88 protein-coding genes, 1 rRNA gene, 3 pseudogenes and 1 riboswitch are annotated in these 93,156 nt (G+C 40.8%); of the genes and pseudogenes, 56 read left to right on the forward strand and 36 right to left on the reverse strand.

What is annotated here, in order from left to right; translation table 11 throughout:
- Window positions 1-123: 123 nt before the first annotated feature.
- Together K1I44_RS06710 and K1I44_RS06715 are read right to left on the reverse strand one after the other, a co-directional pair.
- Entirely contained in the window at window positions 124-414 is a 291-nt protein-coding gene (locus tag K1I44_RS06710; RefSeq protein ID WP_219985692.1) for a cytochrome b/b6 domain-containing protein, read from the reverse strand.
- On the reverse strand, window positions 392-1,444 hold the full coding sequence (locus K1I44_RS06715) for a 4Fe-4S dicluster domain-containing protein (RefSeq protein ID WP_219985693.1): 1,053 nt from the start codon (window positions 1,442-1,444) through the stop codon (window positions 392-394). Before K1I44_RS06715 ends, K1I44_RS06710 begins: the two co-directional genes overlap by 23 nt.
- Before the next feature lie 235 nt (window positions 1,445-1,679).
- Here K1I44_RS06715 and K1I44_RS06720 point away from each other — a divergent pair, with 235 nt between their 5' ends.
- Together K1I44_RS06720 and K1I44_RS06725 are read left to right on the forward strand one after the other, a co-directional pair.
- The gene (locus K1I44_RS06720) at window positions 1,680-2,165 is read left to right on the forward strand and encodes a sigma-70 family RNA polymerase sigma factor (protein ID WP_003398577.1); all 486 of its coding nucleotides are present in this window, start codon (window positions 1,680-1,682) and stop codon (window positions 2,163-2,165) included.
- Window positions 2,152-3,315 carry an immunoglobulin-like domain-containing protein gene (locus K1I44_RS06725; protein ID WP_219985694.1) on the forward strand — a complete coding sequence of 388 codons (1,164 nt, stop codon included), beginning with the start codon at window positions 2,152-2,154 and terminating at the stop codon, window positions 3,313-3,315. The genes K1I44_RS06720 and K1I44_RS06725 overlap by 14 nt, the downstream gene beginning before the upstream one ends.
- 20 nt (window positions 3,316-3,335) lie before the next feature.
- Here K1I44_RS06725 and K1I44_RS06730 read toward each other — a convergent pair whose 3' ends face one another.
- Window positions 3,336-3,704 carry a hypothetical protein gene (locus tag K1I44_RS06730; RefSeq protein ID WP_219985695.1) on the reverse strand — a complete coding sequence of 123 codons (369 nt, stop codon included), beginning with the start codon at window positions 3,702-3,704 and terminating at the stop codon, window positions 3,336-3,338.
- A 234-nt stretch (window positions 3,705-3,938) separates the two neighbouring features.
- Here K1I44_RS06730 and K1I44_RS06735 point away from each other — a divergent pair, with 234 nt between their 5' ends.
- Both K1I44_RS06735 and K1I44_RS06740 read left to right on the forward strand, forming a co-directional pair.
- Window positions 3,939-5,012, forward strand: a complete 1,074-nt coding sequence (locus K1I44_RS06735; protein WP_003398581.1) for a nitric oxide synthase oxygenase — start codon at window positions 3,939-3,941, stop codon at window positions 5,010-5,012.
- Between the two features lie 105 nt (window positions 5,013-5,117).
- On the forward strand, window positions 5,118-6,599 hold the full coding sequence (locus K1I44_RS06740; protein WP_219985696.1) for a methyl-accepting chemotaxis protein: 1,482 nt from the start codon (window positions 5,118-5,120) through the stop codon (window positions 6,597-6,599).
- Window positions 6,600-6,665: 66 nt separating this feature from the next.
- On the opposite strand, the gene K1I44_RS06745 is transcribed toward K1I44_RS06740, so the two are convergent.
- The 3 genes from K1I44_RS06745 to K1I44_RS06755 all read right to left on the reverse strand — a co-directional run bounded on the left by K1I44_RS06745 (window position 6,666) and on the right by K1I44_RS06755 (window position 11,325).
- Window positions 6,666-8,564: an HD domain-containing phosphohydrolase gene (locus K1I44_RS06745; RefSeq protein WP_219985697.1), complete on the reverse strand. Its 1,899-nt coding sequence runs from the start codon at window positions 8,562-8,564 to the stop codon at window positions 6,666-6,668.
- Window positions 8,565-8,591: 27 nt separating this feature from the next.
- Window positions 8,592-10,730 (reverse strand): putative bifunctional diguanylate cyclase/phosphodiesterase, encoded by a 2,139-nt coding sequence (locus tag K1I44_RS06750; RefSeq protein ID WP_255573267.1) that lies wholly within the window; start codon window positions 10,728-10,730, stop codon window positions 8,592-8,594.
- Window positions 10,731-10,875: 145 nt separating this feature from the next.
- Entirely contained in the window at window positions 10,876-11,325 is a 450-nt protein-coding gene (locus K1I44_RS06755) for a C40 family peptidase (protein WP_003398583.1), read from the reverse strand.
- Between the two features lie 214 nt (window positions 11,326-11,539).
- Between K1I44_RS06755 and K1I44_RS06760 the strand changes: the two genes are divergently transcribed.
- Window positions 11,540-12,229, forward strand: coding sequence for a TerC family protein (locus K1I44_RS06760; protein WP_003398585.1), 690 nt, complete (start codon window positions 11,540-11,542; stop codon window positions 12,227-12,229).
- A 128-nt stretch (window positions 12,230-12,357) separates the two neighbouring features.
- Here K1I44_RS06760 and cdr read toward each other — a convergent pair whose 3' ends face one another.
- Window positions 12,358-14,793 carry a CoA-disulfide reductase gene (cdr, locus tag K1I44_RS06765; protein WP_219985698.1) on the reverse strand — a complete coding sequence of 812 codons (2,436 nt, stop codon included), beginning with the start codon at window positions 14,791-14,793 and terminating at the stop codon, window positions 12,358-12,360.
- Window positions 14,794-14,971: 178 nt separating this feature from the next.
- Between cdr and K1I44_RS06770 the strand changes: the two genes are divergently transcribed.
- From K1I44_RS06770 to K1I44_RS06785, 4 genes are all read left to right on the forward strand, one after another.
- Window positions 14,972-15,688, forward strand: a complete 717-nt coding sequence (locus tag K1I44_RS06770; RefSeq protein ID WP_219985699.1) for an arginase family protein — start codon at window positions 14,972-14,974, stop codon at window positions 15,686-15,688.
- A 97-nt stretch (window positions 15,689-15,785) separates the two neighbouring features.
- The gene (locus K1I44_RS06775; RefSeq protein ID WP_003398589.1) at window positions 15,786-16,016 is read left to right on the forward strand and encodes a FeoA family protein; all 231 of its coding nucleotides are present in this window, start codon (window positions 15,786-15,788) and stop codon (window positions 16,014-16,016) included.
- Window positions 16,013-18,016, forward strand: a complete 2,004-nt coding sequence (feoB, locus tag K1I44_RS06780) for a ferrous iron transport protein B (RefSeq protein ID WP_219985700.1) — start codon at window positions 16,013-16,015, stop codon at window positions 18,014-18,016. Before K1I44_RS06775 ends, feoB begins: the two co-directional genes overlap by 4 nt.
- A 14-nt stretch (window positions 18,017-18,030) precedes the next feature.
- Window positions 18,031-18,177 (forward strand): FeoB-associated Cys-rich membrane protein, encoded by a 147-nt coding sequence (locus K1I44_RS06785; protein WP_219985701.1) that lies wholly within the window; start codon window positions 18,031-18,033, stop codon window positions 18,175-18,177.
- A 16-nt stretch (window positions 18,178-18,193) separates the two neighbouring features.
- Here K1I44_RS06785 and K1I44_RS06790 read toward each other — a convergent pair whose 3' ends face one another.
- Window positions 18,194-18,472, reverse strand: coding sequence for an acylphosphatase (locus tag K1I44_RS06790; RefSeq protein WP_003398592.1), 279 nt, complete (start codon window positions 18,470-18,472; stop codon window positions 18,194-18,196).
- Window positions 18,473-18,584: 112 nt separating this feature from the next.
- Between K1I44_RS06790 and K1I44_RS06795 the strand changes: the two genes are divergently transcribed.
- Entirely contained in the window at window positions 18,585-19,316 is a 732-nt protein-coding gene (locus K1I44_RS06795) for a DUF4397 domain-containing protein (protein ID WP_255573279.1), read from the forward strand.
- Between the two features lie 25 nt (window positions 19,317-19,341).
- Here K1I44_RS06795 and K1I44_RS06800 read toward each other — a convergent pair whose 3' ends face one another.
- From K1I44_RS06800 to K1I44_RS06830, 7 genes are read right to left on the reverse strand one after another with little or no spacing between them, the layout of a single operon-like run.
- Window positions 19,342-19,839 (reverse strand): NAD(P)-dependent oxidoreductase, encoded by a 498-nt coding sequence (locus K1I44_RS06800; protein WP_003398594.1) that lies wholly within the window; start codon window positions 19,837-19,839, stop codon window positions 19,342-19,344.
- Window positions 19,840-19,843: 4 nt separating this feature from the next.
- Complete coding sequence (locus K1I44_RS06805) at window positions 19,844-20,551, reverse strand: sirohydrochlorin chelatase (protein ID WP_003398595.1); 708 nt, start codon at window positions 20,549-20,551, stop codon at window positions 19,844-19,846.
- 3 nt (window positions 20,552-20,554) lie between these two features.
- Window positions 20,555-21,328: a uroporphyrinogen-III C-methyltransferase gene (cobA, locus tag K1I44_RS06810; protein ID WP_003398596.1), complete on the reverse strand. Its 774-nt coding sequence runs from the start codon at window positions 21,326-21,328 to the stop codon at window positions 20,555-20,557.
- A gap of 9 nt (window positions 21,329-21,337) precedes the next feature.
- Window positions 21,338-21,925, reverse strand: coding sequence for an adenylyl-sulfate kinase (gene cysC / locus K1I44_RS06815; RefSeq protein WP_003398598.1), 588 nt, complete (start codon window positions 21,923-21,925; stop codon window positions 21,338-21,340).
- On the reverse strand, window positions 21,925-23,001 hold the full coding sequence (gene sat, locus K1I44_RS06820) for a sulfate adenylyltransferase (RefSeq protein ID WP_219985703.1): 1,077 nt from the start codon (window positions 22,999-23,001) through the stop codon (window positions 21,925-21,927). Before sat ends, cysC begins: the two co-directional genes overlap by 1 nt.
- A gap of 44 nt (window positions 23,002-23,045) precedes the next feature.
- On the reverse strand, window positions 23,046-24,092 hold the full coding sequence (locus tag K1I44_RS06825; RefSeq protein WP_219985704.1) for a sulfate permease: 1,047 nt from the start codon (window positions 24,090-24,092) through the stop codon (window positions 23,046-23,048).
- Between the two features lie 13 nt (window positions 24,093-24,105).
- Window positions 24,106-24,813: a phosphoadenylyl-sulfate reductase gene (locus tag K1I44_RS06830; protein WP_219985705.1), complete on the reverse strand. Its 708-nt coding sequence runs from the start codon at window positions 24,811-24,813 to the stop codon at window positions 24,106-24,108.
- Window positions 24,814-24,978: 165 nt separating this feature from the next.
- On the opposite strand from K1I44_RS06830, the gene K1I44_RS06835 reads away from it, so the two are divergent.
- Entirely contained in the window at window positions 24,979-25,953 is a 975-nt protein-coding gene (locus K1I44_RS06835; RefSeq protein WP_219985736.1) for an HD-GYP domain-containing protein, read from the forward strand.
- On the opposite strand, the gene K1I44_RS06840 is transcribed toward K1I44_RS06835, so the two are convergent.
- Window positions 25,948-26,166, reverse strand: a complete 219-nt coding sequence (locus K1I44_RS06840; protein ID WP_035045394.1) for a DUF1128 domain-containing protein — start codon at window positions 26,164-26,166, stop codon at window positions 25,948-25,950. The two genes, K1I44_RS06835 and K1I44_RS06840, sit on opposite strands and share 6 nt — an antisense overlap.
- A gap of 57 nt (window positions 26,167-26,223) precedes the next feature.
- Between K1I44_RS06840 and K1I44_RS06845 the strand changes: the two genes are divergently transcribed.
- The 3 genes from K1I44_RS06845 to K1I44_RS06855 are packed head-to-tail and all read left to right on the forward strand — an operon-like array spanning window position 26,224 to window position 27,825.
- Entirely contained in the window at window positions 26,224-26,694 is a 471-nt protein-coding gene (locus K1I44_RS06845; RefSeq protein ID WP_003398607.1) for a low molecular weight protein-tyrosine-phosphatase, read from the forward strand.
- Window positions 26,695-26,708: 14 nt separating this feature from the next.
- Window positions 26,709-26,972, forward strand: coding sequence for a hypothetical protein (locus K1I44_RS06850; protein ID WP_003398609.1), 264 nt, complete (start codon window positions 26,709-26,711; stop codon window positions 26,970-26,972).
- Between the two features lie 19 nt (window positions 26,973-26,991).
- A complete protein-coding gene (locus K1I44_RS06855; protein ID WP_219985706.1) occupies window positions 26,992-27,825 on the forward strand; it encodes a YihY/virulence factor BrkB family protein in 834 nt (277 codons plus the stop codon).
- Between the two features lie 194 nt (window positions 27,826-28,019).
- On the opposite strand, the gene K1I44_RS06860 is transcribed toward K1I44_RS06855, so the two are convergent.
- A complete protein-coding gene (locus K1I44_RS06860) occupies window positions 28,020-28,169 on the reverse strand; it encodes a BH0509 family protein (RefSeq protein WP_219985737.1) in 150 nt (49 codons plus the stop codon).
- Window positions 28,170-28,231: 62 nt separating this feature from the next.
- The gene (locus tag K1I44_RS06865; RefSeq protein WP_219985707.1) at window positions 28,232-29,404 is read right to left on the reverse strand and encodes an MFS transporter; all 1,173 of its coding nucleotides are present in this window, start codon (window positions 29,402-29,404) and stop codon (window positions 28,232-28,234) included.
- A 174-nt stretch (window positions 29,405-29,578) separates the two neighbouring features.
- Here K1I44_RS06865 and K1I44_RS06870 point away from each other — a divergent pair, with 174 nt between their 5' ends.
- Window positions 29,579-30,331, forward strand: a complete 753-nt coding sequence (locus K1I44_RS06870; RefSeq protein WP_370627969.1) for a YfkD famly protein — start codon at window positions 29,579-29,581, stop codon at window positions 30,329-30,331.
- A 42-nt stretch (window positions 30,332-30,373) separates the two neighbouring features.
- On the opposite strand, the gene yfkAB is transcribed toward K1I44_RS06870, so the two are convergent.
- On the reverse strand, window positions 30,374-31,498 hold the full coding sequence (yfkAB, locus tag K1I44_RS06875; RefSeq protein ID WP_003397891.1) for a radical SAM/CxCxxxxC motif protein YfkAB: 1,125 nt from the start codon (window positions 31,496-31,498) through the stop codon (window positions 30,374-30,376).
- 114 nt (window positions 31,499-31,612) lie between these two features.
- Between yfkAB and K1I44_RS06880 the strand changes: the two genes are divergently transcribed.
- The 9 genes from K1I44_RS06880 (at window position 31,613) to K1I44_RS06915 (ending at window position 38,975) form a co-directional block, all read left to right on the forward strand.
- Window positions 31,613-31,807: an SE1561 family protein gene (locus K1I44_RS06880; RefSeq protein WP_003397893.1), complete on the forward strand. Its 195-nt coding sequence runs from the start codon at window positions 31,613-31,615 to the stop codon at window positions 31,805-31,807.
- Between the two features lie 91 nt (window positions 31,808-31,898).
- Window positions 31,899-33,422, forward strand: a complete 1,524-nt coding sequence (locus K1I44_RS06885; protein ID WP_003397894.1) for a fumarate hydratase — start codon at window positions 31,899-31,901, stop codon at window positions 33,420-33,422.
- 99 nt (window positions 33,423-33,521) lie between these two features.
- On the forward strand, window positions 33,522-34,292 hold the full coding sequence (gene pdaA / locus K1I44_RS06890) for a delta-lactam-biosynthetic de-N-acetylase (protein WP_052016396.1): 771 nt from the start codon (window positions 33,522-33,524) through the stop codon (window positions 34,290-34,292).
- 51 nt (window positions 34,293-34,343) lie between these two features.
- On the forward strand, window positions 34,344-35,192 hold the full coding sequence (locus K1I44_RS06895; RefSeq protein ID WP_081977257.1) for a DNA-3-methyladenine glycosylase family protein: 849 nt from the start codon (window positions 34,344-34,346) through the stop codon (window positions 35,190-35,192).
- Window positions 35,193-35,203: 11 nt separating this feature from the next.
- Entirely contained in the window at window positions 35,204-36,562 is a 1,359-nt protein-coding gene (gene rlmD / locus K1I44_RS06900; RefSeq protein WP_219985709.1) for a 23S rRNA (uracil(1939)-C(5))-methyltransferase RlmD, read from the forward strand.
- A gap of 254 nt (window positions 36,563-36,816) precedes the next feature.
- The gene (locus tag K1I44_RS15350; protein WP_255573268.1) at window positions 36,817-37,014 is read left to right on the forward strand and encodes a hypothetical protein; all 198 of its coding nucleotides are present in this window, start codon (window positions 36,817-36,819) and stop codon (window positions 37,012-37,014) included.
- A complete protein-coding gene (locus tag K1I44_RS06905) occupies window positions 37,015-37,437 on the forward strand; it encodes a hypothetical protein (RefSeq protein WP_255573269.1) in 423 nt (140 codons plus the stop codon).
- On the forward strand, window positions 37,437-37,925 hold the full coding sequence (locus K1I44_RS06910) for a hypothetical protein (RefSeq protein ID WP_163151121.1): 489 nt from the start codon (window positions 37,437-37,439) through the stop codon (window positions 37,923-37,925). The genes K1I44_RS06905 and K1I44_RS06910 overlap by 1 nt, the downstream gene beginning before the upstream one ends.
- A 264-nt stretch (window positions 37,926-38,189) precedes the next feature.
- Window positions 38,190-38,975, forward strand: a complete 786-nt coding sequence (locus K1I44_RS06915) for a hypothetical protein (RefSeq protein ID WP_255573270.1) — start codon at window positions 38,190-38,192, stop codon at window positions 38,973-38,975.
- Window positions 38,976-39,235: 260 nt separating this feature from the next.
- Here the strand turns inward: K1I44_RS06915 and K1I44_RS06920 are convergent, their stop codons facing one another.
- Window positions 39,236-40,255, reverse strand: coding sequence for a ParA family protein (locus tag K1I44_RS06920; RefSeq protein WP_219985710.1), 1,020 nt, complete (start codon window positions 40,253-40,255; stop codon window positions 39,236-39,238).
- Between the two features lie 429 nt (window positions 40,256-40,684).
- Here K1I44_RS06920 and K1I44_RS06925 point away from each other — a divergent pair, with 429 nt between their 5' ends.
- The 14 genes and pseudogenes from K1I44_RS06925 to K1I44_RS06985 all read left to right on the forward strand — a co-directional run bounded on the left by K1I44_RS06925 (window position 40,685) and on the right by K1I44_RS06985 (window position 61,017).
- Window positions 40,685-43,558 carry an SNF2-related protein gene (locus K1I44_RS06925; RefSeq protein WP_219985711.1) on the forward strand — a complete coding sequence of 958 codons (2,874 nt, stop codon included), beginning with the start codon at window positions 40,685-40,687 and terminating at the stop codon, window positions 43,556-43,558.
- Window positions 43,543-45,324: a site-specific DNA-methyltransferase gene (locus K1I44_RS06930; protein WP_219985712.1), complete on the forward strand. Its 1,782-nt coding sequence runs from the start codon at window positions 43,543-43,545 to the stop codon at window positions 45,322-45,324. The genes K1I44_RS06925 and K1I44_RS06930 overlap by 16 nt, the downstream gene beginning before the upstream one ends.
- Window positions 45,325-45,336: 12 nt before the next feature.
- Window positions 45,337-48,009, forward strand: coding sequence for a DEAD/DEAH box helicase (locus tag K1I44_RS06935; protein ID WP_219985713.1), 2,673 nt, complete (start codon window positions 45,337-45,339; stop codon window positions 48,007-48,009).
- Window positions 48,010-48,785: 776 nt separating this feature from the next.
- Window positions 48,786-49,214 carry a hypothetical protein gene (locus tag K1I44_RS06940; protein ID WP_219985714.1) on the forward strand — a complete coding sequence of 143 codons (429 nt, stop codon included), beginning with the start codon at window positions 48,786-48,788 and terminating at the stop codon, window positions 49,212-49,214.
- Window positions 49,215-49,383: 169 nt separating this feature from the next.
- Window positions 49,384-49,746, forward strand: a complete 363-nt coding sequence (locus K1I44_RS15355) for a helix-turn-helix domain-containing protein (protein ID WP_255573275.1) — start codon at window positions 49,384-49,386, stop codon at window positions 49,744-49,746.
- A 21-nt stretch (window positions 49,747-49,767) separates the two neighbouring features.
- Window positions 49,768-50,508, forward strand: a pseudogene (locus tag K1I44_RS15360) (ISL3 family transposase); the annotation flags it as partial.
- 247 nt (window positions 50,509-50,755) lie between these two features.
- Window positions 50,756-52,255, forward strand: a complete 1,500-nt coding sequence (locus tag K1I44_RS06950; protein WP_219985715.1) for a reverse transcriptase domain-containing protein — start codon at window positions 50,756-50,758, stop codon at window positions 52,253-52,255.
- Between the two features lie 253 nt (window positions 52,256-52,508).
- Window positions 52,509-53,552, forward strand: a complete 1,044-nt coding sequence (locus K1I44_RS06955; protein ID WP_219985716.1) for a restriction endonuclease-related protein — start codon at window positions 52,509-52,511, stop codon at window positions 53,550-53,552.
- A gap of 74 nt (window positions 53,553-53,626) precedes the next feature.
- Window positions 53,627-55,045: a pPIWI_RE_Z domain-containing protein gene (locus K1I44_RS06960; protein WP_219985717.1), complete on the forward strand. Its 1,419-nt coding sequence runs from the start codon at window positions 53,627-53,629 to the stop codon at window positions 55,043-55,045.
- A 73-nt stretch (window positions 55,046-55,118) separates the two neighbouring features.
- On the forward strand, window positions 55,119-56,897 hold the full coding sequence (locus K1I44_RS06965) for a hypothetical protein (protein ID WP_219985718.1): 1,779 nt from the start codon (window positions 55,119-55,121) through the stop codon (window positions 56,895-56,897).
- On the forward strand, window positions 56,854-59,277 hold the full coding sequence (locus K1I44_RS06970; RefSeq protein WP_219985719.1) for a pPIWI_RE module domain-containing protein: 2,424 nt from the start codon (window positions 56,854-56,856) through the stop codon (window positions 59,275-59,277). The genes K1I44_RS06965 and K1I44_RS06970 overlap by 44 nt, the downstream gene beginning before the upstream one ends.
- A gap of 449 nt (window positions 59,278-59,726) precedes the next feature.
- Window positions 59,727-59,860, forward strand: a pseudogene (locus K1I44_RS06975) (nucleotidyltransferase domain-containing protein); the annotation flags it as partial.
- A gap of 418 nt (window positions 59,861-60,278) precedes the next feature.
- Window positions 60,279-60,734: an HI0074 family nucleotidyltransferase substrate-binding subunit gene (locus K1I44_RS06980; protein ID WP_219985720.1), complete on the forward strand. Its 456-nt coding sequence runs from the start codon at window positions 60,279-60,281 to the stop codon at window positions 60,732-60,734.
- Window positions 60,721-61,017, forward strand: coding sequence for a nucleotidyltransferase domain-containing protein (locus tag K1I44_RS06985; RefSeq protein WP_219985721.1), 297 nt, complete (start codon window positions 60,721-60,723; stop codon window positions 61,015-61,017). Before K1I44_RS06980 ends, K1I44_RS06985 begins: the two co-directional genes overlap by 14 nt.
- Before the next feature lie 557 nt (window positions 61,018-61,574).
- Here K1I44_RS06985 and K1I44_RS06990 read toward each other — a convergent pair.
- Window positions 61,575-61,985, reverse strand: a pseudogene (locus K1I44_RS06990) (transcriptional regulator); the annotation flags it as partial.
- Between the two features lie 191 nt (window positions 61,986-62,176).
- Between K1I44_RS06990 and K1I44_RS06995 the strand changes: the two are divergent.
- The 3 genes from K1I44_RS06995 to K1I44_RS07005 all read left to right on the forward strand — a co-directional run bounded on the left by K1I44_RS06995 (window position 62,177) and on the right by K1I44_RS07005 (window position 64,600).
- Window positions 62,177-63,637 carry a protein adenylyltransferase SelO gene (locus tag K1I44_RS06995; RefSeq protein WP_370627968.1) on the forward strand — a complete coding sequence of 487 codons (1,461 nt, stop codon included), beginning with the start codon at window positions 62,177-62,179 and terminating at the stop codon, window positions 63,635-63,637.
- 90 nt (window positions 63,638-63,727) lie between these two features.
- Window positions 63,728-64,345 carry a Crp/Fnr family transcriptional regulator gene (locus K1I44_RS15510; RefSeq protein ID WP_042894708.1) on the forward strand — a complete coding sequence of 206 codons (618 nt, stop codon included), beginning with the start codon at window positions 63,728-63,730 and terminating at the stop codon, window positions 64,343-64,345.
- 66 nt (window positions 64,346-64,411) lie between these two features.
- Window positions 64,412-64,600 (forward strand): YgaP family membrane protein, encoded by a 189-nt coding sequence (locus tag K1I44_RS07005; protein WP_042894706.1) that lies wholly within the window; start codon window positions 64,412-64,414, stop codon window positions 64,598-64,600.
- Window positions 64,601-64,855: 255 nt separating this feature from the next.
- On the opposite strand, the gene adhP is transcribed toward K1I44_RS07005, so the two are convergent.
- Window positions 64,856-65,869 carry an alcohol dehydrogenase AdhP gene (adhP, locus tag K1I44_RS07010; protein WP_219985723.1) on the reverse strand — a complete coding sequence of 338 codons (1,014 nt, stop codon included), beginning with the start codon at window positions 65,867-65,869 and terminating at the stop codon, window positions 64,856-64,858.
- 236 nt (window positions 65,870-66,105) lie between these two features.
- Window positions 66,106-66,195: riboswitch (cyclic di-GMP riboswitch) on the forward strand.
- Between the two features lie 103 nt (window positions 66,196-66,298).
- Here adhP and K1I44_RS07015 point away from each other — a divergent pair.
- Window positions 66,299-67,990: a methyl-accepting chemotaxis protein gene (locus tag K1I44_RS07015; protein ID WP_219985724.1), complete on the forward strand. Its 1,692-nt coding sequence runs from the start codon at window positions 66,299-66,301 to the stop codon at window positions 67,988-67,990.
- A 58-nt stretch (window positions 67,991-68,048) separates the two neighbouring features.
- On the opposite strand, the gene K1I44_RS07020 is transcribed toward K1I44_RS07015, so the two are convergent.
- The 5 genes from K1I44_RS07020 to K1I44_RS07040 all read right to left on the reverse strand — a co-directional run bounded on the left by K1I44_RS07020 (window position 68,049) and on the right by K1I44_RS07040 (window position 71,412).
- Complete coding sequence (locus K1I44_RS07020) at window positions 68,049-68,237, reverse strand: YfhD family protein (RefSeq protein ID WP_003397915.1); 189 nt, start codon at window positions 68,235-68,237, stop codon at window positions 68,049-68,051.
- A 74-nt stretch (window positions 68,238-68,311) separates the two neighbouring features.
- Complete coding sequence (locus K1I44_RS07025; RefSeq protein ID WP_003397916.1) at window positions 68,312-68,440, reverse strand: YfhE family protein; 129 nt, start codon at window positions 68,438-68,440, stop codon at window positions 68,312-68,314.
- Window positions 68,441-68,534: 94 nt separating this feature from the next.
- Window positions 68,535-69,092 (reverse strand): GNAT family N-acetyltransferase, encoded by a 558-nt coding sequence (locus K1I44_RS07030; protein ID WP_003397918.1) that lies wholly within the window; start codon window positions 69,090-69,092, stop codon window positions 68,535-68,537.
- 245 nt (window positions 69,093-69,337) lie between these two features.
- Entirely contained in the window at window positions 69,338-70,465 is a 1,128-nt protein-coding gene (locus K1I44_RS07035) for an amidohydrolase (RefSeq protein ID WP_003397920.1), read from the reverse strand.
- 38 nt (window positions 70,466-70,503) lie between these two features.
- Entirely contained in the window at window positions 70,504-71,412 is a 909-nt protein-coding gene (locus K1I44_RS07040; RefSeq protein WP_219985725.1) for a TIGR01777 family oxidoreductase, read from the reverse strand.
- 68 nt (window positions 71,413-71,480) lie between these two features.
- Between K1I44_RS07040 and recX the strand changes: the two genes are divergently transcribed.
- A complete protein-coding gene (gene recX, locus K1I44_RS07045) occupies window positions 71,481-72,281 on the forward strand; it encodes a recombination regulator RecX (RefSeq protein WP_219985726.1) in 801 nt (266 codons plus the stop codon).
- 6 nt (window positions 72,282-72,287) lie between these two features.
- On the opposite strand, the gene K1I44_RS07050 is transcribed toward recX, so the two are convergent.
- Complete coding sequence (locus K1I44_RS07050) at window positions 72,288-72,956, reverse strand: SDR family NAD(P)-dependent oxidoreductase (protein ID WP_003397923.1); 669 nt, start codon at window positions 72,954-72,956, stop codon at window positions 72,288-72,290.
- A 157-nt stretch (window positions 72,957-73,113) separates the two neighbouring features.
- Here K1I44_RS07050 and K1I44_RS07055 point away from each other — a divergent pair, with 157 nt between their 5' ends.
- Window positions 73,114-74,757 carry an L-lactate permease gene (locus tag K1I44_RS07055; protein WP_219985727.1) on the forward strand — a complete coding sequence of 548 codons (1,644 nt, stop codon included), beginning with the start codon at window positions 73,114-73,116 and terminating at the stop codon, window positions 74,755-74,757.
- A gap of 52 nt (window positions 74,758-74,809) precedes the next feature.
- Window positions 74,810-75,130, forward strand: coding sequence for a YfhH family protein (locus K1I44_RS07060; protein ID WP_003397926.1), 321 nt, complete (start codon window positions 74,810-74,812; stop codon window positions 75,128-75,130).
- A 22-nt stretch (window positions 75,131-75,152) separates the two neighbouring features.
- Here K1I44_RS07060 and K1I44_RS07065 read toward each other — a convergent pair whose 3' ends face one another.
- The 3 genes from K1I44_RS07065 to K1I44_RS07075 form a co-directional block, all read right to left on the reverse strand.
- Complete coding sequence (locus tag K1I44_RS07065) at window positions 75,153-75,317, reverse strand: YpzG family protein (protein ID WP_006322047.1); 165 nt, start codon at window positions 75,315-75,317, stop codon at window positions 75,153-75,155.
- 1 nt (window position 75,318) lies between these two features.
- Window positions 75,319-75,486, reverse strand: coding sequence for a small, acid-soluble spore protein K (locus K1I44_RS07070; protein ID WP_003397928.1), 168 nt, complete (start codon window positions 75,484-75,486; stop codon window positions 75,319-75,321).
- 90 nt (window positions 75,487-75,576) lie between these two features.
- Window positions 75,577-76,554 carry a metal-dependent hydrolase gene (locus K1I44_RS07075; protein ID WP_219985728.1) on the reverse strand — a complete coding sequence of 326 codons (978 nt, stop codon included), beginning with the start codon at window positions 76,552-76,554 and terminating at the stop codon, window positions 75,577-75,579.
- 55 nt (window positions 76,555-76,609) lie between these two features.
- Here K1I44_RS07075 and mutY point away from each other — a divergent pair, with 55 nt between their 5' ends.
- Window positions 76,610-77,698, forward strand: a complete 1,089-nt coding sequence (mutY, locus tag K1I44_RS07080) for an A/G-specific adenine glycosylase (protein ID WP_219985729.1) — start codon at window positions 76,610-76,612, stop codon at window positions 77,696-77,698.
- Between the two features lie 17 nt (window positions 77,699-77,715).
- Here the strand turns inward: mutY and K1I44_RS07085 are convergent, their stop codons facing one another.
- Window positions 77,716-77,940 carry a hypothetical protein gene (locus tag K1I44_RS07085; RefSeq protein WP_003397932.1) on the reverse strand — a complete coding sequence of 75 codons (225 nt, stop codon included), beginning with the start codon at window positions 77,938-77,940 and terminating at the stop codon, window positions 77,716-77,718.
- Window positions 77,941-78,043: 103 nt separating this feature from the next.
- On the opposite strand from K1I44_RS07085, the gene K1I44_RS07090 reads away from it, so the two are divergent.
- Window positions 78,044-78,262 (forward strand): gamma-type small acid-soluble spore protein, encoded by a 219-nt coding sequence (locus K1I44_RS07090; RefSeq protein WP_219985730.1) that lies wholly within the window; start codon window positions 78,044-78,046, stop codon window positions 78,260-78,262.
- 37 nt (window positions 78,263-78,299) lie between these two features.
- The gene (ntdP, locus tag K1I44_RS07095; RefSeq protein WP_003397934.1) at window positions 78,300-78,830 is read left to right on the forward strand and encodes a nucleoside tri-diphosphate phosphatase; all 531 of its coding nucleotides are present in this window, start codon (window positions 78,300-78,302) and stop codon (window positions 78,828-78,830) included.
- A gap of 115 nt (window positions 78,831-78,945) precedes the next feature.
- Here ntdP and K1I44_RS07100 read toward each other — a convergent pair whose 3' ends face one another.
- The 3 genes from K1I44_RS07100 to K1I44_RS07110 form a co-directional block, all read right to left on the reverse strand.
- On the reverse strand, window positions 78,946-80,019 hold the full coding sequence (locus tag K1I44_RS07100; protein WP_219985731.1) for an FUSC family protein: 1,074 nt from the start codon (window positions 80,017-80,019) through the stop codon (window positions 78,946-78,948).
- Window positions 80,020-80,156: 137 nt separating this feature from the next.
- A complete protein-coding gene (locus tag K1I44_RS07105; RefSeq protein ID WP_219985739.1) occupies window positions 80,157-84,626 on the reverse strand; it encodes a glutamate synthase-related protein in 4,470 nt (1,489 codons plus the stop codon).
- 264 nt (window positions 84,627-84,890) lie between these two features.
- A complete protein-coding gene (locus K1I44_RS07110; protein WP_091704589.1) occupies window positions 84,891-86,186 on the reverse strand; it encodes a glutamate-1-semialdehyde 2,1-aminomutase in 1,296 nt (431 codons plus the stop codon).
- Window positions 86,187-86,319: 133 nt separating this feature from the next.
- Between K1I44_RS07110 and K1I44_RS07115 the strand changes: the two genes are divergently transcribed.
- From K1I44_RS07115 to perR, 6 genes are all read left to right on the forward strand, one after another.
- Window positions 86,320-87,315 carry an ABC transporter ATP-binding protein gene (locus tag K1I44_RS07115; protein WP_004577810.1) on the forward strand — a complete coding sequence of 332 codons (996 nt, stop codon included), beginning with the start codon at window positions 86,320-86,322 and terminating at the stop codon, window positions 87,313-87,315.
- Entirely contained in the window at window positions 87,308-88,099 is a 792-nt protein-coding gene (locus K1I44_RS07120) for an ABC transporter permease (RefSeq protein WP_004577811.1), read from the forward strand. Before K1I44_RS07115 ends, K1I44_RS07120 begins: the two co-directional genes overlap by 8 nt.
- 4 nt (window positions 88,100-88,103) lie before the next feature.
- Window positions 88,104-88,889: an ABC transporter permease gene (locus K1I44_RS07125; protein WP_219985732.1), complete on the forward strand. Its 786-nt coding sequence runs from the start codon at window positions 88,104-88,106 to the stop codon at window positions 88,887-88,889.
- Window positions 88,890-88,931: 42 nt separating this feature from the next.
- Entirely contained in the window at window positions 88,932-89,330 is a 399-nt protein-coding gene (locus K1I44_RS07130) for a potassium channel family protein (protein ID WP_004577813.1), read from the forward strand.
- A gap of 10 nt (window positions 89,331-89,340) precedes the next feature.
- Window positions 89,341-89,802, forward strand: coding sequence for a thioredoxin-dependent thiol peroxidase (gene bcp, locus K1I44_RS07135; RefSeq protein WP_219985733.1), 462 nt, complete (start codon window positions 89,341-89,343; stop codon window positions 89,800-89,802).
- Window positions 89,803-89,983: 181 nt separating this feature from the next.
- The gene (gene perR / locus K1I44_RS07140; RefSeq protein ID WP_091704572.1) at window positions 89,984-90,427 is read left to right on the forward strand and encodes a peroxide-responsive transcriptional repressor PerR; all 444 of its coding nucleotides are present in this window, start codon (window positions 89,984-89,986) and stop codon (window positions 90,425-90,427) included.
- Window positions 90,428-90,453: 26 nt separating this feature from the next.
- On the opposite strand, the gene K1I44_RS07145 is transcribed toward perR, so the two are convergent.
- Window positions 90,454-90,816, reverse strand: coding sequence for a YgzB family protein (locus tag K1I44_RS07145; protein ID WP_004577816.1), 363 nt, complete (start codon window positions 90,814-90,816; stop codon window positions 90,454-90,456).
- 119 nt (window positions 90,817-90,935) lie between these two features.
- Here K1I44_RS07145 and K1I44_RS07150 point away from each other — a divergent pair, with 119 nt between their 5' ends.
- Together K1I44_RS07150 and K1I44_RS07155 are read left to right on the forward strand one after the other, a co-directional pair.
- On the forward strand, window positions 90,936-91,808 hold the full coding sequence (locus K1I44_RS07150; protein ID WP_219985734.1) for a nucleotidyltransferase-like protein: 873 nt from the start codon (window positions 90,936-90,938) through the stop codon (window positions 91,806-91,808).
- Between the two features lie 203 nt (window positions 91,809-92,011).
- Window positions 92,012-93,156, forward strand: a 16S ribosomal RNA gene (locus K1I44_RS07155); the annotation flags it as partial.

Consider the following 93,156-nt stretch of genomic DNA (forward strand, 5'->3'; position numbering starts at 1 on the left):
CTCAACTGTAAATACAGCTTGTTGTACCGTCAACATGTGATTCACCTCCTTGTCTATCAATATTCACATCATAGACAGGAAAAGCAAAAAATATTCAGCTCACTTTATGATGTGGCTGAATAGTTACCCTTTTTTTGGCCAAATGTCAAACTCTTTTTTTATCACATGGTAAACGACATGATACGTTGTAAAGAAAAGGAGAGTTGCAGCGAAAAAGTAATGCACCCATAATGTTACCTCATACGATGTGAGCCATTTTGTGCCGAACGGTTGAACGATTAAATAGCGACCGTATACCGGCATTTGGCCAATACCTGTAATGATCAGCATAATAATGGAAATGGCAATTCCCCAATGGACAAAGCGATTTGGAAGTGGTTGACGGTAAATTTTATTTTTCTTCTTTTGATTCATGACGATCTCCCCCTTCCTTTTTCTTCTGTCCGGATAATACTTTATAAGCGGTGATGCCAGCTGCGGCTGCGCCAGCGATCGGAGCGATAAGCGTAGCTAGCATATATCCGTGCGTTGTTTCTAACATATTTTCGACTTCAGGCTTCATATGCGGACGACCGAAACGAGTGTCGTTTTCTTCTTGTTTTTTCGTTTCAATCGCTTCGTTAATTTTATCAAACGGCACGTCTGAGACGTACAGTGTTAACGTACCACTATTTTCAACGTCGCCATAAATGAAGCCACCGATTTCTTTTGCGCGCTCATACGCTTTTTTGCGAATTTGTTCGTACGGACCGAACTCAATTGCTCCTTTCGGACAGGCAGTTTCGCAAGCCGGGCTTTTTCCTTCCTCAAGTAAATCGGCACACATGTCGCATTTGTACATGACTCCCCCACCAGCTAACTCAGGAGCTAGTTTCAAATATAACCCGACACCTGCTTGGCGCTGTGGGATGTCCCAAGGGCAAACTGTTCGGCATTTCGCCCCACCCATACAGAAGTTTTCGTCAATTTTTACCGCCCCGTGTTTCGTTTTCTCGATGACTCCAAACGGACAAAGTTTTTGACATGGTGCATCGAGACAATGCATACATCGTCTTGGGATGGCAACTTCTTTCGTTTCGCCATTCCAGTTTACTTGCACTTTTTCAACGTATGTCCAGTTGTAAGGAGTGAGACGGTCTGTGCGGTCTTTTTCGTTGGACCAATCTTCATGTTTTTTCCGAGGCCAATAGTCTTTGATTGGTTTTTGCGGTTGTGGAAAACGATGTTCGTTTTTTTGTCTACAAGCTGTGACGCATAGGGGGGTGTCGTAAGCTGCACAACCATCACATTTTGTTAAGTCAATAAGCGAACCAATTAACGTACTTTCATCTGACTTGTCCGTTTGTGCATACCCAGGTGTTTTTGTCGCAAGCAATATTCCAGCTGTTGCGCCAGCGACTGTTGATCGTTTTAAAAATGTTCGTCGGCTTATTTTTTCACTCATTATCTAAACCTCCTTATTTATATACCCTAATAGGTATTTTAATAAAGACCACTTCGGTTGAAAAGAAGAAAAGAGATATCGTTTTTGACAGATTTGTGACAAGGAAGTGCATAAGCTGGAATGACAACATGCAGGAAGCCTCTCGCTGTCTTTCTATATACTTAAAGTAAAATTTCGATCGGTTGCAACATTTTTGTTTGTTCAGTTGTATATGAAGTGAAAGGAGGTCGTTTCTTTGTGCACAAAAGAACAAATCCAACTCGCTATGGATGAATATGGGAATATGGTGTTGCGCCTAGCGTATACGTATATGAAAAACCAACATGATGCAGAAGACGTATTTCAAGATGTATTTATTAAGTTATATGAGCATATGGACCGAATACAAAATGGAGAGCATATGAAAGCATGGCTCATACGAGTGACAGTTAATGTATGTAAAAATAAGTTAAAATCATTTACGCATCGAAAAATGGATGTATATGAGGAATGGATTCATTCCCCATCTGTTGATCATCGCGATCGCTTTGAAGTTATGTTAGCGGTAACATCGCTACCAGTCAAATATCGAGAAGTCGTCCACTTGTTTTATTACGAAGGATATCAGACGAAAGAAATTGCTCAACTGTTGAAGAAGAGAGAAAGTACCGTCCGCTCGTTGCTTGCACGTGCGCGGGAGATGTTAAAAAACAAATTGAAAGGGGAGTATGATTTTGCGTGAGCGATATAAAAAAGAGATGGAACATATTGTCGTGACGGAAGAATTGAAAAATAAAGTAATGGCTGAGATTGAAAAAAAAGGGAATAAGCGAAAATCGTTTCGTCTAGCGTACGTTGCTGTTGTTGCGGCGGGTGTACTATTGGCGGTCAGCTTGCATGCGGCGCAGCCTACTAGAGATGAAGCGCAACAAGAAATCATGATGGAACATGGAAAGGGGGAGGATATGGCGAAAATGGAGACGGCAATATATGATACGTATTTAGTCATTCATGACGTGACGTATGATCCAAACGATCAAAAGCTCCATTTTTCAGTTACAAATAAAAGTGATGGTGTTATTTCATTTGGATATGCGTATACGATCGAAAAGTACGATGAGAAAAAACAGGCATGGTTGTCGACAACGTTAACGAACGATCTCGCATTTATTGAAATGCTTGCATTAATTGATAAGGGACAAACGGTGAAGGATGGGATCGATTTTTCGTTGTTAAATCAACCGTTAACAAATGGGAAATATCGTACAGTACGCACGTATTATACGGATACAGCCCATCTAACTGGATATATTGAATTTGATGTTGTCGATCAAAAGCTAACAAACTTCCAATCGTATATTGAGGCGAAACCATTTGAAACGAGCGAAAATCAAGATGTGAAACTGACATGCGAGAGGGACCAACGCTTTTCTGTTTATAGTAGCTATAACCGTCTTGTTTCAACGCGGACGGGACGCCAAGGGTTGCACATATATCCGATGTATGAAGGGGAAGAACAAGTGAATTTCTCGATGGAAGCGGATGTCGGCACGTTGTTCGTTGATAAAATGACTGATGATGCGTTAGCGATATATGAGGCTGAGCGACCTGTATCTTCTGATGAACAAATGATTGCCGAATCGATGCCACCCGATAGTGGTCAAATTGAAGCTATTCAAGGATATGCAGGTCCAAAAGTGTTGTTTTTGAATGGGGAACGAGTTAACGTTGAGCCATCGGTCGTTTATTGGGAGCCGAATGAAACGAACAAGAAAGAGGAAGTGAAAGTGAAGGTGACTGTGACACACGCACATACAAACGAATGGATGGGGACATTTTATGTCGTTATCGTTCGAAAGGGGGACGAATATACGTTAGGACATATCGAATAAACGAGGGGAGGTTCCCTCGTTTATTTTGTTAAAATGAAACGAATGCTAGAAATGGCTGCCTCATGTTCAAGAGAGCGATGCGAAAGAAGAGTCAATAGTTGCTCATGGGTGTCGATTTTACTTTCTAGCTTTTTGACGATTTCATTTGTCTCAAGTACGGCTTGTTGGACAAGCATGAAGTCTGGCTTTGTTGCCATATGATCTTTGACTTCTTGTAGCTCTTGCTTTGTTGCCATATTAGCTTTGACTTCTTGCAGTTCTTGCTTTGTTGCCATATTAGCTTTGACTTTCTCAAGTTCTGCTTTGATTTCTGCAAGTTCTTGCTTCGTTACCATATTTGTTTCCATTTTTTCAAGCTTGTCCAAAATTTGTAGCAACGTACGCTCCATATTTATATCCCTCCTTTCGTTTGGAAAAGTAGAAAGGGAAACAGCTATGTGGCATGTTGGGTGTTAAGAAGAGGTTTTGTTTGTGTGGTAGTGTAGGTGAAGACCGTTCCCCGATATCTATTATAAATCATAAAGACAGGGATCGGAATAAGAAAATATGCGCTCTTTATTTTCATTTTCTCTATATATGATGTATTGTAGTAAGGAGATACGATGATGGGGTGACGAGCATACATGTTATGGAAAGAGGCGGAACAATTTATCACTTTATGTTATACAGAGTTAGGAAAAAACGATGATGAAATACATGAGCGGTTGCAACAAGTGAAACGAGAAATTGAACAAACCGGTACGTATGAACATACATATGAAGAGCTTGAGCATGGGGCGCGCATGGCATGGCGCAACAGCAATCGGTGCATCGGGCGCCTGTTTTGGCAAACGCTTCATGTGTTTGATGCACGCACCATTGAACGAGAAGAAGATATAGCAGAGCGGCTATTTGACCATATCATGTTTGCGACAAATGGCGGGAAAATTCGGCCGACAATTACTATTTTTCGTCCTGAGCGTGTGCGTATTTGGAATCATCAGCTTATTCGCTATGCCGGCTACGAGACAGAGCATGGGGTCATCGGTGATTCATCGTCCATTTCATTCACGAAAGCGTGTGAACAGCTAGGATGGAGAGGGGATCGAACGCACTTTGATATTTTACCTCTCGTTATTCAAGTTGATGGCCGACCGCCGAAGTTATTCCCTATTCCAAAAGAGATTGTGCTTGAAGTGCCGATTGAGCATCCGACGTTTTCGTGGTTTCATGATCTACAGTTGAAGTGGTATGCGGTACCGATTATTTCGGATATGTGTTTAGAAATCGGGGGCATACGCTATACAGCGGCGCCATTTAACGGTTGGTATATGGGAACGGAAATTGGTGCGCGCAATTTTGCTGACGATTACCGATACAACATGCTTCCGAAAATTGCATCGTGCATGGGGCTCGATATGTCGAGGAACAGCACATTATGGAAAGATCAAGCGCTTGTCGAGTTAAATATCGCCGTTTTATATTCATACAAAAAAGCAGGGGTGAGCATAGTCGATCATCATACAGCTGCCCAGCAGTTTAAGCGTTTTGAACAACAAGAACAAGAAGCAGGAAGGAAAGTAACGGGCAGTTGGACTTGGCTTATTCCACCACTATCCCCAGCGACGACGCACATTTTTCACCAATATTATGATAATACAATTGTAAAACCGAATTATTTTTACCAAGAACGTCCTTATGAAAAGCACCGTCATTGATGCGGTGTTTTTTATATGAATATATTCCTAATTTTCAGAATAATACTTACTATATTCTTATTTTTTTGATATAGTTATAGAAAAAAGAAGAAGGGGGAAGGGTGTGTGGATTTCATCGAGCAACTCAAAACGGAAGAACTGAGGAAGAAAAATTTTTTCTTGTTTCTTATTTACACGTTTAGTGCAGTAACAGGTGTGATCGGGCTTATTTTGATTGGAGAGAGAGTAGAGAAGATCGCCATCTATGGAGGGAGTTTGGCTCTGAATGTATGCGTTTATGTAGCTTTAAGAAAAATGAAAAAGTACGAGCTGATTTACCCATACTTTATTATTTTTATATTATTTTTGGCCACTTTAGTCAGCCTGTTTACGACTGGAGGGAGCTTAGGAACGATTGCCCTTGCTTTTTGTTTAGTTGTGTTGTCAGTTTTACATCTAAATCGTACACTGTTTATTACAGGTATTTTACTTGGGGGAATCATTTTAGTTATTAGTGCACTCGTTCCTTCTCCTTTTCAACAAGTGTTTCAAAAAACAGGACATACGGTGTTTATTGTTTATGTGATGATCGGTATCGCGCTTTCTGTGCTGCTATATCTAAGCCGCAAGCAGTTTCATCAACTTGTTGAACACGTTGGGCAGGCGCACGAGGAAAAAGAAAAACAAACAGCAAGAAGACATGAGCTCGAACAACAAGTAAAGCATATTATTGAAAACGTCGAACATATTCACCAAAAAGTACTTCAACATGTGCAAGCGCAAGAAGAAATGAAAGAAGCGATTCGTCAAGCTGCGGTAGCGGGTCAGGCACAAAGTGAGCAAGTCATTGATATTCACGATGAAGTAGCGGAAGCGAAGGTGATGAGTGAGCGCATTTACGAGACTTCTAGACAACTGAAAGAACATTCGTCACAATCGAGCGAGATGGCGCAAGCGGGCATGCAAAAAATGCATTTGTTATTGATGCATACAGAAAAGTTTCACGAAGTCATTCATGCCACAAGGACAACATTAAATGCGTTAACGAGCAAAATTGCGAGTACAAATGAGTTAACAAAAAAAATTAATCAAATTACAAATCAGACGAACTTATTGGCATTAAATGCGACAATCGAGGCAGCACGCGCAGGGGAATATGGAAAAGGATTTGCGGTTGTCGCTGAAGAAATTCGCAAGCTAGCTGTGTTAACGGAGGAGACGACACAACAAATCGTTCGCAATTTGGCAGAAGTGAATGAAAGCAACAATGAGTTGCTGGAGCGGATGGATGAAACGAGCGAACAATTGACAAAAAATGAGACGTTGACAGGTGAAGTCAACGCTTACTTCGAAAAGCTATATCAATCGCTAACTTACTTACAAGAGCAGCTATCACACTTTTTTATCATTAGCGAAAAGTTAGAGAAACAAGGAGAAAAAATGGACCGTTCCATCAGCGATTTTTCAGTTTTCATTCAACAATCGAGCGCTTCGCTTGAAGAGGTGAGTGCAACAGTAGAACATTTAAAAGATGCGAATGAACAAATAGCAGCGTATGTAACAGAAACAGCCCATCGTGCCGCGGCCATTCAACAACAAATAGTATAAAAGGGAAAAGCACCCCGAATTTCACATGAAATATTTGGGGGTGCTTTTATTTTTGTTACATTACATTTACGCTAGGCGTTCCCTTGTCTCAAGAAAATCGTTCCACATCGTAATGAATAAGTCGATTAATTTCGGATCGAATTGTTTTCCGCGACCGTCAAGCAAAATCTCCTTTACCTTTTCTGGCGGAAAGGCATCTTTATAAATACGTTTAGGTAGCAATGCATCAAACACGTCAACAATTGCCACAATTCTTCCTTCTAACGGAATCTCTTCCCCTTTTAAACCATTCGGGTACCCTTGTCCATTCCACCACTCATGATGTGTTTGGGCGATGTTTGCTGCCATTTGAATGACAGGTAAATCGAGGTTAGCTAAAATTTGATGGCCGATGAGTACGTGTGTTTTCATGGACTCCCATTCTTCTTTCGTCAGTTTACCGGGTTTGTTTAAGATATAATCAGGGATACCGACTTTTCCAATATCGTGAAATTTAGCTGCAATTTGAATGTCTTCTACAAATTGTTCATCACATCCTGCCAAGCGAGCAAGCATGCTGGAAAGAATACCGATACGATGCACATGATTTTTTGTATCATCATCGCGATATTCAGCGAGTTGAAGCAGCCGCTCAAGCGTATCAAACATCACTTTTGCTTCTTTTGTCACGTCTTGGATGACGAGAAGCGCACGTGATAGCTCAAAAATTTTATTCTGCGGCAAAAGCCGAACTTTATAATAGTGGGGACCACTTTCATTTTCAAACGTTGCAAGTAATGGTTCTGGTCGTTCTTCTAGTGCTGGACAACCCGAGCAAGGTACGGTGCGTTTATGGAATAGTTCATAACAACGTCGTCCAATTGGATATTCTTCTTCTATACCAATAGTGTTTAACAACCGTTTTGTTTTCTCATCAATCCATGTAATGCGACCAAAGTCAATCGTGCTAATTTCGTAAGCATAAATATCGAGAAAATCGAAATCACGTAAAAACAAGTACGGTCGAATAATTTCTTGCATAATCGAAAGTGTAAATTTAGAAAATCGTTCAAACGAATGAATATACTGGACAATATATGGGTCATGCAAATATTCTTTCGTTAAAAATACTTTTTTTATAGCTTCACAAATAGATTCGGTTGTAATATGGAAAAAACTTTCATGATATTTTTGATCGATAATTAATCGACTCCAGTCGCGAATAATGCGGAAGTATGCCTCCATATCGTAATAAATTTTTTCTTGGAAAAATTGCAATAAAAAGTTTTTAACATAATTGAAAAACTTCTCGCGTTCGAAAAAGCTATATGAATAATCTTCCCATAATCGTTGGGAGAACGATTGGCGAAATGCTTCCATGACCACATCAACACGAAATGAAATATAGCCGCTAAATTGATCAAGATGTTGTAAATCTTGTTCGGAAAAACCATTCGCTTTCTGCAGTTTGTGCAACTCGTAACGGAGCGGGTGGGCCACTTTTTCAATTTCAGCCATTTCATATGCTTCAAGGGTAAGCTGCATGTCAAATGAAAATAGTGCATGAATAGCTAATAAAATGTTCATTGCTTCATTCGGCAAAACGGGAGAGATATGTTTATAAATAATTTCAACATATTTCGTATACGTAGCTAAATACCATTTCAAATCAAGTCCGATTTCGGAGTGCACTTTGCCGATATTGTACCGCTTTTGAATATACTCGTCATCAATGATCCCTGCAAAACATTCATTTAAATATGTGATTTGTGTTTTTTTCAATCGTCTTAATGTCGAATGTTCTTCAATTAATTTGCGTAAAGAAGGAATACATGATATCTCCTTATATAAATCTTCCACAATTCCTTTGACTAACGGTTGTAATACATTGTGATGATTGTAAATTGATTGTAGCTTTTCTTCTGTTACCCCTGTATAACGTAGCTGATGAAGTCGTTTTTTGTCTGTTACTTGTATATGTTTCATCCCCAAAAACTCTCCCCTTTATCATATCTAAGTAGTCTGCAGCTGTTTTACAACTTGTTCGAATGGAACAGGCGGGCTAAATAAATAGCCTTGCGCTTTGTCACAATGGGTAGATTGTAAAAATGAGACGTGTTGCTCAGTTTCTACTCCTTCAGCGACAATGTGTAGTTGAAGCTGATGAGCAAGCGCGATAATGGCTTCCGTTAATTTGGCAGTATGTTCATTTGTGACGACTTCGAAAATAAACGATTTATCAATTTTCAGTGTATCGACGGAAATATGGCGTAAGTAGGCGATCGATGAATAGCCGCTACCGAAATCGTCAATCGCAATACGAATGCCCATTTGTTTTAGTGCTTGAATCGTTTCAATGACTTGCTTCTCATCACTTAAAGCGATGTTTTCAGTAATTTCTAATTCAATATGGTGTGGTTGCAAGCAAGTTTGCTCCAATAAGCGCTGAACAAAAGAAAGAAATTGCTCGCTTTTTAACTGACGAAGCGATAAGTTAATACTGACATAGACGTGATTCATACCTTGTTCGTGTAGCCGTTTTAAATCATAAATAGCTGTCTGGAAAATATATTCCCCAAGTGGAATGATCAAGCCGTCTTCTTCCGCGATGCTAATAAATTCATGCGGTGGAATGAAACCAAGCTCCTCATCTGTCCAGCGTGCCAACGCTTCCATACCAACGAGTTCATTTTGTTTCATATCTATAATAGGTTGGTAATGAACAGAAATAGCCCGTTGTTCTAAAGCGATGTGCAGCCGTTGGCGAATAAGTGATTTTCGTATACGCTCCCGTTCAAATATTGGATCATACATCGCCCATTGATTTTTTCCTTTTTTCTTCGCTTCATACATCGCCATATCAGCGTGTTGAATTAATGTCATTTCATCTTCTCCGTGTATTGGGCATATGCTTATGCCGAGACTTGTTGTAATAAATAATTCTTTTTGACGAATGAAAAAAGGTTCGCCAAGTATATCGATTATTTGTTGAGCAACTTGTTCAAACGATGGGACATCGGAGACGATGATCGCGAACTCATCGCCCCCAAGTCGAGCGACGAAGTGATCGTGCAAATGGTTTAAACGTCTAGCAACAGCCTGTAATAAAAGATCGCCAGCTGCGTGCCCGAGCGAGTCATTAATGTTTTTAAAGTTATCTAAATCAAGGAAAAAGAGAGCGACATTTTCCTTTTTTTCTTTCGCTATGTTTATCCGTTCGCGAAGTGCATCTATAAAATAACGTCGGTTCGGCAAATTCGTCAGTTCGTCAAATAGAGCTTGTTTCTTTAATTGCTCTTTACTTTTAGCGAGCGCTTGCTCGGCGCGCTCTCTCGCTTGAAACGGTTCTTTAAACGATGCTAAATATAAACCACGCAAAAAGTAAGAAAAGCCAATGACTTTATATACGTGCCCGAATATGTTTAACACATCATACACGTTTCGGTACAACGTGAAAATAAGTTCGCTTAAAAATAAAAAGACGAAGCCGATGATGACGTCAAGCGTCGGCGCTAGTCGTTTTCTCTTATAGTGTTGAATGAGTAAAATAATCGTGATGATGTGTAATGCGGTGATGACGTACTCTACTCCGTTTTTTAGCGGAGTTGTTCCTAGCCCTTCAACGACAAGTGGCGGCAAGGAGTGCGCAAAATGAACGATACTTATCGATAAAAGCCCTACATATAACAAAGGAACAACGAACCCTAGCACTTTTTCTTTCTCTTGGATCGGACCGTCAGGAAGCCAAAACGCGAGCAATAAAAATATAGCTTGTGTGAGCCGAGCAGCTAGCCAAAAAGACGTTGCAAGCTGAACGGAACTATCCGCAAACACAATGCCTGGCATTTGTTTATATGTAAGCGTATGCAATAAATCGAGGAAACCTACAGCTAAAAATGTCGTCGCAATGCGCAAGCGTCGACGTGACAAAGCTTGCGGAAACGAAATCCATCCTTGAAACGCAATGGCCATAGCGACCGTGATACCGAAAAATTCAAGAATGGTGTGAAGCGATAAAAAGTGATTTTGTTCAAACGTCATTGTTAGTGACGGACGAAACAGCAAAATGGAAATAAAACATATCGTTGCAAGGACGCTTACGATCATCGTCCACTTTTCTTTTTTGTCATCGGTGTTATGTCCCTCCATCATCCCCATGTTACATACATTATATATCGGAAAAATGGGAGAGAAAATGAAAAAATCATGAAAAAAAGCAGGGAACATTCCCTGCTTTGCCGTCGAGAGCAAGCACTCCGCGTCGAAAAACGTTCGGCATGAAGTGCTCGCCTTCGCATTATAATCGTTTAGCGCCAACAAAACGTTGTTTCCAATAAGATTGGTGAATCGAGTCTACTTTAACTCCTTTCGACGATGTCGCATGAATCATACGACCATTGCCGATATAAATCGCAACGTGGGAGATTCCTTTATGTTTCGATGTTTTGAAAAATAGTAAGTCTCCCGGTGCTAATTGGTTCAGAGAAACAGGATGCCCTTTCGTATACATCGCGCTAGAAGAACGTGGAAGCGATACGCCTATTTTTTTATATGTATAGCTAACAAAACCAGAGCAGTCAAATCCTTTCGGTGTCGTTCCTCCTGCACGGTACGGTGTGCCAATCACTTTGTGCGCTTCAGCAATCAGCGTGTTAGCTGAGAACGCGGCTTCTGTTTTGAAAGGGTTTGCAAAAAACGTGAAACATAGCAACATAAAGAGAGCGGTAGTGGCTAGAGCTTTTTTCATTGCTTGAACCTCCAAAGACTTGTTCCATCGACGAGTTCATTATAGCAAAAAAGATGTCGAAAAATTGTTACATAGCCATTAAATTATGTTACAAATACATTACAACGGTCGTTTTTTGTAAAAGAGAAGGCATATATGTCGGAACAGAAAAGTTGAATGTAGACGAGCTTCACGATAAGATAGTGGAGAACAATATTGAAGAAGGGGAACTATAATGGGTGAATGGATCATTTCGTCAGAAGCGATTGTCGCTTTATTAAAAATTATCGCCATCGATATTATTTTATCTGGGGACAATGCCATTGTAATCGCCATGGCTACACGGCGATTACCGGAAAAGCAACGCAATCGAGCGATTATATTTGGTACAGCAGGAGCGGTAGTTTTACGCGTGTTATTCGCAGCAGTCATCGTCTTTTTACTACAAATTCCGTTTATTCATTTTGTCGGTGGACTGCTGTTGCTTTGGATTGCATATAAGGTGCTAATCAACGAGGAGGAAGATCCGAACGTACAAGCAGCTGATCGTTTATGGAAGGCAATTTGGACCATTATTGTAGCCGATGCAGTCATGAGTTTAGATAACGTCGTTGCGATTGCTGGAGCGTCCGGTGGACATATCGGCATGATTGCTTTCGGTGTTGCCATTAGCATTCCCATTATGATTTTTGGATCTAAGGCCATCGTATTGGCAATGGAAAAATATAAGTGGATTCCGTACGTTGGTTCAGGTATTTTAGCATGGACAGCAGGGGAAATGTTGTTGAAGGATGAGCAAATGATAAAATGGATCGCTTTTCCACAAGGTTCGCAAGCGTCCATATTTCTTATCGTTGTTACTGCATTTGTTTTATTAGCTGGATATGTTAAGAATAAAAAAATGGATAAACGGAAGATGGCCTAAAAATTTCTTTGGTCATATGTATAAAATAAAAAACAATGGTCATAATGGATAATGCTAAGTGTATTCCCCCGATCCCCCTGTGAATATACTTGAAAGGGCTATCTCTGCGATGAGATAGCCCGATTTTTTTAAATGAACAAGTTTAATCCTGCTTCTTCTGCATCTCCTAAATATGTTGCGACGCCGCCGACTTCGATTCCATCAATTAATTCTTCCTTTTTAATGCCCATAATGTCCATCGACATCGAGCAAGCGACAAGTTTGACACCTGCAGCCATCGCATTTTTCATTAACGTTTCGACATCGTCTACATGTTTCTTTTCCATGACATATTGAATCATTTTCGGTCCCATGCCAGCCATGTTCATTTTTGATAACGGTAGATCATGAACGCCTTTTGGCATCATCATGCCGAACATTTTTTCAAGCATATCTTTTTGAACAGGAGGTGCGTCTTTTTTTCGCAAAATATTTAGCCCCCAGAACGTAAAGAACATTGTCACTTTTTTCCCCATTGCAGCGGCGCCAGATGCGATAATAAACGAGGCGATTGCTTTATCTAAATCACCGCTGAAAACGACGATTGTTGCCCCATCTTTTTTCGTTTCTGTTCCGTTAGTTATTTCCGTTCCTTTTCGAATGTAGGCGACAAACATTTTATTTTCGAACGTCGTTTTTAATAGCGTGTTGCCTGTTTTTTTACACCACGATTGAATGTCGCGAGCAAATCCTGGGTCTGTTGCTTTCACCTCTAATACATCGCCGTCTTTCAATTGTTCCATTGTTTGATATACTTTCATAATTGGTCCCGGACATTGTAGTCCGCATGCATCTAGCGTAGTTGTTGCTTGAATATTCAACATGTCTACACGCTCCATCTGCTTTTCTTCGCTCTTTCTTTCTTCGGATTCGGATTGTTCGCTGTAAACGACAGCATACGTTTTATATCCGCCATCTAAGTTTTTCACATGGAATCCGTGTTGAGCTAATATACGTGCAGCTAAATAACCGCGCAACCCTACTTGGCAATAGACGTAAATCGTTTTATCTTTCGGAAGCTCATGAAGTCGCTTGCGTAATTGCCCGAGCGGGATGTTGATCGATCCTGGAATGAAGCCCATATCGCGTTCGACTTCTTCACGCACATCGACAAAACACACCCCGTTTTTGATTAATTCATTCACCTCATGCCATTGAATTGTTTCGACCATATTTTCAATGATATTCGTTGCTACATATCCTGCCATATTGACGGGGTCTTTGGCAGATGAATATGGCGGTGCGTAAGCTAATTCTAAATCTGGTAAATCAAATACAGTCATTCCACCTTTAATCGCTGTGGCCATGACGTCAATTCGTTTATCGACACCGTCGTAACCAACTGCTTGGGCACCAAAGATGCGTCCTGTTTTCCGCTCAAACAACAATTTTAATGCGATTGGGAACGCCCCTGGATAGTAACTTGCATGTGAATTCGGATGAATGTGTAACACTTCGTAATTTATGCCAAGGCGTTGCAACGTTTTTTCGTTGTTGCCTGTTGCTGCAACAGTCATATCAAACACTTTTGCGATCGCTGTGCCGAGCGTTCCGTTGTAGCGTACGTTTCGACCGTTAATATGGTCGGCAACGATTCGTCCTTGTCGATTCGCTGGCCAAGCGAGCGGAATGTGGGTCGGTTGACCGTTAATGTAGTCGATCACTTCAATGGCATCACCGATAGCATAGATTGAAGGGTCGGATGTTTGTAAGCATTCATTCACTTGAATGCCACCACGTTCGCCAATAGCTAAACCCGCTTGTTTTGCTAGCTCGTTTTCTGGTTTTACACCGATAGCTAAGACGACCATATCCGCTTCAAGTGTTGTTCCGCTTTGTAGGCGAACGATTTTTCCTTGTTGTTCAAATGCTGCCACCCCATCTTCTAAAATGAGGCGTACCCCTTTATCTTTTATATGTTGATGAAGAATGGCTGCCATTTCGTAGTCGACAGGTGCCATAATTTGCTTCGCCATTTCAACAAGCGTCACGTCTATGCCGCGCTCCCATAAGTTTTCAACCATTTCCACCCCGATAAAGCCACCGCCGATGACAACAGCTTTTTTCGGTTTCTTTTCATCGACATGCGCTTTGATTCGGTCGGTATCTGGAATGTTGCGCAATGTAAATACGTTGCTTGCTTCTTCAATGCCCGGAATATTTGGCTTGATTGGGCTTGCCCCCGGTGATAAAACAAGATAGTCGTAGCTTTCTTCGTACGTTTCTCCAGTTGGTAAATGTTTTACAGTTACCGTTTTCCGTTCACGGTTAATCGCGATCACTTCGCTTTGAATGCGAATGTCGAGGTTAAATTTTTCCGACATTCCTTCAACGGTTTGGACGAGCAAGGCGTCGCGTTCGCCGATGGCACCGCCGATATAATATGGAAGACCACAGTTAGCAAATGAAATATATTCTCCACGTTCAAACATCACGATTTCTGCTTGTTCATCTAAACGACGTAAGCGGGCAGCTGTCGTTGCCCCACCGGCTACGCCACCAACGATGACGATTTTTTTAGACATGTTCATCATCCTCCTTACATTGTGAATTGTATCACAAGTAACTAAATAGATAAAGGGGTACTAGTATTTGTTTGTGACGAATATGTGAATATTTTCTCCAAAAACGTCGTTGTATGTATTGCCAAGATGTTTGTATAATTTTGTTGAAGAGAAAACTTGCACAAGGGTGGGAAGAAATATGCATCCAAGTGTAACGTTTTTAAACTTCGACGATACGTATACGTGGCAGCGAAATCTTCTTCGTTTTCCTCATGAATGGATCGATATGTATGACATCAACGGAACGAATTTGTATTGCGATAGTAAAGCCATTCAGGAAATTGAAAAACGACTTGCTTCTCGTCAGGCGAGAGGAATTACGTTCATCGGGAGCGGAAATTACCACTACGTGTCATATGTATTAATGAAGCAGTTTCATGAGCCGTTTACGCTCGTTTTGTTGGACCATCATACAGATATGAACGAGCAAACGTTGTTTCCGCTTCTCTCGTGTGGCTCATGGGTATCATACGCTCAAAAACACGTTCCAGCATTAAAACACATTGTCATCATCGGTTCAGCAACTTCGCACGTCTCTTCATGTGTAACTATCTTTCCAAAAAGCGATATGATGTACGCGCCAATGACGATTGTGCGCGCCATTCCGACAAATAATGTATATATAAGTATCGACAAAGATGTGCTTCGTCCAAAAGACGCCCAAACAAACTGGGATCAAGGGACGATGCCATTACAGACGCTCGTGACGTATATCGACCATCTTTTTCGCTACAAGCATGTGCTCGGTGTTGATATATGTGGTGAAGACGTTTCATTTTGTGCGAAAAACGAAAAAGCAAATGAAGCGATTATACGTGCATGTTTCAAACATATCTCGATATCATCGGCGTCTTAACATTTTGTGAACATGGTAAAAAAAGATAGATTTTTTCTTTTGATGGTATTATAATGCATATTGAGAAAGGTTATCATTATTAATTGGGGGATTACGTATGGTTGCGATGACGCAATTACGAGTTGGGGAACGTGCAAAAATTGTTGATTTATCACAAGTAAGCAACTTAGTAAAAAGAAGATTGCTAGATATGGGGGTAACCGAAGGGGCAGAGATTTGCTTAAAATGTACGATGCCGCTTGGTGGGCCGTTTATGATTGAGAATTGTGGACAATGTGTCGGCATCCGTCGCAATGAAGCGAAGAACATTCAGGTGAAGCCGTTATGATGCATATTGCGTTAGTAGGTAACCCAAATACAGGGAAAACATCGTTGTTTAATCAGCTCACAGGGACGTATGAGTATGTCGGAAACTGGAGCGGTGTGACGGTTGAAAAAAAGGTGGGCGTTTTGCGCAATAAACAAGCAAAGATGATTGACTTACCGGGCGTATATTCGCTTCATCCGCTGTCTCGTGATGAGCGAGTTGTGACGCAATTTTTATTGACGGAGCCGTTCGATGAAATTTTAAATATCGTCGATGCGTCGCAACTAGAACGAAATTTATTACTGACTGTTCAGCTATTGGAATTCGGTAAGCCGTTAATGATTGCTTTAAATATGGTCGATGTGGCAGAAAGACGGGGGATATCCATCGATCAACAAAAATTAGCGGAAGCGTTGCATGTACCTATCGTTTCAGTCGTTGCTCGAACGGGAAAAGGGTGCGATCAAGTGGAGCGCATGTTAATGGAAAAAGTGCCTCAAGAAGTGAAACCGCTCCACATATATTACGGAATCGCGTTGGAACGAGCGATTGCGCGTTTTGTTGAGACGTGGGGAGCGGAGGAGAAATTCCCTGCCCGTTGGCTCGCCATTCAATTTTATGAAGGAAATAGCTACGTCCGTGATTATGTAGCAGAAAAATTGCCGGAAACAACGTGGCGTTCATTATACGAACAAGCAGAAAAAGAAGTGCAACAAGCCGAGCAAACATCGCTTGATCAGCTCATTTACGAACGTCGTCGCTCATTTGTAAGAGAAGTGATTGAACAGTCAGTGCAACGCCAAAAAATTGCGCGTGTGACGGTGACAGACCGCATCGATGCGGTAGTCACAAATAAATATGTCGGCATTCCGATTTTTCTACTGGCGATGTACATGTTATTTCAACTCACATTTGATTGGCTCGGGGCACCGCTCTCCGATTTGCTTGATGCGTTTTTTGCAGGTCCGCTCACCGATTTTGTGACGGCGATGTTAGGGGCGATCGGTGCTTCTGAATTTATTCGCGCGCTCGTTGTTGATGGTATTATCGCAGGGGTAGGCGGTGTCCTTGTTTTTGTACCGCAAATTTTTATTTTATTTTTCTTTATTTCTTTTTTAGAAGATTCGGGGTATATGGCACGTGTAGCGCTCGTTATGGACCGATTAATGGAAGCGGTCGGATTGAACGGAAAAGCATTTATTCCGCTTATTATCGGATTTGGTTGTAACGTTCCTGGCGTTATGGCAGCGCGAACGATCGAACAGCCGCGAGAGCGTCTAGTGACAATGTTGTTAACGCCGCTCATGTCTTGTTCGGCCCGTTTGCCGGTATATGCTTTGTTTGTCGGTGCGTTTTTTGCGGCAAATCAGGCGCTTGTCGTTCTTTCTTTATACGTTCTTGGTGTTTCACTTGCACTTATACTTGCGAAACTATTTTCATTGACAATTTTAAAAGAAGAAGCGTCCGTATTTGTTGTTGAATTACCGCCATACCGTATGCCGCAATGGCAAGCGCTATGGCGTAGCACGTGGGATAAAGGGAAAGGATTCGTCAAAAAAGCAGGGACGTTTATTTTTGGTGGTTCAGTTGCTATTTGGTTATTATCGTATGCAGGTCCGAACGGTATGAACGTAAATATGGACGACAGCTTTTTAGCATTAATTGGTGGTGTACTTGCACCGCTTCTTGCTCCGCTTGGATTTGGAACGTGGCAAGCAGGTGCGGCGCTATTAACTGGATTTTTAGCAAAAGAAGTCGTTGTGTCAACGATGAACATCATTTATCACGTGCCGGATGTAGAGTCACTTCAAGGATTGATGGCATCACACTTTACACCGCTGTCAGCATTTAGCTTTATGGCATTCGTTTTATTATATGTTCCATGTTTAGCAACTGTGGCGACCATTTATAAAGAAACTCGTTCGCGGAAATGGACGATGTTTTCCATTGGTTATGCGCTCGTTTTAGCCTATATCGTTTCATTTGTCATTTATCAAATCGGAAGCATGCTTGGCTTCTAAAGGAAGGGATACGAATGATCGCAAATGTTGTTATTGGATCGGTCATTTTCGGATATGCGGGGTGGACGATTTTTCGCTTCATTCAAAAAAGCAAACGCGGTACATGCGCAACTTGCTCAGTGAAAGGATCATGCGGTGCGAGCTGCCATGAAAAAAGCTGACTTCGGTCAGCTTTTTTCAGTATATAATCCGAAAAGTAGCTTCGTGAGGAACGGTAGGGATGGCATATTGCTCGATTCGCTCGACACGCGCAAACGGCGGTCCTTTTTTTATTTCATCGATGAATCCCTCTACCCGTTCGACTTCCCCTTGCACTTCCATTTCGATCATATGATCAGCATCGCAGTTTTTTACCCATCCGGTCAATCCACGTCGTCTTGCTTCATATTGGGCGAAGTAGCGAAAGCCTACACCTTGTACACGTCCATGCGCAACAATGGAATAACGAACGATCATACGTTTATCTCCTTCGCAAAAAATTTTCTATAAAAATCATACAACAGCCTACCTTGTGTTGCATACGTTGAATACGTAAAACGATTTAGAAGGAGGGACTGTTGTGAACGAAATGGATCGCTACATTCAAAAAGCGGTTATGTACGATTTATTCGCGCGTTACTATCAATATCGTGATCGGGATCAATATGAAAAGTATATGCGAAAACATATGGAGTATGTAGAAAAAATGGTGAAGGTGCGCGAGGAAGAACGAGATGATGACGATGGGCGTGTCCGCCTATTTCATGCTTCACCTAACGCTCCAGCGGTCGATGTGTATATTAATGGACAAAAGGTATTGCGCAATATGAAATATAAACAACTAAGCCAATATATGAAAGTGCCGAAAGGGGAACATCGCGTCGACATTTATCCAGCAGGACATACGACGTCCCCAGTGCTCAGCCAGACGGTGAACGTATTGCCGAAAATGGCCTATACGCTTGCCGTCATTGGTGATGTGCATCGCTTGCAGCTCCTTCCGATTATTGATGAACCTTATGCTCCATACGGTAAAGCAAAAGTTCGTTTTGCTCACTTTTCACCAGATGCCCCTGCGGTAGATATTGCATTGCGGGGCGGTGATCTTCTGTTTAGAAATGCTTCGTTTGGGAAAGTAACAGACTATATTGAAGCGCCCGTCAATGAAAAGCTGCACGTCGATGTGCGTGTATCAGGGACAAATCAAGTTGTTTTATCTATTCCCAATGTACGCTTCCAACCAAATAAGTCTTATACGGTCGTTGCCGTCGGTTACGTATCCCGCACTCCTGCATTAGAAGTGCTAGTATTGGAAGCATAAGAAAAAAGAGCTTTGATCAACATGGTCAAGGCTCTTTTCGTTTTTGCCGTTGCTCATATAGCTCTTCGATGTAATGAGCAATCGATTCATCAAATATTTGTTCGAGCTGCGCTTTTATTTCCTTAGCAAGTATCGGACTGGCTCCGCCTGTCGTAATCGCAATTTTTAATTTCCCACGTGAAAAAAAAGCAGGAACATGAACGTTACCAACAAGATGATCGCTCGCGACGTTGACAAGCTGATTTGGTGCTGCATGTGTAGCGATTTGTTCATTGACATGTCGATCGTTCGTTGCAGCAATAATGAAAAATGCGTCAACATAGTCGGCCGGCTCAATGTGGCGGGCATGCCATATGATTTTTTTTTGCTCAGCTAAATGAACAATGGCATCGATAGCTGTTGGGCTAATGACGGTAATGCAAGCCCCTTCATCGAGAAGAGGAAGAAGACGACGATAAGCGATTTGGCCTCCCCCAGCGATGACGACTTTTTTTCCTGTCATTCGCACAAAAAGAGGAAACATACGTTCACATCCATTCGTTCACTTGTTTTTCGACGAGTCGGTCCAATACGTCGTACGTCCGAACGGGTGGGTACAACGTAAACGATACACGGCTTGTTTGGTAAAATTGTAACGTTTCTTCAATGTAATGAAGCAGTTGACCAAAAAATAAAATATATGGTACGACAGCTATTCGTTTATAGCGCGCCGCATGGGCAAGGGAGGCGACGACATCGGAAAACGAAGGGGAAGCAGCTGCTAAGTAACATGGATATACAGGAATATTTGTTTCTTTTTGTAATAGATAGGCGATTTGCTTAAAGTCTTCTTGTGCCTCATTGTCACTACTTCCGCGGCCAACAAGCATAATGGCGTCCGCTTCTTCAATCGTATCGCGTAGCGCACAAATCATATCGTGTTGTACACCGAATGGCTTTCCGTACGTGATCGTTACAGAAGGAAACATCTCTTTTGCTTTCTCTAGTTCAAATGGGATGTCACGCTTCGCATGGTTCGCTGACAATAATAAAAGCGGAATAGCGAAAATGGTCGTCGCCCCATCGCGAACACAACGCTCTACACCTGTTATAATGTTCGGCTCACATAATTCTAAAAAGCATACGTGTTGAATCGGTACAGAAATGGAAGAAGAGAGGCGCTCGACGAAAGCAATCGCCTCTTTTTGTCCTTCTTTCGTTCGACTTCCGTGGCAAATGTATAGAACAGCTTTCATATGCTACCTCATTCCGTGCGCAATTTTTTCTTTCATCATCGTTTCAAACCATTGAAGTTGTTCGTGTAGCTTCACGACTTCTCCAACAATAATGATGCTTGGATTAGAAACCGGCTGTTTTTTCACAACATCGACAATCGTATGTAACGTGGCTACGATTGTTTGTTGTTCAGGAAGCGTTCCCCATTGGATAATCGCCACAGGCGTTTGTGGTCGCTTGCCATACAATTGCAACTGCTTGCAAATGAGAGGGAGATGTTTGACGCCCATATAAATAACGAGCGTATCGACTCCTTTAGATAAATGCTCCCATTGGATCGCATCTGTTGCATCGAGACGCCGATGACCTGTGACAAAGGCTACGCTTCCGCTAAAATCGCGATGTGTTACAGGAATGCCCGCGTATGCTGGAACAGCGATGCCCGATGTAATGCCTGGGACGATCTCAAACGGGATGTGGTGTTTCATAAGCGCTTGCGCTTCTTCACCACCGCGCCCGAATACGAATGGGTCGCCGCCTTTTAATCTCGTCACGATTTTTCCTTTTTTTGCATGTTTCACTAAAAAGTGATTGATCGTTTCTTGTTTCATTGTATGGTAATTAGGTAACTTTCCGCAATAAATCAAATCCGCATCACGTTTTGCATACGACAGCAACTGTTCGTTAATGAGGCGGTCGTATAAAATGACGTCCGCTTGTTGAATACATTTTAATCCTTTTACTGTGATTAGCTCAGGATCACCAGGACCGGCACCGACTAAATATACTTTTCCCATTTTTTCCTCCTAGATCCATCGCTTATGTTGTAAATAAGCAATGATTTGTTGTACGCACTGTTCAATGGAATGTTCATCCGTATCAACGATGAGCTCTGGAGAAATTGGCGGTTCATACGGTGAATCAATGCCGGTAAAGTCGCGAATTTCGCCACGTCTCGCTTTTTTATACAGCCCTTTTGGGTCGCGTTGTTCGCACGTTTCAAGCGGGCAGCGGACATAAATTTCAACAAACTCATCTTGTTCTAGTTTGTCGCGCACAAGTTGGCGATCTTGACGAAAAGGAGAAATAAAGGCAGTCAGCACAATTTGTCCGCTGTCTACGAACAACTTCGCAACTTCGCCAATGCGGCGAATGTTTTCAGTGCGATCTTCAGCAGAAAAGCCTAAATCGCTATTTAAACCGTGGCGTACGTTGTCCCCGTCAAGCACATAGCATTGAATGTTTTGTTCAAATAACGTTTTAGCGACTGCATTGGCTAATGTAGACTTACCTGATCCTGATAGCCCAGTAAACCAAAGAACGAAGCTATGATGGTTATTTTTTTTTCTTCGATCTTTCTTTGTCACACTCTCTTCATGCCAAACGATATTCATCATCGTCCACCTCCGACTGTTTGTAAGCCGTCCATGAGCACGCGCACAACTTCTGGGCGGCTAAATGTACTTGGCGGCATTTCACCAGCTCTTAACATTTCCCGTACTTTCGTCCCGGAAAGAACGACGTGGGCTGTTGCATCGTGCGGGCATGTTTTTGTTGACGCCATCGCTTCGCATTTTGTGCAATAAAAGCTATGCTCGAAAAAGAGCGGAGTAATGCCGAGTTCTTCATTTGTAAACTGTAAGAAAATTTTTTGTGCGTCATATGTGCCATAATAGTTGCCGACTCCTGCATGGTCGCGGCCGACAATAAAGTGTGTGCAGCCGAAATTTTTGCGCACGAGCGCATGGAAAATGGCTTCACGCGGACCAGCATAACGCATAGCAGCTGTAAACACCCCAAGAAAGACGCGGTCTTTTGGATAATAATGCTCAAGCAACACTTGATAACTTTTTAAGCGAATATCGGCTGGAATGTCATCATCTTTCGTTTCCCCGACGAGCGGATTTAAATAAAGACCATCCACGATTTCGAGGGCGCACTTTTGAATGTATTCATGCGCGCGATGAACGGGATTGCGCGTCTGAAATCCGACGACCGTTTTCCAGCCGAGCTCTGCGAATCGTTGTTTTGTTTCGCTTGGCGTGAAAAAGAATGGTGAAAAAATTCCTTTATTTGTTTGTTGAACGAGATTGACTGGTCCACCAATATATACGTCTGGTTTTTCAAATAGCTTTTTTACCCCTGGATGTGCGACATCGTCTGTTTGATAAACGAGTTGAGCTTCTTTTCTTTTATCAGGGCGGTATATATGTTGCACTTCCATTGTTCCGTATACCGTTTTCCCATAAACGAGTTGGACTTCGTCACCGAGCGCCAGCTGTTTCGCATCGTGTTCAGTTACCGCAAGCGTAATAGGAATGCTCCATACTGCTCCGTTTGTGAGCCGCATCGTTTCGACAACGGAATCATAATCATCCTTTCCTAAAAAGCCTGTAAGCGGTTCGTATCCGCCGATGGCAAGTAATTCGAGATCACTTAATTCAGCTTTACTTAATGGAATTTGTTTCATCTTAGACGCCTCCTAAACTTATTATTCTTATAAAATAACTAGGATTAAATGCCGCCGCCATGCTCGTGAAATGAACGGCGCTCTTCTGTCATCGTCTTTTTTAAGCTCATTGTGCCAAGCGTAGCGAAACAAACGCTAACGATGGCGATGGCTGTATATATATCGCTATGAAGCAATAATTTAATTAAGCTGTATGAGACAGCTAGCGCGAAAATAGGGGAAACGACCCATACTTTCAGCACTTGAATAACAATTTGTTTTTGCCAAATCGAAAAGCCGCTTTTTGTTGTACCGATACCAATAATGGCTGATGTTGTAATTTGGGTGAGCGGGACGGGAAGACCAAACAAAGAAGATATAATGACAAGCGTTGCACCGATCCCGGAAATAATACACCCTTCTAATTGTGAGAAGGCGGTAATTTTTTTCCCATTTGTCTCTAATACGCGACTGCCGAAAAAAAGTGCACCGAGCGCAACGAACAGTCCGCCAAATATGATGCCGTGTTGCACCGATAACAAGCCTGCTCCAACGAGAGGGCCAACGGCGTTCGCAACGTTGTTCATTCCAGCTGAAAACGCCTCAAAAAAACCAGCAATAACAAGCAAAAAGCCGATCCATTTGTTTTGTTGAAACGTTTTTCGTTTTAACCATTTGCCAATTAAAAAAGCGAGCGAAAAAGCTGCAAGCGGTGTAATGAGCCAAAACGAAACGATCCAAAGCAGTTTGCCGACATATAAACTTTGATAAGCGATTCCTGCTCCGACGACCGATCCTACGGTTACTTCGCTCGTTGATAGCGGAATGCCAAGAACGTTTGCGGCAAATAATGAAATCGTTGCTGCAGCTAAAACGATCACGACAAGTTCCGTTTGTAAAATGGATGAAGGAACAATACCAGAGCCGATCGTTTTTACTACTTCTCCTCCGCTTAAACTTCCGAGGAAAATCGCGATAGCGCATATGACTAAAGCGATACGCTTGTTAGATAACGCGCCTGATCCGTAAGCGGCTCCCATCGTTGCTGCCGCCCCGCTTCCTCCAATGTTCATCGCAAAGAAAAAGGCGATAATAAAAGCAGCTATAACCAATGCCTTCCCCCCTTTACGACTCATGTAAGCCGCATTCTGTTTTCCCTAGCCCGGCCCATCGCCCAGAGCGTAAATCTTCCTCCGTATAAGCAGGTGCTGTACATGGCGCGCAACCGATGCTCGGATACCCGCGATCATGAAGCGGATTGTAGGCAAGATTGTGCCGATGAACGTAGCGCCATACATCTTTCCACGTCCAATGAATGAGCGGGCAAACTTTAATGCTTTTGAACTTTTTGTCGAGATTTATAAATTGGACGTGTTGCCGGGTAGGTGATTGTTCCCGCCTTAGTCCAGAAATCCATGCTTTTTTCCCTGCTATCGCTTGACGTAGTGGAATAATTTTTCTTAGCTCACAGCATTTGTTCGGATCTTTTTTCCAAAGCTCAGCCCCGAATTGTTGTTCTTGCTCTGCAAGCGATAAAGATGGGGACTGCAAATGAATGCGCAAGCGAGGATACGCTTGTTTCACACGTTCGATCGTTTCATACGTTTCAGCAAAATGTACATGCGTATCGAGAAACACAATTTCAGCATCGTTCCGCACTTGAGAAATAAGGTCAATTAAAACGATGCCCTCAATACCGAAGCTACATGCATATAAAAGATCATCACCGTAATGGTCGTATGCCCATGTCAATACATGTACAGCCCCTTTTTCCTCGTTATCTATTGGAAAAGTAGGTTTTTGAACATCATCCCACGTTTCATACGTAATCATGCTTCATCACCCTCACTGTTTGATTGTTTTAAATTTTAACACAATTCAACCGAATGTCAATCCTAGTTTTTCTATCGGAATTTATTTTTTAAAAACAGCATGGCAAACGAAAAAAAACATGATTATACTGTTTGTATGGGAGATGTTGAAGGGAGTGGAGTATATTTGCGGCTTATTTTATTGGAAGAATATGATGAAAGAACGATGGAATTAGCACGTCCCATTTACGATCGTCATCGTCGCGTGCTGTTGGCGGCAGGGAGAAAAATTCATCCAAAATATGTAGAACGTTTAAAACAGATGGATATTCGTTATGTGTTTGTTGAAGATGCCGCATCTGAAGGGATTACTTTGGAAGAGTTGCTCGATATGCCATCGTGGATTGACGCCATCGATGTTGTAGAGGAAGCATTTGACGCGGTGCGAAAGCGCGAAGAATTACCGATTCGCTCGTTGTTTAAACTAGCAGTAAAGCTCGTCGATGAAGTGAAAAAAAGAAAAGTGTTAGCCGTTATTCCTGCAACATCCATCGCCATGGAGGTACAGCCGTATGCCCATGCGGTGAACGTTGCGTTATTGTCGTTGCAGCTAGGAAAAAAGATGAATTGTAACGATTTGCAGCTGCGCGATTTAGCGCTTGGCGCGTTGCTTCATGACATTGGGAAAGCGCTAGAAGGAGAAGAACATCATACGGTCAAAGGATTTGAATATTTACGGAAGGAACGTGAACTAAGTTTGTTATGTGCGCATGTAGCATACCAACATCACGAACATGTGAATGGTTCGGGTACGCCGCGCGGGTTAACAGAAACAAGCATTCATTTGTACGCTCAAATTTGTGCCATCGCCGATGAATATGAAAACTTAATTTCGGTTGAATTTGTGCCACCGCACGAAGCTTTGGAAATTATTATGGCACGAAGCGGCATTCGTTATAGCCAGCAGCTTGTACGGCTATTCGTTGAGACGATTCCTGCATATTTGCCAGGGACGATGGTGAAAATGAGCGACGGAAGAAACGCCATCGTCACAAAAATTATCGAGCATATGCAACGTCCATACGTACGTTATATAGATACACATGAAGAAATTGCCCTTGCCGATCATCCGTCGCTATTGATCGTCGGGCAGGCGTTATAGCTTTTTCCGTAAGCTTCCAAGCTCTTCAACGATCGCTTGCATTTCGCTTGGACTAAACGATTGCTTCTTCATTACCATATCGTATATATCTTTTAATTCATCGTATAGTTGCTCGTCAAAATGGTGCGGTTTAATCGCATCAAAATTTAAAACCTTTAGTTTTTCTTTTATTTGTTCAATCATTTGTTCAACTGATAAACGCACAATCGTCATCCTTTCATGTATGATTTTGTTCATTGTATCATTGTTTGATATGTGAGGTGAAATGAAATGATTCGTGTATTATTCGTTTGTTTAGGAAACATTTGTCGTTCTCCGATGGCGGAAGCTTTATTTCGTCATCTTGTCAAAAAGGAAGGGCTGGATCACGTCATTGCTGTCGACTCGGCAGGAACGGGCAATTGGCATGTCGGTAAGCCGCCCCATCATGGGACGCAGCGCATTTTAACAGAAAAGCAAATTGATTTTACAGGGTTGAAAGCGCGCCAAGTTACGAAAGACGATTTCCATACATTTGATTATATCATCGGTATGGATAGCGAGAATATCGCTCATCTTCGCCGCCTAGTCGGTGAAGATTGTCGCGCTGTGATTGCTCGCTTTATGGATTTTGTACCTAATCGTCGTGTCGACGATGTTCCTGATCCTTACTTTACAGGAAATTTTGAAGAAGTGTACGAATTAGTAGAGGAAGGGTGTAAACATATATTAGAGCGAATCAAACGAGATCACTCGTTGTAAGAGGGGGAGAAGCAATGGGGAAGGAGAAATGGATTGTACTCGCCGGCGTTGCTTTATTGTTAGGGAACAAAAAGGCGAGACAAGCGATCAAAAACACATGTGTTGAGTGGATCGATCATGTAAAAGAAATAAAGGAAACCGTTCATGAAACGCGACAACATGTGGACGAAATGGTGAATGATTTGCAGTTTATTGTGAATAAACTAAGTGAAGTAAAAGAAACAACACCACAAGTGATGAAGTGGATAGAGGAGCTGATTCGTAAACGTTCCTCGTAGAAGCGAGGTGGGGTGGGAGATGATTGTTAGCTTTTCAGTTGTTCGTGAGCTAATGAAACGGTTTGAAGAAGATGAAATTTTTGATTTATCCGCTGAGTTAGCATATTTCTTTTTGCTGTCGCTATTTCCATTTTTACTGTTTTTGTTAACGTTTTTATCGTATTTGCCTATCCCGCATGAAGATGTGATCGCCTTTTTTAGTCAATATGCGCCAAGCGAAACGGCGCATTTAATTGAGGCAAACATTAAACAACTTATAGCATCGCAAAGCGGAAAGTGGTTATCTTTTAGCGTGCTTGCTACGGTGTGGGCTGCATCGAACGGCATGTCGGCCATTATTCGGGCATTAAATCGAGCATACGATGTGAAAGAAACGCGCTCTTTTCTCGTTGCCCGTGGAGTTTCGATTTTGCTTACTTTTGCGATGATTTTTGTTATTATTGTCGCGCTCGTCTTCCCTGTATTCGGGAAGATGATTGGCACGTTTCTTTTTTCTGCATTCGGACTGTCGCATGTGTTTTTACACATATGGGAAACGATCCGTTGGTTCGTTAGTTTCATCATTTTATTTTTTGTATTTTCTGTACTATACGTATTTGCACCAAGCAAATACGTTCGGTTTCGTGATGTGTGGAGCGGGGCGCTATTGGCAACAGTCGGATGGATGGTCGTTTCACTCGCTTTTTCGTATTACGTCAATCAATTTGGCAACTATTCTGCAATGTATGGTAGTTTGGGTGGAATCATCGCGCTCATGGTTTGGTTTTACTTATCAGGGATGATGATTGTGTTAGGTGGGGAGTTAAACGCCATTTTTTGTTGTAAAAAAGAAGGAAAAATGCGTATACGGTAGTCATTCCCTCTCATAAAAAGGGCGCTTAAAAGCGAAAATAGTGATGAAGGGGGATTGACGATGACGAAAAAGACGAAAAAAGACGGCGGGACAAAGCAAAAAGGAAAAAGCCGTCCGAAACATAAAACGAGCAGCAGTGCAAATGGACAAAATGGATACCACTAAAAAAGAGGGATGTGCTTACGCATCCCTCTTTATTCTGCGATTTCTTCGTAATGGTAGTACGTTTGGTTGTAAATATGTTCGATTTCTGCATCTGTCATATAAACAAGCTGTTCTTGGTTAAAGCCCCGCAATTTTGTAATAAACTCAATCATATTTTTTCTTTCTTCTCTACTCACCATCATCGCTCTCCCCTCTGTTTTAAAACAGTTTATTTTGTTTAATTGTATTATATAACAGAGGTTCAAAAAACGTCAACGTTTTTTTCTTGTTTTTTAGAAAAAGATGTTGAAAATTTTGTGAACGGTCGTTGGGCAAATAATAAAAGAAGCAAAAGAAAGCTAACGCTAAAAAAGAACCATTCATCTTTCTGTTGTAATACAACACCGCCAATGACAGGGCCGCATATGCTACCAACGCTGTATAACATGCCGCACAAAATGTTGCCGACAGGAAGAAGCGATTTTTGCAACAAGTCGGTCATATAAGCCATCCCGAGCGAAAAGAGCGAGCCGACAAACATACCGGCAACGAAAAACGTCGTTGTTAGTTGCACAGGAGAAGAAAACCATGTAGCGATAGCAAAACAAAGGGCACCTACAGCTAATGAAATAATAATCATCGTTTTTCGTGAAAAGCGATCGCTTAACGTTCCGAGCGGAAGTTGAAAAGCGATGCCTCCAAGGGCAAACGCAGGAAGCATCATTGCAACTGTCTCAACGCTTAACTCGTTTCTTAGTGCATAAATTGGAAACATGCTATGAAGCGACGCCTCTAAAAAGCCGTAGCCGAACGGCAACAACAAAGCTGGCCATGCTTGCTTCCAAGCGTGAAAAAAGCGTGTCGCTCCAACTTTTTCTGCTTCTTCCGTTTGCGGATACGTATGTGGCAAGAAAAATAACAATATCCAGCCACATAAGCTGAGCAAAGATGAGACAATGAACGGCAACGCTTCGTGTATGTGAACGAGCGGAACGAGAAGTGGTCCGATCATAAAGCCGACGCCAAACGATAAACCATATAGCGAAATGTTGCGACCGCGCCGATGAGTAGGAGAAGCGTATGTAATCCATGTTTGAGAACCGAAATGAAGGATATGATCGCCAATTCCAATGAGCAATCGAAGCATAAACCAAAACAAAAGCGATGATGAAACCGAAAAAATCGCCAAAGAAACGATGACGATCGCTCCACCGAACATCATTAAACGCTTAAAGCCGTAGCGGCGAAGCGGACGCTCTAAAAACGGTGACACGACAAGAACGCCGATGTACATAGCTGTCGCATGTATGCCGCTAAGCGATGAATGCACGCCACTTTGCTCAAAAATGATAGAGATGAGCGGCAATAGTAGCCCTTGGGAAAGCCCTGAAATCATGACGATGCTAACTAAGATGAAAAAATGACGTTGTTGCATAATGACCTCCTGTAATACGTTCACTATGTTCGATGTTAAAACGTTTCATGAAAAGAAGCAACAATGGTGGATTTTTTTTATGGAGAGGATAAATTGCTCACTTTTGAAAAAAATAACGATGAACGACGGAAAAAGAAAGGAGTTTACACCATGAAAAGATGGTTTGCTTTAAGCATGATACTCATTTTCGCATGTATGCCAACGATTAGTGAAGCAACTGTCAAACTTCCTTCATCGGTCATTGACATTTCAAAAGAAAATACGTATCCAAATCCGACACAAAATTTGCCGTATTTACAACCGAGCGAACTAGCGAAACAACTGCTTCAGTCGGCGAATGTAAAAATTGAAAATCCGGAATTAATTCGTCTTTTAAACGAATCGTCGATTTCAAGCACGCCATTTGCGATCGGTTACGAAGCGACGATTTATTTAGGGCAATGGCCGTTGAATTACGAATCGACAGAAACATCAACGAACTGGGAGTATCAAAAAGTGAATACGAACTTTATTGACAATCGCGGTGGGAAAACAGCGGTGCGATTAACGTATAGACAAGAAATACAAAAACAAGTGCGCGGAGGCCTAACGGCAAGTATACCGAACGAAGAAGATGTGAAAAAAATGATGCTTTTAACAGCGATGAAAAAAACAAATTTGCCACTTTCTTTCAGCACATGGATCGGCATTGGGACGAAAAAGGAACAAGCGTATAACGTTCCGCCGAAAAAGTTAGGCTATTTATATGCTTACGCCCCGGCGGTCAATGAAAAAGGAAAAGTGACGTATGGCGAAGTATATATCGTCTTAAAAGGAAAGAAAAAAAGCATTGTCGTGAAAAACGTTACATCACAAGGGATTGGTGCTTGGATTCCTGTACAAGATCGTCTATCATTTGCCTTTGTTGCGAGCGACGTGCCGAGATGATGCAAAAAAGCTTGTCGTATTGTTCGACAAGCTTTTTCATTACTACCGTTCGATGTTTGCTTTTCTTTTCGTAAAGTCGACGTTCGGATAGTAGCGATTTTTCACGAGCACGTTCGGCCCTAAACATTTCACCGCAGGGCAATGACAGTTCAACGATTTAGCTAAATGTGATGTCATCCATTTATTATAAGCAGAAAGAAGCGAGTCGGTTTGAATGTTGCCGAGCGTCGGCTCATCACCAAAATCGGTAACAATAATGTCACCTGTAAAAATGTTCACATTTAATCGCGACCGGCCATCAGGGTCGTTGCGCACCGTTACATTTTTGCTTTCGTATAAACGCTTTAACAACGCTAAATCTTCTTCATCGTCGCTGCACGGATAAAACGGCAACGTGCCAAACAACATCCATACGTTTTCATCTCGTATATCGAGCAAATGATGAATCGTTTCGCGCAGTTCATCGAGCGTTAACGTTTCCAAGTTGCTCGCAAAGTCGCTCGGATACATCGGATGCACTTCATGTCGTTTACAGCCCATGTCGTTTACAATTTGGCGATGAATCGTTTCTATATGTGGACGTGTTCGTTTATTTAACATCGTCTCTGCGGACACGATGACTCCCGTACGAGAAATCGCCCGCGCATTTTCAATCATGCGCATAAAATAACGCTCACGCTGTGCGACGGTCGGCTTTTTCTCCATCATCGCAAAGCCGCCTTCAACGAAATCATCGATCGTACCCCAATTGTGCGAAATGTGCAAAACGTCTAAGTAAGGAATAATTTTTTCATATCGTTCTAAGTCGAGCGTTAAATTTGAGTTAATTTGTGTGCGCACCCCGCGTTCGTGTGCATATTTTAACAACGGCACGACGTATTGTTCGACAGATTTGAGCGAAAGCATCGGCTCGCCGCCTGTAATGCTTAACGAGCGCAAATGTGGAATTTCATCGAGGCGGCGAAGAAGAAGATCGAGCGGTAGCGCCTCAGGGTCTTTCGTGCGCAATGTATAACCGACAGCGCAATGTTCACAGCGCATATTGCAAAGGGTCGTTGTTGTAAACTCAATATTCGTTAACTGCATGCTGCCATACTGTTCGACGTCCATATATGCTTCCCACGGATCAAATGTAGGGGAAATCGGTTGACGCAATAATGTTCCCATAACGAATCTCCTTTATTTTAAAAAGTAGGACTAACGATAATTATGCAAAGTGAACGGAATCGTTGTCAATGATGTTTCGATCGTGTACGATAAAGAAAAAGTGAGGTGACAACGTTGGGCAACGCGGTATCGGATCAAAATCTACAACTAACATATTTAAAAACGCGCTTAAATATGTTTCTCGAAGTGCTTGAAGCCATCGATCCAGAAACGACGGAGTTAGAAGATATTGACCGTCTTATTCAAATGATTGATGATTTAGAAATGAAATACGAGCGGTTTAAAAAAGATTGGGAAAAAAGTCGCTAAGCGGCTTTTTTTCGCGTTTGAAAAAGATGTATAATACAAGTGGAGAATTCGAAAAATTGTTACATATTGAACAAAGGGGAAGGGTTATAGGATGGAAAAGTTTCAAGAGAGTATGTACAAGCTAATCGTTGAGACGTCAACAAAATTGCCGAAAGATGTACGCCGCGCCATCGCTAAGGCGAAGATGCGTGAAAATGCTGGAACGAGGGCGGCTATGTCGCTTGCTACGATCGTACAAAACATTCAAATGGCAGATGAAAATGTATCGCCAATTTGCCAAGATACGGGGTTGCCGACGTTTAAAATTAAAGTCCCTGTAGGCGTCAATCAAATGGAGATGAAAGAAGCGATTCGTCGAGCGATCGCTCAAGCAACGAAAGACGGCAAATTACGTCCAAACTCCGTTGATTCATTAACAGGTGAAAATAGCGGCGATAATTTAGGGATCGGACTGCCTGTTGTGAAATTTGAGCAATGGGAAAAAGATTATATTGATGTTCGTTTAATTTTAAAAGGTGGCGGCTGTGAAAATAAAAACATTCAATATAGCTTGCCATGTGAATTAGAAGGACTCGGTCGCGCAGGTCGCGATTTAGATGGTATTCGCAAATGTATTTTACATGCGGTATATCAAGCACAAGGACAAGGATGTAGCGCTGGATTTATTGGCGTCGGCATCGGTGGTGACCGCTCCGCTGGATACGACTTGGCGAAGGAACAACTATTCCGTTCTGTTGACGACGTCAACCCGAACGAAGACTTGCGCAAATTAGAAGAATACATTATGGAAGCAGCGAATAAACTTGGGATCGGGACGATGGGCTTTGGTGGCGAAACGACGCTGCTCGGCTGTAAAATCGGCGTCATGCACCGCATCCCCGCAAGCTTTTTCGTTTCTGTCGCATACAACTGTTGGGCATTCCGCCGCTTAGGTGTCATTATTGATCCGCATACAGGGGACATTCAACAATGGCTGTATCAAGAAGGAGAAGCTGTTGATTTCAAACAAGAAGAAGAAAAAGTGACGAGCGAAGCGCGCGAAGTTGTTCTTGAAGCGCCAATTACAGAAGAACAAATTCGTTCGTTAAAAGTAGGTGATGTCGTTCGCATTAACGGCATGATTTACACAGGACGAGATGCGATTCATAAACATTTAATGGATCATGATGCTCCTGTTGATTTAAACGGTCAAATCATTTATCACTGTGGACCGGTGATGTTAAAAGATGAAAATGGAAAATGGCACGTGAAAGCAGCTGGTCCAACGACAAGCATTCGCGAAGAGCCTTATCAAGGGGAAATTATGAAAAAATTCGGCATTCGTGCTGTCATTGGAAAAGGTGGCATGGGAGCTAAAACGTTAGCGGCATTAAAGGAACACGGCGGCGTGTATTTAAACGCCATCGGTGGTGCCGCGCAATATTATGCGGACTGTATCCAGTCGGTCGAAGGTGTTGACTTTTTAGAGTTTGGTATTCCAGAAGCGATGTGGCATTTGCGTGTAAAAGATTTTACAGCGGTCGTCACGATGGATTCACACGGCAACAGCTTGCACGAAGACGTCGAAAAATCATCGCTTGAAAAATTGGCTCAATTTAAAGAGCGCGTATTTTAACGAAAAAATCCGTCTAGCGAGCAGCTAGGCGGATTTTTTATGTCCGATTTTGCACAACCTATCATGGAAAGGAATAGGGAGGTGCAAGAAGTGAGAAAAATGTTTATGTTGTTTTTCTTCCTTTTATGTTTGCCGCTTAATGAAGCAGAGGCGATGTCATGGGGATTGAAGCGGAGCGAAAATCATATTCCCCCTTCTGCTGGGAAACAGTTAGACGAACTACTCGCCAAATACGATGCTTTTTATTTAGGCGATCCGACGAAAAAACATATTTACTTAACGTTTGATAACGGATATGAAAATGGCTATACAGCGCAAATTTTAGACGTGCTTAAAGAAAAAAACGTTCCTGCGACGTTTTTTGTAACCGGTCATTATTTACAATCGGCCCCCGACTTAGTACAACGGATGGTAAATGAAGGACATATTGTCGGTAACCATTCGTGGCATCATCCGGATTTAACGACGGTCAGCGATGAGAAGTTACGTGAGGAGCTAGAGATGGTCAGAAAGAAAACAGAACTGTTGACGGGTCAGGAGCATATGCGCTACATGCGTCCTCCACGCGGCATTTTTGATGAGCGCACGATGCGTATTGCGCGCGAACTTGGCTATTATCATGTCTTTTGGTCGTTAGCGTTCGTCGATTGGCACGTTCACGATCAAAAAGGATGGGCATACGCTTACAATCACGTCATGAAACAAATTCATCCAGGTGCCATTATATTGCTGCATACAGTATCAAAAGACAATGCCGATGCGCTTGCTAAAATTATTGACGATTTACGAAAAGAAGGATATGTTTTTAAAAGCTTAGACGATTTCATGTTGCAAAAAATCAATGTCCCTACTTGGATTTTTTCCCTTTGACGATGTGCAAAGGGATTTGTTTTGATACAATGGGAAAGGGGAGGGATGGTAATGATTCATGTTCAGCCTCCATACGATTTTACGCGAGTATGCGAACGGCTTGCAAACGATCCGCTTATACGTATTCATCATAACGAAATCACCGTTCCGCTGTATGTGAACGAAAAGCCGCTTCTTGCGTACGTGAAAAGCGTTGGAACAAAAGAGAAACCAGCGTTTGTCGTGTCATGTGACGATGAACAGTATAAAGAAGAAGTGATCGCGCGTCTTTCGCGCATTTTTCATTGGGACAGGCCGCTTGCTTTCATTCACCATCATTTTATACAAACAAACTTGCGCGACGTATTTATCGCTCATGAAGGAACGCCGCTTGTATTAGAATTTGATTTATATTTTTGTTTAATGAAATGCATTATTCACCAACAAATTCATATGAAAGTGGCCTATCGGCTAACGGAACGTTTTGTCCGTACATTTGGTGAGCGTCTCGGGGATGTATACATTTATCCGCGGCCTGAGCGCGTCGCCAATGCTTCATATGATGAATTGCGGGCTTTGTCGTTGAGTGAGCGAAAAGCGCAATATATTGTTGATATTTCACGGCTTATCGTAGAAGGAAAGTTGCGCTTAGAAGAGATGCATTCGCTTTCTGACGAGGAAGTGGCGAAACAGCTTCTTTCGATCCGTGGCATCGGTCCATGGACGGTGCAAAATTTTTTATTGTTTGGTCTGGGGCGTCCAAATGTATTCCCGAAAGGAGACGTCGGTTTGCAACGGGCGATTGAACGAACATTTCAGCTCGATCATCGCCCGACGATGAAAGAAATGGACGCATTTCAACGAATGTGGGAACCATATGCAAGCTATGCCGCTTTGTATCTATGGAGAAGTATAGAGTAGGAGAGAAAACGATGCTACAACAAGGACAGCAATTTCCATTAACGATTAAACGATTAGGCATTAACGGAGAAGGGGTCGGCTATTTTAAAAAACAAGTGGTGTTCGTTCCAGGAGCGCTTCCAGGAGAAGAAGTCGTCGTCCAAGCGATGAATGTGTACCCAACGTACACAGAAGGAAAAATGGTGCGCATACGAAAACGATCCCCTCATCGTGTTAAGCCGCCTTGTCCGGTATATGAACGGTGCGGTGGATGTCAACTGCAACATCTTGACTATAACGCGCAATTAGAGGCAAAACGCGATATCGTCATTCAAGCACTAGAACGCCATAGCCAATTAAATATAGAAGCACTTCATATTCGTCCGACGATCGGAATGGAAGACCCATGGCATTATCGCAATAAAAGCCAATTTCAAGTCGGAGTGAAAAAAGGGCGTGTCATCGCTGGACTTTACAGCATGAACTCGCACGAGCTCGTTGACATTGATCGCTGCTTGATTCAACATGACGCGACTAATCGCGTCACAACGGTCGTGAAAACAATTTTACAAGATTTGCGCATTCCAGTTTATCACGAACGAAAGAAAACAGGTGTTGTGCGCACGATTGTCGCCCGAGTCGGATTTTACACTGGCGATGTACAGCTTGTCATCGTGACAGCGACGAAAGAACTGCCGCGCAAACAGCTATTTGTAGCGGAAGTAAAACGTCGCCTGCCGGAAGTAAAATCGATCGCTCAAAACGTGAACGGTCAAAAAACGTCGCTTATTTTTGGCGATGAAACGATCGTTCTCGCAGGTGAACCGTACATTCAAGAAGTGCTCGGCGACTTATCTTTTGAGCTATCGGCTCGCGCCTTTTTCCAGCTTAATCCGATTCAAACGATTAAGCTATACGACGAAGTAAAAAAAGCAGCAGCCCTAACGAAAAATGAACGGGTCGTTGACGCATATTGCGGCGTCGGCACAATCGGGCTTTGGCTCGCTCGCGAGGCAAAAGAAGTGCGCGGCATGGATACGATCCCCGAAGCGATTGACGATGCGCGCCAAAATGCCGAACGTCACGGCTTCACCAACGTCACTTATGCGGTTGGAAAAGCGGAAGTATTGTTGCCAACGTGGGTGAAAGAAGGGTGGAAACCGGACGTCATCGTTGTCGACCCTCCGCGAACAGGCTGTGACAACGCTTTATTAAAAACGATGTTACAAGTGAAACCGAAAACAGTCGTGTACGTTTCTTGTAACCCATCCAGCCTTGCGCGCGACATCGACACCCTTGCGAAACAATATCGCGTCGAATACATTCAACCGTTCGACCTTTTTCCACATACAGCGCATGTCGAGAGTGTCGCGAAGTTGGTGCGGAAGTAATGAATGAAAACGATGTCACCATCGAATTAATAAGCGGAAGCTACGAAAAATTGTTTTGGAGAAGCATCCATCGTAAAAAAGCACATAACCGAACATGGTTACGTGCTTTTTTATCGATGAAAATGGGGTGTGATTACAACGTTGCGGAAGACGGTTTCAAAACACGATGTGAATCAAGTCAAAGAAGACGCAATGGAAGGAACTCGGTTAAGTGGTTTGTAGTATGAGATTGGGATCGTTTAGGAGGAATAAACATGTTTTCTATTGATCAGGAAATGAAAAAGTTATCAGAAAAACACTTGTTCTTTTCTTCAAAAGAAGCTTTTAAAAATGCGTTAAAACATCAGCTTCAAGAAAAGTTTCGCGTGATTGAAAACAAGGATTTTCATGGATGTGTAGTCGAGCTTTGGGTAGAAGATCCGAATTCTGAGCAACAACATGCGATATATTGAATGAATAAACTCGCCAGACTAACAATTAAGCAAGAAAATCAATTAATAGAATTAAAACATCACCGTGCTCAAGACATTGGCCGTTATTATTTTCTTAAACAAGTGGAGAAACTCGAAAAGATTACCAAAGGGCGGAATAATATCAAAGGAATCGCGATTCTATTAACGAATGACCATTTGTATTGGAAGGAGCCAACTAGAGCCAATACTGTTGACAGCTATTTTCGAATTCATGAAAACCGTGTTTTGACTGGAGAATTGAAATGGCTGGAACATGCTTCGGCCGGAATGATAAAAGACCGTGAAAATCCGATCGTTATTAAAGGAACTTATAAACTACAATGGCAACATTATTCAACCGTTAGCAATGAAAAGCATGGAGAATTTCATTACTTAGCCGTTCATGTAGGAGAGGATAGATAATGAAAACAGACATAGGCGAATACATAGTAGGTGGATATTTAAAAGTCATCAAACAATGTGACTTTGTCGATTATAACGTTCGTATGCCAGGCGGCGGGCTGAAAGGATTGAGTGAACTCGATGTTGTCGGATTAGATTTTAAAACAAAAACAGCGTATTTATGTGAAGTGACGACACACATACGTGGTTTGCTTTATGGCAATAATCAAACGACCGTTGAAAAGATAAAGCAAAAACACGAAGTGCAAAAAGAATACGCCGAATTATTATTAAAAGACTTTCCTAATCGTATTTACATGTTTTGGTCACCTTATGTGCCAGAGGGATATATCACTACAGAGTTGGGAAAGATCGAGACGCTTCAATTAGTGATTAATAAAGATTATACTCACTGTATTGAAGAAATGAGAAAATTCGCAGCGAAAAATACAAATGACTTAGGGAATCCATTTTTAAGGGTGCTGCAAATTCTTGAACATTTAAGATAAAGAAAAATTTGCTTTATTAATCATGGCAAACAGTGCCTGTCACTGTTCTCCAAACGATATATCGCTAGTCTGAGAAGAAAGCTCGCTCAAGCAATGGGGCGTGATGATATTGCGGAAAACATTTTAGTCACTACAGAAGAAGGATACGCATGGAAAGCAGACATTCCATCGATCGTCCTTCGTAACGGATAAAAGCCCAGTTACGATTTCGTAACCGGGCTTTTTGTATACTTAGGATACAAACTGATGAGGAGGATGGTAACAATGAATTTAATGAAATTAGAAATGATGGATGCAACTGCTCGCATCGCGGAGGCACTACAAATGAGAGGGTTATTTGTAGAAGTAAAAGACGATTTTATTATCTTAACAGACGGGAACACAAAAGCAGATATCAGCAAAGTTCGTGAGTTGCTTCATCATCTCGGTATTCCAACCTTTTGGCAAGGAAACAAATTTCAAGTATTGGTTACCCGTGTGCCAATTTCGATGATGAAACGCATTATGAATACACCAGGACGGGAGTTTCAAATTTTCATGGAAGGCTATCACTACAAATGGAAGCCGTTCGTCCAAAGACGATTCGGCATCAAAGTGAATGCGTTAGATTTGGATGCGAACATGGCAATGTTTGTGAAATCATTGAATCTTGCAGGCATCACGGCTCTCGCAGGATGTAACGGTCATCACCGCTATGCTCCGAATGTTCAACTTTCAGGAGTATTCCAAGGCGCATGGTTTGAAGTGATTCAAGAAAAATATTTGAGCAACTGTTCTCTTCACTACAAATGGAACGTTCATTACGGAAACGAATCCGGCTCCTGCATTATCGCTGATAAAGGCGAAGCGGAACGCTGGGATATGAATTTAATTTATCAAGATGCGGTGCAGATGGCGCAAATCATCCAAAAGCATGCAGCGGAAATCCGTGAGCTAAAGCGAGCGACTTTTAAGCGAAAGGGCGAGATGAAGGAACAGGCGAAGCGGTTTGTTGAGAAGAAAGAGTTTGCGCACCTTGTGGGGTGGATGAAAGAGAAAGTAGGGAAATGATCGAATAATCTCGTTTTTGGATAATAAGTAGAGTGGAACAACCTTCGTATGTGGGCTAGTAGGTACCACTCGAGAACAGTTGAATGGATAAGGGAAGTTCGGGTGGTGTTCGCCATTCGTGTTGAGGGGGCAACGTTTGGGGGTTGTTGGGTGACTTGATGAAGTTGTTTTCCAAAACTTGAAGGAAAAGTTTTAAATATGGAAAATATAGCGAACAGTGCTTGGCACTGTTCGCTAAAAAGCACTCTGAGGGATGCTTATCACAATCTATCAACAATGGCATTAATAGCATCAATACACGTATTTAAAAAATCTTGATTTACTTGCGGTGTTCTATCAAATATTTCATGCTTTCCAGTAGGTGTATCTCTAAATGGTAACCCTTTTGCAAAAGCAACTACTCCCGTCGTTTGGAAATCTCTCACTTCTACAACACCGTCTCTTTGATAATCAGTAAATGTAAAAACCTTCGGGTGGGAAATCATTAACTCTTTAATATAATTATCAATAGACGTAAAAATTGACTGATAAGCTGATGCTGGCCCCATATATTGAGTTAATCTATTTTTTACAATTAGATGAATCAAAGGCAAAGTTCTTTCTACTGATTTTAGGCGTGTTGCAAATGAGGATTCTTGGTAAATAGTTGGTATATGAATTCCGTGAACTAATGAAAAGACATTTTGAATTGCTCTTTTGGAAGAATCATCAGCCATTACTGGAAGTACTAATCGTTCAGCAGCAGCTAAAGCTATTTGTGTATAAATAGAAAAACTCGGGTTAGTATCAATAAAAACATCCCTATATTTATCATCGGTTATTTTAATAAAATCGTTTATCCAGTCAATTACTGCTAGCCATGGATTTATTCCCGGTAAACTGGTATTCGATAAAGTAGCTATGGAATTTGTTTGAACCTCGACTAATTGATCCCCTGCTAATAATTCTATATTGGGAGGAACTGCACTATTAAATTCATTTGGAATGCTTATGTAATCATCTATATTTATTTCAGGAACTGTATAAGGTGTAGAAATCCTACTTTGGAAATAACCACCAACTGATTTTCTGGGTGTTTGTTGATGAAGTATATTGAGATTTTCTGCACCGTTTCCTAAAAGTCCTCCAAATAATAAGTCTGAAAGGTTAGCTTGAGGACATAAATCAATCACCAGTATTTTTGAGTTTGGATTCCTTCTAGCGTGTTCAAGAACAGTTTGAAATATTAAACTGGTTTTTCCTGTTCCACCCTTATTATTCCAAAAAGCATATCTAGTCATAGCTATTCTCCTTTTCTAAATATTTAAGAGTCCCGAAAATATTCAACAAAAGGAGTCATATTCCTACAACATTTATTCGTCAAATATCGACATTATTTACGTCTAATCGCCCCGCGCCCCTGCTTATACGTGTCGCGGCGAACGCCCACTAGCTCCATTATATCGCGCATACTCATTCGCTGTTCTTTTTTCTTCGTCTTAGCGAACAGTGCTTGGCACTGTTCGCTATATGGGATGGATTAAATCGAACGTGTAGCTCTCTTCTTGTCACCAATCAGTAATAACCGGGAAGAATTTGAGACTAAAAAACATTGTAAAATATTGTCGAATGTCTGTTGTTGTAAAATAATGTCGAGTATAATGAAAGTATATATTATGTACGGTAACATAAGTGCAATAGTGAAATTTTACATTTGGGAGGTCCAATTTGTGGCAACACCGTATCAGAGCAAATACTTTGCTTATGAATTAACGAAACAAAATTCCTCGTGTTCGATAGGTCGCTTAAGTCAGTCGCTCATTAATGCTACGGTCGATTTAAACCCACATCAGGTGGAAGCAGCTTTATTCGCCTTTCGTGCTCCGCTAGAGAGAGGGGCTATCTTAGCCGATGAGGTAGGATTAGGGAAAACTATTGAAGCAGGACTTATTATTAGTCAATTGTGGGCAGAAAGAAAACGGAATATTCTCATTATCGTACCATCTCCGCTAAGAAAACAGTGGAATCAAGAACTTTTGGAAAAGTTTTATATCCCGTCTATTATTCTAGAAAGTAAAAACTTCAACGAGATGGTACGATCTGGGCATCGCAATCCTTTCTTCCAACAAGATCAAATTGTCATCACTTCGTATCAATATGCTCGAAATAAAGCAGATATGCTACAAAAAGTATCTTGGGATTTAATTGTCTTCGACGAAGCGCATCGCATGCGGAATGTGTACAAAAAATCAAATAAAATTGGACGCACACTGAGAACAGCAACAGCTGGTTATCCAAAAATCTTATTGACGGCGACGCCATTACAAAACTCTTTAATGGAATTATACGGGCTTATTAGCTTTATCGACCCTCATATTTTTGGAGATGAAACAACGTTTAGACGTCAATTTGCTCGCGGCACAAAAGAAATGTCGGAAATGGATTTTATTGATTTAAAGCAACGTATTAAACCTGTTTGCCATCGTACTTTAAGACGGCAAGTAACCGAGTATGTAAATTATACACAGCGTATTCCAATTACTCAGGAATTTATGCCAACGAATGCGGAGTGGGAATTATACGAAAAAGTATCCGCGTACTTACAGAGAGAACAACTCTTTGCTTTACCGACAAGTCAGCGGGCATTAATGACGTTAGTCGTACGTAAATTGTTAGCCTCTTCTTCCTTTGCGATTTCTGACACATTGTTTTCTCTAATTAAACGACTCGAGCAGTTACTAGTAGAACTAGAGCGCGGAAAAACAGAAGTAGCTGCAGAGCATTCAGACGTTTATGCAGATGTTGATGAATTTGACGATACAATGGAAGAGTGGGGAGAAGATGAACAGCAATCATACATAGGTGAATTATCGCTAGGTGAAATGAAACACCTTGTTCAAAAAGAAAAACAAGAATTAGAGGAATATTATTCTCTGGCGAAATCGATTAAAGAAAATTCAAAAGCGGAAGCGTTGTTGATTGCGCTTGAAAAAGGATTTGAGAAATTAAGAATGCTAGGCGCAAACGAAAAGGCAGTGATTTTTACAGAGTCACGCCGAACGCAAGCTTATTTACGTGAATTTCTCGAACGCAACGGCTATACTGGTAAGATTGTATTGTTTAATGGCGAAAACCAAGATGAACAGGCGAAGCAAATTTATGAACAATGGCTAGAAAAGCATCAGCACGATGATAAAATTACCGGTTCGAAAACCGCAGATATGCGTGCGGCTCTCGTTGAATATTTTAAAGAACAAGCATCGATTATGATTGCGACAGAATCAGCATCAGAAGGAATTAACTTGCAATTTTGTAGCCTAGTCGTTAACTATGATTTGCCTTGGAATCCACAGCGGATTGAACAGCGTATCGGACGTTGTCACCGTTACGGTCAAAAGCATGATGTTGTTGTTATTAACTTCTTAAACCGTAAAAATGAAGCCGATAAAAAAGTGTATGAAATTCTCTCGGAAAAATTCCGTTTGTTTGAAGGGGTATTTGGTTCTTCAGATGAGGTACTAGGGTCGTTAGAGTCTGGGGTAGATTTTGAAAAACGAATTCAACAAATATATCAAACTTGTCGTACCGCAGAAGAAATTGAACAAGCATTTAAAAATTTACAAGCGGAGTTAGATGAGCAAATACAATTAAAAATGAAAGAAACGCGTATGCATTTATTGGAGAATTTTGATGATGAGGTTAGGGAGAAGTTACGAGACCATTATCATCAAACAAGCCTACATCTCAATCGCATGGAACGTTACCTTTGGAACTTATCAAAATATGAAGGAGCGAGGGAAGCAACGTTTGATGATGAAACATTGAGCTTTGTCAAAGATCATGAAACATATCAAATGATATCGCAAGCGAAAAAACAAGAACGTTCAAACGTCCATCATTATCGTTTTTCTCATCCGCTTGCTCAAAAATGGATTGAGCAAGCAAAGAAGAGAAAACTTATACCAAAAGAAATTACATTCCGTTATTCTGATTATGAAGGAAAAGTTAGTATTTTAGAGCAGTTGATAGGAAAAGAAGGATGGTTATCGTTAGATTTGCTTCATGTACAATCGTTAGAAAATGAACAGCACCTCGTTTTTTCAGCGGTTGACTTAGAAGGAGAGCAACTCGATCAAGAAATGTGCGAAAAAATGTTTGAATTGCCTGCCGTTGAAGGGGAGGAAGTTGAGCTTTCCAATTCGATTTGCAATACACTTCGTCGAATTAGTGAAGGACAACAAGAAGCGATTTTAAATGAAATTATGGAAAGAGCATCGGCTTATCTTGATTCAGAGTTAGAAAAGCTGGAAAAATGGTCACAAGACTTGAAAAATAAGCTCGAAAAAGATATAGATGAAATGACAGTTGAAATTGAACATTTAAAAAGAGAGGCAAAGCTTACGCGCAATCTAGCAGAAAAGCTTGAAATGAATAAGCAAATTAAGGAGCTCGAAAAGAAGCGAAACGAGATGCGGCGAAATCTCTATGACCAGCAAGATGAAATTGATGAACAAAAAGATCGGCTATTCGAAGAAGTAGAGAAAAGGCTAGAACAGCGCATCTCAACGGAACATCTTTTTACGATAAAATGGAGAATCGTGTAACAGTAGGAGGGAGTACATTGGCTCAAAAACAAAAACTAGAACTAACGTGGATTGGCAAAGACGAACAACCGAAGCTCGAACCGCGCATTCTTCTCGAAGATCCGGAACTTTCCTATCATGCGAAAGAACGAGTGACGGAAAATGATATTTTTGATAATCGACTTATTTTTGGGGACAATTTATTAGCTTTGAAGGCATTGGAACAGGAATTTGCAGGAAAGATTAAATGTATTTATATCGATCCGCCGTATAATACAGGGAATGCATTTGAACATTATGATGATGGATTGGAGCATTCTATCTGGTTAAATATGATGTTTGCTAGACTAAAGATACTTCATAAATTGTTAAGAGAAGACGGTTTTATTTTTGTACAAATAGATAATAATGAGCAAGCATATTTAAAGGTAATAATGGATGAGATATTTGGCAGAAACAACTTTTTAAATATGATTGCTTATGAACGTTCCGGAAGTGCTGGTATAGGACAAGGAGCAACTTTCTTATTAAACAATACTGAATATATTCTAGTTTATGCAAAAGATAAAAAACAAATTGAAAAGATAGAAGCAAAGAGTTATAAGCCTTTGGATAAAGAGATTATGAAGAGATATAACAAAATCTTAATTGATCAGGGTTCAAAAGAATTAATTAAGGAATTTAATTCTAAATCAAATGGACAACCAGTAAAAATTTACATACATAGAAATTATAGGATTGAAACCATCTCCTTGGCTAACTTTAATAATCGAAAAGATGAGATTGAGAGATTATACTTTAAGTATTTTGATTCCATTTTCCGAACAACTAATCCGCAAGCTGAAAATTCATTTCAGAATGAATTAATTAGTTACATGGATAAGGATTGTTTATACTCAGTTGAATATATTCCAAGTCGTGGAAAAGAGAAAGGAATATTAACTAATAAATACTATCTTAATAAGGAGTTATTTGCTTGGTTAAAAGATTCTGCAGAAATAAAAGGTAATCAAGTTGTTAAAACTAATAAAATGGGTGATTTCTGGCGAAACGAGGACATTCCTAAAGCTAATTTAGCTAATGAGGGAGGAGTTAATTTTAAGAGAGGGAAGAAGCCCGAAGCTTTAATTAAGACAATATTAGATATGGTCACTGAAGAAGGCGACTGGGTCCTTGATTCGTTTGCTGGCTCTGGTACGACTGGAGCGGTAGCTCATAAAATGAGACGGCGGTGGATTATGATTGAGCTAGGTGAGCATTGTCATACGCATATTATTCTGCGAATGAAGAGAGTTATTGATGGAACGGATCAAAGTGGGATTAGCAAGGCGGTCAATTGGAAAGGTGGGGGCGGTTTCCGATATTATAAATTGGCGCCAAGTTTGTTGAAGAAAGATAAGTTTGGAAATTGGATCATTAATCCAGAATATAATGCCGAAATGCTGGCGGAAGCGATGTGTAAACATGAAGGGTTTACGTACAATCCAGACCCGGAAGTGTTTTGGAAGCAAGGTCAATCTACGGAGAACGATTTTATCTATACAACCACACAGCTTGTCACGCAACAAATGGTGGAAAGTATTGTCGAGCAAATGAAAGAAAATGAAACGTTGCTCATTTGCTGTAAAGCGTATAACGTTAACGTTGAGGATTTCCCGCAAGTGACGATTAAAAAAATTCCGCAAGCCATTTTAAACAAATGTGAGTTTGGTCGCGACGATTACAGTTTAAATGTCAACAACTTACCAATGAAAGAAAAAGAACCAGAACAATTAGAGCTATTTTAGGGGGGAGAGGTCATGAATCGTATTGTGAGTGCTATTTCATCTCGACTTAGCCTTCGTAAACCACAAAAAGAGTCGTTAGAAATTCTTGCCGAGGTGATTGAGCACTTCGGCTTAAATAAACAAAACGATCCCCAATCATTACAAGAGAAGTTAGCTGCTGTTAACGCGAACTTTCCAAGCGTAACAGATTTTGAACGCGAATTTCCTTCGCTCTGTTTTGCTTTGGCAACAGGCGTCGGGAAAACACGGCTAATGGGGGCGTTTATCGCTTACTTACATATGGCAAAAGGAATTCGCAACTTCTTTGTGTTAGCACCTAACTTAACAATTTATGAAAAATTAATCCAAGATTTTACGCCAAATACACCGAAATATGTATTTAAAGGGCTTTCCGAGTTTGCTAATAAACAACCGAACATTATTACAGGGGATAACTATGATCAGCAAGCCATCTTTTTAGCTGATCCGGTAGCTATAAACATTAACATCTTCAACATATCTAAGATTAATAGCGAAGTTAGAGGAGGAAAATCGCCAAGAATTAAACGGTTAAGTGAATATTTAGGGGAGAGTTACTTCGATTATTTGAAATCCCTTCCTGATCTTGTTCTATTAATGGATGAATCGCATCGTTATCGGGCATCAGCTGGAGTCAAAGCAATTAATGAATTAAACCCGATTCTCGGTTTAGAATTAACGGCTACACCGCAAGTGGAAAGCGGAAATAAAACGATTCCATTTAAGAATGTGATTTATAGCTATCCTTTGTATAAAGCAATGGAGGATGGCTATGTGAAAGAACCGGCTGTCGCTACAAGAGAAAACTTTAATCCTGCAAAGTTTAATGAACGTGAATTAGAACGCTTAAAATTGGAAGATGGTATTCGTGTCCATGAAGAAACAAAAGTGGAATTAGAGTTATACGCTCGAGAGAATAATGTAAAATTAGTGAAACCATTTATTCTTGTCGTTGCCCAAGATACGGATCACGCTGAAGAACTTATGAGCATAATTGAAAGCGATGACTTTTTTGAGGGACGTTATAAAGGAAAAGTTATTACCGTTCATTCCAATCAGCGCGGCGAAGAAAAAGATGAAACAATTAAAGAATTGCTTGCTCTTGAAGATCCAAATTCAAAAGTTGAAATTGTCATTCATGTGAACATGTTAAAAGAGGGATGGGACGTCACCAATTTATATACGATTATTCCACTCCGTGCCGCCAATTCAAAGACGTTAGTGGAACAGTCTATTGGTCGTGGTCTCCGTCTTCCATATGGAAAGCGTACAGGTGTATCGGCAGTCGATCGTTTGACGATTATTGCTCATGATAAATTCCAAGAAATTATTGATGAGGCGAATAATCCTAATTCAATTATTCGTCGCGGGGTTGTCATTGGTCGTGATATTGCGCAGACAGAAAAGAAATTAATCACAATTGAGTCGAACGTAGAAGCATCATTAATCGATGAGTTAGTGGGAATGAAGGAATCCCTCACTCCTGAAGAGGAAAAGAAACTAGAAACCAAGAGAAATATTGCAGAAAAAGTAGTGAGAGTAATTTCAAAGCAACAAACGTTATATAGTTCTAAACAATTAAAAGATCCTGTAGTACAACAACAAATTGTTAATGATGTTAAAGGAACGTATACTGTATCCCAGTTGTCCCTATTTGAGGAAGAAACCGAAAAAGTAATAGAGGAGATGGTTGCAAGAGCAGTCGAGTTACTTCCTAATTTGTCTATTGAAATTCCACGAATTATTTTGCAACCGACCGGAGAAATTTCATGGGGCTATCACGATTTTGATTTAGATTGCAGCTTGATTCCGAAATTACAACCAGTTGCGGAAAATATTTTGATTGAGCATTTGCGTACTCATCAAAGGGAAGTATTGCAAATTAAAAAAGATGTCAATACAACAGAAGAGCGCTTAGAAGATTATCTTGTCTTTCATCTAATGGATTATCCAGCTGTTTCCTATGAAGATCATGCCGAATTGTTGTATAAGCTATCGGAGCAGTTGATTACGTATCTTCGCAGTTATTTAAAAACAGAAGATGACGTAAAAAATGTAGTTGTTTACAATCAAAAGCGTTTAGCACAATTGATTTATGCGCAGATGAAAGAACATTATTACGAAGAGCCAACGAATTATGAGGCAATTGTTCGAGTTGGTTTTGATACATTAAAAAGCAGCAGCGTAGCCGTGGACGCCAATGAGGAAGTACGTGATTTCCGACAGCCAGTAGCAAATAAATCAGCGATTCGCAGTATGTGTTTTGGTGGCTTTAAGAAATGTTTGTACCGAACGCAAAAATTTGAATCCGACGCTGAACGAAAATTTGCGGTCATTTGTGAAAGCGACCCATCCGTTTTAAAATGGCTGAAGCCAACGCAAAATCATATCAAAATTTACTATAATCAGACACAAGCGTACATTCCAGACTTCATCGTTGAAACAGATGAAAAAATGTACTTATGCGAAATCAAGGCAACAAACAGAATCGAAGAAGACCAGGAAGTAGCACTCAAAGCACAAGCGGCCATCACATGGTGCCAACACGCTTCCAAGCACGCTCTTGAAAACAATGGAAAAGAATGGGCATATTTATTAATTCCACACGATGATGTAGATTCGAACAAAACGATTAAGGGATTGGAGGCGGTGTATAGAAAGAATTAATGGATTTTAAGAATGACCAAACAAGAAGCTAACTTTTACGTAGCTTGTCGAGTTTTTCGGCAAACTGTAATATTTTGTGTGTTGAAAATATTTTTTGTGTAGTATAAAATTTTCACAAACTATATATCTTTGTTGTTAATTCCCTTATGCCTCATCCTTTCCATAAATTCTTCATTATCTTATAAACTTGGAAGGGATGAGAAATAGATGAAAGACTTTATTTGTTTGTTTTTATTTGCAGTGTTAGAAGTTGGATTATCTTTTTGTAATACAAGCGGTGTTTTCGAGTATTGGTTCGTTTTTTTCAAAGTTTTATTTGAGGATTTTACTTTTAAAATTAAAATCCTGAAGTGGTATATATACTTTGTTTTGAGGAAGATTCGTAAGTAAGTTTGGCGGGAGAGGATGAGCATAATACAGGGGAATTTCTTCTCCTAAAAATTAATAAAGATAAATATAAAAATAGTCGTTTACTTATTACACAAAAATATTATATGTCTCCCGCCAAATTTCCATAAATAACATGCGATTGGAGTGCTTGAGAGGAATATTGCAGACCAGAGAACAATGTAAATGATTTTACGTTACGTATGATGCAGACAGAAGCTATGAGGCTTCTGTCTTTTTTTGTTTTTGTGACATGATTATACAGGATTTTTTGTTAAATTTAGATATTATATCCATTTTGATGCTATAAGATATTTTATCGAGACAGTAGTTAATCAAGAAGCGAAAAGGGCTAGAAAACACTATATACATAAAGGGGATGTTGTAGAGTGAAAGAACTTTCTAATAGAAAGAAGATAGTGATATCTTGTACAGATATTGTCGAAAAAGAAAGTGTAGATGATACAGAAGTTTACTATTTCAATGGCAAAAAATTAGATAAAAAAGCTAATGGAAAAACAGAAATAGAACTTGCGAAAGAAAAAATTACTGAAATTATTAATAAATTTTTGGGAAGGCAATACGAAAATACAATTGTTTTGACCGGAGCAGGAAGTTCGATATTAAAAGAAACTGATATTAATGAGGAAATCGATGAAGGGATTAATATATCCGATCATTCAGGAAAAACTGTGGCTGAGCTAAAAACAGAGATTGAAAAACATCTTAATGATATTCCTAATGTGTTCAGTTTAGATGAACCAGCAAAAAAAGTGAAATATTTACTTGAAGAGGTTTTTAATGGTTTACCAACATAACTTGGGGTTGTTAATATAAAAATGAATATTTTTTCCATGTATAGGTATGAAAAAAGCGAAAACTCTGGTATCGTAATTGTTGACTAGACAAACCACGATAGGAGTTTTCGCTTTGTACAACCAGTTTATCAAATCTATTCTACCATTACCATCTTTTTTTACGATTTCCATGCCTTCTGATGGAGAGCCTGCTGTTTTTCCTGTTCAAGCAGCACCTCAATGCATTCTTTGTCCCATTTGCTTTGGGAAAACCTATCGCCACGATAAAACACTTCGACGTTTTCGTCATAGTTATGCTTGGCATATCGGTACGCTTTGGATTGAATTAGAGGTACGTCGACAACGCTGTAAGAATTGCAATTACACGTTTACTTATGATTATGACTTAGGTCTTGTTCGATCTTCTACTTTAGCTTATCGCCTTCAAATTGTCGATCACTGTCATGGACGGGCCATTTCAGATGTTGCTCGTGAATTTGGATTGCCATACACAACGGTAGAACGTTGGTTTTATACATACGCACCGAAGTAGCTAACAGAAGAAAAACCTTCTAGAATTTGTGTCGATGAATTTGCCCTTCGAAAAGGACATACTTACACGACAAGTGTATTAAATGCCGATACAGGTCATGTTTTAGCGATTATTCCAGGACGAGACGAACAAGCCATTCAATCGGCTCTTTCTTGTGTGGAAGGAACCGTTCAACAAGCTGTGAGTGACTTAGCACCTGCCATGGCGAAAGCGATTCAACATGCCTTTCCGTCTGCGATTCATGTGCTCGATCACTTTCATCTCATCCAATTATTCACGGATGCTCTGAAAAGACGAAGACGTTATTTGAACGAGGCGAAAAAGCATTATAAGGTACGGTTTATGGACCGTTGCTTAGCGTGTGATCCAGCTACACTCACCGAAGAAGAGCGTGGGTTGGTTTCACAATGGCTAAAAGAAGACAAGCATGTATGTCATATATATCAATCCTTACAACACATTCGTTACGTGTTCAAAGCGAAAACGTTTATTCAAGCGAAAAGGCGATTTTCGGATTGGATAAAACGGTTTCAATTTCATACTTGCGGTGCGATTTCAAGTATTGTGAAAGCCCTTGTTTCTCGTGAGAAAGCCATACTCAATACCATTTTATCCACTTTATCAAACGGGATGATGGAGGGCACCAATAATAAAATAAAACTCATTAAAAGGCGAGGGTATGGATACCGAAACAACGCACATCTTTTCTTGCGCATCCGCCTAGAAACGGGAGGGAAATTTGTCACCCCCGACTTTTGGTGATTAACCTTAATATTTCTATTTTTATTAAAATATATATTTACAGATATTTTTTGAAATTGTAAAATAAAACTATGTCATAAGGTGACAAACGGAAGCTATATATTTCAGGTATACGTATAATGTATATTCTGAAGATGGAGAACAACACTGCCTCAAGTTGTTGTTCGACTTGGGAACTTACTTTTAATTATAGTTTCCGTGGAAAGTCTTGCTAATATAGCAAGACTTTTTGTTTGGAGGGATGAAAATGTTGTTAAAGGATATTGAGAACCATATAAAGCAAATAGCAAAAAGAAAAGCAAGTGAATTTCAAAAATACCATAATAACATAGAGTTAATTTACCAACGTGAAAAGAGAAGGGTAAAAAATCCTGGAAAGAAAGAGATTAAAATTCCCGAGGAATGGTTAGTTGATAATAAACACAATCCATTTTATGTTCTTAAGCATCAAAAGCAGATCGCCAAATCTGTTTTTAATAAATTAATTAATGGAACATATAAACCTTTCGAACCGTATTTAAAACAAATACCCAAAAAGAATAGTTCAAAGACGAGATCTGTTCATATATTTCAAATCCCTGATGAAGCCGTTTCAAATTATTTTTATAATAGATTATTGAGCAAGAATAAACATAGGTTCAGTTCTTTTTCTTACGCTTATAGAAAAGATAGAAATGTTCATTTTGCTATACAAGATATTGCACTTGATATAAAACAAAATCCAAGGATGTTTGTCGCAGAGTTTGATTTTCGTGACTTTTTCGGTTCCATTGAACATGAGTATTTAATAAATCAACTTAATCAAAATGGTTTTTTAGTAAGTGAGTTTGAGAAAGACGTAATAAAAGCGTTTCTTAGTCATTTTGAAAAAGGTATTCCTCAGGGGACATCTATTTCTTTATTTTTAGCAAATCTTGCATGTTGGAAGTTAGATAAACGATTAGAAGTAGAGGGACTTAGATTTGCTAGGTATGCAGATGATACAGTTATTTGGTCGGAGAGTTATTCGAAGATTTGTAAGGCCTTTGATATTATTCATGAATTTTCAAAAGAAGCTGGTGTTGAAATAAATTTTGATAAATCCAACGGCATAAGTCTTTTGTCGAAAAAGGGTATGCCTTCAGAATTTAGTACATATAAAACTTCAATAGAGTTTCTTGGTTACCAACTTTCCGGAGATAATGTTAGCATTAAGCCGGATTCTGTGAAAAAAATTAAGAAACATATTAGTTATCTCCTTTATAAGAACTTGATACAACCTTTGAATAAGACCCCTCTTCAGGCTGTGACAATTCCTAGTAATGATAATGATAGTGATTTTGTTACTGCCATTATGCAGATTAGAAGATACTTATATGGAAATTTAAATGAACATATGTTAAGAAATTATTTAAACGGTTCATATAAGCGTCTAAATTTTAAAGGTTTAATGAATTTTTATCCTTTAGTCGACGATGAAGAACAAATGAAGCAGCTTGATAAATGGCTACTGTCTACAATTTTAAATGCTCTAAAAAAAAGAAATAAGCTGCTTTTAAAACACGGGCATAATCGTTCTAACCAGTTTCCATTTAATTTAAACAAAGATACTTTATTGCAGGAGTGTAGACGTAGAAAAATTAACGGCAAAAAGGGGCTTATTGAAATTCCGAGTTTTACAAGAATCTATAGAGCAATTAAGGAAGAATTAGTTGTTAAAGGAATAGAAAGAACTATGCATCCTAAGTCTAATGAATATGATTACTAATAAATGGTTAAGTGCCTGGCACCACTCAAAGATTGTGAGGGGCTTAAAATAGGTATATACGTGTAGAGGATATTTCATTTTACTAGATTATCCATTATAATAACAATAGCATATGGTTAAGGCATCTCAGAGGATAGTAAAATCTCGAGATGCCTTTTTTGTTTTACTAATTATAAATATGATTATTGAGGGATTAGTTCGATATTTCAATAGGAATGATTTACACATTTAAAAAAGATGGAGGTTCACTTCATTGTATACATTAGAAGATAACTACGACAAAAATGTTTTAAAAACAATCTCCTTGTTAGCGAGAGGTATTCAAGATTTTGATCAGCAATATAAAGAAGAAAGACTGGAGAATCTGCCTTCGTTGTGGAAAAAAGCTTCCGCTAAATTACACCTAATCGGTTTAGAACAAGGACTAAAGCAAAACGATTTATTTCCGCTTACCTTAGATAAACAAATGGAATGGTTAAGTACCCCTCTGACAGCTTGGCCATACCCTAAATTTGCTGAATTATTTTCATTAGAAGATGACTTTATGGAACCTATTTTATATGACTTTTCTGTAACAGAATTTTGTATTGCTATTGCGCAGGAGGGACAAAATCCGATTTTGGAGCAAGATACCGAAGAATTTGTTCAATTGAAAACGCTCTTAGATGATACAGGATATCGGTATTTGAGAAAATTTCTTATTGATAATCCTGTTGTTCGTGTAACCGACAGGAAAGTATTAAAACAAATGAAAAATTTACCCAATGAAGTTCAAAGTAAATTGTGGGATTTATTTTATGAACCAATTCCATTAACCTATGTATCTGATAAAACAGTCAACGTCTGTCCGCGTTGTAGTTGGACTTTGTTCAAAGATTTAAATGGCGATTATAAATGTGATACAGATAAATGTAAGAAGTTAACGAGAAATTGGGAGGAAAAAGTTCGTTCGATTGAAAATGGTAGCAATTTATTACGTGTAAAGCGTGGTATAAGACGATATATCGTTGACCCAGGAATTATTGAAATGAATTTGTATAAAGAGCTTTGCAAAATCGGTAAAGATAACGGACAATTTGAAGTAGAACTTTATCCAAATAAAGATGAATATGACATTTCAATAAAATTGAAAAATGGAGAGACTTGGATGATTGACGTAAAAGATTGGGCTGTGCCGCAACAACTTGCCTTCCATATAAAACCTTTTTCGTCAACAAGTGAATATGCTAAGGCAATTTTTAATAGTACCAAACTATCGGGGAGAAAAATACGTAGAAAAATTAAAAGTGATTTGTGATAAAGGATACATCATTATGACTGATAAAGAAATCATCCACTATATAATGAGAATGATCGAGGAGGAATAATGAATTGAGAGTTCGGTTTGAAAATTATTTTGCAAGTTTGGTTAAAGAAGTAAAAGGACATCTTATGGCAGCTGAAGTTTCAAGAGACGAAGTGGACGATATAGCTAAGACAATACTAAAAGTAGAAGCAGCAGCATATGGCTTAATGCAATTATTACCTGAAGAAATGTGGACATTCGAGCAGCTTTCCTATCTTTATTCGGGTACGTATTTATCGTTATTTCAAAATTTTTCTGATAGACAAATGAGAATTTGGAGCAACTTGAAGATTTTGCTGCCGTCATGGAAAGCGAGGAGCATAGTCACGAATTTGTGTGAGGAGTATTTTAGCTTGCAAATTCCACAAACTTTTCTTCATCTCTTACGTAATGAAGAAAGAATGATTTGGAAAAGCCTAACGCAGTATCCAGACCGTACATCATATTACGAGCAATTGCTCACGGGTGTAATTCCTCATGTTTCTTCAAATAGATCTATAGCTCAACATAATGTTGTCACTAAATTTAAAGACATTCACCAAGAAATTTCGTTTAAGATTCCTGAATATGTACACTCTTCTGAAATACGGGAGATTGATACAGATTATTTGCCTAAAGAAGCTTTATCCGTTACAAAAGAAGATTTACTGAAAGCGGCGAAAAAACTTGATAATCTTGAATTAGAAATTTTAGGGGAATATAAACATCAATGGTGTAAAAGAATCGAACCGATTATTTTTAATGAATGCACAAAATCGAAAAAACGCACAGATATATTATTTCTTTCTGGAACACAGCATTGGGTAGGGACGCTTTCGTCAGGAAAATCAACGATTATGGATTTACTTGCTTTCCATCTGTATGAAAATAAGAAAGTAACGACGCTCATTGTCGGGGACGTAGCAACCGCTCTGAAAAAAGTTGATTATTTTCAATCAATAGGAATAAAAGCAGTGCCAATTATTAGCTATCGACAAAGAAAAAGACATATTCATGAATATATGCAAACGATGGATGAATCCTTCATGTCATTAAGGAATTTTCAAAAACCTGCGATGCGCTATTTGTCAGATATTTGTATCATACAAGAAATGCAAGAGTTGAACTTAGAAGGACCTCCACCATGTTTTAACATGAGACAAAATAATAAAGTGACCATTTGCCCATATTTTTTTCATTGTCCCTATCATCATGCTTATCATGATTTGTCGGAAGCCGGCATTTTAATCGCTACAATACAAGGGCTTGTTTATAGCGAAATGCCTTCAGCACTCACTAGTATTCGAATGCGGATGTTTGAATATGTTTACCGACGTTCAAGCTTAATTCTTATCGACGAAGCTGACCGTGTACAATCCCAACTAGATGCGATCTTTGCTCCGGAAGAAGAGATCGCAGGGTCACAAACAAGCTGGTTAGAGCAACTCCATAAAAAAAATCAATGAACAGCTGTATAAGTCAAAGCTTTCTCTAAGGAAACCAACTATTGACAAATGGAATCGTGCTTTACAAAACGCGATGTCAGCTGTTTATCTCGCATATTCACAGCTTCAGCAAGAAAGGGACATTTATACATTTGTTGGAAAACAATATTTTACATCATATAAACTTTTGAAGCAGTTTACCCTTTCTTTGCTTAATATTAGTGGTAAAGATGAAAAGTATCAAGAAAATCCATTGTTTAAGCGAATATGGAAGGATTTTAATGATTTTGTTTTATCTTATCAAAAAGAAGATTACGGTTTTTTATATAGCGAAAAATTAGAAAAAAAACCATCTTTAAAATTATTAAAATCGATTACGAATCAGTTGATACAAGATGATGAGGAATCGTCTGTTTTAATTAGAGAATGGTTAGAGCTAACAAGTAAACGTTTTAATTTGACTCTTCAAAATAGGCGTTTGTTAGAGAAAAAACTGCGTTTTTCATTGACTATCCTTCTTCTTGAAAAATACTTATTTTATTTAGTTCAGCACTTTGACACGATTCAATCTGAATTTGAGGACATGGGTATTGACAACATGCTATCTATATTTCAAGGAACACCAAAGGATTACGACGGTCTGCTGCCTGTTTCGCCAACGGGAATTGGAATGGGATTTCGCTATGAAAGTGAAGAGCATGCATATGCAAAAGGAGGAATTTTGAAACTTGTTCGGATAATAGGAGTTGGAAGATATTTACTAACACATATGGATAAATTTTTTTACCCGTTAGATGGAAAAAAAGGTGCGACGGTCATTCTTTTATCAGGTACAAGTGAAGCTCCGTTTTCATCAAAATATCAAATTCAGTTGCCGGTTAGTTATTTAATTGAAAAGGACGAAGAAGTACAAACGGAAATTGAAGTTATATTTGAGCCGCTCTATAAACCGGACTTTGATCCTATTATAATTTCTGGAAAAAAAGATGATGAAAGAGATTGGGAACTTAAATCAGCTGTTGCATCGCTGAAACGAAACAACATTATTGAAAGAGAACTTGAATTGGCAAGTGAAGGAAGAAAACGTTTGTTAATTGTCGCTGGTTCGTATGAAGAAGCAGCAATGGTTGGTAAAGAAATGAGAAATGTTTTTGATAGAAAGGATATTTATTATTTAACAAACCAAAATAACGCTTCACTAGAGGAAGGAGTGTGGCCGCGGCAAAAAGTAGCTTCGTTTTCAAAATCAAATGGTGTCATTCTTGTTGCTCCGTTGTTAGCGTTAGAGCGGGGACATAACATTTTAAGTACTGTTGACTCCATGCAGGTAGCCGCTTTTCATACGGCAATTTTTCTTGTTCGACCGTACCCGAGACCATACGATATGTCGAGGCTCATCAATCGTCTAAACGCGTATATTATGAATGAACTATCGAAAGTGAACACGAAAGATTATAACATAAAAGAACAAATGTTAAAACAAAGAAAGGCTGCATATGCGATACAGAAAGAAATACTCTTAAATGAGAGAGGCTTTCGTTATTTAGACAACATAGAGAGAAAGTATTTAATTATGGATTTATTTGTTTCAGTTTGGCAGCTAACAGGACGCCTTATCCGCGGAAATGTCCCAGCAAAAATTATATTGTGTGATGGAAGTTTTGCGCCAGAAACGGTGATGGGTAACGCTGACAATTATACTACAAGCTTGCTTGTTGCTTGGAAAGAAGAGATCACACGCTTTGCAAAACGGGACAATTATTTTATTTTGCAAAAACTTTATTATCCGATCATGGATGGATTACAAAATTTGAAAGGGGTTAAAGTTCATGACAAAAATAAAAGACGATCCACAAAAGAAGACAAAAGCTAAATACACGTCGGATTATATTAAACTCCTAGCGATTCCAATAGAAGAAAATCAAGTTATTAAAGGATATAGCATTAATTTTCCACAAAAAATGAAAAATATAATGGAAGAAGAAAATCATTTCAAAAACAAATTCCGAATATTCCCATTGAAGTCGTTAAGTGAAACTATTCAAATTTTATTTACGGATTTATTGTTTGTAAACAGTAACGCACATTTTCAACATAATGAGCCATGGTTATTTTCCCAACATCCTATTGATATAGATTTATTAAAGCATATGATTGAGTCATGGTATTATGTTCACTTTAAAAAAATCCTTCTTCCAAATGTGTTAAACGATATAAAAATCGTAGAAGAAGAAAGAATAGTGAAGATAATAAAAAATGAACAAGGAACAGCTGATCTAAGCGATAGTTTTGCTTATCAATATTTGCCAAAAATCATTTCAGCAACTTTAAATAAAAAATTATTCATACCATGCTTACAAAAACATCTTGATTTTATTGAAGTAAGCACAAGTTCATCTAATGGCGTTAACTGGATAAGTTGGCCCCCGGAAAACGTTAAAGTTAAAAAACATACGGAACATTTTTCATACAACGTCAAATTTCGTATACAAACAATTCCTTTCGATTCCGTTCCTTATTTATACATTCATGTAGGAATTTTGCGTTGGATGACAAATAAGGCATTTATAAGAAATGAGGGAACGACTGTCTACCTGCAAGGAGCTTATCCATGGATTAGTGGCAAAAATGAAGTGGCACCAATTATCAAAGCATCTGTAAAAAAGCGGAACGGCCATTTGTTTTGGGAACATAAAACAAATGATATCATTAATGAAATGAGTTACGGCGGGGTTATACCCGAGATTGAAAAAGTTTTTGAAAACCCCTCACAATATTTTCTAGAGAATAAGGAAAATAAATTTACTGTTTTAATACCATATGGTTCGCATTTGTGGGGAACACATAATCTGGGAGCAGGCGCAGGTTTTAAAGAAAGAGTGGAAATCTCAAAGGAAATAGTAAAACAATTGCCTTCCGATTACTCATTCCCGATTTGTAGAAAAATAAAATCATCTTCAAGGATTGTGAAACATAAAAATTTAAAGTTGTCATCATCAATGATAATAGAAATTTGGTACTCCGATTTAAAGTGGCTTGAAAAGGCAAAAAATTCATTGCTTAAATCGTTAAATATTGAAGCGAACAATGAGGTTAATGTTTATGAATATGGGGAGTCCACCATCATATTAAAAGAGAAGGCAATATCGGAACAACTGGATGTTGGGCGGGAAAGAAAAAAAGATGGAGAGACATTGCTGATTGAGCGTATAACAAAAATGTTAAACGGTGATGTTACCCCATCGTTCTGTTTATTTGAATTAAAAGATAAGGAAGATTTTTATCACAGCGTTGATCCAAAGGACTTCATCAGACATATATTTGCTAAACATAACAAATTAACACAGTTCATTCGTCCAGTGGATCCAAAAGAGGATATAAAAAAATTGGATCATCGCTTTGAGAAAGCTGTTGCAGATTTGTTGAGACAAGCAGGAATTGTTTCGTTAAGGGGACAAGCCTTTCTTGAGCGACACTCCAATACTACTTTTGTAGGCTTGTACAATATTCAGCGAAACAAAAAAACGAGCAAAGAGAAGATCAATTATCCAATTATGGTTAAAGCCGATGCTAATGAAATAAAAATGGCTCTTCCTTGTAGGGGGTGGGTACCTTACCATGAAGGATTGCTTATGCTTGCAAAAGAAAGCAGTAATTTCATTTCCTTTAATTATGAACAAGATATGATGAAATTCCTTCATGGTTCGTTACATCAAATCAATGCAGAACATATTGTTTTGTTCGCGAAAGCTCAAAATATACGAAAACAAGTCAAATGGTTCCAAAACAGAAACATAAGTACCACTGAAAATCCATTATCAATGTTTAACAATTTAAGTATTGTTCGTCTTAGAGATGAAGAAGAGGTCGAAGCACCGGAGTGGACAGTTTTTGGTAAAATTGAAAATGAGTTAAGTGAAATAACGGAAATTCCGCAATCTTTCCCAACCGGACTGTTTAAGTTCAATGAACATGTCTTTTTTAGTATCGGTTCTAAGCCTCAAGGAGTTGGACAAAAGATCAATCCTAACAAAACAAAAATTGAAAAGCCAACCATAAATTTCTTGCGTTCAACAGCAGTTGAATTGACCATTCCAGTCTGCAGGGAGGACAAATTACCAGAAGAAATTGCCCAATTGGCCTATCAATTGAGAAAAGAAACCAGTTTGCAGTATGATGATAAGGATACATTAATGCCTCTACCATTACATCTAGCTATGAAAGCAAAAGAATATGCTAAAATTGTTTTCTAGATGAGAAGGAAGATAATATCTAGAAAAGCTAGGCAAATGATAAGACGCTTGTTTTTAGCATAGCAAGGATAAATCTTCTGGCACTCCGAAAATATTTTTAGCCATGAAAAGAAAATGAGCCGATCGCTCAAAAAGACTGTTCAGAAGGCTGTGTCCGACAGCCTTCTATGTTTGTACAACCTTCTAAAGTTTATGTGATCAGAAAAGTGATGGACACGTATATCTATACATTGATGGTTTTACTGGCAGCAATCATATGGGGGACGACGGGTACTGCACAATTTTTTACACCGGAACAGATGGGCTCGTTAGCGATTGGTGCCGTTCATTTGACTATTGGCAGAGTTGTCTTGTTATGGATTGTTTGGGCTAAGATACTGCTTGTTTGGAAGCATTGGCCGTTAAAAGTAACAGGTTTAGCGATATTATCCATAGCGTTGTATCAACCGTATAATTCAGATATTGATTTGTACATTAATTATACGGGAAACAAAAAGGGAAAATCATGAATGAGATTGACAACATTGTCGGCATTTATTCGTGTGATGTGCTGCCTTTCGATTCGCTGAATGAGGAAATCTAACGGCAAATTGAGCGCGATGGAATAATGATTTATGAGAAGTCTCTATCTTGAATTATGTCTTTGCTTAAATAACATGCTCAGTGAATTTTTCGAGGATGAAATATATGTAAATTTCAACTTTTTGAAAAAATGCTTTAAAGGCTAGGAGGAGGCTTTTTTTCTTAATTATGTTTTCGAGATTGATACTCATGACGCAAAAAATGCATCATTATTACAAGAGTGAAAATCTATTTTGTCGAATGTTTTAAATTTATACATTTTGGAATTTGAGTATGTCCGTGGAAGATGTATTCATTATATTAGCAACCATATCAAGTTGTTGAACTTATGTCTTGTTTGTTTGAAAATCATCAGAAGAAGCCATACATAGTTTTAGCCTTTTTGTGTTATTATGTAAGAGAAAGGCGGTAGATTGGGAATGGACGATTTGTTTGACAAATACAAAGAATCGATCGTGTTGTCGTATCAATATGCATTTCGTTTATTGTTGCACTTAAAAAATGTGATTTCAGCATCGCAACAAATAACAAATGAAGACGAATTGATGAAAGAAGTGTATAGAGATTCGATTGTGAAAAAATATGAGATTTTAGAAGATCAACTTTGGAAGCTTTTATCAAAAATTTTTAAGTCATCCGGGCTTGAACTAAACAGTCCGCGGGCATGTTATCGTCAAGCTTTTAAGGAAGGATGGATTGAAAATATTGATGTATGGAACGATATGCTGAGTTCGCGAAACGCAACTGCCCATGTGTATAACGAAGAAGATTATGAGCGAATAAAAAATAAAATCGTAAATGAATATGTTCACCAAATCGAAGCGTTGCTTCAAAAAATAAAAGAAGAAGTGATTGATAGCGATGTATGGAATTAATAAAAATGTATTTGAGCGGTTGCTTACGTATTTTGAAGGTGACAAAGAGATTCAAAAAGTTATTTTGTTTGGATCACGCGCAAAAAACACGGCACGCTATAATTCTGATATTGATTTGTGTCTTGATTATACCGGAAATAAAAAGGGGAAAATAATGGACGACATTGACGAGATTGTCGGCATTTATTCGTGTGATGTGCTGTTTTTTGACTCGCTGAATGAGGAAATAAAACGGCAAATTATGCGTGATGGAAAGGTCATTTATGCAAAACATCTGTCGTGAGCTTAGTGTTCGAGAGTATGTGTCGAACATGATGGGGCCAAAAGTGTTCGCTAGGCGTTCTCTTTTCGAGTGCCCTCCCTTTTTCCGTAAAAAACATCCATGAGTAAATTTTACTCCCCACCCATACATGAAAATCAACTATTCCTTCCCATAATGGATGATGAACGCAAACAGTTTTGAAAGACGTTCTTGGCGAGTAGTGACAGGCGTTGTTTGTCAATATTGTAAAAAAGCTACAGAAAGAGAATCCTTCTTCTGGAAGTTTTGTACATTGGAGCAATATGTTAAAGCCGATGATAAGGGGCGATTTTGACGCGCAATGTTCATAACAAAATAGTGATTTCTATAAAAGACACGAAAAGGTTTGACCTTAAAAATCAGTTAGTTTTAAGTAACAAAGATCCTATATATTTTGTTGATAACATAAAATAAGAGAGCTGTACCTGGCACCGCTCGAAGTAATATATAGGACATCACATTGGATAAATGAACGATATATTGTGAAACTCGCGTGAGGTCAGCCCCTTATGAGGCAGCCACATTTTTTAGCGAACAGTGCCAGGCACTGTTCGCTCTAAAGAAATGAATACATGACCTGCATGCAATTGTTCATACTTTCGTGTTACATCGCTTGTATAAATAACTACGATGCGAATGTGTTTCAGTCGTTTTTCTTGCTTATAGTATGTGTGCAAAATTCGGTAAGCATAATCGAGGTACTTTAGATGATTGTCGATAAACCGTTCGTTGCTTTCGTATTCTAAGAGGAGAATCGAATCGTCTTCGAGAAGAAATAATGTGTCAGAACGCTTTTCATCAGCTCGCACGGCTGGGAATTCGTTCGGCAGAAGCGCTTTAATTTTCGGAAGATCATGGAGGCCGTACACATCAAGCGCTTGATTACGATACAATTCGCTTAGCGATTTAAACAAAATATATTTAGCGTGATACGATATTCCTTGCGCCATTTTGTTACCCTCCGCTTTTTACTATTATTATACCTGTTGCCTTCTTTTATTGTCATCATTTGTTAGCATTTTGTCATAACAATCCGTCATCGCAGCGTTGTTAAGAAAAATGGGGTATACTGAAAAAAATAGAACACAATTTTTGTGTATGAAGTTAGAAGCAGTGAGAAAAGAACAAGTGTTGGACTGTAATGCGGGAGGGAAATATATTGAACACCAACTGGAACTTTGACAATAGTTATGCTCGGTTGCCTGAGCGGTTTTTTACGAAAATATATCCGACGCCTGTTCGTGATCCGAAGCTGGCTGTGCTCAATCGTTCGCTGGCAAAGAAGCTTGGGCTATGTGCGGAGGCGCTAGCGAGCGAGGATGGGGTGGCGGTGTTTGCCGGAAATCGAATTCCTGAAGGTGCGGAGCCTTTGGCGCAGGCGTATGCAGGACATCAGTTCGGATATTTTAATATGCTTGGCGACGGGCGAGCGATTTTACTTGGTGAACATGTGACGCCAGACGGAGAACGGTTCGATATTCAGCTGAAAGGGTCGGGACGGACGCCGTATTCGCGCGGGGGAGATGGACGTGCGGCGCTCGGGCCGATGCTTCGTGAGTATATCATTAGCGAGGCGATGCATGCGCTTCGTATTCCAACGACGCGCAGTTTAGCCGTTGTGACAACAGGGGAAGTTGTTATTCGCGAAACAGAGCTGCCAGGGGCGATTTTGACGCGCGTGGCAGCGAGTCATTTGCGTGTCGGGACGTTTCAATATGCGGCTCGTTTTTTATCGAAAGACGAATTGCAGGCGTTGGCAGATTATGCGATGAAGCGCCATGATTTGAACGGTGAACAGGCGTCTAACCGCTATCTTTTTTTATTGGAAGAAGTGATGAAAAAGCAGGCGGCGCTTGTAGCGAAATGGCAATTAGTCGGGTTTATTCATGGGGTGATGAACACCGATAATATGACGATTAGCGGTGAGACGATTGATTACGGACCGTGCGCGTTTATGGATGTGTACGATCCAAAGACGGTGTTTAGCTCCATTGATACGCAAGGGCGGTATGCGTACGGTAATCAGCCGTATATCGCTGGATGGAATATTGCACGTTTGGCGGAAAGTCTTTTGCCGCTTCTGCATGATAATGAGGAAAAAGCGATTGAGCTTGCGCAAGAAACGATAGGTCGATTTCCGGCGCTGTATGAAACGTATTGGCTAGAAGGGATGCGGGCAAAACTCGGGCTTTTTACGAAAGAAGAGGAAGACAAAAAGCTTATTGGGGAGTTGCTTCATCTTATGTATACTTATCGGGCTGACTATACGAATACGTTTCGCTCATTAACGTTAGGCGAGTGGAATTTTTGTGAACAACAGTTTCGCGATTGGTATGCACGTTGGAAGGAAAGAATCGCCCGTCAAGACGCAACAAAAGATGAAGTATATGAACAAATGCGGCAAAACAACCCGGCGATTATTCCGCGCAACTATCGGGTTGAAGAAGCGCTGACGGCAGCGGTTGAACATGGGGATTATACGGTCATGGAGCAATTGCTTCATGCGTTGCAACATCCGTATGCATACAAGAAGGAACACGAACAATATGCTATACCTCCTGAGCCGTCTGACCGACCGTATCGGACGTTTTGTGGGACGTAAAGAAGCTTCTCTCATGCTTGAGGGAAGTTTTTTGTTGTAGAAAGGGACGGGTGTTACATTGTAATATAAGGAAAGAAAGGGGAGGGGATCGTGTTTCCGTTTTTATACGACAATTCATACATAACGGTAAAGCTCCCGAAAGGAACGGTTGTTTTTCAAGAAGGGGATACGTGCGAACATGTCGCTTTTATCGTTTCGGGTGTCATTCGAGTAGCTAAAATTGGAGAGAACGGGAAAGAAGTAAATTTATATCGTGTTTGCAGAGGAGAGTCATGTGTATTAACGATTTCAAGCGTATTGTCTCATTCGCTTTTTCCAGCGACTGCGGTTGTAGAAGAAGATGCGGAAGCGTTTATCGTTCCGAAAGATGCGTTTGCGGCGATGATGGCAACAAACATACAGCTGCAAACGTTTGTTTATGATATGATGATGAATCGTTTTATGGCGATGATGCAAATGATTGAGCATATTGTATTCGAAAAAATGGATAAGCGTCTCGTTGAATTTTTGCTTGACCGATGCGAGAAAAATAAAACAAATATAGTGGAGATGACGCATGAACATATTGCGACAGAGCTTGGAACGGCGCGTGAAGTTGTTAGCCGGATGTTGAAGCAGCTAGAACGCGAAGGATATGTGCAACTTGGACGAGGAAAAGTGAAGATTATCGCCAAAGAAAAATTATGTGACAAATTTGCAACAATGTGACTTTATCACGGAAAAATGAACTTTTTTCCTCTATGCTAAAGGTAAAAGAAGAGGAGGAGAAAAAAGATGAAAGCCAATATTGGTTCGGTCGATCGCATCATTCGTCTTATATTAGGGGTTGCGTTATTAGGGCTGTTTTTCCTTGAAGGAAACATCAAGTACGTTGGCATTTTAGGAATCGTTTTGATCATTACAGCATTCGTTAGATTTTGCCCGCTTTACGTGCCGTTTCGGATTAATACGACGAAAAAATAGCTCAAGCTTTACGCTTGGGTCATTTTTTTTGCTTGGTTAGATGTTAGGTAGAATAAAGGGGAAAGATAGATAAATTAGCATGGTTAATTTTTGCGGGGATATTCCTTATTAGTGGATGTACATCAGCAAAAACATGAAAAAGAACTGCCTAAACAAATTGGGATCGTATTTCAAACAACATTAAGGAAGACATTCATGACCATCAAGTGTTTTCTGTTGAAATTAAATGAGAAGGCGCCCACAGACGCCTTCTTTTTAATCTACTTTTAAAACGACGCGGCCGTTAATTTCCCCTTTTAACATGCGATCAAATACGTCGTTAATGTTTTCAAGCGGCTGTACTTCGACAATTGTTTTTACTTTTCCTTCTGCTGCAAATTGAAGTGCTTCTTGTAAGTCTTTGCGCGTACCAACGATAGAACCAATAATTTTTACTCCATTTAATACCGTATCGAAAATTGGGATAGGCATTTCTTCCGGCGGTAATCCGACGAGTACGCAAGCACCACCGCGACGAATGGCTTTGTAGGCTGATTCGAACGCGGCTTTTGAAACAGCTGTGACGACAGCCGCATGCACACCGCCCACTTTTTCTTTTATCCATTGTGCTGCATCATCATGTTTCGGATTGACGACAAGATCTGCACCAAGTTGTTTAGCAAGCTCAAGTTTTTCATCACCTAAATCGACAGCAACGACGTTTAACCCCATCGCCTTTGCGTATTGGACTGCGACATGTCCAAGCCCGCCAACACCGTAAATGGCTACCCATTCCCCAGGTTTTGCCCCTGTTACTTTTAATGCTTTATATGTCGTGACTCCGGCACAAAAGATTGGAGCAGCTTCTTCAAATGATAAGTTATCAGGGATTTTTACAACATAATCGGCTGCAGCACGGCAATATTCAGCGTAACCACCATCGACGGAATAGCCAGCGTTTTGTTGATGTTCGCATAATGTTTCTTGTCCGCTTAAGCAATAGTCACAATGACCGCACGCTGAGTAAAGCCAAGGGATACCTACGCGATCTCCAACTTTTACATGTGTCACCCCAGGGCCTACTTCTTCAATTACTCCGACCCCTTCATGTCCAGGAATGAGAGGCAGTTTAGGCTTTACAGGCCAGTCGCCATGTGCGGCATGCAAGTCTGTGTGGCATACCCCGCACGCTTTAATGCGCACTAATACTTCCCCGTATGAGATCTTAGGTTTTTCCACTTCTTTCACTTGTAACGGCTCTTTAAATTGTTCCACAACTGCAGCTTTCATGATTATAATCCTCCTTCTAGGCAAAAAGGGATTTTTTGGTCTGTACATATGTAATGTAGCATGCATTTTATTTGAGAAAAATATCACAAATAAAATGTTCAAAAAAAAGAAAAATATTTTTGGATAAAAAGTTAAAAATTTGGTTTTGGCGTTGACATCATATAAAGTTTCCGTTTTAGTCATAATTTCGCACTTCCTTTTTCTTAGTTGCTATGTTAAGATGAAAATGTAAAAAATTGAATAATCGGCAAACTACTCGAAAGGGTAGGGCGCAAAGCTATAGGGGCTACGTCTATGCACAATAGATATGCCAGCCAGTTGCCCTTCTTGTAAGGAAATAGTAAGAAGGTTTTATTGGTAACTATAGCTGCCTTTCCGTTTGTTAGGCAGCTTTTTATTTTATTTATCACATCATAGGGGGGAAGCATCATGAAGTTAACGGTAAGAAAAAAATTAGTCGCGACGTTTCTTTCCGTATTGTTGTTATTCGTCGTAGTAAGTATGCTTACATATAATCGATTAGAACAAATCGACAAGCAATATTCCGATGCGATGAAAGAAGGCTTCGAGCGCATTAACTTTGTCACGAATATGCAAAATGCGGTGTTGCGTGAACAAATTGCTGTGCGAGGGTTTTTAATTAACGGAAGCCCTGAAAGTTTAGCAGCGTTTGAGCAGGCGGCTAGCGAGTTTTCAGAGAACGAAAAGAAAATTGCAGCACTCAAGCTAGAGGGCGAAGGAAAACAGGCGATCGAACGTCTAGTGAAAGCGGAACAAGAATATCGCGATATTGCGAAACAAGCGATGGAGTTTAAACGACAAAGTCAAATGAATGAAATTTCCCGACTCATGAAAGAAAGAGGAAATGCGATCACGTTAGAAGTGACAGAAGCAGGGGCGCAAGCGCGGGCAGTACAAGAGAAGCATTTGCAGCAAGTGAGCGCGATGTTGTCACAACAAGCAAAACAAATGAAGTATATGACGCTTATTACAGTCGGTGTCGTTTTTCTTGTCAGTATGGCTCTCGCGCTTTATATAAGCGAAAAAATTGCCCGACCAGTTAGACAAATTTCCGACCATGCGAAAAAAATTGCTGATGGTGATTTGTTGCTCGATGATATTCACGTTGCTAATCGCGATGAAATTGAGGAACTAGCACAAGCATTTAATCAAATGGTTCATCATTTGAAACAGCTCATTCAACAAGTAAGTACGGCGGCCGAGCATGTGTCTGCGTCTGCGGAAGAATTAACGGCAAGCGTTCAACAAGCAAATGCAGCGACAGAAGAAGTAACAGCATCGATTCAGGAAGTGGCTCAAGGGGCAGAAATGCAAGGAAAACGTGCGGAAGAAAGCGTGCAAGCGGTTGGTGAAATGGCAACAGCCATTGAACGAATGGCTCAAACCGCAACGTCAGTAGCAAGCTCCGCGACGGAGACAACAAAGCAAGCGACGGTCGGACAGCAGTATTTACAAAAAGTCGTTGTACAAATGAATACAATTAACCAATCGACAAATGAAACGAATATGGTGATTAAAGAGTTAAACGAAAAATCAGCTCAAATCGGAAAAATTGTTGATGTCATCGTTGGCATTGCGGAGCAAACGAACTTATTGGCGTTGAACGCAGCCATTGAAGCAGCGCGCGCAGGGGAACATGGCAAAGGGTTTGCGGTTGTAGCGGATGAAGTGCGTAAACTAGCCGAACAGTCACGCGAATCAGCAAATCAAATTGCGCAATTAATTGAAACGATTCAACAAAATACAGGACACGTCGTCCATATTGTTGGAAAAGGAACGGAGGAAGTAAAACAAGGAACGAAGTTAGTTGAAGAGACAGGAACGTTTTTTGCGCGTATTTTGCGTTCGATTGAAGATGTGAATGATCAAATTCAAGAGCTATCAGCCATTTCAGAGCAAATGTCGGCAGGTGTTCATCAAGTACATGCTTCCATGGACGAAGTATCATCAATTGCGAAACGATTCGTTGAGCGGACGGCTGAAATTTCTGCTTCCTCTGAAGAACAGCTCGCTTCTAGTGAAGAAATCACGTCCGCAGCTACATCGTTAGCTGAAATGGCCGAGAAATTAAGAAGTGAAGTGGCGAAGTTTAGAGTGTAGTACGAGTTACGAGGTTAGGAAAGAAGGTGTCCCGACATTCGGACACCTTCTTCGTCTCTTAAGATTTTCTTCTTTTACTTTGGCGAATGCCAGCTGCTTCGGCGCGAGCTTGCGCTTCTAAATCTTCGTGATCAGCAAATTCTGCCGAAAACTCTACATCATGTCCGTCTGATTTCATCGTCTTTGGCACTTGTGGCATCGTCGCTTTGTTTTTATCGCGCGCCTTTTGACCGCGTGAACGACCCATCGCTTTCGCCTCCTTTTCATTTATTTCGCTACTAGCATGTGACGAATAGCGAAAAAAATGAATGGAGAATGTTGTTAATGGCGTGCGTGCTTGGCGGTGAATCCTCCAGCTTGATCGGCACGCTTAAAGTCGCGGGCATAGGTCACTTCTTGTGCGCTAGAGAGCGTACTTTTTGTTTTATCGCGTTTCTTTTTGTCAGACATATGTATCCCTCGCTTTTTTAAAATGTAACGTTAACATTATGAACAGAAAAATAAAAAATTATCCAAATAAAAAAACCTGTTCGCATCGAACAGGTTACGCTTCTTTTAATTGTTGTTCATCATCGACTCTTTGTTGGCGCATCGCATATAACGTATAGTTATCCTTTGAAATTTCATATAAGTTGTATATGTCTTCACCTTGATTAATTTCTTCCCATAACCGTTTTCTCGTTTCATTAGCAAGGGTGACGTAAGGAAGTTTTTCAGCAGCTTTTGTGGAGCGGACGTTGACTTTGCGAATGCGCATGAAGATCGTATTGATGGAACGCTCATAAAACAGTTCGTTAAAGAAGGCATCTTTGGCGAGTTGGTTATACCCTTTCCCATGATACGGCTTTCCGAGCCATGTGCCTAAAAAGCCTGCGCCATCTTCAATATCGAATAAGTTAATCGTTCCAATCGGATTGCCCCACTCATCTAAAATGGTGCGCGAAATGAGTTCGCCGCGTTCTTCGGCTTCCATCGTTTGCTTTGTAATAAATAAAAACTCTTCGTATGAATATGCTTTATGGCGCACGAAAGGGAAGACATCCGGGTGCACCATAAGCTCGTATAACGCTTGACAATCTTGCAGTTCGCGTTTTTTAAGCATCGTATCTCCCTCCATTCACGAGGGCAGTCGACCATAGGGAACGAGCCACCCTCGAAATTTTTTAATTTATGCAAATCAAAAAATTTCGGGGTGGGAATCGAACCCACTAGAACCAGCGCACTGCTGGTGGCGCACCATTTGCCTTCCCTTACTGTCGCATCGATATATAGTTTTGAACGTATATATTTCGCATATAGCCTTTTATATCATACTTGAAATGATGTAAAAAATAAATAGTTTTTTTATTAATTTTTTTTGTATATTATTTCTCCATTAATCATCGTGAATATAGGAGTTGCTAAGTAGTGAAACGGATGGTAATTCCAAACGACGATGTCAGCATCTTTGCCCACTTCTATGCTGCCGACTCGGTCGTCCACTCCTAAATTTCGCGCTGGTAAAATTGTAATGCCTTCGAGCGCTTTTTGTTCATCAAGTCCTTCGCGTACAGCGATCGCCGCGCAAATGTGTAAATATTGAATAGGTGTATACGGATGGTCTGTCGTAATTGAGACGTGAACACCAGCATCGGATAAAATTTTATACGTTTTCCAACTTTTGTTTTTCAGTTCTACTTTCGAGCGGCGGGTAAGTGTCGGTCCGACTGAAACGTGCAAGTTTCTTCCTTGTAGTTCTTCAGCGATGAGATGCCCTTCTGTACAATGCTCGATGCGCAAATCAAGCCCGAACTCGTCAGCTAGGCGGATCGCGGATAAAATATCGTCAGCACGATGGGCGTGAACACGAATCGGGATGTCGCGATTTAACGCCTGAATGATAGGGATCGTACGAAAATCGTGTGGCCAATCGCTATATTTGGCGTTATAAAACGTCTCGCGAAGCATCCCCATAATCCCCATACGTGTAAGCGATTCTTTATTTCCTTGACTGTGCATTCGCTTTGGATTTTCTCCAAGGGCGAGTTTTAGACCTGCGGTTTCTTTCACAATCATTTTTGAGACGTTTTTTCCGTACGTTTTAATGACTGCGGTCGTTCCTCCGATGACATTTGCACTTCCTGGCATAATGTGTACCGTTGTAATCCCATGTTCAATCGCATCGCGGAAACCAGGATCAAGCGGATATACGCTATCAATGGCACGCACATGCGGCGTCATCGTCTCGATTGTTTCGTTAGCATCGTTTCCAGCCCATCCTGTCCCTTCATCGTATAGGCCGAGATGTGTGTGTACGTCAATAAACCCAGGGAAGACGTATTTTCCTGATACATCAATAACTTCTGATTGTTCATATACAGGAAGGTCATAGCCTATCTCCACAATTTTTCCATTTTTAATACGTACATCTGCCCCTTTCATCGGCGGGGAAGTGATTGGGTATATCGTACCGTACTTTAGTAATATGTCTTTCATAGCAAGCTCCCTTATTTCTTTTTCTATTATTGTATTCGTTACGATTGTAGTATGTTCGCTAGCGCTCGATCAATAGTTGGAAAAGAAAAACGGTAGCCAGCTTGCAGTAGTTTTTCTGGGATGACGCGTTGTCCTTCCAACACGAGCATGCTCATTTCTCCTAACAGCAATTGTAACGCGAATGATGGGACGGGTAGCCAGTGTGGGCGATGTAATATGTTTGCGACTGTTTTTCCGAACTGCTTCATTGTTACAGGTTGTGGGGCGGTGACGTTGACCGGACCCGATATGTTTCCATTTCGAATCGCAAAATCCACTACACCGACGACATCGTCGATATGCACCCACGACATCCATTGTTGGCCGCTTCCAATTGTTCCGCCAATCAACCATTTGTACGGAAGCACGATGCGTGGCAGGGCGCCACCATGTTTCCCTAAAATAATGCCAAAGCGCATGAATACTGTGCGGACGCCGAGTGATTCGATACGTTGTCCAGCCTCTTCCCATTTCTTCACTGTTTCAGCTAAAAAGTCTGTTCCGACTTTGTTGTGACGCTCGGTAAATGTTTCGTGTAGTGATGTCCCGTAAATGCCGATTGCGCTCGCTTGAATGACGACGCTTGGCTTGTTCGGCATTTGTGCGATGAGATCGTATATCGCTTCTGTCGCTTGTAACCGACTTTCGACAATTGTTCGTTTTCTCGCGTCGTTCCAACGACCGCTATTAATTGATTCTCCAGCTAAGTTAATGACGACATCGATAGAAGGAAGTTGTTCAAGAGGATTTGCTTCGTTCGTTAGCCATTGTACATAATGAATATAACGATGGTGTTCCTGCTTTTGGGCATTTCGCGTTAATATATACATATGATAACCTTTTTGAGCAAAGTACGCCGTTAACGCTTGACCGACAAAACCAGTTCCTCCAGCTATTAAAATATTCATTTTTTTCCCTCCTTTCCTTCATTATGCGTTGTTTTTAGGAAAAAAGAAAGAAAAGGTGTGTTCAACATATGTGGATTGAAAAAATTGAAGTAGATCGAAAAAATGCTGAACGTTTTTACGTTCATCTCGTTAAGGAAAGTGGCGATAAACAAATCGTTTCCGTTGATCAAGATGTCCTCATTGAATATCGAATGAGAAAAGGAATGATGTTGACAGCGGCCCAATGCGAGGAGATGATGAAAAAAGATCATGAAAAACAAGCGTATAAGCTAGCGCTTCGCTTTTTAGCTTATCGTATGCGTTCGACAAAAGAGGTAGTTGATTATTTGCGAAACAAAGGGATCGGAAATGAGATCATGGAGCAAGTAATTAGGAAGCTACAAAATGAGCGATACATTGATGATGAACAATTTGCCCACGCTTATGTGCAAACACAAATGAATACGACGATGAAAGGCCCTTATGTCATTTATAGAGAGCTGATCGATAAAGGGATACGTGAAGATGTGATTTTGAAAGCGTTGGAACGTTATACAGAAGAGATACAATTACATAAAGCGATGAAGTGGATCGCAAAAATCGACAAGCAGTCAAAAAGACGTTCTCATCAGGAACAAAGGGCGCATGTAACACAATTGCTGCATACGAAAGGTTTTCCTTCCCACATCGTTGAAGCGGCAAAGCAACACATCGTTTCAAACGATGAAGAAGAGTGGGAAGCGCTTGTATATCATGGGGAAAAGTCGCATCGCCGCTACGCGAAATACGATCGTTATACGTATGAACAAAAAATGAAACAAGCGTTATATCGAAAAGGTTTTTCGCTCTCACTCATTGAGAAGTTTTTAGAACAAAAAAAGGAGGAGTAACTCCTCCTACTCAATGACGATTTCTGGCTGTCGCTTATATTCATTTATAATCGTTTCCGCTACACGTTTTGGTGAACGAAGACGGGAGCGATCTTGAATATGGTCGGAATCGTCCCAGAACGGTGTATCCATGCCACCCATATATACTGCCGTAACGGCAACGTTTGTTTCGGCAAGTTCTTTTATGAGACTTTCACTAAATCCGCGCACGGCAAACTTGCTTGCGACATATACACTTTCATTCACTTTACCGCGCAACCCTGCGGTTGAAATGATGTTGATGACACTTGCTTGCGGTAATGCTTTTAAATATGGGAGAAATGCTTTTGTCATGTATATTGTTCCTTTGACGTTAATATCTATCATTTCGTCAATATGTTGCTTTTTTATTTGTTCGAGGGGACCGAAATGGCCGACACCGGCATTGTTAATAAGCGTTGTAATATGATGTGTACGACAAAGCGTTTTGGCCGCTTCTTGTACTTGTTCGTCGCTTGTAATATCAAGCGGGAACGCAATAGCCTTTCCACCTGATGACTCGATTTGTTGTTGCACTTTTTGAAGCGGCTCTTTTCTCCTTCCGATTAGAACGACTTCGTATCCTTTTTGCGCATATAAAAGCGCAAGCTCTTTTCCAAGTCCTGTCCCAGCTCCAGTAATGACGACCGTTTCCATCTATTTCATCCTTTCATGTATGATATATTCACGACAACGTGGAAAACGTATACATAAGCAGTTGTCATGAAGTAGTCAAATGTTATTGTGAATTACTACACAAACTTATGGTATAATGTCTTATGTCATTATATTACAACAAAGAAAGGGGAACAATATGAGCTTTTTACAAGTGGTAACAGCTTCTACACCGGTATTAGCTGTCTTTCTTTTTCTCGTTTTATTGCGTTTACCAGCGGCAAAAGCGATGCCGATTAGCTTTTTGATTACTGTGATTTTGTCGTTATTCGTTTGGAAAATGCCTAGTGTTCAAGTGGCAGCTGCAACAATTGAAGGCGTTATTGTCGCCATTTCAATTTTGTGGATTATTTTCGGTGCAATTTTACTGTTAAACACGTTGACAAAAAGCGGGGCGATGGATACGATTCGGAGCGGGTTTTTAGGTATTACACGCGACCGACGTGTACAAGTCATCATTATCGCCTGGTTGTTTGGGGCATTTATTGAAGGGGCAGCTGGATTCGGGACGCCCGCAGCAATTGGTGCGCCGCTTCTTGTTGCCTTAGGATTTCCACCGCTTGCTGCTGTTGTTGTAGCGCTTGTTGCGGATAGTAGCCCTGTTTCATTTGGAGCGGTTGGAACACCAATCATTGTCGGAGTCGATCAAGGGCTTCGTGAAGGAAATGCTGTTGCTGAGCGAGTACAACACGTCATCGGCACAGCCGATTTGTCTTCGTTTCTTCAAACGCTCGCAAAACAAGCAGTGTCGTTTGATATTATTATCGGTACGTTCATTCCGTTAATTTTAGTGCTTATTTTAACGCGCTTTTTCGGTGAAAATCGCTCGTGGAAAGAAGGGTTTGAAATTTGGAAGTTTGCTTTATTTGCTGGGCTTAGCTTTACCGTCCCGGCGTTTCTTGTCGCTTCTTTCTTAGGGCCAGAATTCCCGTCGATGATCGGTGGATTAATCGGCTTAGCGATTGTTGTACCAGCAGCAAAAAAAGGATTTTTATTGCCAAAAGAGCCGTGGGGGTTTAAAAACGATCAATTTCAACAAACGACAGCGGTTCAAAAGGGAGACATGCCACTTTTACTTGCATGGATGCCGTATATTCTTGTTGCGATCATTTTAGTGTTGACGCGCCTACAAAACTTGCCGTTAAAAGCATGGCTTCGTTCCGTGAAGCTGCAATTTAACAACATTTTAGGAACAAACATTAGTACAGCGATTGAGCCTTTATATTTGCCGGGAACGATTTTTCTCGTCGTCATTGTCATAACTGTATTTATGCATAAAATGAAGCGTGAAGATGTTTTAGCGACGATGAAGGAGTCGGCGTATACGCTCATCGGTAGCGCGATTGCGCTCGGTACAGCGGTGCCGATGGTTCGCATTTTCATTAATTCCGGTGTAAATGATGCTGGGCTTGCAAGTATGCCGATTGAATTAGCGTCAATGGTCGCAAGTGCTGTTGGAGCGGCTTGGCCATTAGTTGCTCCTTTAATTGGCGCGCTCGGCTCATTTATTTCAGGTAGTGCAACGTTTAGTAATATGATGTTTTCTTTATTTCAATTTAGCATTGCGGATCAAATTCAAGTACCACATCATATCGTTATCGCCGGGCAAATGCTAGGGGCGAATGCAGGAAACATGGTTTGTGTATTAAATGTCGTTGCGGCAGCTTCTGTCGTCGGTTTAGCTGGAAAAGAAGGGACAATTATTCGCATGACGCTCATTCCGATGCTTTACTACGTATTGATGACAGGAATGCTTAGCCTTCTTTTGATCTATGTGTTTTAGCTCCCGTTATGGTACGATAAAGATGAAGTTCGTATAAAGCGGAGTGAGGGGAATGGAACAGAAACGGTATAGTGAAATGAGCGAATGGGAGTTAAAGCAGGAGATTGCTGCATTGACTGAAAAGGCTCGGAAAGCAGAACAAATGGGTATGGTAAACGAATACGCGGTGTACGAAAGAAAAATGGCTGTGGCGAAGTCGTATTTGTTAAATCCCGATAACTTTCAACCAGGAGAGTTTTATGAAATTGAAGGAGACCCACAGTCGTTATTTAAACTTCAATATGTGAACGGTGTATTCGCATGGGGATATCGCTTGAATGACCCAGATACAGAAGTAGCGTTACCTATTTCGTTGCTAAAGAAAAGAGGTTGACGGGTATGTCAACCTCTTTTCTTCATATTTTCCGTTTGCTTACTTCAGAATGCAAAATCATTAAGCTTTGCGATTGTTGTGTTTCACCGTTCACTTGGGCATGGGCGTGCTTCGGATTGGCCCACGGTTGTGGGAAAGGATCGGAATAACGGTTATCATAAAATTTTTTACGCCAATGTTTACCCATCTTATTCCTCCTCGATGTCGCCACGTTTACTTGACGCATGCATTCGTTCTTGAGGGTGCGTATTAATTGTTCCGTTTGCACGTTTTGATGCGTATTCCGCTTTTGCGCGTGGCTCACCTTCTAATTTTTCGTTGTTTTGATTCGGAAAGCCTCGTTCTTTATTGCCCACTGTTAGTCCCTCCAGACGTGATGTCGTGCTTTTGAAGCACACGTATAGTATTCATCAATAGACGGTGATTTATGAACACCGCCGTTTACTTTAGCCTGGAATAAGTTCTAGTTTTTTGCGCAATTTCTTCTCGCTAAAAATCCATCCCGTATAAGAGCTAACAATATTCAAGTCGCGATCAAGCTGCACGACCGCAACAAATGGATAATAATCTTTGCTTCGGTAACGCAAATCAATAAAACGCACTTCATAATGGTCGTCATACTCATGAACTTCCCAGCGATATACAGGTGAAAACGACAAAAATGCCGCTAAATTTTCATCTTGTTTTGCTTTCTCAATGACAGGAATGTTTGGAATAGGGCATTTTTCGAACATGTCGAGCACGTTCATCGCCCCTCTTTGCGAGCGGGCAACGTAAAAGTGGGTTGATGTTGTCACAGCTAAATGCCATTCATTCCATTTTATTGTCGGTACGGTAATGATTTGTTCGACATCCGGAAACATTTGTTTGATCTTGCGCTTTATTGCTTGTTGTTGACGAAAGCGAATGATATAGTAACCAATGAGCACAACGTACACAGCGAGAAACGTATACCCAGCATGGTGCCCGTTCAGCCATAGGACGACTCCGGCTACATGAACGACAAAAATAAAAGGGTCAAACGTATTAATTATCCCAAGAGCAACCCATTTCTTTGAAAAAGGACGTAACGCTTGCGTTCCATATGAATTAAATATGTCGACAAACACATGAAAACTGACAGCGATAAACGTCCAAAGCGCGATATGAAAAAACGATGCACCATACACGTAAAAAAGGGCAACGCTAATGAGCAGCGTCCAAACAAATAACGCAGGGATAGAATGGGTAATGCCGCGATGATTCCGAATATATTTGGCGTTATTTTTTAATTTTAAAACGGTGTCAATATCAGGTGCTTGCGAACCAGCGAGCGTACCGATAAGCACGGCATGAGCTAGCGTCGGATCGTTCGCAATCGTTGGATCGAGCGTCGCCAATCCACCTAATGCAAACCCCATTAAAACGTGTGTACCAGTATCCAAATAAAAGGCCTCCTTTTTCCGATTGGACTTACTTTTAGTTTACCACCATGGAGGAATGAACGTGAAAGAAAATGTACAACAAATATTGGACCATTTTCATATTGAACAATTTCAGCACGATTTAATTCATTGGTTCGTCAAAGAACAACGCGATTTGCCTTGGCGAAAAGAAAAAGATCCGTACAAAATATGGGTATCAGAAGTAATGTTGCAACAAACGCGCGTCGATACGGTCATTCCTTACTTTTATAAGTTTATCGAAAAGTTCCCGACTTTAGACGCCCTCGCTGAAGCAGAGGAAGAAGAAGTGTTGAAAGCATGGGAAGGGCTTGGATATTATTCGCGCATTCGCAATTTACATGCAGCGGTAAAAGAAGTGAAAGAAAAATACGATGGATGTGTGCCGGCATCGAAGGAACAATTTTCGTCGTTGAAAGGAGTTGGACCATATACAACGGGTGCGGTATTAAGCATCGCCTACGATATTCCTGAGCCCGCGGTTGATGGGAATGTCATGCGGGTGTTATCGCGCATTTTTTATATAACAGATGACATTGCAAAAGGGAGCACGCGAAAAAAGTTTGAACAACTTGTTTCTTGTATCATTGCGCACGATAATCCGTCCGATTTTAACCAAGCGTTAATGGAGCTTGGCGCGCTCATTTGTACACCGAAAAGTCCAAGTTGCTTCCTATGTCCTGTGCAGCGTCACTGTCGCGCATTTGCAGAAGGGGCAGAAGGGAAGTTGCCTGTAAAAACGAAAGGAAAGGCGCCAAAACATGTTTCTTTCCGCGCTATTGTACTTGCTGATAAAAAGGGGAGCATCTTGATTGAAAAACGTCCGAATAGCGGATTATTAGCGAATTTATGGCAGTTTCCAAATGACGAGCATGCCCCGACAGCAGACGACCAAGCGTTTATAAAGGAAATAAGCGAAAGATATGGTGTTGTGATTCGCTCAGTACAACAAATTGGTACGTTTCAACATGTGTTCTCCCACGTTGTATGGCACATTGAAGCGTATAAAGGAGAAGCGATTGGGCTTACAGTAGATGTTCCAACGCGCAAGTGGGTAACGATCGAGGAGCTTGCATCTTACGCATTTCCAGTTGTGTACCAAAAAATATGGCAAGCGTATGAGTAAAGGTGAGTCAATCACCTTTACTCATAAAATACGCGTGTTCCATTTGTATATGTTGCCTCATTCCGATGTAAACCGCCCCTTGCTTCAATTTCCTCAATAATTTCACGATGCATCGTCTGTCCTTCAACGTTTAAATATGGAGTGACTTGTTGAAGAGCGTGATGGAAAAAAGCGAGTTCGCTATCTTTCCACTGTTGTTTCGGAATCATTTGAAGGGCTGTCAAGTCGCGTCCAACATACATTTTTCTCACCTCTTTCATGTAGTTTGGAAAATGAAACAAAAATTATTCATACGGATATTTTCTCGACAAATGATACAAAGTAATAACCGTGGAGGTGAGCATCATGAACAAACAACCGAACAAAACGGTAGCAGGAACAAATATTCAGCACGTAAAACAGCAAAACGCTGGCCAGTATGGGACAGAGTTTGCGACTGAAACTGATGTTCAACACGTGAAGCAACAAAACGCAAAAGCAGAAGCGAAAAAAAAATCAATAACAGGAAAAGGGTATCGGTTTTCGTCCGATGCCCTTTTTCTTCCTTGCACATTAACGTTATAATAGAAGAAAAAGCGTCGAACGAAAGTAGGGAATATGTATGGATTATCCACAGACAGGGGCGATCATTCAAATTCATAGCTATAAACATGATGGGCATATTCATCGGGCATGGAAAGAGACAGTCGTGTTGAAGGGAAGCGAAGAAGAAATCATTGGCGGCAATGATCGCACACTTGTGACGGAAGCTGATGGAAGAACATGGGTGACACGCGAGCCGGCCATTTGTTTTTTTTATGAGAAGCATTGGTTTAACATTATTGCGATGATTCGGTCAGAAGGTGTGTATTATTATTGCAACATGAGCTCTCCTTACGTTTGGGATGGAGAAGCGTTGAAATACATTGACTATGATTTAGACATCAAAGTATTTCCGAACGGACAGTATGACATATTAGATCATGATGAATATGAGCGGCATCGGGAACAAATGAATTATCCTGATATTATTGACGAGATTTTAAAAAATAATATTCAAAAATTAGTTCAATGGATTAGGGAAAAAAAGGGACCGTTCGCTCCGGAAGTTGTTGAACATTGGTATAAAAAGTTTATTATGTATGGAAAGTGAAAAAGGTACATACTTTATTTTAAAACAGCGTCTTCTTGCTTGTGTCTAGTGTTTCCAGAGTGCTTACGGAAGGGAAAGCTAAAAAAGATGTCCCGTTTCTTTGGCGGGACATCTTTTATTCTTGTTCTGGAGTAGGGATCGTATGCTCTTCTTTATGGTAATGGTGAAAGCTTTCAATAAGCGTGTCTAGATGTTCGAGTTGGTGACTGTATTCAATAATCGCTCCGATTAGAGGAAACAGCTGATAATTTTCCTGTTGAACACTTTGCTCGACATAATCGTTTAAAAACGAGCGAATTAATCCTTTTTTTCCAGAACACGCTTCCGTTGCAAATTGTGATTGTGGATCAGATTTTGCTTTCCCGATAAACTTCAGCAATATTTGGTCGTGGTAATTTAATAAACAATCGAGTTCGTTTTTTATTGCATCTTGAAGTTCAGCAGGTGTATGCGACAGCTCGTTTTCTAGACGATGCAGTAGCTTTAACGTCTGCAAGGCGCGGTTTGTTGCAACAATCATTTGTCGATACAGGACAAGTTTGCGCGACTTACTATATTTATGTTTACGGAAATACGTTCGTTCTTCTTTGTAGAGTAAATAAAGTTGGTCAAGTTTCATCATGTTCTCTTTAAACTTTTCAATATCTTCCTTCAACAGATGGTGCTCAGATGCATGGCGAATATTCATGCGAATCCATTTTAAAATTTGTTCTGTATATTCGACAATTTTCGTATATAGTTTTTTCTCGTATTTCGGTGGAAGGAAAACTAAATTCACGACAAACGCGGACAACACTCCTAGCATAATCGTAGAAAAGCGAATAAGCGCAAATTCAATAAAGTGTTCCTCCGTATATTCCATAATTGCGATGACCGTTACAAGCGCGACAGAAATGGAAGATTCTAAACGAAGACGAAGAAATAACGCAATGACTAAAATGGCAGTTAATCCGATAATAAATGGGTCGTGTCCGAAAATAAGTGTAAAAACAATCGCAAAAACCGCACCGATGACATTTGCTTGCACTTGTTCAATTAAGGACAAGTATGAACGGTAAATGGTCGGCTGCATCGCAAATACAGCAGAAATGCCAGCAAATACAGGGGAAGGTAACTGCAACAATTTTGCTAAAACTAATGCAAACGTAATCGCAATCCCGGTTTTAAAGACGCGGGCTCCAAGTCTCATCGTCGCTCAAATTCCTTTCTTTTTTATCATCTTGTTAGAACAACAAAAAAATATACATGTTTTTCATCAGTATATCAAGACAAAAGGAAAAAAATTAAAAGAACTGCCTCATTTTTTTGAAGCAGTTCTTTTTATGTTTATTCCGTTGACACAGATGGATCTGCTTGTTCTTTTTTCGGGATGACTTGGAAAAAGTGTTGTTCCGGTTGTTGCAACAACGGTTGAAGCGTTGCTGCTTCGTCGTGCTGTTCGTGTTCGATAAGCAAATCAACATATGTGCGAAGCAGTTCTGTCACGTCCGCTTTTCCTTTTTCGTTAAGCGGTTGAATTGTAACGTTCGCTCCTTTGGCGATGCGACGTTCAAGCGCTGCTTTCGTTAAGCCCATTTCTGGCTGATGGCGCAAATAAACGACACCACCAGTCATTCCTGCACAAATCCATGGCCCTGGATCGCCGAGAACGAGCCCGCGTCCGTTTGTCATATATTCAAAGGCGAAGCCTTTAATGTTTGCGTTGACACCGATGTTGCCATGTTCAATTTCAGGGATTGGCTTCGTCACTTGCCCTCCGATAATGATATCGGCCCCTGATAGGCGAATGCCTGCGCGTGCATCAGCATTTCCTTGAACGACTAGCAATCCTTTTTGCGCTCCGTAACCAAATCCTTTTCCTACCGATCCATTGTAAAACTTTCCGTCTTTTCCTTTTGCTTTGAAGACGAAGATGCCGCCACCAAACGATGTTTTTCCAACGCCATCTTGCGCCCCACCGTCGACGTGAATATGAATGCCAGTGACGTTATACGCCCCCAGTCCATTGCCCGGAACAGAGCCGTCTTTATAGCGTAGAGAAATATTTGGTAACTTTTTATACGATCCGTCTAATCGACCACGTACGCGATGGCACGCTACGCGGCTGCCGAGTACACGTTGTTCCGCTGTGACGGTTGAAAATTCCCGTGAACGATGCAAATCCTCAACATGGTAATCCAAATATTCCGCGCCAGCTGCAACAGCAAGTTTTCCTTCTTCCGATGTCGCCGCGATTTCTTTTTGATACCATTGTCCAATATCTAACGGTTTTAATAATGTTGTCAAGTCCATGCGGTCCCGTCCACGCGTCTGCTCAAGTAAATCGGAGCGGCCGACAAGTTGTTGTAAGTTTGTATAGCCGAGCGAAGCGGTAAGCGTTTTTAGCTCCTCGCCGAAGGCTGTAAAGAAACGAACTAAGTTTTGCACAGCTTGCTCAAATTGTCTTGGAACGAAGCGGCGTAAACCGTGCTCTTTTGCTTGCGCTTCCGATTCAATTTGCGTGGCGATTCCGACGTGACACGTATCTAAGTGACAACCGCGGCATGTCGTACACCCGATTGCAATCATCGCTAACGTACCAAAACCGACGCGATTCGCGCCAAGAAGCATCACTTTCATAACGTCCATAGCACTTCGTATTCCACCGTCTGCCCAAATTTCTACTTGATCGCGCAATCCCGCTTCTAAAAGGGCGTTGTGTGCCGCCTTGACCCCGATTTCTACTGGCAGGCCAACGTGTTGAATCGCATGGATGCGCGCAGCACCTGTCCCACCGTCAAAGCCGCTCAGCGTAATGATGTCTGCACCCGCTTTTGCAATTCCGACAGCAATTGTTCCGATATTCGGAACGACTGGCACTTTCACAGCAACTTTTGCTCGGTCGTTCGCCGTTTTTAGTTCGGCAATCATTTGCGCTAAGTCTTCGATTGAATAAATGTCATGGTTGTTTGACGGTGAAATTAAATCCGAGCCGATCGTTGCGTTGCGTGCCTCAGCAATTTTCGCTGTGACTTTGGAACCCGGTAAATGTCCACCTTCTCCCGGTTTCGCGCCTTGCCCGATTTTAATTTCAAGCAAATTGGATGAGTTGAGCAGTTCTGCATTGACACCGAATCGCCCAGATGCAACTTGCTGCCCGCGCGTGCGCGGATATTTGCCGAGCATATCTTTAATTTCCCCGCCTTCACCGTTTAAGCTGATCATGTTGAGGCGATTCGCTGCTTCAGCATAAGCGCGAAATGCAATTTCGTTTTGGGAGCCAAAGGACATAGAGGCGATGACAAAAGGTAAACTATGTTCACCGACTGAAATGTCGACTTGCTCCTTTTTGGCTGGCGTGCTTGCCAGTTTTAAGTCAGTTAAATGACGAATGGCTGTTGGTGTCTCTGTTTCGATTTCTGTCAATTTGTCACGATAGCTATCGTATGAGCCGGTTTGAGCTACTTCGCCAATCGCTTTCCAAATGCGTGGAAAGACGTGGAATGTTTTGCGCAATTTCGCTTGTTCTGCTTCAAAATCTTTAGCTCGTGCAATCGCATCTTGTTTTAATGTGTCAAAATTTTGGATAAGTGTGTGTGAACCGAAAAAGTTAACGATATTTAGTACAGCTGCGATTTCGTCATGCAATCCAATGGATGAAAATAGTCGACTATATCCGCGTAACTCGTGAATACCGATCGTTGAAATGACTTTTTCGAGCCCTTTATTTAACGCTTGATACAAATGAACGGCTGGTCGAGTTGATGAATCAGCAACTGTAGCAAACATTAAATACGGGCTAATGACGTTAGCGCCGAGTCCGTAAGCGACGATCAAGTCGTGAAGTGAGCGAATCGCACCGGAGCGAAGTAAGAGAGAACAATGTCTTCTTATCCCCGCTTTTGTTAACGCTTGATCGACGGCAGATACGACAAGGAGTGGATCGATCCATAAGTGCCCGTTTTGATGCGCTTTTGCATCGTCAATGACGAGCAACGTTTTTCCGTTTGCTACTGCTTCGCACGCTTCTTCACTTAACCGATTTAACGCAGCTGGAATAGTTTCTGTTTCAAAAAAGGTAGCCGATATAAAGTATATCAACTGTTTTTCTTCGAATGCATGAACAAGTTGATCATATGATGGTTGCTGTAACGTCTCCGCACATTCATTGCCGAGTTTTCCTTCGATTAAAATAGGGGAAAGAAGCTCTACAGTGTACGGATGTTCTTCATTAAGTACGATGCTCGGCCGTTTTCCAACGACGACACGAGTAGAAAAGTGCTCAGTTTCTCGGTCGCGATCGATGGCTGGGTTTGTGACAACTGCTACGCTTTCTTTAATAAAGTCCGCAATATTTTTCCGTTCTGGATCGATCGCAGCAAGCGGAGCATCGTGACCGAGGGAGCGAATCGGTTCAGCTCCTTTTTCCGCCATTTGTTCGAGCAATTGAATATGTTCGCGATCCCAACCGAATGCAGCGTATTGTCCATTATGCACTTTTGTTGGTTGAGCAACGAGCACATAAGGTTTGAATGTCGGCGTTTGTAGACGTTGCCGCATATTCTCAATATTTAGCCGCTGTCGCATGCGGTTGTACACTTCTTGTTGATAGTCCGCGTACTCGTAAATACGAATTGTTCCATCATCTTGCCATTTTAAGCCGATTTTTTCCCCAGGAGCGAGCGGTTTTGGTTCGCCTGTGTATTCGCACGTTGGAATAATGCCTGGCTCAGATGCGAATACGTAACGATGTTCGGTCTCAATTTTCCAGAGTGGGCGCAACCCGAGCGCATCAACGCTAAATACCGCTTCATCAGCATGGCGCGAAATGATTCCGGCAGGACCTTGGGCAAAATGTCCCCACGCTTCGCGAATGTAAGTATATAAATCTTGTAAATGTGCAGGGTAGTTTTTTATTTCATTTACAATGGGCGGGAACAACAAATCCATTGCTTCAAATAACGTATATCCATCGCGATAAATGAGTGTTTCCATCGTTCGGCTCAAGTCTTGTGAGTCGCTTCCGCCGTTTGTTAGCGGCACGCCGATCATCGTAGCTTCTTCGCGAAGCTTAGCGATCGTATTAATTTCCCCGTTATGACCTAGCACGCTGAACGGCTGCACCCGGAAAAAGTTTGAGAGTGTATTCGTTGAATATCGATTATGACCAAGTGTCATCGTTGATGCGACGAGCGGACTTGCTAAATCGTGATAGTATTTTGGTAAAATGTCCCCGGCGCCCATCACTTTATAAATAGCATGATAATTACTTAAAGAAGCGACGTGAACGTGTTCATCTTTTTCTATTTCAACAGTTAATTCAAACAACGTGTTAGCGAGGGTTGTATGTTTGCTAGGCAAAAGGGCAATTTGCCAAAATACCGGTTCTTCACGTAAAGCGATTGGACCAAGCGCTGAAGAAGATGTGACGCGATCAGATTCAAAAATAAGCGTGAGATGAAATTGAGCAAACAATTGGCGCATGCGCGCTTTTTTCTCTTCCACATTCGTTGTTCGTGCAATAAATATATGGCCAACGGTAAAATCGTCGCGTTCAGCAAGTTGAGGATCAAGATGGGCGGCGGCCAATTTTTTTTTCCAAAGCTCTTTTGGGATATCGATATGAACGCCAACGCCATCTCCTTCCCCGTTAATGAATCCAGCACGATGATTCATTGTGACGAGGGCGTTAATACAGGTTGTAATATTTTCTTTTGTCGGCATGCGTCGTTTTTCAACCGCAGCAACAATTCCACACGCATCGTGTTCATGTTCATAAAAATGTTGAAATGAAGTTGGATTCCATCGTTGTTTCATAAGCATGCGGCTTGTAAGCGACTGTCGTTCGCTTCTCGCCTTCGCCACCTCCCACACGAAAACTTTTAAAAAAATGAAATTTTCTAAAATTTATAGTTTATATTAGCACGTTCATAAAGGAAAATCAATTATTTATTCATGTTTTTGGATACGATATTCAGGCTATGTAACCAATCGTTCACAAATAATGTAAGCGTTTTCATTTTGTTTTAGGCAAAAACAACGAGGTGGAGAACGTGCTCCTACCTCGTTGTTTTTGTATATTTATTCATTTTTTAATGTTTTAAATGCCCGTTCTACCGCTTCAATTGTATATTCAATATCTTCCTCTGTATGTGCTAACGTAATGAACCATGCTTCATATTTCGAAGGGGCGAGGTTAATGCCTTGATGAAGCATGAGCTTAAAAAATTTTGCAAACATCTCTCCGTCTGTTCGTTCCGCTTGTTCATAGTTTTCTACTTTTTCTGTTGTAAAGTATACGGTGAGAGCCCCTTTTAGACGGTTAATCGTCACAGGAATATCGTATGTTTTGGCGTGGGTTAAAATTCCTGCCTCTAACATGGCGCCGAGATGGTCGAGATGCTCGTACACTCCTTCTTGTTGTAATACTTCTAAGCAAGCGATGCCTGCTAAAATGGAAGCTGGGTTTCCTGCCATCGTCCCTGCTTGGTAAGCAGGACCAAGCGGGGCTACTTGTTCCATAATGTCTTTTCTTCCCCCATACGCTCCAATTGGTAAACCGCCACCAATAATTTTCCCAAGTGCAGTTAAATCCGGCTCGATGTGAAGTAAGTTTTGTGCCCCGCCATACATAAAGCGGAAAGCAGTAATGACTTCATCGTAAATCACAAGCGCTCCAACTGCATGAGCAATGTCGTTGATTGCTTGCAGAAAACCTGGTTTTGGTTCAACGATGCCGAAGTTGCCTACAATAGGTTCGACAAGCACAGCGGCTACTTCATGCCCCCAACGATCCATCGCGTGTTTAAAAGCATGTATGTCGTTAAAAGGTACAGTAATGACCTCTTGTGCAATGCTTTTTGGTACGCCGGCGGAATCTGGAGTTCCTAACGTTGATGGACCGGAACCTGCGGCGACGAGAACGAGATCAGAATGTCCGTGATAGCATCCAGCAAATTTTACAATTTTGTCTCGGCCGGTATAAGCGCGGGCGACGCGAATCGTCGTCATAACCGCCTCTGTTCCTGAGTTGACGAAACGTACTTTTTCGAGGGAAGGGATGGCCTCTTTTAACATTTTTGCAAACGTAATTTCATACGGTGTCGGCGTTCCGTATAACACACCGTTCTCGGCTGCATGCTGGATTGCCTTCGTAATGTGTGGATGGGCATGTCCTGTAATAATAGGACCGTAAGCGGCCAAATAATCGATATATTTATTGCCGTCTACATCCCAAAAGTATGCACCTTGCGCCCTTTCCATGACGACAGGTGCACCGCCCCCAACTGCTTTATATGAACGCGAGGGACTGTTGACGCCGCCGACAATATGTTCAAGCGCTTCTTGATATAGTTGTTCAGACTTCGTAAAATTCACGCGAAGCCTCCTCCTTTTATGTAAAATTTCTTTCATGGTGTTTATTTTATCACATTTATTTGAGCACACCATTTGTTGAGTTGAAACATTTTCGTTACACTATTAAATAGTGATTTTTTGAGAGGTGAGAAATATGTATGCGATTGAAGTAGAAAAACTGCGTAAAGAATTTAAATCGTACTCGAGCCGATCTGGTTTAGCTGGTGCGTTTCGCGATTTGTTTACGAGAAATTATAAAACGATTCGGGCAGTTGACGACATTTCGTTTACAGTAAAGCAAGGGGAAATGGTTGGCTATATCGGGGAGAACGGAGCAGGTAAATCGACGACAATAAAAATGCTGACAGGAATTTTAACGCCGACATCTGGACGAGTCGTTGTAAATGGGATGAATCCACATAAAGAACGGGAACGTTTCGTGCAGACGATCGGCGTTGTGTTTGGTCAACGGTCGCAGCTATGGTGGGATATTGCGGTGCAAGAATCGTTTCGGTTGTTAAAAAAAGTATATCGCGTTTCTGATCAAGACTATAACGAACATATGGATCATGTCATTGAAACGCTAGACATTGGTTCGTTGCTAGATAAACCTGTTCGTAAGTTGTCGCTCGGGCAGCGAATGCGCTGCGAATTAGCGGCGGCGCTCATTCATAATCCTCCGCTTTTATTTTTAGATGAACCGACGATCGGCTTAGATGTGCTTGTCAAACTAAAAATTCGTCAATTTCTAAAAGAAATTAACGAAAAGTACAACACGACCATTTTATTAACGACTCATGATATGACGGATATTGAGGCGCTTTGTGAGCGTGTCATTATGCTTGATGAAGGCAAAATTATTTATGACGGTTCATTGCAACGGTTAAAACAAAATTGGGGAGAAGGGAAGCAAATCCAGTTTCAATTTCGCGATGTTGTTTCCAAAGAGCAGCTTGTTTCGCTTATCGATGTAACATGGGAGGAAGGGGAAGATCGGCATAGTTGGATTGCGCATGTGCGAGCGGATGACATGGCTCATGTGATCGGAAAGATTGTGTCTTCCTATGAGCTTAAAGACATTCACATTCGTGAAGTATCGACGGAGGAAGTGATCCGTAATATTTACGAAGAAGGGATTCATCATGGGTAAATACATTGAAATGATTCGAATGCGTTTTTTAATGATGCTAGCTTATCGCACGAACTATTATAGCGGCATTTTTATTTATAGCATTAATATCGGAGCGTACTATTTTTTATGGTCGGCCATTTATGGAGGACAGCCGTCTATTCAAGGAATGACAGTCGAACAAATGACGACGTACGTCGCTATTGCATGGATGGCAAGAGCATTTTACTTCAATAATATCGATCGTGAAATTGCAATGGAAATTCGCGAAGGAAAAGTAGCGATTGAGTTAATTCGTCCGTACAACTACTTAGTTATGAAGACGATGCAAGGGCTTGGCGAAGGAATTTTTCGATTGTTTTTCTTTTCATTACCGGGGATGCTCATTGTTACTTTCGTATTTTCGCTTCAATTTACAACGAACGCGCATACGTGGGCATATTTCGTCTTGTCGACAATACTCAGTTTTATCATTAACTCTCAGCTCAATTTGCTTGCAGGGATGGTCACGTTTTTTACATTAAATGGGGAAGGACTACTCCGAGCTAAACGGTTTGTTATTGATTTGTTTTCAGGACTTATTTTGCCAATCAGCTTTTATCCGGAATGGGCACAAGATGTGATGAAATATTTACCTTTCCAAGCGATTAGCTATATTCCGAGCATGATTTTTACGGAAAGTTTTACAGAGAATGAAGCGTTGCGAGGAATGATGTTTCAAGCCGTCTGGTGTATCGTATTAATTGCTCCAATTTATTTACTATGGAAAGCGGCTAAACGAAAACTCATCATTCAAGGGGGGTGAGCGCATGTTTTATATGTCTATTTTCTTTCAATATATGAGTCAATATGTAAAAACAAAGTTGCAATATCGGACAGATTTATTTGTCGAGTTTTTATCTGACTTAATGTTTCAAGGTGTGAATTTAATTTTTATTCTTGTTGTCTTTGGACATACACAACTATTAAACGGATGGACGCGTGATGAAATTATTTTTATTTACGGCTTCTTTTTAGTTCCGTTTGCTTTATTTGCTTCGTTTTTTAACATATGGGATTTTAATGAACGGTACATCGTACGGGGAGAAATGGATCGCGTGCTCACCCGTCCGGTGCATAGCTTGTTTCAAATTGTGCTTGAGCGCATGGAGCTAGAGTCGCTTCTTGGGGGGATTACTGGCTTAGTCGTTATGGGTTATGCTGCTGCAAAATTACATTTGACGTTTCATTGGTATGATGTGATTTTGTTTCTTCTTTTTGTATTAGGAGGTACGTTCGTTTACGCAGGTATTTTCATTTCGTTAGCTAGCATTAGCTTTTGGTCTGATGCGCGCAGTTCGATTATGCCGATGATGTATAATATCGGAAACTACGGGAGATACCCTGTTGATATTTATAATCGCGTAATCCGCTACGTTTTAACGTGGGTTTTGCCGTTTGCGTTTGTTGGTGTATATCCGTCGGCTTACTTTTTGCGCAAAACAGAATGGTACACGTATTCATTTTTAACACCGGTCATGGGAATCGTATGTTTTACTTTGTCTGTTTTGTTGTGGAATGCAGGAGTCAAACGTTATCGCGGGGCCGGGAATTAATTACGACATCCCCTCGTATATATGAGGACAGGAGGGGATGTTGTGATATATGTATTCATCGCGCTAATTGCTTTTATTATATGTATGAGTGTTTTCTCATTTTGGCAAACGAAACGTTCCGTCATCTCAGTAAAAAACTTCATTGCGATCATATTCGTCTATTCAACGACGATGATTGGATTTGCGCTTGTTTATACAATTTTGCATATAAATGGACATGTTGTTATGATGGAAAATGGGAAGAATATAGAGGCTTCTCATTTTTTACAATATGTTGAAACGAGTTTATATTTTAGTGCAGTCACATTGCTTTCCGTTGGTTATGGGGATATTGTACCAATCGGGATCGGGCGATGGATTGCAATGGTCGAAGCGTTGCTCGGCTATGCGCTGCCAGCTGCCTTCGTCGTTCGCATTGTTATGGATGTAGAAAGGAAGTAGGAGGGAAAATATGCAAGCACCTGATTTTACATTGCCAGCGAGCAATGGCAAACAAGTTGCATTGTCGCAATTTCGTGGGAAGTATGTCGTTTTGTACTTTTATCCGAAAGATATGACGCCAGGGTGTACGACGGAAGCTTGTCATTTTCGTGACCATTATGAAACGTTGACTAAGCTCGGGGCGGTCGTTATCGGTATTAGTCCTGATTCACTTGAGCGTCACAAAAAGTTTATCGAAAAGCATAATTTGCCGTTTTTACTTCTTTCCGATGAAAAACAAGACGTAGCAAAAGCGTATCATGTATGGAAGTTGAAGAAAAACTTCGGGAAAGAGTATATGGGCATTGAGCGTTCGACGTTTTTAATTGATCCGAATGGTCACATAATAAAAGAGTGGAGAAAAGTGAAAGTAAATGGGCATGTTGAAGAGGTGCTAGGCGCTTTAAAAGAGGCGATTGGCTCAAACGAATAACACGATCGTTGCGTACGATATAGCAGAACACACCTCCTCAATGATGTATGCGGCGATTCTTTAAGAGTCGCCTTTTTTTCTTGCCTAAAAATACAATTGACAAACGGTTTCAGTTTTTTGTACACTGTTTATAAAAATTACAAAGTAATAATTATAATTTTTATAAATGAAAGTGGGGTGCATGACGGTGACGCACGCACAGCAATTAAAAGAAGCGCTTCACACGTTGAAGGAAACCGGCGTCCGTATTACACCGCAACGTCATGCGATACTCGAATATTTGATTCAGTCGATGTCCCATCCAACAGCGGATGAAATTTATAAAGCTTTGGAAGGAAAATTTCCAAATATGAGTGTCGCGACGGTGTATAACAACTTGCGTGTGTTCAAAGAGGTCGGTCTTGTCAAAGAATTGACGTACGGTGATGCGTCGAGTCGTTTTGATTTTGTTACGACGCATCATTATCACGTCATTTGCGAAGTGTGTGGAAAAATTGTTGACTTTCACTATCCGGGGTTAGATGAAGTAGAAGATTTAGCGGCACATGTGACGGGATTTAAAGTTAGTTATCATCGTATGGAGATTTATGGAACTTGTCCGACCTGTCAAAAAGGACATCATTAACATAAAAAGCTGGTAGCGGTATGCTATCAGCTTTTTATATTTCTTGTTTTTCGATTATATTTTTCATCAAACTCTTTTCCTTCAAGTGTCGGATCAAGCGTAAGTGGCTCGTTGCAGTACATGCATACGTCGACTCTGCCTAACATTTTTGTCACTTTATTACATGACGGACAAACGACTTGTACAGTTTTTGTGGACAACATCCCGATCCAAAAATAAACGACCGTGCTTGCAATAATAAATAATAATCCTAAAATCATAAATAACGTCATGACAATTGGGGATGTACGAAAAAATATTCCGGCGTACATGACGAAAAAACCGATAAAAATTAAACTTAATGCAAATGTACGAATTTTATTGATCTTGCTTGAATATTTTACACCCACACTATCGCCTCCTATGCATAACTATATCATAAGTTTTAAATGATAAGCAGTAATCAGCAGGAGTTTTTTGAAAAATGTCGAATACGGTCAAACAATGTTGAAAGATGGAGGAAACGGGTATGGAAGATTTGTTGCGTCCGATTTACCAAGAGCGCGCTAGTCACCCTCATACGCTTGGAATTTTAATGGTTGAAAAAGGGTCGGATTACTCTCCGGAGACGGATTTATTTGACGTTATTTTATTTGTTATTGTTCAGAAAGGAGAGGAAAAAGTTTTTATTAAGCATTATGCATTTGAAGAAAAAAGCGCGTCGTTGCACGTCGTCGACGAACATCAAGTAAAAGAATGGGTGCTGCTTGGCTCAAATCGAAAAGTGATAAATTGGCTGTTGAACGGGAAGGTTTTGTTTGATCGAAATGAATATATTGAGCAGTTGCGACAACGTCTCTTGCAGTTTCCAGAAGAAGAGAGAAAGGTCAAGATGGGAATTGAATTTGCAAAATTAGTTCGTCGTTACATAGAGGGGAGAAGTTTTTTTGAAAAAGATCAGTGGCTTGATTCTTACAATCACATCCTTCATGCTCTTCACCATTTGGCGCGCCTAGCTATTATTGAAAACGGTTTTTATCCTGAGGTAACCGTATGGAATCAAGTAAAGCATATTGAACCGCAAATTTACAAATTATATGCGGAGTTAGTGGGAAGTGAAGAGCCGCTCGATAAGCGATTGCAGTTATTATTTTTAGCAAGTGACTTTTTTATCCATTCGAAACTCAAACAAGGGGCAAGCCATCTTTTAGATGTGCTTACAAAAAGGGAGACATCGTGGTCTATGGCCGAATTGCTAAATGAAGAAGAGCTGGCCGTATACGGGGTTGATTTAGCTATTTTCCTTGAATTTTTAGTTGAAAAACACGTGCTTTCTGTCGAAAAAATAACAACGAAAGGACAAGGGGTGTTTCATAGACATTATGTAGTTGAAAAAAAATAAAGAAAAGGTGTTGACGTTTAGAAATGTTCGTGATATATTTTTAATCGTCGCTACTGAGATGTGGCGGCGGTTAAAATAAAAAAAGTTTGTTGTTGACATAAAAATTGCAATATGGTAGTATGAAAAAGTCGCTTAAAAACGACAAAGATGTTCCTTGAAAACTGAACGAAGCGAAAAGCGTACGAAGCTAGAGAGATAAACTTTCTATGGAGAGTTTGATCCTGGCTCAGGACGAACGCTGGCGGCGTGCCTAATACATGCAAGTCGAGCGGACGATTCAAAAGCTTGCTTTTGAATCGTTAGCGGCGGACGGGTGAGTAACACGTGGGCAACCTGCCCTGTAGACGGGGATAACACCGAGAAATCGGTGCTAATACCGGATAACACGAAATGTCGCATGACGTTTCGTTGAAAGACGGCGCAAGCTGTCGCTACAGGATGGGCCCGCGGCGCATTAGCTAGTTGGTGAGGTAACGGCTCACCAAGGCGACGATGCGTAGCCGACCTGAGAGGGTGATCGGCCACACTGGGACTGAGACACGGCCCAGACTCCTACGGGAGGCAGCAGTAGGGAATCTTCCGCAATGGACGAAAGTCTGACGGAGCAACGCCGCGTGAGCGAAGAAGGCCTTCGGGTCGTAAAGCTCTGTTGTTAGGGAAGAACAAGTAACGTAGTAACTGGCGTTACTGTGACGGTACCTAACGAGAAAGCCACGGCTAACTACGTGCCAGCAGCCGCGGTAATACGTAGGTGGCAAGCGTTGTCCGGAATTATTGGGCGTAAAGCGCGCGCAGGCGGTTCCTTAAGTCTGATGTGAAAGCCCACGGCTCAACCGTGGAGGGTCATTGGAAACTGGGGGACTTGAGTGCAGAAGAGGAGAGCGGAATTCCACGTGTAGCGGTGAAATGCGTAGAGATGTGGAGGAACACCAGTGGCGAAGGCGGCTCTCTGGTCTGTAACTGACGCTGAGGCGCGAAAGCGTGGGGAGCAAACAGGATTAGATACCCTGGTAGTCCACGCCGTAAACGATGAGTGCTAAGTGTTAGAGGGTATCCACCCTTTAGTGCTGTAGCTAACGCATTAAGCACTCCGCCTGGGGAGTACGCTCGCAAGAGTGAAACTCAAAGGAATTGACGGGGGCCCGCACAAGCGGTGGAGCATGTGGTTTAATTCGAAGCAACGCGAAGAACCTTACCAGGTCTTGACATCCCCTGACAACCCGAGAGATCGGGCGTTCCCCCTTCGGGGGGACAGGGTGACAGGTGGTGCATGGTTGTCGTCAGCTCGTGTCGTGAGATGTTGGGTTAAGTCCCGCAACGAGCGCAACCCTCGACCTTAGTTGCCAGC

This window comes from Anoxybacillus sp. ST4 (assembly GCF_019448545.1).
GTDB classification, from domain to species: domain Bacteria; phylum Bacillota; class Bacilli; order Bacillales; family Anoxybacillaceae; genus Anoxybacillus; species Anoxybacillus pushchinoensis.

What these genes read in the sequence shown, in the direction of transcription:
- K1I44_RS06710 (WP_219985692.1), bottom strand. Translation starts at nt 414, where the DNA reads ATGAATCAAAAGAAGAAAAATAAAATTTACCGTCAACCACTTCCAAAT.
- K1I44_RS06715 (WP_219985693.1), bottom strand. Translation starts at nt 1,444, where the DNA reads ATGAGTGAAAAAATAAGCCGACGAACATTTTTAAAACGATCAACAGTC.
- K1I44_RS06725 (WP_219985694.1), top strand. Translation starts at nt 2,152, where the DNA reads ATGATTTTGCGTGAGCGATATAAAAAAGAGATGGAACATATTGTCGTG.
- K1I44_RS06730 (WP_219985695.1), bottom strand. Translation starts at nt 3,704, where the DNA reads ATGGAGCGTACGTTGCTACAAATTTTGGACAAGCTTGAAAAAATGGAA.
- K1I44_RS06735 (WP_003398581.1), top strand. Translation starts at nt 3,939, where the DNA reads ATGTTATGGAAAGAGGCGGAACAATTTATCACTTTATGTTATACAGAG.
- K1I44_RS06745 (WP_219985697.1), bottom strand. Translation starts at nt 8,564, where the DNA reads ATGAAACATATACAAGTAACAGACAAAAAACGACTTCATCAGCTACGT.
- K1I44_RS06750 (WP_255573267.1), bottom strand. Translation starts at nt 10,730, where the DNA reads ATGATGGAGGGACATAACACCGATGACAAAAAAGAAAAGTGGACGATG.
- K1I44_RS06755 (WP_003398583.1), bottom strand. Translation starts at nt 11,325, where the DNA reads ATGAAAAAAGCTCTAGCCACTACCGCTCTCTTTATGTTGCTATGTTTC.
- K1I44_RS06760 (WP_003398585.1), top strand. Translation starts at nt 11,540, where the DNA reads ATGGGTGAATGGATCATTTCGTCAGAAGCGATTGTCGCTTTATTAAAA.
- cdr (WP_219985698.1), bottom strand. Translation starts at nt 14,793, where the DNA reads ATGTCTAAAAAAATCGTCATCGTTGGTGGCGTAGCCGGTGGGGCAACG.
- K1I44_RS06770 (WP_219985699.1), top strand. Translation starts at nt 14,972, where the DNA reads ATGCATCCAAGTGTAACGTTTTTAAACTTCGACGATACGTATACGTGG.
- K1I44_RS06775 (WP_003398589.1), top strand. Translation starts at nt 15,786, where the DNA reads ATGGTTGCGATGACGCAATTACGAGTTGGGGAACGTGCAAAAATTGTT.
- feoB (WP_219985700.1), top strand. Translation starts at nt 16,013, where the DNA reads ATGATGCATATTGCGTTAGTAGGTAACCCAAATACAGGGAAAACATCG.
- K1I44_RS06785 (WP_219985701.1), top strand. Translation starts at nt 18,031, where the DNA reads ATGATCGCAAATGTTGTTATTGGATCGGTCATTTTCGGATATGCGGGG.
- K1I44_RS06790 (WP_003398592.1), bottom strand. Translation starts at nt 18,472, where the DNA reads ATGATCGTTCGTTATTCCATTGTTGCGCATGGACGTGTACAAGGTGTA.
- K1I44_RS06795 (WP_255573279.1), top strand. Translation starts at nt 18,585, where the DNA reads ATGGATCGCTACATTCAAAAAGCGGTTATGTACGATTTATTCGCGCGT.
- K1I44_RS06800 (WP_003398594.1), bottom strand. Translation starts at nt 19,839, where the DNA reads ATGTTTCCTCTTTTTGTGCGAATGACAGGAAAAAAAGTCGTCATCGCT.
- K1I44_RS06805 (WP_003398595.1), bottom strand. Translation starts at nt 20,551, where the DNA reads ATGAAAGCTGTTCTATACATTTGCCACGGAAGTCGAACGAAAGAAGGA.
- cobA (WP_003398596.1), bottom strand. Translation starts at nt 21,328, where the DNA reads ATGGGAAAAGTATATTTAGTCGGTGCCGGTCCTGGTGATCCTGAGCTA.
- cysC (WP_003398598.1), bottom strand. Translation starts at nt 21,925, where the DNA reads ATGAATATCGTTTGGCATGAAGAGAGTGTGACAAAGAAAGATCGAAGA.
- sat (WP_219985703.1), bottom strand. Translation starts at nt 23,001, where the DNA reads ATGAAACAAATTCCATTAAGTAAAGCTGAATTAAGTGATCTCGAATTA.
- K1I44_RS06830 (WP_219985705.1), bottom strand. Translation starts at nt 24,813, where the DNA reads ATGATTACGTATGAAACGTGGGATGATGTTCAAAAACCTACTTTTCCA.
- K1I44_RS06840 (WP_035045394.1), bottom strand. Translation starts at nt 26,166, where the DNA reads ATGACGATTGTGCGTTTATCAGTTGAACAAATGATTGAACAAATAAAA.
- K1I44_RS06845 (WP_003398607.1), top strand. Translation starts at nt 26,224, where the DNA reads ATGATTCGTGTATTATTCGTTTGTTTAGGAAACATTTGTCGTTCTCCG.
- K1I44_RS06850 (WP_003398609.1), top strand. Translation starts at nt 26,709, where the DNA reads ATGGGGAAGGAGAAATGGATTGTACTCGCCGGCGTTGCTTTATTGTTA.
- K1I44_RS06855 (WP_219985706.1), top strand. Translation starts at nt 26,992, where the DNA reads ATGATTGTTAGCTTTTCAGTTGTTCGTGAGCTAATGAAACGGTTTGAA.
- K1I44_RS06860 (WP_219985737.1), bottom strand. Translation starts at nt 28,169, where the DNA reads ATGGTGAGTAGAGAAGAAAGAAAAAATATGATTGAGTTTATTACAAAA.
- K1I44_RS06865 (WP_219985707.1), bottom strand. Translation starts at nt 29,404, where the DNA reads ATGCAACAACGTCATTTTTTCATCTTAGTTAGCATCGTCATGATTTCA.
- K1I44_RS06870 (WP_370627969.1), top strand. Translation starts at nt 29,579, where the DNA reads ATGATACTCATTTTCGCATGTATGCCAACGATTAGTGAAGCAACTGTC.
- yfkAB (WP_003397891.1), bottom strand. Translation starts at nt 31,498, where the DNA reads ATGGGAACATTATTGCGTCAACCGATTTCCCCTACATTTGATCCGTGG.
- K1I44_RS06885 (WP_003397894.1), top strand. Translation starts at nt 31,899, where the DNA reads ATGGAAAAGTTTCAAGAGAGTATGTACAAGCTAATCGTTGAGACGTCA.
- pdaA (WP_052016396.1), top strand. Translation starts at nt 33,522, where the DNA reads ATGTTTATGTTGTTTTTCTTCCTTTTATGTTTGCCGCTTAATGAAGCA.
- K1I44_RS06895 (WP_081977257.1), top strand. Translation starts at nt 34,344, where the DNA reads ATGATTCATGTTCAGCCTCCATACGATTTTACGCGAGTATGCGAACGG.
- rlmD (WP_219985709.1), top strand. Translation starts at nt 35,204, where the DNA reads ATGCTACAACAAGGACAGCAATTTCCATTAACGATTAAACGATTAGGC.
- K1I44_RS15350 (WP_255573268.1), top strand. Translation starts at nt 36,817, where the DNA reads ATGTTTTCTATTGATCAGGAAATGAAAAAGTTATCAGAAAAACACTTG.
- K1I44_RS06905 (WP_255573269.1), top strand. Translation starts at nt 37,015, where the DNA reads ATGAATAAACTCGCCAGACTAACAATTAAGCAAGAAAATCAATTAATA.
- K1I44_RS06910 (WP_163151121.1), top strand. Translation starts at nt 37,437, where the DNA reads ATGAAAACAGACATAGGCGAATACATAGTAGGTGGATATTTAAAAGTC.
- K1I44_RS06915 (WP_255573270.1), top strand. Translation starts at nt 38,190, where the DNA reads ATGAATTTAATGAAATTAGAAATGATGGATGCAACTGCTCGCATCGCG.
- K1I44_RS06920 (WP_219985710.1), bottom strand. Translation starts at nt 40,255, where the DNA reads ATGACTAGATATGCTTTTTGGAATAATAAGGGTGGAACAGGAAAAACC.
- K1I44_RS06930 (WP_219985712.1), top strand. Translation starts at nt 43,543, where the DNA reads ATGGAGAATCGTGTAACAGTAGGAGGGAGTACATTGGCTCAAAAACAA.
- K1I44_RS06935 (WP_219985713.1), top strand. Translation starts at nt 45,337, where the DNA reads ATGAATCGTATTGTGAGTGCTATTTCATCTCGACTTAGCCTTCGTAAA.
- K1I44_RS15355 (WP_255573275.1), top strand. Translation starts at nt 49,384, where the DNA reads ATGCCTTCTGATGGAGAGCCTGCTGTTTTTCCTGTTCAAGCAGCACCT.
- K1I44_RS06950 (WP_219985715.1), top strand. Translation starts at nt 50,756, where the DNA reads ATGTTGTTAAAGGATATTGAGAACCATATAAAGCAAATAGCAAAAAGA.
- K1I44_RS06965 (WP_219985718.1), top strand. Translation starts at nt 55,119, where the DNA reads ATGTCAGCTGTTTATCTCGCATATTCACAGCTTCAGCAAGAAAGGGAC.
- K1I44_RS06970 (WP_219985719.1), top strand. Translation starts at nt 56,854, where the DNA reads ATGACAAAAATAAAAGACGATCCACAAAAGAAGACAAAAGCTAAATAC.
- K1I44_RS06980 (WP_219985720.1), top strand. Translation starts at nt 60,279, where the DNA reads ATGGACGATTTGTTTGACAAATACAAAGAATCGATCGTGTTGTCGTAT.
- K1I44_RS06985 (WP_219985721.1), top strand. Translation starts at nt 60,721, where the DNA reads ATGTATGGAATTAATAAAAATGTATTTGAGCGGTTGCTTACGTATTTT.
- K1I44_RS06995 (WP_370627968.1), top strand. Translation starts at nt 62,177, where the DNA reads ATGCGGGAGGGAAATATATTGAACACCAACTGGAACTTTGACAATAGT.
- K1I44_RS07005 (WP_042894706.1), top strand. Translation starts at nt 64,412, where the DNA reads ATGAAAGCCAATATTGGTTCGGTCGATCGCATCATTCGTCTTATATTA.
- adhP (WP_219985723.1), bottom strand. Translation starts at nt 65,869, where the DNA reads ATGAAAGCTGCAGTTGTGGAACAATTTAAAGAGCCGTTACAAGTGAAA.
- K1I44_RS07015 (WP_219985724.1), top strand. Translation starts at nt 66,299, where the DNA reads ATGAAGTTAACGGTAAGAAAAAAATTAGTCGCGACGTTTCTTTCCGTA.
- K1I44_RS07020 (WP_003397915.1), bottom strand. Translation starts at nt 68,237, where the DNA reads ATGGGTCGTTCACGCGGTCAAAAGGCGCGCGATAAAAACAAAGCGACG.
- K1I44_RS07025 (WP_003397916.1), bottom strand. Translation starts at nt 68,440, where the DNA reads ATGTCTGACAAAAAGAAACGCGATAAAACAAAAAGTACGCTCTCTAGC.
- K1I44_RS07030 (WP_003397918.1), bottom strand. Translation starts at nt 69,092, where the DNA reads ATGCTTAAAAAACGCGAACTGCAAGATTGTCAAGCGTTATACGAGCTT.
- K1I44_RS07035 (WP_003397920.1), bottom strand. Translation starts at nt 70,465, where the DNA reads ATGAAAGACATATTACTAAAGTACGGTACGATATACCCAATCACTTCC.
- K1I44_RS07040 (WP_219985725.1), bottom strand. Translation starts at nt 71,412, where the DNA reads ATGAATATTTTAATAGCTGGAGGAACTGGTTTTGTCGGTCAAGCGTTA.
- recX (WP_219985726.1), top strand. Translation starts at nt 71,481, where the DNA reads ATGTGGATTGAAAAAATTGAAGTAGATCGAAAAAATGCTGAACGTTTT.
- K1I44_RS07050 (WP_003397923.1), bottom strand. Translation starts at nt 72,956, where the DNA reads ATGGAAACGGTCGTCATTACTGGAGCTGGGACAGGACTTGGAAAAGAG.
- K1I44_RS07055 (WP_219985727.1), top strand. Translation starts at nt 73,114, where the DNA reads ATGAGCTTTTTACAAGTGGTAACAGCTTCTACACCGGTATTAGCTGTC.
- K1I44_RS07060 (WP_003397926.1), top strand. Translation starts at nt 74,810, where the DNA reads ATGGAACAGAAACGGTATAGTGAAATGAGCGAATGGGAGTTAAAGCAG.
- K1I44_RS07065 (WP_006322047.1), bottom strand. Translation starts at nt 75,317, where the DNA reads ATGGGTAAACATTGGCGTAAAAAATTTTATGATAACCGTTATTCCGAT.
- mutY (WP_219985729.1), top strand. Translation starts at nt 76,610, where the DNA reads ATGAACGTGAAAGAAAATGTACAACAAATATTGGACCATTTTCATATT.
- K1I44_RS07085 (WP_003397932.1), bottom strand. Translation starts at nt 77,940, where the DNA reads ATGTATGTTGGACGCGACTTGACAGCCCTTCAAATGATTCCGAAACAA.
- K1I44_RS07090 (WP_219985730.1), top strand. Translation starts at nt 78,044, where the DNA reads ATGAACAAACAACCGAACAAAACGGTAGCAGGAACAAATATTCAGCAC.
- ntdP (WP_003397934.1), top strand. Translation starts at nt 78,300, where the DNA reads ATGGATTATCCACAGACAGGGGCGATCATTCAAATTCATAGCTATAAA.
- K1I44_RS07100 (WP_219985731.1), bottom strand. Translation starts at nt 80,019, where the DNA reads ATGAGACTTGGAGCCCGCGTCTTTAAAACCGGGATTGCGATTACGTTT.
- K1I44_RS07105 (WP_219985739.1), bottom strand. Translation starts at nt 84,626, where the DNA reads ATGAAACAACGATGGAATCCAACTTCATTTCAACATTTTTATGAACAT.
- K1I44_RS07115 (WP_004577810.1), top strand. Translation starts at nt 86,320, where the DNA reads ATGTATGCGATTGAAGTAGAAAAACTGCGTAAAGAATTTAAATCGTAC.
- K1I44_RS07120 (WP_004577811.1), top strand. Translation starts at nt 87,308, where the DNA reads ATGGGTAAATACATTGAAATGATTCGAATGCGTTTTTTAATGATGCTA.
- K1I44_RS07125 (WP_219985732.1), top strand. Translation starts at nt 88,104, where the DNA reads ATGTTTTATATGTCTATTTTCTTTCAATATATGAGTCAATATGTAAAA.
- bcp (WP_219985733.1), top strand. Translation starts at nt 89,341, where the DNA reads ATGCAAGCACCTGATTTTACATTGCCAGCGAGCAATGGCAAACAAGTT.
- perR (WP_091704572.1), top strand. Translation starts at nt 89,984, where the DNA reads ATGACGGTGACGCACGCACAGCAATTAAAAGAAGCGCTTCACACGTTG.
- K1I44_RS07150 (WP_219985734.1), top strand. Translation starts at nt 90,936, where the DNA reads ATGGAAGATTTGTTGCGTCCGATTTACCAAGAGCGCGCTAGTCACCCT.